The 112990-nt window shown below is 70.6% G+C and carries 103 protein-coding genes (2 of these 103 cut by a window edge); 31 read left to right on the top strand and 72 right to left on the bottom strand.

What is annotated here, in order from left to right; all coding sequences use genetic code 11:
- On the bottom strand, nucleotides 1-907 hold the 5' portion of the coding sequence (locus AC2XR2_RS10035) for an aldehyde dehydrogenase (NADP(+)) (protein ID WP_449349439.1). The gene continues 623 nt to the left of window position 1, outside the view; only the first 907 of its 1530 coding nucleotides appear in the window; it begins with the start codon at nucleotides 905-907; the stop codon falls past the left edge of the window.
- A gap of 129 nt (nucleotides 908-1036) precedes the next feature.
- On the opposite strand from AC2XR2_RS10035, the gene AC2XR2_RS10040 reads away from it, so the two are divergent.
- From AC2XR2_RS10040 to AC2XR2_RS10050, 3 genes are all read left to right on the top strand, one after another.
- Nucleotides 1037-1810, top strand: coding sequence for an IclR family transcriptional regulator (locus AC2XR2_RS10040; RefSeq protein ID WP_020121403.1), 774 nt, complete (start codon nucleotides 1037-1039; stop codon nucleotides 1808-1810).
- 25 nt (nucleotides 1811-1835) lie between these two features.
- Nucleotides 1836-2306, top strand: coding sequence for a GNAT family N-acetyltransferase (locus tag AC2XR2_RS10045; protein ID WP_381298793.1), 471 nt, complete (start codon nucleotides 1836-1838; stop codon nucleotides 2304-2306).
- Between the two features lie 92 nt (nucleotides 2307-2398).
- Nucleotides 2399-3850, top strand: a complete 1452-nt coding sequence (locus tag AC2XR2_RS10050) for a peptidoglycan D,D-transpeptidase FtsI family protein (RefSeq protein WP_491514832.1) — start codon at nucleotides 2399-2401, stop codon at nucleotides 3848-3850.
- 13 nt (nucleotides 3851-3863) lie between these two features.
- Here AC2XR2_RS10050 and AC2XR2_RS10055 read toward each other — a convergent pair whose 3' ends face one another.
- Nucleotides 3864-5267: an NCS2 family permease gene (locus AC2XR2_RS10055; protein ID WP_381298791.1), complete on the bottom strand. Its 1404-nt coding sequence runs from the start codon at nucleotides 5265-5267 to the stop codon at nucleotides 3864-3866.
- Nucleotides 5268-5506: 239 nt separating this feature from the next.
- On the opposite strand from AC2XR2_RS10055, the gene AC2XR2_RS10060 reads away from it, so the two are divergent.
- Nucleotides 5507-6073, top strand: coding sequence for a SigE family RNA polymerase sigma factor (locus AC2XR2_RS10060; protein WP_330267770.1), 567 nt, complete (start codon nucleotides 5507-5509; stop codon nucleotides 6071-6073).
- Nucleotides 6070-6924 (top strand): hypothetical protein, encoded by an 855-nt coding sequence (locus AC2XR2_RS10065; protein WP_491514833.1) that lies wholly within the window; start codon nucleotides 6070-6072, stop codon nucleotides 6922-6924. Before AC2XR2_RS10060 ends, AC2XR2_RS10065 begins: the two co-directional genes overlap by 4 nt.
- 241 nt (nucleotides 6925-7165) lie before the next feature.
- On the opposite strand, the gene AC2XR2_RS10070 is transcribed toward AC2XR2_RS10065, so the two are convergent.
- Nucleotides 7166-8320 carry a right-handed parallel beta-helix repeat-containing protein gene (locus AC2XR2_RS10070; protein WP_491514834.1) on the bottom strand — a complete coding sequence of 385 codons (1155 nt, stop codon included), beginning with the start codon at nucleotides 8318-8320 and terminating at the stop codon, nucleotides 7166-7168.
- Nucleotides 8321-8527: 207 nt separating this feature from the next.
- Between AC2XR2_RS10070 and AC2XR2_RS10075 the strand changes: the two genes are divergently transcribed.
- Entirely contained in the window at nucleotides 8528-10726 is a 2199-nt protein-coding gene (locus AC2XR2_RS10075; RefSeq protein WP_491514835.1) for a glycoside hydrolase family 43 protein, read from the top strand.
- Here the strand turns inward: AC2XR2_RS10075 and AC2XR2_RS10080 are convergent.
- From AC2XR2_RS10080 to AC2XR2_RS10180, 21 genes are all read right to left on the bottom strand, one after another.
- Nucleotides 10723-11520: an HAD family acid phosphatase gene (locus AC2XR2_RS10080; RefSeq protein ID WP_491514836.1), complete on the bottom strand. Its 798-nt coding sequence runs from the start codon at nucleotides 11518-11520 to the stop codon at nucleotides 10723-10725. The two genes, AC2XR2_RS10075 and AC2XR2_RS10080, sit on opposite strands and share 4 nt — an antisense overlap.
- 77 nt (nucleotides 11521-11597) lie before the next feature.
- Nucleotides 11598-12710, bottom strand: coding sequence for a right-handed parallel beta-helix repeat-containing protein (locus AC2XR2_RS10085; protein WP_491514837.1), 1113 nt, complete (start codon nucleotides 12708-12710; stop codon nucleotides 11598-11600).
- A gap of 55 nt (nucleotides 12711-12765) precedes the next feature.
- On the bottom strand, nucleotides 12766-13923 hold the full coding sequence (locus AC2XR2_RS10090) for a dienelactone hydrolase family protein (protein WP_491514838.1): 1158 nt from the start codon (nucleotides 13921-13923) through the stop codon (nucleotides 12766-12768).
- Nucleotides 13910-15193 carry a pectate lyase family protein gene (locus AC2XR2_RS10095; protein ID WP_491514839.1) on the bottom strand — a complete coding sequence of 428 codons (1284 nt, stop codon included), beginning with the start codon at nucleotides 15191-15193 and terminating at the stop codon, nucleotides 13910-13912. The genes AC2XR2_RS10090 and AC2XR2_RS10095 overlap by 14 nt, the downstream gene beginning before the upstream one ends.
- Nucleotides 15186-16211: a pectinesterase family protein gene (locus AC2XR2_RS10100; protein WP_491514840.1), complete on the bottom strand. Its 1026-nt coding sequence runs from the start codon at nucleotides 16209-16211 to the stop codon at nucleotides 15186-15188. The genes AC2XR2_RS10095 and AC2XR2_RS10100 overlap by 8 nt, the downstream gene beginning before the upstream one ends.
- The gene (locus AC2XR2_RS10105; protein ID WP_491514841.1) at nucleotides 16211-17362 is read right to left on the bottom strand and encodes a pectinesterase family protein; all 1152 of its coding nucleotides are present in this window, start codon (nucleotides 17360-17362) and stop codon (nucleotides 16211-16213) included. Before AC2XR2_RS10105 ends, AC2XR2_RS10100 begins: the two co-directional genes overlap by 1 nt.
- Nucleotides 17363-17813: 451 nt before the next feature.
- Complete coding sequence (locus AC2XR2_RS10110; protein WP_449348927.1) at nucleotides 17814-19145, bottom strand: pectate lyase family protein; 1332 nt, start codon at nucleotides 19143-19145, stop codon at nucleotides 17814-17816.
- Between the two features lie 45 nt (nucleotides 19146-19190).
- Entirely contained in the window at nucleotides 19191-19991 is an 801-nt protein-coding gene (locus tag AC2XR2_RS10115) for a rhamnogalacturonan acetylesterase (protein ID WP_491514842.1), read from the bottom strand.
- A gap of 88 nt (nucleotides 19992-20079) precedes the next feature.
- The gene (locus AC2XR2_RS10120) at nucleotides 20080-21423 is read right to left on the bottom strand and encodes an ABC transporter substrate-binding protein (RefSeq protein WP_381298779.1); all 1344 of its coding nucleotides are present in this window, start codon (nucleotides 21421-21423) and stop codon (nucleotides 20080-20082) included.
- Between the two features lie 55 nt (nucleotides 21424-21478).
- Nucleotides 21479-23485 (bottom strand): pectinesterase family protein, encoded by a 2007-nt coding sequence (locus AC2XR2_RS10125; protein WP_491514843.1) that lies wholly within the window; start codon nucleotides 23483-23485, stop codon nucleotides 21479-21481.
- A 33-nt stretch (nucleotides 23486-23518) separates the two neighbouring features.
- Nucleotides 23519-25024 (bottom strand): glycoside hydrolase family 43 protein, encoded by a 1506-nt coding sequence (locus AC2XR2_RS10130; protein ID WP_381298777.1) that lies wholly within the window; start codon nucleotides 25022-25024, stop codon nucleotides 23519-23521.
- Nucleotides 25021-25866 carry a DUF6807 domain-containing protein gene (locus AC2XR2_RS10135; RefSeq protein WP_381298776.1) on the bottom strand — a complete coding sequence of 282 codons (846 nt, stop codon included), beginning with the start codon at nucleotides 25864-25866 and terminating at the stop codon, nucleotides 25021-25023. The genes AC2XR2_RS10130 and AC2XR2_RS10135 overlap by 4 nt, the downstream gene beginning before the upstream one ends.
- Entirely contained in the window at nucleotides 25863-27053 is a 1191-nt protein-coding gene (locus AC2XR2_RS10140) for a Gfo/Idh/MocA family protein (protein WP_491514844.1), read from the bottom strand. The genes AC2XR2_RS10135 and AC2XR2_RS10140 overlap by 4 nt, the downstream gene beginning before the upstream one ends.
- On the bottom strand, nucleotides 27050-28333 hold the full coding sequence (locus tag AC2XR2_RS10145) for a pectate lyase family protein (protein WP_491514845.1): 1284 nt from the start codon (nucleotides 28331-28333) through the stop codon (nucleotides 27050-27052). Before AC2XR2_RS10145 ends, AC2XR2_RS10140 begins: the two co-directional genes overlap by 4 nt.
- 187 nt (nucleotides 28334-28520) lie before the next feature.
- Nucleotides 28521-29417 (bottom strand): carbohydrate ABC transporter permease, encoded by an 897-nt coding sequence (locus tag AC2XR2_RS10150; RefSeq protein WP_330267751.1) that lies wholly within the window; start codon nucleotides 29415-29417, stop codon nucleotides 28521-28523.
- The gene (locus AC2XR2_RS10155; protein ID WP_381298773.1) at nucleotides 29414-30349 is read right to left on the bottom strand and encodes a carbohydrate ABC transporter permease; all 936 of its coding nucleotides are present in this window, start codon (nucleotides 30347-30349) and stop codon (nucleotides 29414-29416) included. Before AC2XR2_RS10155 ends, AC2XR2_RS10150 begins: the two co-directional genes overlap by 4 nt.
- Before the next feature lie 171 nt (nucleotides 30350-30520).
- Nucleotides 30521-32254: an L-arabinonate dehydratase gene (gene araD / locus AC2XR2_RS10160; protein WP_491514846.1), complete on the bottom strand. Its 1734-nt coding sequence runs from the start codon at nucleotides 32252-32254 to the stop codon at nucleotides 30521-30523.
- Nucleotides 32251-33162, bottom strand: a complete 912-nt coding sequence (locus AC2XR2_RS10165; protein WP_491514847.1) for a dihydrodipicolinate synthase family protein — start codon at nucleotides 33160-33162, stop codon at nucleotides 32251-32253. The genes araD and AC2XR2_RS10165 overlap by 4 nt, the downstream gene beginning before the upstream one ends.
- Nucleotides 33159-33815, bottom strand: coding sequence for a GntR family transcriptional regulator (locus AC2XR2_RS10170; protein WP_381298770.1), 657 nt, complete (start codon nucleotides 33813-33815; stop codon nucleotides 33159-33161). Before AC2XR2_RS10170 ends, AC2XR2_RS10165 begins: the two co-directional genes overlap by 4 nt.
- Before the next feature lie 158 nt (nucleotides 33816-33973).
- Nucleotides 33974-34729 carry an MBL fold metallo-hydrolase gene (locus AC2XR2_RS10175; RefSeq protein WP_491514848.1) on the bottom strand — a complete coding sequence of 252 codons (756 nt, stop codon included), beginning with the start codon at nucleotides 34727-34729 and terminating at the stop codon, nucleotides 33974-33976.
- Between the two features lie 293 nt (nucleotides 34730-35022).
- On the bottom strand, nucleotides 35023-35607 hold the full coding sequence (locus AC2XR2_RS10180) for a TIGR03086 family metal-binding protein (RefSeq protein WP_381298769.1): 585 nt from the start codon (nucleotides 35605-35607) through the stop codon (nucleotides 35023-35025).
- Between the two features lie 127 nt (nucleotides 35608-35734).
- Between AC2XR2_RS10180 and AC2XR2_RS10185 the strand changes: the two genes are divergently transcribed.
- Nucleotides 35735-36982, top strand: a complete 1248-nt coding sequence (locus AC2XR2_RS10185; protein ID WP_491514849.1) for an MFS transporter — start codon at nucleotides 35735-35737, stop codon at nucleotides 36980-36982.
- Here AC2XR2_RS10185 and AC2XR2_RS10190 read toward each other — a convergent pair.
- Nucleotides 36919-38079: a hypothetical protein gene (locus tag AC2XR2_RS10190; RefSeq protein WP_491514850.1), complete on the bottom strand. Its 1161-nt coding sequence runs from the start codon at nucleotides 38077-38079 to the stop codon at nucleotides 36919-36921. The genes AC2XR2_RS10185 and AC2XR2_RS10190 overlap by 64 nt on opposite strands.
- Nucleotides 38076-39020, bottom strand: coding sequence for a 5-dehydro-4-deoxyglucarate dehydratase (locus tag AC2XR2_RS10195; RefSeq protein WP_491514851.1), 945 nt, complete (start codon nucleotides 39018-39020; stop codon nucleotides 38076-38078). Before AC2XR2_RS10195 ends, AC2XR2_RS10190 begins: the two co-directional genes overlap by 4 nt.
- A gap of 153 nt (nucleotides 39021-39173) precedes the next feature.
- Between AC2XR2_RS10195 and AC2XR2_RS10200 the strand changes: the two genes are divergently transcribed.
- The 7 genes from AC2XR2_RS10200 (at nucleotide 39174) to AC2XR2_RS10230 (ending at nucleotide 46580) form a co-directional block, all read left to right on the top strand.
- Nucleotides 39174-39983: an NAD-dependent epimerase/dehydratase family protein gene (locus AC2XR2_RS10200; RefSeq protein ID WP_381298765.1), complete on the top strand. Its 810-nt coding sequence runs from the start codon at nucleotides 39174-39176 to the stop codon at nucleotides 39981-39983.
- Nucleotides 39984-40289: 306 nt separating this feature from the next.
- Nucleotides 40290-41057, top strand: a complete 768-nt coding sequence (locus tag AC2XR2_RS10205; RefSeq protein ID WP_449349420.1) for a DeoR/GlpR family DNA-binding transcription regulator — start codon at nucleotides 40290-40292, stop codon at nucleotides 41055-41057.
- 77 nt (nucleotides 41058-41134) lie between these two features.
- Nucleotides 41135-42505, top strand: a complete 1371-nt coding sequence (locus AC2XR2_RS10210) for an ABC transporter substrate-binding protein (protein WP_381298764.1) — start codon at nucleotides 41135-41137, stop codon at nucleotides 42503-42505.
- A complete protein-coding gene (locus AC2XR2_RS10215; protein WP_330267738.1) occupies nucleotides 42502-43440 on the top strand; it encodes a carbohydrate ABC transporter permease in 939 nt (312 codons plus the stop codon). The genes AC2XR2_RS10210 and AC2XR2_RS10215 overlap by 4 nt, the downstream gene beginning before the upstream one ends.
- Nucleotides 43437-44279, top strand: coding sequence for a carbohydrate ABC transporter permease (locus AC2XR2_RS10220; RefSeq protein ID WP_356463270.1), 843 nt, complete (start codon nucleotides 43437-43439; stop codon nucleotides 44277-44279). The genes AC2XR2_RS10215 and AC2XR2_RS10220 overlap by 4 nt, the downstream gene beginning before the upstream one ends.
- Nucleotides 44276-45265: a zinc-dependent alcohol dehydrogenase family protein gene (locus tag AC2XR2_RS10225; protein WP_491514852.1), complete on the top strand. Its 990-nt coding sequence runs from the start codon at nucleotides 44276-44278 to the stop codon at nucleotides 45263-45265. The genes AC2XR2_RS10220 and AC2XR2_RS10225 overlap by 4 nt, the downstream gene beginning before the upstream one ends.
- 70 nt (nucleotides 45266-45335) lie before the next feature.
- Complete coding sequence (locus tag AC2XR2_RS10230) at nucleotides 45336-46580, top strand: TerD family protein (protein WP_449349480.1); 1245 nt, start codon at nucleotides 45336-45338, stop codon at nucleotides 46578-46580.
- 159 nt (nucleotides 46581-46739) lie between these two features.
- On the opposite strand, the gene AC2XR2_RS10235 is transcribed toward AC2XR2_RS10230, so the two are convergent.
- The 8 genes from AC2XR2_RS10235 to AC2XR2_RS10270 all read right to left on the bottom strand — a co-directional run bounded on the left by AC2XR2_RS10235 (nucleotide 46740) and on the right by AC2XR2_RS10270 (nucleotide 56049).
- Nucleotides 46740-47306, bottom strand: coding sequence for a TetR/AcrR family transcriptional regulator (locus AC2XR2_RS10235; RefSeq protein WP_491514853.1), 567 nt, complete (start codon nucleotides 47304-47306; stop codon nucleotides 46740-46742).
- A 114-nt stretch (nucleotides 47307-47420) separates the two neighbouring features.
- Entirely contained in the window at nucleotides 47421-48461 is a 1041-nt protein-coding gene (locus AC2XR2_RS10240; protein ID WP_491514854.1) for a LacI family DNA-binding transcriptional regulator, read from the bottom strand.
- An 88-nt stretch (nucleotides 48462-48549) separates the two neighbouring features.
- Complete coding sequence (locus AC2XR2_RS10245) at nucleotides 48550-49065, bottom strand: DinB family protein (RefSeq protein WP_330267733.1); 516 nt, start codon at nucleotides 49063-49065, stop codon at nucleotides 48550-48552.
- A gap of 73 nt (nucleotides 49066-49138) precedes the next feature.
- Entirely contained in the window at nucleotides 49139-50164 is a 1026-nt protein-coding gene (locus AC2XR2_RS10250; RefSeq protein ID WP_491514855.1) for a 1-aminocyclopropane-1-carboxylate deaminase, read from the bottom strand.
- A 13-nt stretch (nucleotides 50165-50177) separates the two neighbouring features.
- Nucleotides 50178-50825, bottom strand: coding sequence for a GntR family transcriptional regulator (locus AC2XR2_RS10255; protein WP_491514856.1), 648 nt, complete (start codon nucleotides 50823-50825; stop codon nucleotides 50178-50180).
- An 88-nt stretch (nucleotides 50826-50913) separates the two neighbouring features.
- Nucleotides 50914-52494: a TROVE domain-containing protein gene (locus AC2XR2_RS10260; RefSeq protein ID WP_491514857.1), complete on the bottom strand. Its 1581-nt coding sequence runs from the start codon at nucleotides 52492-52494 to the stop codon at nucleotides 50914-50916.
- A gap of 449 nt (nucleotides 52495-52943) precedes the next feature.
- Nucleotides 52944-54392 (bottom strand): alkaline phosphatase PhoX, encoded by a 1449-nt coding sequence (locus AC2XR2_RS10265; RefSeq protein ID WP_491514858.1) that lies wholly within the window; start codon nucleotides 54390-54392, stop codon nucleotides 52944-52946.
- A gap of 232 nt (nucleotides 54393-54624) precedes the next feature.
- The gene (locus AC2XR2_RS10270; protein ID WP_491514859.1) at nucleotides 54625-56049 is read right to left on the bottom strand and encodes a hypothetical protein; all 1425 of its coding nucleotides are present in this window, start codon (nucleotides 56047-56049) and stop codon (nucleotides 54625-54627) included.
- A gap of 292 nt (nucleotides 56050-56341) precedes the next feature.
- Here AC2XR2_RS10270 and AC2XR2_RS10275 point away from each other — a divergent pair, with 292 nt between their 5' ends.
- Nucleotides 56342-58165, top strand: coding sequence for a DUF8508 domain-containing protein (locus AC2XR2_RS10275; RefSeq protein ID WP_491514860.1), 1824 nt, complete (start codon nucleotides 56342-56344; stop codon nucleotides 58163-58165).
- Nucleotides 58166-58187: 22 nt separating this feature from the next.
- Here the strand turns inward: AC2XR2_RS10275 and AC2XR2_RS10280 are convergent, their stop codons facing one another.
- Nucleotides 58188-58922 (bottom strand): SRPBCC family protein, encoded by a 735-nt coding sequence (locus AC2XR2_RS10280; protein ID WP_491514861.1) that lies wholly within the window; start codon nucleotides 58920-58922, stop codon nucleotides 58188-58190.
- Nucleotides 58923-58925: 3 nt separating this feature from the next.
- On the bottom strand, nucleotides 58926-59543 hold the full coding sequence (locus AC2XR2_RS10285; protein ID WP_491514862.1) for an ArsR/SmtB family transcription factor: 618 nt from the start codon (nucleotides 59541-59543) through the stop codon (nucleotides 58926-58928).
- A 127-nt stretch (nucleotides 59544-59670) separates the two neighbouring features.
- Between AC2XR2_RS10285 and AC2XR2_RS10290 the strand changes: the two genes are divergently transcribed.
- Nucleotides 59671-60651 carry a YihY/virulence factor BrkB family protein gene (locus AC2XR2_RS10290; RefSeq protein ID WP_491514863.1) on the top strand — a complete coding sequence of 327 codons (981 nt, stop codon included), beginning with the start codon at nucleotides 59671-59673 and terminating at the stop codon, nucleotides 60649-60651.
- A 780-nt stretch (nucleotides 60652-61431) separates the two neighbouring features.
- On the opposite strand, the gene AC2XR2_RS10295 is transcribed toward AC2XR2_RS10290, so the two are convergent.
- The 4 genes from AC2XR2_RS10295 to AC2XR2_RS10310 are packed head-to-tail and all read right to left on the bottom strand — an operon-like array spanning nucleotide 61432 to nucleotide 63284.
- Nucleotides 61432-62001: a DUF3618 domain-containing protein gene (locus tag AC2XR2_RS10295; RefSeq protein ID WP_491514864.1), complete on the bottom strand. Its 570-nt coding sequence runs from the start codon at nucleotides 61999-62001 to the stop codon at nucleotides 61432-61434.
- Nucleotides 61998-62417, bottom strand: coding sequence for a phage holin family protein (locus AC2XR2_RS10300; RefSeq protein WP_449349407.1), 420 nt, complete (start codon nucleotides 62415-62417; stop codon nucleotides 61998-62000). The genes AC2XR2_RS10295 and AC2XR2_RS10300 overlap by 4 nt, the downstream gene beginning before the upstream one ends.
- A gap of 52 nt (nucleotides 62418-62469) precedes the next feature.
- Nucleotides 62470-63159: a hypothetical protein gene (locus AC2XR2_RS10305; RefSeq protein ID WP_330267723.1), complete on the bottom strand. Its 690-nt coding sequence runs from the start codon at nucleotides 63157-63159 to the stop codon at nucleotides 62470-62472.
- Nucleotides 63156-63284: a hypothetical protein gene (locus AC2XR2_RS10310; RefSeq protein ID WP_330267722.1), complete on the bottom strand. Its 129-nt coding sequence runs from the start codon at nucleotides 63282-63284 to the stop codon at nucleotides 63156-63158. Before AC2XR2_RS10310 ends, AC2XR2_RS10305 begins: the two co-directional genes overlap by 4 nt.
- 155 nt (nucleotides 63285-63439) lie before the next feature.
- Between AC2XR2_RS10310 and dapA the strand changes: the two genes are divergently transcribed.
- Complete coding sequence (gene dapA / locus AC2XR2_RS10315) at nucleotides 63440-64333, top strand: 4-hydroxy-tetrahydrodipicolinate synthase (RefSeq protein WP_491514865.1); 894 nt, start codon at nucleotides 63440-63442, stop codon at nucleotides 64331-64333.
- Between the two features lie 22 nt (nucleotides 64334-64355).
- On the opposite strand, the gene AC2XR2_RS10320 is transcribed toward dapA, so the two are convergent.
- The 6 genes from AC2XR2_RS10320 to AC2XR2_RS10345 all read right to left on the bottom strand — a co-directional run bounded on the left by AC2XR2_RS10320 (nucleotide 64356) and on the right by AC2XR2_RS10345 (nucleotide 68653).
- Nucleotides 64356-65582, bottom strand: coding sequence for a WD40 repeat domain-containing protein (locus AC2XR2_RS10320; protein ID WP_491514866.1), 1227 nt, complete (start codon nucleotides 65580-65582; stop codon nucleotides 64356-64358).
- Complete coding sequence (locus AC2XR2_RS10325) at nucleotides 65579-66148, bottom strand: SigE family RNA polymerase sigma factor (RefSeq protein ID WP_330267719.1); 570 nt, start codon at nucleotides 66146-66148, stop codon at nucleotides 65579-65581. The genes AC2XR2_RS10320 and AC2XR2_RS10325 overlap by 4 nt, the downstream gene beginning before the upstream one ends.
- A gap of 136 nt (nucleotides 66149-66284) precedes the next feature.
- The gene (locus tag AC2XR2_RS10330; protein WP_381298746.1) at nucleotides 66285-66494 is read right to left on the bottom strand and encodes a hypothetical protein; all 210 of its coding nucleotides are present in this window, start codon (nucleotides 66492-66494) and stop codon (nucleotides 66285-66287) included.
- A gap of 154 nt (nucleotides 66495-66648) precedes the next feature.
- Entirely contained in the window at nucleotides 66649-67638 is a 990-nt protein-coding gene (gene dapD, locus AC2XR2_RS10335; RefSeq protein ID WP_491514867.1) for a 2,3,4,5-tetrahydropyridine-2,6-dicarboxylate N-succinyltransferase, read from the bottom strand.
- Between the two features lie 146 nt (nucleotides 67639-67784).
- On the bottom strand, nucleotides 67785-68333 hold the full coding sequence (locus AC2XR2_RS10340; protein ID WP_491514868.1) for a TetR/AcrR family transcriptional regulator: 549 nt from the start codon (nucleotides 68331-68333) through the stop codon (nucleotides 67785-67787).
- Nucleotides 68333-68653, bottom strand: a complete 321-nt coding sequence (locus AC2XR2_RS10345; RefSeq protein WP_123759970.1) for a DMT family transporter — start codon at nucleotides 68651-68653, stop codon at nucleotides 68333-68335. The genes AC2XR2_RS10340 and AC2XR2_RS10345 overlap by 1 nt, the downstream gene beginning before the upstream one ends.
- A 205-nt stretch (nucleotides 68654-68858) precedes the next feature.
- Between AC2XR2_RS10345 and AC2XR2_RS10350 the strand changes: the two genes are divergently transcribed.
- Nucleotides 68859-69677, top strand: a complete 819-nt coding sequence (locus AC2XR2_RS10350) for an AbfB domain-containing protein (RefSeq protein WP_491514869.1) — start codon at nucleotides 68859-68861, stop codon at nucleotides 69675-69677.
- Nucleotides 69678-69737: 60 nt separating this feature from the next.
- Here AC2XR2_RS10350 and AC2XR2_RS10355 read toward each other — a convergent pair whose 3' ends face one another.
- Genes AC2XR2_RS10355 through AC2XR2_RS10390 form a run of 8 tightly spaced genes read right to left on the bottom strand, consistent with a single transcriptional unit; the run spans nucleotide 69738 to nucleotide 76286 of the window.
- Nucleotides 69738-70070 (bottom strand): metal-sulfur cluster assembly factor, encoded by a 333-nt coding sequence (locus AC2XR2_RS10355; protein WP_123988411.1) that lies wholly within the window; start codon nucleotides 70068-70070, stop codon nucleotides 69738-69740.
- Entirely contained in the window at nucleotides 70067-70531 is a 465-nt protein-coding gene (sufU, locus tag AC2XR2_RS10360) for a Fe-S cluster assembly sulfur transfer protein SufU (protein WP_381298743.1), read from the bottom strand. Before sufU ends, AC2XR2_RS10355 begins: the two co-directional genes overlap by 4 nt.
- A 15-nt stretch (nucleotides 70532-70546) precedes the next feature.
- Entirely contained in the window at nucleotides 70547-71803 is a 1257-nt protein-coding gene (locus AC2XR2_RS10365; RefSeq protein ID WP_330267713.1) for a cysteine desulfurase, read from the bottom strand.
- A complete protein-coding gene (gene sufC, locus AC2XR2_RS10370) occupies nucleotides 71800-72564 on the bottom strand; it encodes a Fe-S cluster assembly ATPase SufC (RefSeq protein ID WP_053847447.1) in 765 nt (254 codons plus the stop codon). Before sufC ends, AC2XR2_RS10365 begins: the two co-directional genes overlap by 4 nt.
- 7 nt (nucleotides 72565-72571) lie before the next feature.
- Entirely contained in the window at nucleotides 72572-72889 is a 318-nt protein-coding gene (locus tag AC2XR2_RS10375) for a non-heme iron oxygenase ferredoxin subunit (protein ID WP_031057580.1), read from the bottom strand.
- Nucleotides 72889-74070: a Fe-S cluster assembly protein SufD gene (gene sufD, locus AC2XR2_RS10380; protein ID WP_381298742.1), complete on the bottom strand. Its 1182-nt coding sequence runs from the start codon at nucleotides 74068-74070 to the stop codon at nucleotides 72889-72891. Before sufD ends, AC2XR2_RS10375 begins: the two co-directional genes overlap by 1 nt.
- Nucleotides 74071-74124: 54 nt before the next feature.
- Nucleotides 74125-75546: a Fe-S cluster assembly protein SufB gene (sufB, locus tag AC2XR2_RS10385; RefSeq protein ID WP_053847444.1), complete on the bottom strand. Its 1422-nt coding sequence runs from the start codon at nucleotides 75544-75546 to the stop codon at nucleotides 74125-74127.
- Nucleotides 75543-76286 carry a helix-turn-helix transcriptional regulator gene (locus AC2XR2_RS10390; protein ID WP_330267710.1) on the bottom strand — a complete coding sequence of 248 codons (744 nt, stop codon included), beginning with the start codon at nucleotides 76284-76286 and terminating at the stop codon, nucleotides 75543-75545. The genes sufB and AC2XR2_RS10390 overlap by 4 nt, the downstream gene beginning before the upstream one ends.
- Nucleotides 76287-76447: 161 nt before the next feature.
- Here AC2XR2_RS10390 and AC2XR2_RS10395 point away from each other — a divergent pair, with 161 nt between their 5' ends.
- The 4 genes from AC2XR2_RS10395 to AC2XR2_RS10410 all read left to right on the top strand — a co-directional run bounded on the left by AC2XR2_RS10395 (nucleotide 76448) and on the right by AC2XR2_RS10410 (nucleotide 80180).
- Nucleotides 76448-77305: an AAC(3) family N-acetyltransferase gene (locus AC2XR2_RS10395; protein ID WP_491514870.1), complete on the top strand. Its 858-nt coding sequence runs from the start codon at nucleotides 76448-76450 to the stop codon at nucleotides 77303-77305.
- Between the two features lie 10 nt (nucleotides 77306-77315).
- Nucleotides 77316-78239 (top strand): ABC transporter ATP-binding protein, encoded by a 924-nt coding sequence (locus AC2XR2_RS10400; protein ID WP_381298740.1) that lies wholly within the window; start codon nucleotides 77316-77318, stop codon nucleotides 78237-78239.
- Nucleotides 78240-78286: 47 nt separating this feature from the next.
- Entirely contained in the window at nucleotides 78287-79003 is a 717-nt protein-coding gene (locus tag AC2XR2_RS10405) for an ABC transporter permease (RefSeq protein ID WP_491518429.1), read from the top strand.
- A 154-nt stretch (nucleotides 79004-79157) separates the two neighbouring features.
- On the top strand, nucleotides 79158-80180 hold the full coding sequence (locus tag AC2XR2_RS10410; RefSeq protein WP_491514871.1) for a COX15/CtaA family protein: 1023 nt from the start codon (nucleotides 79158-79160) through the stop codon (nucleotides 80178-80180).
- Here AC2XR2_RS10410 and AC2XR2_RS10415 read toward each other — a convergent pair.
- The 4 genes from AC2XR2_RS10415 to AC2XR2_RS10430 all read right to left on the bottom strand — a co-directional run bounded on the left by AC2XR2_RS10415 (nucleotide 80135) and on the right by AC2XR2_RS10430 (nucleotide 83432).
- Entirely contained in the window at nucleotides 80135-80851 is a 717-nt protein-coding gene (locus AC2XR2_RS10415; RefSeq protein WP_491514872.1) for a DUF4111 domain-containing protein, read from the bottom strand. The two genes, AC2XR2_RS10410 and AC2XR2_RS10415, sit on opposite strands and share 46 nt — an antisense overlap.
- 19 nt (nucleotides 80852-80870) lie before the next feature.
- Complete coding sequence (locus AC2XR2_RS10420; RefSeq protein ID WP_330267704.1) at nucleotides 80871-81977, bottom strand: amidohydrolase family protein; 1107 nt, start codon at nucleotides 81975-81977, stop codon at nucleotides 80871-80873.
- A 103-nt stretch (nucleotides 81978-82080) separates the two neighbouring features.
- Nucleotides 82081-82413 carry a hypothetical protein gene (locus AC2XR2_RS10425; protein WP_449348957.1) on the bottom strand — a complete coding sequence of 111 codons (333 nt, stop codon included), beginning with the start codon at nucleotides 82411-82413 and terminating at the stop codon, nucleotides 82081-82083.
- 65 nt (nucleotides 82414-82478) lie between these two features.
- A complete protein-coding gene (locus AC2XR2_RS10430; RefSeq protein ID WP_330267702.1) occupies nucleotides 82479-83432 on the bottom strand; it encodes a heme o synthase in 954 nt (317 codons plus the stop codon).
- A gap of 355 nt (nucleotides 83433-83787) precedes the next feature.
- Here AC2XR2_RS10430 and tkt point away from each other — a divergent pair, with 355 nt between their 5' ends.
- From tkt to pgl, 5 genes are read left to right on the top strand one after another with little or no spacing between them, the layout of a single operon-like run.
- Nucleotides 83788-85875: a transketolase gene (tkt, locus tag AC2XR2_RS10435; protein ID WP_491514873.1), complete on the top strand. Its 2088-nt coding sequence runs from the start codon at nucleotides 83788-83790 to the stop codon at nucleotides 85873-85875.
- Nucleotides 85876-85908: 33 nt separating this feature from the next.
- Nucleotides 85909-87027 carry a transaldolase gene (tal, locus tag AC2XR2_RS10440; protein ID WP_491514874.1) on the top strand — a complete coding sequence of 373 codons (1119 nt, stop codon included), beginning with the start codon at nucleotides 85909-85911 and terminating at the stop codon, nucleotides 87025-87027.
- Between the two features lie 4 nt (nucleotides 87028-87031).
- Nucleotides 87032-88555: a glucose-6-phosphate dehydrogenase gene (gene zwf, locus AC2XR2_RS10445; RefSeq protein WP_381298734.1), complete on the top strand. Its 1524-nt coding sequence runs from the start codon at nucleotides 87032-87034 to the stop codon at nucleotides 88553-88555.
- Nucleotides 88552-89670 carry a glucose-6-phosphate dehydrogenase assembly protein OpcA gene (gene opcA / locus AC2XR2_RS10450; protein WP_381298733.1) on the top strand — a complete coding sequence of 373 codons (1119 nt, stop codon included), beginning with the start codon at nucleotides 88552-88554 and terminating at the stop codon, nucleotides 89668-89670. The genes zwf and opcA overlap by 4 nt, the downstream gene beginning before the upstream one ends.
- Complete coding sequence (gene pgl / locus AC2XR2_RS10455; protein WP_381298732.1) at nucleotides 89667-90449, top strand: 6-phosphogluconolactonase; 783 nt, start codon at nucleotides 89667-89669, stop codon at nucleotides 90447-90449. The genes opcA and pgl overlap by 4 nt, the downstream gene beginning before the upstream one ends.
- Before the next feature lie 74 nt (nucleotides 90450-90523).
- Here the strand turns inward: pgl and pgi are convergent, their stop codons facing one another.
- The 12 genes from pgi to AC2XR2_RS10515 form a co-directional block, all read right to left on the bottom strand.
- Nucleotides 90524-92179, bottom strand: coding sequence for a glucose-6-phosphate isomerase (gene pgi, locus AC2XR2_RS10460; RefSeq protein WP_491514875.1), 1656 nt, complete (start codon nucleotides 92177-92179; stop codon nucleotides 90524-90526).
- A gap of 230 nt (nucleotides 92180-92409) precedes the next feature.
- Nucleotides 92410-92745: an RNA polymerase-binding protein RbpA gene (locus AC2XR2_RS10465; RefSeq protein WP_003976875.1), complete on the bottom strand. Its 336-nt coding sequence runs from the start codon at nucleotides 92743-92745 to the stop codon at nucleotides 92410-92412.
- Nucleotides 92746-92960: 215 nt separating this feature from the next.
- Nucleotides 92961-93191, bottom strand: coding sequence for a preprotein translocase subunit SecG (gene secG, locus AC2XR2_RS10470; RefSeq protein ID WP_123759995.1), 231 nt, complete (start codon nucleotides 93189-93191; stop codon nucleotides 92961-92963).
- Nucleotides 93192-93294: 103 nt separating this feature from the next.
- A complete protein-coding gene (gene tpiA / locus AC2XR2_RS10475) occupies nucleotides 93295-94071 on the bottom strand; it encodes a triose-phosphate isomerase (protein WP_381298730.1) in 777 nt (258 codons plus the stop codon).
- 6 nt (nucleotides 94072-94077) lie between these two features.
- Nucleotides 94078-95289: a phosphoglycerate kinase gene (locus tag AC2XR2_RS10480; protein WP_491514876.1), complete on the bottom strand. Its 1212-nt coding sequence runs from the start codon at nucleotides 95287-95289 to the stop codon at nucleotides 94078-94080.
- A gap of 125 nt (nucleotides 95290-95414) precedes the next feature.
- Nucleotides 95415-96422 carry a type I glyceraldehyde-3-phosphate dehydrogenase gene (gene gap / locus AC2XR2_RS10485; RefSeq protein WP_030318674.1) on the bottom strand — a complete coding sequence of 336 codons (1008 nt, stop codon included), beginning with the start codon at nucleotides 96420-96422 and terminating at the stop codon, nucleotides 95415-95417.
- 213 nt (nucleotides 96423-96635) lie between these two features.
- Nucleotides 96636-99587 (bottom strand): M14 family metallopeptidase, encoded by a 2952-nt coding sequence (locus tag AC2XR2_RS10490; protein WP_381298728.1) that lies wholly within the window; start codon nucleotides 99585-99587, stop codon nucleotides 96636-96638.
- A 161-nt stretch (nucleotides 99588-99748) separates the two neighbouring features.
- Entirely contained in the window at nucleotides 99749-100738 is a 990-nt protein-coding gene (whiA, locus tag AC2XR2_RS10495; RefSeq protein WP_031057649.1) for a DNA-binding protein WhiA, read from the bottom strand.
- Complete coding sequence (locus AC2XR2_RS10500; RefSeq protein WP_123759999.1) at nucleotides 100729-101796, bottom strand: gluconeogenesis factor YvcK family protein; 1068 nt, start codon at nucleotides 101794-101796, stop codon at nucleotides 100729-100731. The genes whiA and AC2XR2_RS10500 overlap by 10 nt, the downstream gene beginning before the upstream one ends.
- Nucleotides 101793-102752, bottom strand: coding sequence for an RNase adapter RapZ (gene rapZ, locus AC2XR2_RS10505; RefSeq protein ID WP_381298727.1), 960 nt, complete (start codon nucleotides 102750-102752; stop codon nucleotides 101793-101795). Before rapZ ends, AC2XR2_RS10500 begins: the two co-directional genes overlap by 4 nt.
- A complete protein-coding gene (gene uvrC / locus AC2XR2_RS10510; RefSeq protein ID WP_381298726.1) occupies nucleotides 102749-104806 on the bottom strand; it encodes an excinuclease ABC subunit UvrC in 2058 nt (685 codons plus the stop codon). Before uvrC ends, rapZ begins: the two co-directional genes overlap by 4 nt.
- A 266-nt stretch (nucleotides 104807-105072) precedes the next feature.
- On the bottom strand, nucleotides 105073-105747 hold the full coding sequence (locus tag AC2XR2_RS10515) for a response regulator transcription factor (protein WP_330267690.1): 675 nt from the start codon (nucleotides 105745-105747) through the stop codon (nucleotides 105073-105075).
- Between the two features lie 247 nt (nucleotides 105748-105994).
- On the opposite strand from AC2XR2_RS10515, the gene AC2XR2_RS10520 reads away from it, so the two are divergent.
- Nucleotides 105995-106156 (top strand): hypothetical protein, encoded by a 162-nt coding sequence (locus tag AC2XR2_RS10520; protein WP_449348960.1) that lies wholly within the window; start codon nucleotides 105995-105997, stop codon nucleotides 106154-106156.
- A 110-nt stretch (nucleotides 106157-106266) separates the two neighbouring features.
- Here AC2XR2_RS10520 and AC2XR2_RS10525 read toward each other — a convergent pair whose 3' ends face one another.
- Together AC2XR2_RS10525 and AC2XR2_RS10530 are read right to left on the bottom strand one after the other, a co-directional pair.
- Nucleotides 106267-109029, bottom strand: coding sequence for a PAS domain S-box protein (locus AC2XR2_RS10525; RefSeq protein ID WP_491514877.1), 2763 nt, complete (start codon nucleotides 109027-109029; stop codon nucleotides 106267-106269).
- 285 nt (nucleotides 109030-109314) lie between these two features.
- Nucleotides 109315-110688, bottom strand: a complete 1374-nt coding sequence (locus AC2XR2_RS10530) for an extracellular solute-binding protein (protein WP_491514878.1) — start codon at nucleotides 110686-110688, stop codon at nucleotides 109315-109317.
- A gap of 207 nt (nucleotides 110689-110895) precedes the next feature.
- Between AC2XR2_RS10530 and AC2XR2_RS10535 the strand changes: the two genes are divergently transcribed.
- The 3 genes from AC2XR2_RS10535 to AC2XR2_RS10545 all read left to right on the top strand — a co-directional run.
- Entirely contained in the window at nucleotides 110896-111270 is a 375-nt protein-coding gene (locus AC2XR2_RS10535; RefSeq protein ID WP_330267686.1) for a response regulator, read from the top strand.
- A gap of 345 nt (nucleotides 111271-111615) precedes the next feature.
- On the top strand, nucleotides 111616-112572 hold the full coding sequence (locus tag AC2XR2_RS10540; RefSeq protein ID WP_491514879.1) for a hypothetical protein: 957 nt from the start codon (nucleotides 111616-111618) through the stop codon (nucleotides 112570-112572).
- 167 nt (nucleotides 112573-112739) lie between these two features.
- Nucleotides 112740-112990, top strand: partial view of a LacI family DNA-binding transcriptional regulator gene (locus tag AC2XR2_RS10545; RefSeq protein WP_491514880.1) — the beginning only. Its footprint extends 982 nt past the window's final position; the window shows 251 of its 1233 coding nt (coding positions 1-251); its start codon is at nucleotides 112740-112742; the stop codon falls past the right edge of the window.

Genomic DNA, 112990 nt, shown 5'->3' on the forward strand with positions numbered 1-112990 from the left:
GGGACTTCACCAGGCCGTCGCCCGCCGCGCCGGACGGCACGAGGACCAGGCCGGGCTTCACGCAGAACTGGCCGACACCGAGGGTCATGGAGCCGGCGAGGCCGGCGCCGATGGCCTCCGCGCGCTCGGCGGCCGCCTCCTCGGTGATCACGACGGGGTTCAGCGAGCCCAGCTCGCCGTGGAACGGGATCGGCACCGGCCGCGCGGCCGCCGCGTCGAACAGGGCGCGGCCGCCCTTCACGGAGCCGGTGAAGCCCGCGGCGGCGATCAGCGGGTGCTTGATCAGCTCGATGCCCGCCTCGAAGCCGTGGACCAGGCCGAGGACACCGGCCGGGATGTCGTGCTGGGCGGCGGCCCGGCGCAGCACGGACGCGACCAGCTCGGACAGGGCCGGGTGGTCGGGGTGGGCCTTGACGACGACCGGGTTGCCGGCCGCGAGCGCGCTCGCGGTGTCGCCGCCGGCCACCGAGAAGGCGAAGGGGAAGTTGGAGGCGGAGTAGACGGCGACGACGCCGAGGGGGACCTTGTAGCGGCGCAGGTCCGGGACGGGCGGGGTCGCGGTGTCGTCGGGGTGGTTGATCACCACGCCGAGGAACTCGCCCTCGTCGACGATGTCGGCGAAGGCCCGCAGCTGGTAGCTGGTGCGGGCGAGCTCGCCGGTGAGCCGGACCGGGCCGAGCGCGGTCTCGGCGTCGGCGGCCTCGACGAGGTGGTCCTTGGAGTCCTGGAGCAGGTCGGCGGCGGTGCGCAGGAAGGCCGCGCGGACGGTGCGGTCGGCGAGGGAGGCGCGCGCGTCGTACGCGGCGCGGACAGTGGCGTCCACCTCCTGGGCTGTGGCCTCCACCGCAACCTGTTCGCGCTGCTTCCCGGTTCGGGGGTCGACACTCCAGACTGGTGCTGCTGCCACCGCGGGTCCCTCCAGGTGTATCCGGGTCATTCACCAGGAACGTTCGATATGCTGAACGCTGTCTCTGATGGTGAATATGCTGCTGGAGACTATAACTCTGGTTCTCGTCCAACGAAGGGGTCAAGGGCGATGTCGGCAGGCGAGACGGGCGGCGGGTCACAGGTCAAGTCCGCGGTACGGACGGTTGAACTGCTCGAATACTTCGCCGGGCGCCCCGGCATGCACTCCCTGGCGGCCGTCCAGGAGGCCGTCGGTTACCCCAAGTCCAGCCTCTACATGCTGCTGCGCACGCTGGTGGAGCTGGGCTGGGTGGAGACGGACGCGACGGGCACGCGGTACGGCATCGGGGTGCGGGCGCTGCTCGTCGGCACCTCCTACATCGACGGCGACGAGGTGGTCGCGGCGGCCCGGCCGACCCTGGACCGGCTCTCGGACGACACCACGGAGACCATCCACCTCGCGCGCCTGGACGGCACCAACGTCGTCTACCTCGCCACCCGGCAGTCCCAGCACTACCTGCGGCCCTTCACGAGAGTCGGCCGCCGGCTCCCGGCGCACTCCACCTCCCTCGGCAAGGCGCTGCTGAGCACCTACTCCGACGAGCAGGTCCGCAAGATGCTGCCGGAGACCCTGCCCGCGCTGACCGAGCACACCATCACCGACCGCGAGAAGCTGATCGAGGAGCTGCACCAGATCCGGGAGCAGGGCTTCTCGGTGGACCGCGAGGAGAACACCCTGGGCCTGCGCTGCTTCGGCGTCGCGATCCCCTACCGCACCCCCGCGCGGGACGCGATCAGCTGCTCGGTACCGGTCGCCCGTTTGACCCCGGCCCACGAACAACTCGTGAAGGACGCCCTGTTCGACGCACGGGACCGGCTGACCCTGGCGACCCGCAGGCTCTGACGGACCCACCCCCTAGGCTCGGGGTATGCAGATCGCGCTCCGAGAGGTCCATGACAGTGATCTGCCGGTCTTCTTCCGGCAGATGAACGATCCCGAGGCCCTGCACATGGCCGCGTTCACCCCGAAGGACCCGGCCGACCGGGACGCCTTCGACGCCCACTGGAAACGGATCCGGGCCTCGGACGCCGTGCACCGCACGGTGCTCGCGGACGGGGACGTGGTGGGCAGCGCGGCGGTGTACGGCGAACCCGGCGAGCGCGAGGTGACGTACTGGATCGACCGCGCCTACTGGGGGCGCGGTATCGCCACGGCGGCCCTGCGCGAGCTGGTCGTCCAGGTGCCCGAGCGTCCCCTGTACGCCAGGGCCGCCACCGACAACACCGGCTCCCTGCGCGTGCTGGAGAAGTGCGGGTTCCGGATGACCGCCCGGGCCTGCGGGTACGCCAACGCGCGCGGCGCGGAGATCGAGGAGTTCGTCCTGGTGCTGGACGCCTGACACCGCCGTAGCGGCAGCGTTGTATGAGCGTCCGATGAGAAAAGCGGACGCATGGGAACGATTCGTTCGCGCCTGATCGTCCTCTGAGTGGGATGAACAAGACGATCAGGCGCGCATCGGTCTTCGCGCTGCTCCTGGTGTTCGCTCTGCTGGTTCGGGCGACCTGGGTGCAGTTCTACGAGGGCCAGGCACTCGCGGACGACAAGGACAACCGGCGGAACGTGATCGAGACGTACTCCTCGCCGCTCGGGAACATCATCGTGGCCGGAAAGGCCATCACGGGTTCCGCGAGGACGACGGGCAGCGACCTCGCGTACAAGCGGACGTACACGAACGGCAAGCTGTACGCGGCGGTGACGGGCTACGCCTCGCAGGCCTACGCCCCGACGCAGCTGGAGGGCATCTACGCCGACCTCCTCAACGGCACGGACAGCCGGCTGAAGACCGTCATGGACACGATCACCAACCAGCGGGCCGAGCCCGGTGATGTGATCACGACGATCGACCCGGCCGTGCAGAAGGCGGCCTACGACACGCTAGGCGACAAGAAGGGCGCGGCCGTCGCGATCGACCCGGCGACCGGCAAGATCCTCGCGGTGGTGTCGACGCCGTCGTACGACCCGTCCTCGCTGACGGACGCCAACACCGCGGGCACCGCCTGGAAGCGGCTCAACGCCGACTCCGACAAGCCGCTCACCAACCGCGCGCTGCGCCAGCCGCTGCCGCCCGGTTCGACGTTCAAGCTGGTGGTGGCCGCGGCCGCGCTGGAGGACGGCCTGTACTCCTCGGTGGACGAGAGGACCGCGAGCCCGGACCCGTACACCCTGCCGGGCACGGTGACCCCGCTAGGGAACGAGAACGCCTCGGCGCCCTGCAAGAACGCCTCGATCCGGGTCGCCCTCGAGTACTCCTGCAACACCGTCTTCGCGAAGATGGCCGTCGATCTCGGCCAGGACAAGGTGAGGGCGATGGCCGAGAAGTTCGGCTTCGACAACGCCGCGCAGGACATCCCGGTGCGGGCCTACGAGAGCGTCTACCCCTCCGGGATGAACAAGTCCTCCACCGCCCTGACCGGCATCGGCCAGTACGACGTCACCGCGACCCCGCTCCAGATGGCCATGGTCTCCGCGGCCATAGCCAACGGCGGCAAGCTGGTGACACCCCACATGGTCTCGACGATCACCGACAACGGCGGCGACGTCCTGAAGAACTACGACGACGAGGCGAGCGGCACGCAGATCGTCAGCTCGCGGACGGCGGAGCAACTCCAGTCGGCGATGCAGTCGGTGGTGACGGACGGCACCGCCACCAACGCGAGGATCGACGGTGTCACGGTGGGCGGCAAGACGGGCACCGCCCAGCACGGCGAGAACAACAGCCAGACGCCGTACGCCTGGTTCACGTCCTACGGGAAGGCGGACGGCAAGGAGGTCGCCGTGGCCGTGGTGGTCGAGCAGTCGAACGCGGCCCGCTCGGAGGTCAGCGGAAACGGACTGGCCGCCCCCGTGGCCAAGGCCATGATGGAGGCGGCCCTCAAGAACTGAGCGGTTCCGGTGGTTACTTGGCCCCGAGCAATTGCTCGATGGGGTCGATCGCGAAGTACACCAGGAACAGCGCGGCCGTCCCCCACAGCAGCCAGTGGATCTCCTTCGCCTTGCCGAGCACGAGCTTGATCACGACGTAGGCGAGGAAGCCCGCCCCGATGCCGTTGGTGATCGAGTAGGTGAAGGGCATCACGGCGATGGTCAGGAACGCCGGGATCGCGATGTCGTAGCGGTCCCAGTCGATGTGCTTGACCTGGGTCATCATCAGGAACCCGACGGCGACCAGGGCGGGCGCGGCGGCCTGGAGCGGCACGATGGTCAGGAGCGGGGTCAGGAACAGCGCGAGGCCGAACAGCCCACCGGTGACCAGGTTCGAGAAGCCCGTGCGCGAGCCCTCGCCGACCCCGGCCGCCGACTCGATGTACGACGTGGCGGAGGAGGCGGACGCGGCGCCGCCGGCCACCGCCGCGGCACCGTCGATGAGGAGCACCCGGCCCAGGTTGGGCACCTTGCCCTCCTCGTCCAGCAGCCCCGCCTCCGCGCTGATGCCGACGACCGTGCCCATGGTGTCGAAGAAGTCGGACAGGATCAGCGTGAAGATCAGCAGGACGACGGTGATCACACCCACGCCGGGCGCGCTGAAGGCACCGAACAGGCTGAAGTGACCGATGAGTCCGAAGTCGGGGGTGTCGACGATCTTGTCGGGCCAGGCCGGGGTCGTCAGTCCCCAGGTCTTGATGTCGGCGATGGAGTTGATGATCATCGCGAGGATCGTCATGGTCACGATGCTGATCAGGATCGCGCCCTTGACCTTGCGGGCGAGCAGCCCGATCGTCAGCAGCACGCCGAGACAGAACACCAGGATCGGCCAGCCGCTGAGGGCGCCGGTGCCCCCGAGCTGCACCGGCACGGTGGTGTTCGCCGCGTCGGGGATGCGGCTGACGAATCCCGCGTCCACGAAGCCGATGAAGGCGATGAACAGCCCGATGCCGACGCTGATCGCCTGCTTGAGGGGTTGCGGGATGGCTCTCATGACGGCCTCCCGCAGGCCGGTGACCACGAGGACGCAGATCAGCAGGCCTTCCAGGACGACCAGCCCCATCGCGTCGTCCCAGCTCATCAGCGGGGCGATCTGGAAGGCGACGACGGCGTTCAGCCCGAGCCCGGCGGCGAGCGCGAGCGGCAGGTTGCCGCCCACGCCCATGATGATCGTCATCACCGCGGCCACCAGGGCCGTCGCGGTGGTCAGTTGGACCGCGTCCAACTGGTGCCCGAACTTGTCCTTCGCGCTGCCGAGGATGATCGGGTTCAGGACAAGGATGTAGGCCATCGTGAAGAACGTGGCGAAGCCGCCTCGTATCTCCCGGGTGAAGGTGGACCCCCGTTCGGAGATCCTGAAGTACTGGTCGACGGACATGGTGGCTGCTCCCTGGTGCCTGAATGATCTGTGTGCGGATGCTGGCTGGATTGTCCTCGTGTTGAACCCGGTTCGGGTTTTCCCCGTGTTACGGAATCGGACCCGATGAACCGGACACCGTTCGAAGACCCGTACGAGAACATGCACACGATCCACTGCTACGCTTCCGGATCTCGTCCCGGCACGCCCGGAACGATCACATGTCATTCACATGACACCCACCGTGAGAGAGGTAGTCCGTGGGCACTGTCGTCGACGACGACGCCTCCGTGGAGTTCCATGCCTTCTTCGAGCGCCATTACGCCGAACTGTCCCGTCTCGCCCATCTGTTGACCGGTGAGTCGGACGCGGCGGACGATCTGGCCGCGGACGCGTTGCTGGCGCTGTGGCACCGCTGGGACCGGGTGCGTGCGGCCGACCACCCGGCGGCCTACGCGCGCGGGGTGGTCGCCAACCTGGCCCGCACCCGCATCCGCAGCGCGGTCCGCGAGCGCCGCCGGATCGCCCTGTTCTGGTCCCAGCGCGAGGAGAAGGTCGAGAACCCGGACGTGGCGGGCGTGGTCGACGTCCAGGAGGCCTTGCGCAGGCTGCCGTTCCGCAAGCGGGCGTGTGTCGTGCTGCGGCACGCCTTCGACCTCTCCGAGAAGGACACCGCGCTGGCCCTCGGTGTGTCGGTCGGTACGGTTAAGAGCCAGACCTCGAAAGGGATGGCCGAGCTGCAACGGCTGCTCGGCACCCGGAACGCCCCGCTGAGGATGCAGGCCGCGATGGCACGCACCGGTGACGCCGGAGGAAGGGACCGATGACCATGCAGCGGGACGTGCACGGCGAACTGCGCGCCCGGCTGCAGGGCGCGGCCGAGGAGCACGAGCCGAACCGCGAGCGGATCCTCGCCCGCGTCGAGCGCGGCATGTCGGAGCAGAGCCGCCCCGACCACCGGGCGACCCGGCCGCCGGTGTACGGCTGGGTGCGGGTGGTCAGCGCCACGGCCGCGGTCGCCTGCGTCCTGGGGCTCGGTGGCTACGCGGTGGCGTCCGCGGTCAAGGACGAGCCGACCGCGCAGAAGTCGGTCGCCGCCACGGACACGCCCACCCCGTCCCCCGACGCCACGAGCCGCCCGCCCGCCCCGCCGGCGGATCCGACCCCGCGCTCCACCCCCACCCGGAAGCCCGACAGGCCGAGCGGTACGCCCTCGCACACCCCGAGCGCCTCCACCCAGGTGCAGGCCTCCGGGGTGAAGGACGGTCCGCTGTGGTCGGACGGCTCGGTGGACCCGCACAGCAACGAGTTCTGGGCGCAGAGCAATCTGACTTTCAAGACCTCCGAGCAACTGACCGCGCTCACGGTCGAGTTGAGGATCGCGCAGACCGGCGGTGTCACCAACGCCGGCGCCTGGCGGTCGCTGCCCGAGGACGACTTCACGCTCACGGTCGCCGAGAAGGACGGTTTCCTCGTCTACACCTGGGTGCTCAAGGACGGCCGTACGGTCCCCAAGGGCGAGTGGGTGTTCGCCGGGCAGTACAACCACGAGCGTGGCGGCCGGGACGCCAAGGACGACGCCTACACGGCGACGGCGGCCACGAAGTCCGACGAGCTCGCCGTGAAGGGCGGCTTCGCGGCGACGGATGACGGTTCGGCGGACGACGGGGACTCCTAGGTGTCGTCTCTTGGGCTGACCTTTGGCTGATCTTGTGCTGAAGTGATACTTCTGGGTCCGAAGTGACACAACCTCACGTTCGTTTCAGACGTCTTTTCCAGTGCACCGACCTGTCGACCGAGCCCCCCTCGGTCGACAGCTGCCGGCTGGAGCCCCCCTCGGGCCGGCACGCGGAACGCCCCGCCTGTGACGACAGGCGGGGCGTTTTCGTCGGTGCGGTTCCCTCAGTCGTGGGGTCCCTTCAGTCCATCGTCGAGCCGACGGTGGTGGAGCCGGTGGTCAGGAAGGGCGTCGCGGGCAGCGAACCGTCCGTCTTGCGGGCCCCGTACGCCGTCGTCGCGTCCACCGACCTGAAAGCGGGCGTGCCCACCCCGCTGTCCCAGGTGTTCGCCACGGACACGGTCGAGGAACCCTGCTCGACCGGACCCCCCTTGTTGCCCACCGCCAGGTTCCGGGCCAGTCGCGCCTTGCCGGTGGCGAAGGAGAACCCGGTCCGGGCGTTGGACCAGGCCGTGTTGCGGTTCAGCACGATCGCCCCGGTGTTGGAGTTCTCGGTGAACCCGTTCCGGGCGTTGTCCCAGGCCGCGTTGTCGTTGACGAGGTGCGCGACCGTGACACCTCCGCCGCCCAGCTCGAACCCGTTGCCGTCGCCCTCGAAGGCGGGGTCCCTCCAGCGGTTCCTTCCGTTGCCGTAGGCCCAGCTGTGCTCGACGGTGACCGGTGAGGAGAACTGCCAGAGGTCGATCCCGTCGTCCGCGTTGTCGTAGAGGCGTGCGCCGGTGATCCGGTTGCCGGTCCCGGAGCCGAACTTGACGGCGATCCCGTCGGCGTTCCGGCCGTGCCCGGCGGGGTCGTAGTTGCCGTGGCTGTCCAGGTTCTGGACGAGGTTGTCGCGGGTCCCGTCCCCGCGCAGGGTGAATCCGGCGTCCCCGTTGTCCGCGGTGACGAGGTTCCTGAAGACGCCGCCGACGGAGGACGTGACGACGAGCCCCTGGGCCGGGGAGTTCTGGAAGGTGAGGTTCTGCACGGTCCAGTGGTCGCCGTCGATCCCGGCCAGCCAGGACCCGGCGGGGAGCCTGGACCCGTCGATCCGTACCTTCTCGTCGCCGTACGGCCGCAAGGTGATGCGTGCCGAACTCGTGCCGTCGGCGGTGGACTTGAGGCTGGCCGCCGGTGTGTAGGTGCCCGCGCGGACCAGGATCGTGGTACCGGCGGTCGCGTTCCGCACCGCGGCCTCCAGCTGGGCCGTGCCGGAGACGACGACCGTCGAGGACGCGGCCTCGGCGCCGCCGCCCGACAGGCCGAGGTGGACGCCGCCCGCGCCCGCCGCGACGGCGACCGCCGCCGCGACGGAGAGCGTGCGGGTACGGCGGTGGCGTCCGGTGCTGTGACGCACGGGGGCGTTCCTTTCCTCGGCGACGGAGACGCCCTGGAGTCGCCGCCGTGACCGGCGAGGTTGCCGTACCTCGACGAAAGCAACCGAAACTTTCGCTGCTTCTCCTCGCACCCTCATCGATTGACGTGCTGTTTTCCGCTCGTAACACTCCGAAGGCGCGCACCGCCCCCAACAGAAACCCCCACACCCCCACACCGCTGGAGCGACATGCGCCCCCGTATCCTCCTTTTCGCCTGTCTCTCGTTACTCCTGGCCCTGCTCACCGCACCGCCCGGTTCCGCCCACTCAGGAGCTCCACCCGTGACCCACCCCCAGTACGCCGGCTATCTCTTCGCCTACTTCACCGGCGAGGGCACCGCCGACGGCGAGCAGATCCGCTACGCCCTCAGCCGCGGCAACGACCCCCTGCACTGGCGTGAGCTGAACCAGGGCCGGCCCGTCCTGACGTCGACGACCGGCGAGAAGGGGCTGCGCGACCCCTTCGTGATCCGCTCCCCCGAAGGCGACAGGTTCTATCTGATCGCCACCGACCTGCGCATGTACAAGAACAGCAGCGGCAGCTGGGACGAGGTCCAGCGGCACGGCAGCAAGTCGGTCATGATCTGGGAGTCCACCGACCTGGTCCACTGGACCGACCAGCGGCTGGTGAAGGTGGCTCCGGACAACGCGGGCAACACCTGGGCCCCGGAGGCCTACTGGGACGACAGCCTCGACGCGTACGTCGTCTTCTGGGCGTCGAAGCTGTACGCCGACGACGACCCCGGGCACACCGGATCGACGTACAACAAGATGCTGTACGCGACCACGAAGGACTTCCGCACCTTCAGCGCGCCGAAGGTCTGGAACGACCCCGGCTACTCGGTGATCGACTCGACGGTCGTCAAGTACGAGGACTCCTACTACCGCTACACCAAGGACGAGCGGGACCCCACCTCCAGCTCGCCCTGCGCGAAGTTCATCACCGGCGAGAAGTCGAAGAGCCTGACCGCGACCACGTACCGGCTGGTGGCGGACTGCATCGGCAGCGGAGCGATGGACCGCGGTGAGGGACCGACGGTGTTCAGGTCCAACACCGAGAAGAAGTGGTACCTGTTCATCGACGAGTACGGCGGCCGCGGGTACGTCCCCTTCGAGACCACCGACCTCGACTCGGGCAGGTGGACCGCGTCCACGGACTACCAGCTGCCCGCGAGTCCCCGGCACGGCACCGTGATTCCGGTGACGCGGCAGGAGTACGACCGGCTGCTGGCCGCGTACCCGTCCACGCCCACCTCCGTCGTGGACGCGACCGCGCAGGGTCAGAAGGGGTACGCGATCGTCACCGAGGCCGCGTCGAAGGTCGTGCTGCCGATGCGGCCGGGCACCGATCTCGCCCGGCTGGCACCGGAGTTGGCGGTCGGCGAGGGGGCCCGGGTGAGCCCCGCGTCCGGCACCCGGCGGGACTTCCGCACACCGCGGACGTACACGGTGACGGCGGCCGACGGGACCACCCGCAGATGGACCGTCGAGGCCGTGCCGACCGGCAGTCCGGTCCTGCCCGGCCTGAACGCCGACCCGGACGTTCACCATCTGAACGGCGAGTACTGGATCTACCCCACGACCGACGGCTTCCAGGGCTGGGGCGGCACGAAGTTCAAGGCGTACTCGTCGAAGGACCTGGTCCACTGGAAGGACCACGGGGTCATCCTCGACCTCGGCGCGGACGTGTCGTGGGCCGACAGGTACGCCTGGGCACCGGCGATCGCCGAGCGGGACGGGAAGTACTACTTCTACTTCTGCGCCGAGCAGCAGATCGGTGTGGCGGTGGCGGACTCCCCCGCCGGGCCCTTCAAGGACGCGCTGGGCAAGCCGCTGGTGGCGAAGGGCGGCGCGCTGCCGGGCCAGATGATCGACCCGGCCGTCTTCACGGACGACGACGGGACGTCGTACCTCTACTGGGGCAACGGGCACGGGTACGTGGTGCCGCTCGACGACGACATGACCTCGTACGACCCGGCGAAGGTGAAGGACATCACCCCGGACAACTTCCGCGAGGGGTCCTTCGTGATCAAGCGGAACGGCACGTACTACTTCATGTGGTCCGAGGACGACACCCGCAGCGAGGACTACCACGTCGCCTATGCGACGGGACCGTCCCCGCTCGGCCCGTGGACCAAGAAGGGGACGATCCTGTCCAAGCGTCCCGAGTACGGCATCCTCGCCACCGGCCACCACTCCGTGGTGAACGTCCCCGGCACCGACGACTGGTACGTCGTCTACCACCGGTTCGCCCTGAACGGGCCGGGGAGGCCGGGCGGGGACGGCATGCACCGTGAAACGACCATCGACCGCATGGAGTTCGCGGCGGACGGCTCGATCGAGCCGGTGGTGCCGACCCTCGAAGGAATCCGGCCGGTGAAGAACTAGCTGACGAAGTACGTCGGGTTGGGCAGCTTGTACGTCCTGTCGGCGTAGCCGCCGTCGAGGTCGGAGTACTGGTCGCCGAAGTTGGCGATGATCTCGTACCCGAGGTCCTTCTCGATGTGCTGCCGGGTACCGGACTTGTACTGCACGGTGGTGCAGGTCCAGGTGCCGGGCGTGGCGCAGGCGTTCAGGTAGGACGGCGGGTTCGCCTTGTCCTTGAGGAACATGTGGTCGGCGTCGAGGTTCACGTCGGCGCCGATCTTCTTCAGGTTCTCGACGGCGGCGGTCCGCTGCGCCTCGCTCAGACCGGAGTTGTAGAAGACCTCGACGCCCTTCTTCTCGGCGTACTGCACCAGCTCGGCGCTGCCGAAGACCCCCGGGCGGTCGGCCCTGTTCACGTAGTCGGCCCAGGTGGTGGCGTTGTACGTGTAGTTGTAGCGCTTCTCGTAGTCGAGGCTGAGCAGCAGCGTGTCGTCGATGTCGAAGACGACGGCGGGCTTCTCACCCCGGTGGTGCGCCTTGCGGGCGGCCTGGTCGATGTACTTCCGGGCCGCCTTGTCGATGGACGCCAGGTCCTTGGCGTAGGGGCTGGTGGGCGACGCCTGGTAGACACCGTTCGCGTCGGCCGCGGTGCCGTAGTAGGTGTCGATGTCCTTGACCAGGAGCCCGATGTTGTAGGGCTCGTGCGTGGAGTTCGCCGTGGACTGGCCGGCGGTGGCCGCGCCGGCGCCGTAGAGGGCGCCGGCGGCGACGGCACACGCCGCGGTGACGGCTGCGATACGCAATGGCTTATGCATGACAGACGTTCTACGCGCGTCACCATGTCGGGCGCGAGACCCGCCCGGTAAAAAACGGGTCAAGCGCCCTGGAGCTGCTAGTCCATGGTCGCGCCGATGGTGGTGCTGCCCGTGGTCAGGAAGGTGGTCGCGGGCAGGGTGCCGCTGGAGGAGCGGGCGTTGTACGTCGTGGAGGCGTCCGTCGACCGGAAGGCGGGGGTGCTGATCCCGCTGTCCCAGTTGTTGCCGGACGAGGTGACCTTGGAGCCCTTGTTGACCGAGCCCCCGCCGTTGCTCACCGCGAGGTTCTTGCCGAGCTTGGCGGAGCTGGTGGCGAAGTAGTAGCCCCACTTGCTGTTGGCGTAGGCGGTGGTGCGGTTGATGACGAGGGCACCGGTGTTGGAGTTCTCGGTGAAGCCGTTGCCCGCGTTGCCCCAGGCGGCCGAGTTGTTGATGACGTGCGCGACGACCTCGCCGTCACCGCCCAGCTTGTAGCCGTTGCCGTCGCCCGCGAAGGCGGAGTCGGACCAGCGGTTGACGCCGTTGCCCATGGACCAGGTGTGCTCGACGGTGACGGGCGAGGAGAAGGACCAGAAGTCGATGCCGTCGTCCGAGTTGTTGTAGAGGCGGGCCCCGGTGATGAGGTTGCCGGTGCCGGAGCCGAACTTCACGGCGATGCCGTCGGCGTTCTCGCCGTGGCCTGCGGCGTCGTAGTTGCCGTAACTGTCGATGTTCCTGACGGTGTTGTTCACGGTCCCGTCGCCGGTGAGCGTGAACCCGGAGTCACCGCCGTTGATGGTCTTGATGTTGTTCCAGACCGTGCCGGTGCAGGACTGGCACACCACCGCGCTGTCCGGGGAGTTCTGGAAGGTGATGTTGGAGACGTTCCAGTAGTCGGCGGTCAGCTTGAAGATCCAGTCGCCGTCGGGCAGGTTCGAGCCGTCGATCTTGACGGTTTCCGAGCCGTACGCGGTGAGCGTGACCGGCGCGGAGGAGCTGCCGTTGGCCGTGGACTGGAGGGTGGCCGTCGGGTAGTAGGTGCCGCCGCGGACCTGGATCACGGTGCCGGCGGTGGCGTTCTTGATGGCGTTGGACAGGTCGGTGGAGTTGCTGACGACCACGGTCGCGGCCTGCGCCTGGGTGGGGAGGACGGCGAGGCCCGAGCCGAGGGCGAGGGCGGCGGTGGCGACGAGAGCGGTACGACGAGACATGGGGAGCGGGTCCCTTCGTGTGCGGGTGGGGGGGACGGTGCACAGGACGGACGGTTCACAGCACCTGGTCGAGCCAGCTGTAGACCTCGTCCTGCATGCGGTCGACGAAGACGTGGCCCAGGTCGGGCCAGGTCTTCAGGTGCAACCGCTCCCCGGCGTGGCGGGAGTGCCAGACGGCGCGCAGCTTGTCGTACGCCACGCGGACGCCGTCGGCGGGGAACAGCGCGTCGAGGGCGCCGTTGAAGAAGAGCATCGGCCTGGGTGCGGCGATGCTCGCCACGTCGGGGAAGTCGAGGAACCGGGGCAGGCCCGGGTGGAGCATGTAGTAACTGGACTGCCCGCGCAGGGTGTTGTTGCCGGGCACCATCATTTCCTTGAGGCCGGTCATCCAGCAGACGGACGCGGTGGCCGCGATGTGGTCGGTGAGCGCGGCCGTCTGCCAGGCCCGGTAGGCGCCCATGGAGAACCCGACGGCGGCGATCCTGCCGGCCTCCACGTTCTTCAGTCCGGCCAGGAACCCGGCGGCTCGGGCGTCCTCACGGGCCATGAGCCCGGCGAGCGAGGAGCCCAGGTTGTAGAAGTTGCTTGCCAGTGCCTGCTGTTGGTCGTAGGTGACCGGTCCCCGGTCACCCCAGCCGAGCGCGTCCGCGCACAGCACGACATAGCCGCGCCGGGCCAGCTCGTCGCCGACGAACCGGCCGCTGAAGTACTTGTCCGCCCAGGCCTGCGCGGAGCCGAGCCGGGTGTCGTCGTACCAGGGCCGGACCAGCTTCTCCTTGCCGATGTCGAACTTCGCCCCGTGGTCGTGGAGCAGCAGCACGGCGGGGAACGGCCCGGGGCCGTGCGGGGTGAGCAGGGCGGCGCGGACGCGTTCGTGGCCGGTGAGGGAGAGGGTCACCAACTCCCGTGTGTAGCCGTCGCCTTGAGCGGTGCCGGTGTACTCCGGTGCGTACGGCGTCCCGTCCTGGCTCGGGACGAGAAGGTGCTCCTCGACCACGGCCCTGGCTTTCCGGCGCCAGGTCCGGAAGTCCCGCACCGGTGAAGTCCCCCACGCCAGCGGAAAGTTCAGCTCGGCCTTGAGCGCCGGGTGGAAGTCGGGCAGCGGGCCCTCGACCACCCCCGCCGCGGCGGGACTCACCGCTCCCCCGGCCAGCACGGCCGCCCCGGCGCCCACCACGAACGCCCTGCGCCCGAAGGTGTCATGGCCGCCCATACTGCCTCCCGGTGCCGGCGTGCGTGAGGACGTGGTGCTCCACCGCCCTGGCCGTGGTGAGCGGCCGGTGGTCGTAGACGTCGGCCGGGTTCCAGCCCACGTCGTCGGTCAGTCCGAGACCGGCAGCCACCGAGTTCAGGTGGGCCGGACGGCCGTCGATCCAGGAGCCGCTGTCGTGGAAGTGCTCGCCTCCGTAGCGGGCGAGGGTCGCGTCGTACCGGAAGACGTTGCGCTCGGAGAAGAGGGCCGACTCCACACCGGCACCCAGGGCGTAGAGCGGGGTCCGGCGCCGGGACACGTACACGTTGTTGACGACGTGCACCTGTCCGAAGCGGACGCGGGGGCCGCGCTGCACGATGTCGGTGAAGAGGTTCCGCAGGAAGGTCACCCTGAGGTGTCCGCGGTCGCGGTCTCCGCGGCCGTCTCCCGACCCGACGAGGAGCGCCTTGTCGTGGTCGGTGAACCGGCTGTCGGAGACCGTGATGTAGTCGGAGCCGTCCTCGATGTCCAGCAGTCCGTCGTGCCGCCCGACGCGCTCGCCGTGGAAGCCGGCGGGCGCCTCGCGGTCCGGGAAGCGGCCGTCGGTGAAGGTGCAGTGGTCGACCCAGATGTTCCTGCCGGTGATGACGGTCATCGCGTCGAAGCGGGCGTTCCAGCTGCCCTGTGTTCCGTCACCGGGCGACCAGGTGGTGAAGTGGTCGACGGGCGCTTCGAGTTCGAGGTTGCGCACGATGATGTTCGTGCCGGTGTTCACCGTGAGGAAGACGCCCAGCAGCCGGGCGTCGCCGCCGACACCGACCAGCGTGGTGTTGCTCGGCACGGTCAGCTGGATCTGGGCCTTCTCCTTGTTGGAGCCGGTCTGGCGGAGCTGCCGCTGCTGCTTGCAGTAGTCGTGGCGGGTGTCGGACCAGGTGGTGCCGTCCTCGCCGAAGCAGGACATGTACTGGGCGAGGTCGTAGCCGGGGGCGTAGTCCTGCTCGCCGAGCAGCGAACCGTCCTCCGCCTCATGGCCGTTGACGTCTCCGACGACCCGGATGACCTTGGGCGCGGTGGGGTCGCCCGCGTTGTCGAGCGCGGTCTTGAGTTCGGCGCGGCGGTGCACGGTCCAGGTGGTGCCGCCCGCTCCGCCGGTGGTGCCGGTGCCCAGGGAGCCCCAGCCGACGGGACCGCGTCCGCCTGCGGAGGCCTGGGGCGCGGCCCCGAGGAGACACGCGCCGGCGAGGAGGACGGCGGCCGCCCTGCGCACGGGGCCGACGGCCGCCCTACGCACGCGGGCACCAGTCGCCGAGGTAGGTGCGCTTGGTGTGCAGAGCGGCTTCCTCGGCGGTGAGTTGGGGCCGGTTCTCCGGGACGGTGACGACCGCGCCGGGACCGGAGTTGCCGTACTCCCGAAAGCGCATGGTCTGCCAGGGGTACTGCTCGCGCATGTTGGTGTACGGGGTCACCGGGTCGATCCCCGGCCCGATCCGGCTGTCCCGCACCACCAGGGACGGCCAGGCGGTCGTCTCGTACGACGGCACCCAGGGCCGGGCCAGCTTGTACGCCCCGTCCTCCGCGCCGGAGGTGATCCGGGAGCGGACCGCGAGGATGCCGTACGGGTTGGCGCGGGCGGTGGAGGGTGCGAAGACCATGCCCTTGGGGGTGAAGCCGACGTCCCGCTGGAGGGTGTGGAAGTGGCACTCCTCGAAGACGGCGGTGGCCCGCCCGAAGACGAAGTCGACGTCTCCCTCGATGTGGCAGCGGCGGAAGTACTGCCGGTCGAAGGAGGCGAGGGCGGTGGTCTCGACGAAGAGGGTGTCCTGGTGGGCCAGGAGGCGGACGTTCTCGAAGTGGGTGCGGTCGCCGAAGGTGTAGGCCGCGACCGCCTGGGTGCCGGTGATCTCGGGATGGTCGGCGCGCAGCCAGTCGTTGGCGAGGGTGAGGTCGCGGACGGTGAGGCCGGGAGCCGCGGAGGTGAAGGTGGCGGAACCCGCGGTGCCGTAGGTGCCGGAACCGTCGGGTTTCTGGGTGCCGTTGGCGTTGTCGTACACGATGACGGCGGCACGCGGGTCGCGGACAGCACCGCGCAGGGTCAGCTCCGCTGCGGACGCGGGGATGTTGACGACCTCGCGATACGTCCCCGGGTGCACGACGATCGTCCAGCCGGGGCCGGTGACCGCGTCGACGGCGGCCTGGACGGAGTCGCCGGGGCGGACGTGGAGGACGCGGCGGCCTCCGGCGGCGTAGGCCGGGGCTGCTCCCGCCACCGTGAGTCCGAGACCGGCCGCGAGAAGGGTGCGTCGGCGCATCAGCAGGTCTCCTTCCACGGCTTCCATTCGCCGAGGTAGGCCTCGCGGGTCGCCGACTCCGCCTGCTCGCGGGTCAGTTGGGGCCGGTTCTCCGGGACGGTGATCCGGGCGCCCGGACCTGTGGTGCGGTACTCGGCGAACCGCTGGTTCTGCCAGGGGAAGGCGTCCGACATGTTGGTGTAGGGGGCGACCGCGTCGATGCCGGGGCCCAGCCAGGTGTCGCGGACGGTGAGGCTCGGCCTGGCGGTGGGGTCGGAGCTGGGCACCCACGGCCGCGCCAACTTGTAGGCGGCGTCCGGGGCTTCGCTGCTGACACGGCTCCTGGTGACGAGGTAGCCGCGCGGGTTGGCCCCCGCCGTCGAGGGCGCGAACACGAAGCCGTACGGCGGCGCCGCCAGGTCGGTGCGGTTCAGGGTGCGGAAGTGGCAGTGCTCGTAGACGGCCGTGGCCCGGCCGAAGACGAAGTCGACGTCTCCCTCGGCGTAGCAGTGCGCGAAGTACTGGCGGGCGAAGGAGGTGAGGGCGATCGAGTCGGCGTACAGGGTGTCCTGGTGGCCGAGGAAGCGGCAGTGGTGGAAGGCGGAGCGGTCGCCCTGCACCTTGATCGCGACGGCCTGGGTGCCGGTGATGTCGGGGTGGTCGGCGCGCAGCCAGTCGTTGGCGAAGGTGATCCAGCGGGCGGTGAAGCCGTCGGCCTGCACGGTCGTGGTGGCCGAACCGGTGGTGCCGTAGGTGCCGCCGCCGGGCTTGGGGGTGCCGGCCGCGTTGTCGTAGACGATCACGACGTCCCGGGGGTCCTCGGAGGCGCCGATCCAGGTCGCCTCGGTGCGGGTGGCGTCGACGGCGACGGTCTCCCGGTAGGTGCCGGGGGCGAGGACCAGGGTCCAGCCGCTGCCGGTGGCGGCGGTGACGGCGGCCTTGACGGTGGTGTGGTCGCCCCGGCCCCGCGGGTCGACGTACAGGGTCTGCGGGGTGAGCCGGGCGGACGGCGACCCGAAGCGGCCGAACGGGCGTCGGCCGCGGGCTGCGGAGGCGGATGCTTCGGCGGCCTGGGCGGGGGTGGGCGTCAGCGCGAGGGCGGCTGCCGCTCCGCTGCCCGCGAGCAGGAAACCCCTTCTGGACAGGGGGAGTTGGGCGTGGTGCGAGGACATGCGGGTGCTCCTTGGGAACGCGGCTCTGGGGGTGGGGTGCCTCGCGTGGGGAGTGGAGATGGAGGTCGAGGGAGGTGGCCGGGGCGGCCGCTGGATTCCGCCCCGGCCGGTCAGGAGGCCGGCGTCCGCCGGCGGACCCGGCCGTCAGGGAACCGGAGTCCACCAGCGGACCCGGCCGGTCTCGATGGGGTTGGTGCCAGCCGGCCCCTCAGGTGCGAGGGGACGGCGTCAGCGGCCCCGGGCCGGTTTCGATGGGGCCGGTCAGCTGGCTCCTCAGGTACGAGGGCCGGTCCCAGCAGCCCCGGCCGGTTTCGATGAGGCCGGTTCCGGCAGTCCCCTCAAGGGCGAGGGGCCGCTTCCAGCAGGCGCCTCTGGGACAAGGGACCGGGTGTCGCCCCCTCGGGTACGAGAGGCCGGTCCCGGCAGACCCGCCCGGTCGAAGGGGGCCGTGTCAGCACACGCGCCCCGCGCCCGCGCCGCGGTCGACGATGGTCGGGACCTTCTTCGTGGGGTCGACCTTCGTGCGCAGGGTCGGGGTCCAGCCCGCGCCCGATTCCAGCGTCTCGGCGGGGATCTCCGCGTTGTGGACGGCGATCAGGTCGGTGAGCTTGCCGTTGACGTAGTTGTCGGCGGCGGTGAGCGGCGAGACGTTCCACCGCTTGAGCACCTTGGCCGCGCTGATCCCCGTCGGCAGCGTGAACGCGTTGTGCTCGGCGACGAGTTGGGACTCCTTGCCGATGCCGAAGCTGTAGGCGTAGTCGCTGTTCGCCACGAAGTGGTTGTTGTAGGAGTCGACCTGCCCGAAGCGGACGCGGGGTGCGCGCTCGACGAGGTCCGAGAACAGGTTGTGGTGGAAGGTGACCTTGAGCTTGCCCCGGTCCCCCACCGCCGTGGACTCGCTGTCGCTGTTGCCGATCAGGATCGTCTTGTCGTGGTCGGCGAAGACGTTCCAGGAGGCGGTGACGTAGTTCGCGCCCCGGACGATGTCCAGCTCACCGTCGTGCTGCTGGTAGAGCATGCCGAAGTAGGTGGGCGCGGCGCTGTCGGGGTGGCTGCCGTCGGTGAAGGTGTTGTGGTCCAGCCAGACATGGGTGGAGCCGTAGACGACGGCGGTGTCGTACTCGGAGTTCCAGTTGCCGGTGGAGCCGTCCGTCGGGTCCCACTGCGGGAAGCAGTCGATGGGGCTCTCGAAGGTGAGGTTGCGGACGATGACGTTGTCGACGGCCTTGATCTGGAGGCTGGCCCCCTTGAACCCGGCATCGCGGCCGACCCCGATGATCGTCGTGTTGGCCGGGACGTTCGCCTTGATCGTCTGGTCCTGGTTGGCGGCCGAGGCGCGGCGCAGGCCCTCGGGGCTGTCGTCGGGCTCGGCGCTCAGGTCGGTGTCCAGGCCCCAGGCCTCCGGCGAGTACTTCGCCAGGTACGCGTCGAAGTCGTAGCCGGGAGCGGCGAGCGAGTCGCACCCTTCCGACACGGCGTCGATGGTCCCCTTCACCTTGATGATCTTCGGTGCGCTGCCGCCGGCGGCGAGGGCGGCCTTGAAGCCGGCCCAGTCGGTGACGGTGTAGACGTGGGCGGCGTCGGCGGCCGCGCCCCCGGTGGTGCCGGTGCCGTAGGAGGCCCAGCCGTCACCGGCGGCGAGGGTCTCGCGGGCCGTGTCGTGGCCCTTGGCCTGGGCGGTGGTCCCGGTGACCGCGAGGACCAGGGCGGTGCAGCCCGCTACCGCCACGGCCTTCGTCACTGCCTTGGTAATGGCATGCCCATGCCATGTCTGTGCGTTCATGGTGCGGCTCTCTTTCGACTGCGAAGAGGTGCGAAGAAGGAGGGGTCAGACGGTGGCCGGTGGCGGCCAGGTGATCCAGGACTCCGGGATCTCGGCATCGAGCCGGCGCACGTCCCGGGGCGCCAGCACCCGCCGGTGCAGCAGCTCCCCGGCGACCAGGCGGGCCACCGCGATGGCACCGGGCGGGTTGAAGTGCGTGTTGTCCTGCTCGGTCGCGGTCCAGTTGAAGTACCGCTTGGTCTCCTCGACCCCGAGCTGCTGCCACAGCGCGATCGACAGGGCCTGGATGTCGAGCAGCGCGACGCCTTCCTCGGCGGCGAGCGCCCGTACGGCGGCCGGGTACTCCTTGTGGGTCGGCACGGCGTTGCCGCTCGCGTCGAACTTCCGCCGCTCGACCGAGGTGGCCAGCACCGGCCGCGCGCCCCGGGCCCGAGCGCCCTCGATGTACAGCCGCAGGTAGTCCTGGTACGTCGACCACGGCTCGGTGTACCGGGTCGGGTCCTCGGACTTCTCGTCGTTGTGCCCGAACTGGATGAGCAGGAGGTCACCGGGCTTGATCAGCCCGAGGATCGCGTCCAGCCGGCCCTCGTCGACGAAGGACTTGGAACTCCGCCCGTTCACCGCGTGGTTGGCGACGGCCAGGTCCTGGCAGAGGAAGAAGGGAAGCGCCATGCCCCACCCGGTCTCGGGAGCGGCGTCGGAGTACTTCTGGGCGGCGGTGGAGTCGCCCGCGATGTAGAGCGTGCGTGTTCTGCGCGGAGCGGCCTGAGCGGTACCGGTCGCCGCGAAAGCGACGGGCACGGCACCGAGCGCCGCCACGGTGACTTGTCTACGAGTCAGTGACAACGTACGTGACCTTTCCTACCTAGGGGCGCGGGGAACTGCGCGACCAGCCACAACCGGCCGGCAGCTCCCCACGAGCGCAACCCGAGCTCTAGCCGTTCTGCTCCTTCCACTCCGCCTGAGCCTTGTTCAGCTGGTCGGCCATGGTGTCCAGGAAGTCCTTCGCACTCATGTCCCCGAGCAGCACCTTCTGGAAGTTCGGCTCGTTGTCCGCCTTGGAGATGGTGTTCCAGTCGGGCAGGTAGTACGGCAGCTGGACGATCGACGTGGAACCGTCGGTCAGCGCGGCGGCGGCGAGCTTCGTGGGCTCGGCCTCGGAGATCCACGAGTCCTTCGCGGCGTCGTTGTTCGACGGCACCTGCCCGGCCGCCTTGTTGAACTTCGAGTTCTCCGCGTGCGAGGTCGCGAACTCGATGAACTTCCACGCGGCGTCCTTGTTCTTCGAGCTCTTGAACACCCCGAGCCCGTCGACGGGGTTGGACACCTGGACCCGCTTGCCGTTCGCGCCGATCGGCTGCGGGATACCGCGGAACTTGTCGACCCCGAGCGCCTTCACATGGTCCTGGTACGACCCCAGGTTGTGGTTCAGCATGCCGATCGTGCCGGAGTCCCACTGCGCGACCATCTTGGTGAAGTCGTTGTTGAGGTCGGCCGCCGGAGTGTCCTTCTTGTACAGCGCCGCGTACTTCTCCAGCGCCGCCACGTTCTTCGGGTCGTTGAGCGTGGTCTTGTCGCCGTTCCAGAACGAGGTGATCCCGCTCTGCCCGTACGCGGCGTCCAGGGCCTGGGCGATGGATCCGGCGCCACCGCGGATGGTGTAACCGAACTCGTTCTTCTTGGCGTCGGTGAGCTTGTCGGCCGCCTCGTAGAACGTGTCCCAGGTCGTCGGCTCGTCCAGGCCGGCCTTCTTGAACAGGTCGGTCCGGTAGTACAGCACGCCGTTGTTGGCGGAGGTCGGGATCGAGTACAGGGTGCCGTCCCCGCCGCCCGCCGCCTTCAGTACGCCGACCATGTCCTCGTTGAGCTTGCCGTTGAGGGAGGACCCGGCGAGCCGGTCGTCGAGCGGCTCCAGCGCGTTCTGCGCGGAGAACCCGGCGAGCATGGCCGCGCCGACACCGCCGACGTCCGGCAGGCCGCCGCCCTGGATGGCGGTGTCGACCTTGGACTGGTACTCGGTGGAGGCGATGCCGACGTACTCGACCTTGATGTCGGGGTTGGCCTTCTGGAAGTCGGCGATGATCTCCTTCCAGATGTCGGTGCGCACACCGCCGTTGTTGTCCCAGAAGACGATCTTGCCCTTGCCGCTGCCCTCGTCGCCCTTGTCGCCGCCGGCCCCGCTGCCGTCGTCACCGCAGGCGGTGGCGGTCAGCGCCAGGACGGACCCGAGGGCGACGGCTATGGCAGCGCGCCTGCTTCTGCGGATGCTGATCTTCATTGGTCGGCTCTCTTCTTCTTCTGATTCCAGCGGAGATGTGAAGTTGTGGGGGGAGTCAGTGACGGGCCTGCGGCGCCCAGCCGTCCGTGCCCTTGAGGTAGTTCGCGACGGTGTACGTCCGTGCGTCGGCGGCGGCGAGCTGCGGCCGGTCCGCGCTCGGGACCGCGCCCGGGCCGGAGTTGCGGTACTCGGCGAACCGCGCGTCCTTCCACGAGAACCCGCTCATGTCGGTCCACGGGGCGGACTTCACGGCGGCCGGTAGCTCCGTGTCCCGGATCAACACCTGTGCCACGGCGGCGGGTTCACCACCGGGGTGCCACGGCCGTCCCAGATGGAAGGTGCCTGCCGGTGCGTCGCTCACGATCCTCGACCGGGTGATCAGGAACCCGTACGGGTTGCCCGTCCAGGTCGAAGCGGCCGTGATGTAGCCGTTGTTGGAGTCCGAGCCACGGCTCAGCGCCCGGATCACGGAGCGCTCGATCACCGTGGTCGCCCGGCCGTAGACGAAGTCGACGTCGCCCTCGATGTACGAGTCGCGGACATAGACCCGGCTGATCACGTCCAGCTTGGGGCTGTCGGTCATCAGGGTGTCCTGGTTGCCCAGGAAGGCGGTGTCCTCGAAGACGATCCGGTCACCGGTCGTCTTCATCGCGAGGGCCTGCTCGCCCTTCAGCTCGAAGGCGGCCTCGTCGAAGTCGTTGCTGAAGGTGAGGTGCCGGGCGATGACGTCGTTGGCGGCGATCCGGACCGTCGCGCTGCCCGTCGAACCGCCGTACTCGGCGGGGGTGTCGTAGACGATGACGGTGTCGGACCGGTCCTGTCCAGTCCCCTGGAGCACGATGTTCGGCTTGGTCGCCGGGATGTACACCTTGGCCCGGTAGGTGCCCGGCGCGACGGCGATCGTCACCGGCACGGCGTTCCGGTCGGGCACGGCGTCCACGGCGGCCTGCACGGTCGGGTAGTCGCCGGGGACGTGCAGGGTGACCCCGATCCGCTGCTGCGGGCCGGAGAGACGGGACACCAGGGCGGGCACGGCGGCGGCCGGGTCGAGCCGGTAGCGGTAGAAGGAGCGGGGATCAAATGCCTTGCCCCACGCGTCCGTTCGCCCGCTCGTGTTCTTCAGGACGGACCCGCGCTGCACCAACTCGGCGGTGGCATCGGCCTGGTAGGGGTGCTGGACGCCGTCGTAGTAGCTGTTCTCGATGACCATCTTCGTCCGGCCGCGCGCCCAGTTCCCGTACGTCCACACCGGGTCGCCGTCGGCGACCTGCGAGGACAGGTAGTTGTTGTAGAGGTGCGCGTAGGCCAGGTTGTCCGCCGAGGGGTTGCGCTGCTTGGTGCCGCGGAACCAGTTGTGGTCGATCGTCATCTCGGTCTGGACGTTGGTGGTCCAGCCGATCCCGAACGCCTTGTTGTGGTCGGTGAACTGGTTGTAGGAGACGGTGATGTACCGGCTGTCCTTGCGGATGTCGAGCAGCCCGTCGCCCATGTGCGTGAAGCGGTTGTGGTCGATCCACACGTGGTCGACGGTGTCCATCTGGATCGCGTCGAAGTCGGTGGTCTTGCCGTCCCAGTCGCCCTCGACGTAGGAGTCGCGGATCGTCAGGTTGCGGATGATCACGTTGTGCGTGCCGGGGTTGAGATGCAGCTCGCCGTGGACGATCTCGCCGGTGTCACCGACCCCGATGATCGTCTTGTTCGAGCCGACCACGATGTCCGAGCCGAACGGTTCGACGGCGATCGACCCCGAGACCCTGATGACGTACGGCTCCTCGGCGGCCGCGTAGGCGGCCAGCGAGGCCTGGTCGGTGACGGTGACGACCTTGCCGCCGGCCCCTCCGGTGGTGCCGCCGGCGAGGGCGGCGAAACCGTGCGGCCGGTCGCCGAGACGGTCCGCGGAGGCCGGAGCCGCCAAGGGCTGCGCCCCGGAGGCCGGTGCCACAGAAGCGCGTGCCTCTCCGACCGCCCCGAGGCCCAACGCGGCCACGAGGCCGAGCACGGCGGCCGCGACTCGGCCGCGCCCTGGTCTCTGCAAGCGCTTGCTATGAAGGTGCTGCGTCATTGCGGCTCCCAACAGGCTTACGGGTTCGGTGCGTTACAGGTGGTCGATCCTGAAGTGCGAGAAGGTTGCCGCCCCGGCGTGTCCTGATCCGACGGGCGCGAGCGCGAACAGTCCGAGCAGTGCGCCGACCCAGCGCCAGGGGGTGGCGGTGAAGACGGGTCCGGAAGGGCGCGGGCCCTCACCGAGGTCGTAGAAGAACCGGCAGCGGGCCCCGGCGCCGATCTCGATCCGCAGCCGCGCCTTTCCGGCCGGCGCGGATCGCGGATGGTCGGCGTCCCGCTCCCGCTCGGCGACTCCCTCGGCGAACCGGTGCACGAGGTGGACCGCCCCGTCGGCCCCGCGCTGGAGCCCGATCCAGCTGAAGGCGTCCCCGAGGACGGTGAGTCCGGCGCGTGCGCCCGGCTCCTCGCTGTGCAGGTGCAGGTCCACCTCGACGGCCGACGGGGTGCCGGGCAGCCGCTGGGTGAGGACGTTCGGCAGGGTGCGCAGGTCGTGCGCGTCGGCCGAGCGGACACAGGTGAGCCGCAGGCCGTCGCCGGAGTGGTGGGTGGCCCAGCCGTGCTGCGGGTTGGCGGTCCACTGCCACTGACGGCCGAAGCGTCCGCCGGGGAAGTCGTCGTCGGTGGCGGGCGCCGCGTCCGGCTGCGGCGGCAGATCGGGCTTCTCGTGTACGGCGACCGGGGCGCCCGCGTCGCCGAGCACCGGCCAGCCGTCCTCGCCCCAGCTCATCGGCTGGAGGTGCACGACCCTGCCGTAGGCGCCCTTCTGCTGGAAGTGCAGGAACCAGTCCTGGCCGGACGGGGTGCGCACCCAGCCGCCCTGGTGGGGGCCGTTGACGTCGGTGTCCCGCTGTTCCAGGACGACCTTCTCCTCGTACGGGCCGAAGAACCCGCGCGAGCGGAAGGCGCCCTGCCAGCCGGTCTCCACTCCCCCGGCGGGGGCGAGGATCCAGAACCAGCCGTCGTGCCGGTAGAGCTTGGGGCCTTCGAGGGTGAACCAGCCGGGGATCCGGTCGCCGTCGACGATCAGCTTGCCCTCGTCGAGGAGTTCACGGCCGTCGGGGCTCATCCGGTGGCCGGTGAGACGGTTCTTGACGCCGGAGCGGGACTTGGCCCAGGCGTGCACGAGGTAGGCCTCGCCGGTCTCCTCGTCCCACAGGGGGCAGGGGTCGATCAGGCCCTTGCCGGACTTGACGAGGTGCGGGCGGGTCCAAGGGCCCCTGATCCCGGGGGCGTTGACCTGGAAGATGCCCTGGTCGGGGTCGCCCCAGAAGATCCAGAACCGTTCGTCGTGGTGGCGCAGCGAAGGCGCCCAGACCCCGCAGTCGTGCCGCGGCCTGGTGAACTCCCCCGCGGGTTCCAGGCGTTCGAGGGCATGACCGATCAGGGTCCAGTTGACGAGGTCGCGGGAGTGCAGCAGCGGCAGGCCGGGGACGCGGCCGAAGCTGGAGGCGGTGAGGTAGAAGTCGTCGCCGACGCGCACCACGTCGGGGTCGGACCAGTCGGCGTTCAGGACGGGGTTCGTGTACGTGGCTGTCACTGGCTGACCGCCTTCCGCACCAGGGCCGCCGCCTCGAGCCGGGGCAGGCGCCCGTCGGCCACGACGGTGACGATCCGCCGTACGACGGTCTCGCCGGGCGGGACCGGCAGCCGTGCCTCGGACGCCAACGACGAGCCCACGCCCGGGTATTCACCGGCGCGCACGAACCAGGGGTCGCGTCGGGTCTGTTCGGTGGCTCCGGCGAAGACGAGCGTCCAGGTGCCGCCGGTGAGGGCGATCCAGTCGGCGCGGGTGCCGTGGACGGCGTCCTCGCCCTCGCGGTCGACGGTGAACACCTCGGGTGCCGTGGCCTCCTTGCGGGCCCGCCAGAAGAAGCCGCCGTAGGCCGCGCCGGGGCGGCCGTTGGTGGCCGGGCTGCCGATCGACAGGGGGTCCGGGGTGACGTTGGTGAGGGAGAAGGTGAAGTCCAACGCCCAGGCGGTCGGGGTCAGTTCGGTGGCCGCGACGGTACGGCGCTCGCGCAGCAGTTCGGCTCCGGAGGCGACCCAGCGCAGCTCCTCCACGAAGCCGTCCGGGTCGCGCAGCTGGAAGGAGCTGTGGCGCTGGGCGCCGTGGTTGTCGAGCTCGGTGGGGCCCCGGTCGCGGACGTAGGTGCGGCCGCCCCAGAAGTTGTGCCCCTCGACGTCGGGAACGGCGACACCGACGCCGAGGTGGTGGATGTGGTCGGCGGGGCTGAGTTCGGTGACAGCCGTGCCGGCCAGGGTGGTGACGGGGTGCAGATAGGGGCGCGGGGAGAGCCGGTCGGGCAGCTCGGGCCGGGTGACGTAACGGCCGACGGGGCGGCCCGCGACACGCAGGACCGGGGAATCGGGGGTCGTCATGTGCTCACCTCGTTCGCTTCGTGTGGCCGGGCCCAGTCGGCGCCCAGCTCGGAGTACAGGGCGAGGCTGTCGGCGGCGGCCGCCACGAGCCCGTCGATGCCGGGGACGACCCGGCGCCCCTCGTCGGGCAGCAGGTGCCAGGCGGAGGCCGGCAGCGGGGCCGGGTCGGGGGCCAGCCGGATCGCCTCGACGACCTTCATGAAGGCGCCCGTCGCCTCCGGGACGACCAGCAGCTCGTCGCCGTCGGTGACGTGGTCGACCAGGTTCTCCAGCAGGTCGGTGCGGCCGTACTCGTACTCCTCGGGGCCGTGTCCGGCCCGCTGGAGCAGCACGCGGTCCTGCTTGTACCAGTAGGTGATCCGGCCGCTGTCGCCGTGCACGACGACGTACGGCTCGTCGGGGTCCTCGGCGCACAGGGTCGCGGCGACGGTGACCTTGAGGCCGTTCGCGGTGGTGACGCGGACGCAGGAGGTGTCGTCGGACTCGATGTCGTTGGCGCGCTGGAGCTCGGTCTCGATGCGGGTGACGTCCTCGGCGCGGGTGGTGCCGCCCAGGGCGAGCGCGGTGGCGACCGCGTGCGCGAGGGGGTTGGTCAGCACGCCGTCGATCACGTCGACGCCGTTCATCCGTCGCTTGCCCGCCCAGGGCGCACGCCGGTAGTACGACTCGGCGCGGGCCCAGGCACCGGCCCCGCCGATCCCGGTGACCTCGCCGATCGCGCCCTCCTCGACGAGCTCGCGGATCGCGGGCACGGCGTGCGAGCCGAGCGACTGGAAGCCGATCTGGCAGGCGACCCCGGCCGCGGCGACCCCGTCGGCCATGCGGCGGAACTCGGCGTAGGAGGGGGCGGGCGGCTTCTCCAGCAGGATGTGCACCTTGCGGCGGGCCGCTTCGAGCGCCAGGTCGGTGTGGGTCGGGATCGGGGTGCAGATCACGGCGATCCGGGCGCCGGTGGAGTCGAGGAGCGCGCCGAAGTCGGCGGACTGCGCCGGTGTTCCCAGGCCTTCGGGGAGCTCGTCCGCGGTCAGCGGGGTCAGCTCGCAGATCCCCGCCAGTCGTACGATCCCCTTGTCCTGCAGCCGGCGGATGTTCTCCAGGTGCCAGCGGCCGTGGCCGCGCGCGCCCGCGAGGACGATGTCGACGGTGCCCGTGGTGTCTTCGGTGTTCATGGTGCCGTCCGTGTTCATGGCATCCTCCCTGCGCCCGCGCCGCGCGCCACCTGTCGGTCGGCCGCTGCGGCGCTGTCGATCTTTGTGTGCAGGGTAGGCGTCCAGCCGACGTCCGCCGTGAGATCACGCTCGCTGCCGGAGTTGTAGGCGTTGTGGATGGCGAGCAGGTCCACCGGATAGCCGTTGAAGAGGGTGCCGGTCTGGTGCAGGGCGCTGCCGTTCCAGCTCTTGACCAGGTCGGCGGCCTCGATGTGGCCGGGGGTGTGGAAGGCGTTGTTCTCGGCGAAGATCGCGGACTCGGTGGAGACGCCGAGGGAGTAGCGGTAGTCGTCGCCTTCCGCGAGGTACCGGTTGTTGTAGACGTGCACCTGTCCGAAGCGGACGCGGGGGGCGCGCTGTACGACGGACTCGAACTCGTTGTGGTGCAGGGTGACCCGGAGTCTGCCGCGGTCGCCGGTGGCGGAGTCGCTGTTGCCGATGAGCATCGCCTTGTCGTGGCCGGCGAAGCGGCTCCAGGAGACGGTGACCAGGTCGGAGCCGCCCGTGATGTCGAGCAGTCCGTCGTGGCGGAGGTAGTTGCGGGCGAAGTAGGTGGGCTCGTCCGCGTCCGGGTGGCCCTTGTCGCTGAGGGTGACGTGGTCGACCCAGACATGGGTGGAGCCGGTCAGCCAGATGTTGTCGTACGCCGTTTTCCAGTCGCCGAGGCCGCCGGTGTTGGGCTGCCAGACGGGGAAGCAGTCGTAGGCGTCACGGGAGTCGAGGTTGCGGATGATGACGTTGGTGGCGTTCCTGACCTGGAGGCTCGCGCCCTTCAGTACGGCGCCCTTGAGCCCGACGATCGTGGTGTTGGACCCGACGGTCAGCTCGACCCGCTCGGCCTGCTTCCTGGCCGACGCCTGCCGGGCCTCCTCCTGCGGGCCACTGGGCTTGGCGGAGCCCCAGGTCCGCGGGTCGTAGGCGGCGAGGTACCGCTGGGTCGAGTACCCGCCGGTGGCGTAGTCCTCGCAGTCCAGGTGATCGCCGTCGTCGTCGGTGTTGGCGTCGACGGTCCCGGCGATCCTGATGATCTTGGGGGTGGCGCTGCCGCCGTCGAGAGCGCGGACCAGTCCGGCGCGGTCGGTGACGGTATGGACGTGCTCGGCGTCGGCAGCGGCTCCTCCGGTGGTGCCTTCTCCCTCGGAGGCCCAGCCGTCGTTCGCGGGCAGGGTGTCCCGGCCGAAGTCCCGGGCTTCGGCGTGCGCGGGCAGGCAGAACAGACCGACCATGCCTGCGGCGAGGGCGAGGTGACGGATCCTCATACGTACACCTCCGTGCCGGATTCGGAGCGTGGCTGTTGCCGGACGCTCGCTCCGAGCGCGGAGACCGACCGCCTCCGAGCGCCCTCGCCTCGCCCCAGAAGGGCACGGCCGACGGCCCGGCCCTCGGCGCGGACGACGACGCCCACCAGGCCCAGCACCACGCCCCCCGCTGCGATCCGACGGAGTCTCATCCCTTCACCGCCCCCGCGCTGAAGCCCGTGATCAGCCACTTCTGGATGAAGGCGAACACGATCACCACGGGGACCGCCGCGATGATGCCGCCCGCGGCCAGCGCGCCGAGGTCGACGCTGTCCGCGCTCATCAGGGTGTTGAGACCGACCGGAATCGTCTGCTTGTCCTGGTTGTTGAGGAACATCAGGGCGAACAGGAAGTGGTTCCAGGAGTGCACGAAGGCGAAGGAGCCCACCGCGATCAACCCCGGGCGCAGCAGCGGGAGTACGACGATCCTGAACGCCGTCATCCGGTTGCAGCCGTCGACCCAGGCCGCCTCCTCCAGGGAGTACGGCACGTTCTTGATGAAGTTGCTGATCAGGATCATCGACAGCGGCAGCTGGAACACCGTCTCGGCGATGATGACGCTGCCCAGCGAGTTGATCATCTTCAGCTCGGCGAAGATCTCGAACAGCGGCACCAGGAGCAGCGCGCCCGGCACGAACTGCGAGCACAGCAGCGCCAGCATGAACGCGTTCTTGATCTTGAAGTCGAACCGGGCGAGGGCGTAGCCGCCGGCCAGGGCGACCAGCGTCGTCATCACCAGGGTGGCGAGACCGACGTACACACTGTTCTCGAAGTACGTGCCGAAGGACCGCTGGGTCCACACCTTCTCGAAGTGGTCGAAGGTGATCGGCCAGGGCACCAGCGAGGTGGAGCCGGCCGGGCGCAGCGCGAACAGCAGGATCCAGTAGAACGGGATCAGGGTGAAGACGAGGTAGATCGACAGCGGTGTGTAGATCTGCCAGCGGGGTGCCTCGTCCCAGGCGCGGCGGTGCTTGACCGGACGGGTCGCCTCGGGGGTCTCCGGCACGGGCGCGGGCGCGACCTTCGTGGCCTCCTTGGTGATCACTTGGAACCGCCTCCGAACTTGCTCAGCCGCAGATAGACCATCGAGCAGAAGAGCAGGATCACGAACGCGACCGTGGTCAGGGCGGACGCGTAGCCGAAGTTGTGGGCGTCGACGCTGGTGTTGGCGATGTAGAGGGGCAGGGTCGTGGTCTCCCCCGCGGGCCCGCCGCCGGTCAGCGTGTAGAGCAGGTCGACGTTGTTGAACTCCCACACCGCGCGCAGCAGCGTGGACAGGATGATCGCGTCCTTGAGGTGCGGCAGCGTGATGTGCCAGAACTGCTTGATCTTGCTGGCCCCGTCGACCTCGGCGGCCTCGTACAGGTCCCTCGAGACGGACTGGAGGTCGGCGAGGATGAGGATCGCGAAGAAGGGCACCCCGCGCCACAGGTCGGCGACCACCGCCGCCGAGAACACGGTGGAGGTGTCCGACAGCCAGCTGGTGCCGTAGGAGCCGATGCCCATGTCGGCGAGGTAACGGGTGATGCCCGTCTGGGAGTTGTAGAGCAGCACCCAGATCGCGGAGGTCAGTACCCCGGACACGGCCCACGGGGAGAAGACGAGCGCGCGCCCCAACCCCCGGCCCACGAAGGTCTGGTTGACGATCAGCGCGAGCGCCAGACCGAACAGCAGCTGGAGTCCGACCTCGACGACGACCCACTTGGCGCTGAAGATCAGCGTGTCCCAGAACTGCGGGTCCTTGGTGAAGATCTGGACGAAGTTGTCGAAGCCCGCGTACCCGTTCCGCCACGGCTTGGTGGGGTTGTAGTTCTGGAGGCTGTAGTAGAAGACGCTGATGACCGGGTAGGCGATGAAGCCCAGCATCAGCAGGGCGGCCGGCGCGATCAGCAGGTACGGCAGCCTGCGCGGCGTGGCGGAGGCACGGCGTCGCCGGGGTGGCGCGGGCGGTTTCGCCACGGCTGCGGCTTGGGCCATGACAGGGTCTCCGTTCTCGGTACGGCTTGCTTTCGTGGTGCGGTAAGCGCTTTCTCGCAGTGCGTGGGGTGCCACCAGGGGTTGCGTGGCGGGTGCGGGTGCGATGGGGCTGGTCGCGCCCACGCGGCGGAGCCGCATGTCGATACAGCCCCGCCCCCTGGGGAAGACTCGTCAACCGGCGTAGGGGTCTGGGACCTTGCCTTGCCTGGCCAGGAACTCGAAATCGCAGCCTGTGTTCGCCTGGGTGATCTGGTCGTTGTAGAGGGCGCCGTAGCCTCGTTCGTAGCGGGTGGGCGGAGGCGTCCAGTCCTTACGGCGGTTCTCCAACTCCTCGTCGTCCACGTTGAGTTGGAGGGATCGTGCTTCGACGTCCAGGGTGATCGAGTCGCCGGTGCGGACGAGGGACAACGGGCCTCCGACGTACGACTCCGGGGCCACATGGAGCACACACGTGCCGTAACTCGTGCCGCTCATGCGGGCGTCGGAGATACGGACCATGTCGCGCACGCCCTGCTTGAGCAGGTGGTCGGGGATCGGGAGCATGCCGTACTCGGGCATGCCGGGGCCGCCCTTGGGGCCGGCGTTGCGCAGCACCAGGACACTGTCCGCGGTGATGCCCAACCCCGGGTCGTTGATGGTGCGTTGCATGGACTTGTAGTCGTCGAAGACGACCGCGGTGCCGGTGTGCTTGAGCAGGTGGGGCTCGGCGGAGATGTGCTTGATGACGGCACCGTCCGGGCAGAGGTTGCCGCGCAGGACGGCGACCCCGCCCTCGCTCGCCACCGGGTTGTTGCGGGTGCGGATGACGTCGTCGTCGTGCACCTCGGCGCCCTCGATCTGCTCGCCCAGGGTGCCGTTGACGGTCGGCCGGTCCAGGTGGAGCAGGTCGCTGATCCTGGAGAGGAAGGCGGGCAGGCCGCCGGCGAAGTAGAAGTCCTCCATGAGGTACGTCTGTCCGCCGGGCCGTACGTTCGCCAGGACCGGGACCGTGCGGGCGATGCGGTCGAAGTCGTCCAGGGTGAGCTCGATGCCCGCCCGGCCGGCCATGGCGATCAGGTGGATGACCGCGTTGGTGGAGCCGCCGAGCCCGAGCACCGTGGTGACGGCGTCCTCGAAGGCGTCCCGGGTGAGGATGTCGGACGGCTTGAGCCCGGTCCAGGCGAGCTCCACGGCCCGGCGTCCGGAGGCGGCCGCCATCCGCTCGTGCGCGGAGTCGACGGCCGGGATCGAGGACGCACCCGGCAGGGTCATGCCAAGGGATTCGGCGGCCGCGGTCATGGTGGACGCGGTCCCCATGGTCATGCAGTGCCCCGGAGAACGCGCCAACCCGCCCTGCAACTCCCGCAGTTCGCAGTCGGTCAGGTTGCCCGCGCGGTGCTCGTCCCAGTACTTCCACATGTCGGTGCCGGACCCGAGGGTCTCCCCGCGCCAGTGACCCGGCAGCATCGGCCCGGCGGGCACGAAGATCGAGGCCACGTCCGCCGAGGTCGCGCCCATGAGCAGCGCCGGAGTCGACTTGTCGCAGCCGCCGAGCAGCACCGCCGCGTCGATCGGGTACGACCGCAGCAGCTCCTCGGTCTCCATGGCGAGGAGGTTGCGGTAGAGCATCGGGGTGGGCTTCTGGTAGGTCTCCGAGAGGGTGGCGACCGGGAACTCCAGCGGGAAGCCGCCCGCCTGCCACACCCCCCGCTTGACCGCCTCGGCGCGCTCGCGCAGATGGACGTGGCAGGGGTTGATGTCGGACCAGGTGTTGAGGACGGCGATCACCGGGCGGCCCCGGTACTCCTCGGCCTCGTAACCGAGCTGCCGCATCCGGGCGTTGTGCGACCAGGTGCGCAACTGGCCCTCGGTGCCGTACCACTGGTGGCTGCGCAGTTCCTCCGGGCTCATGCGCTCCCTGGTCATATCGACCACCCCGCGGCTATTCCGGCGACCTCGGCACGCTCGGACTCGGGCAGCACCCGGCTCGGCGGCCGCACGTCACGGCGGCACAGGCCCAGGGAGGCGAGGGCCTCCTTGACGACGGTGACGTTGTTGGCGGAGCCGTTCGCGGCGCGGAGCTCCTCGAAGCGGCGGATCTGCTCCCAGACCTTCATGGCGGCCGGGTAGTCGCCGGATCGAAGCGCTTCGATCATGTTCAGCGAGACGGCCGGGGAGACGTTCACCAGTCCCGAGGTGAAGCCGGTGGCGCCCGCCGAGAAGTACGAGGGGGCGTAGGGCTCGGCGAGTCCGGCGACCCACACGAAGCGTTCCAGTCCCGCGTCCCGGGCGAAGGCGGCGAACTTGGCCGCGTCCGGGACGGCGTACTTCACCCCGATGACGTTCGGGCATACGTCGGCGAGTTCGGCGAGGCGCTCCCCGCTGAGCTGGGCGTTGCGGATGTAGGGCACCACGCCCAGCTCCGGGACGGCCTCGGCGATCGCGCGGTGGTAGTCGACCCAGCCGCTCTGCGAGACGTAAGGGTGGACCGGCTGGTGGACCATGACCATGCCCGCGCCGAGCTCCCGGGCGTGTCGGGCGGAGGCGACCGCGGTGGGCACGTCGTGCCCGACGCCGACCAGGATGTCGGCCCGGTCGCCGGCCTCGTCGACGGTCAGCTCCGTGACCAGGCGGCGCTCCTCGGGCGCGAGGGCGTAGAACTCGCCGGTGTTGCCGTTGGGGGTGAGGGTGGTGACGCCTCCGTCGAGCAGCCGGCGCAGCAGGGCCCGGTGGGTGTCCTGGTCGACGGTGCCGTCCTCGGCGAACGGTGTCACCGGGATCGCCACCACGTCGGCCAGGGCCGCCCGCTGGGTCTCGAATGTCTCGCTGCTCATTCCTGGCCTTCCTGGTCCAGCACTCCGGGGAACGCTCGTTCGACGAAGGACGCGATGTGGGCGTGCAGGGCGCGGCCCGCACCGTCCGCGTCGCCCGCCAGGGCGAGCCGCAGGATCTCCCGGTGCTCGCCGGCCTCCCGCTCCCAGGACGGCGAGGCCGCCCAGGCGACGGCGGAGACCAGGGCGGCCTGGTCGCGGACCTCGTCGAGCATCCGGCCGAGCAGCGGATTGCCGCAGGGCAGGTAGAGAGCGCGGTGGAACTCCCGGTTGGCGAGGGAGCGTTCGGCGGTGTCGGTGGCGTCGTCGGCCCGCGTGAGGGCGTCCCGCGCGGCGTCCAGCGACGCGCCGCGGCGCACCGCCCGCTTGAGCGCCTCGGGTTCGAGGAGCAGGCGGACGTCGTAGACCTCGCGCGCCATGTCCGCGTCCACCATGCGCACCGTGACGCCCTTGTACTGGCTCATCACGACGAGCCCGGTCCCGGCCAGGGTCTTGAGCGCCTCGCGCACCGGGGTCTTGGACACCCCGAACTGTGCGGCGAGTTCGGTCTCCACCAGGGCCTGACCAGGCGTCAGGCGCCCGGTGAGGATGCGGCGTTTGATCTCCTCCAGCACGTACTGCGTGCGGGAGGGGATCGGCGTGGGCACAGAGGTCATGCGCGCCTCTCGGATCTCGCGTATCGGATCGTGTGTATCTGATCTCGCGTATCGCGTCTCATATATGACGTACGAAGTACGACGCGTTGAAGGTAGGAGGGTGGTGATGTTTCGTCAATGCTTCCGGCAAAGGAAGTTGAAGTTGCGGTGAAGACGCGTCAGACGAGCCGGGTGGCGCCCTCGAAGGCGGTGGAGGTGCGTCCGGCGAAGGCGACGGCAGCCCTGGCGGTCGCCAAGTCCCTGGTGAGGGTGGGTCCTACATGGGTGACGATCAGCTCGCGGACCCCTGCCTTGCGGGCGATGTCACCGGCGTCCTCCGGGGTCAGGTGGACCTGTTCGCCTTCGCGATGCCGGTCGATGTCGGCCTCGCACAGGAACACGTCCGATTCCGCGGCGAGTTCGACGAGGGCGGCGCAGGGTCCGCTGTCCCCCGAGTACGCGAGGACCCGTCCGGCGCACTCGGCGCGCAGCCCGTACGCCTCGGCGTCGTGGACGACGGCCCGGGAGACGAGCCTCAGGTTCCAGTGCCGGACCTCGTGGCCGTCGTACAGGGGCTGGAAGTCGAGGACACCGCTGAGGAACCGGGTGTCGGACCGCCCGAAGAACCCGGCGAGCCGGTGGGCGGCGCCGGGTGGGGCGTAGACCGGGATCGGGGCGGGCGGGGTGAGGCCGCCGTACGCGAAGGCGTAGACGGCGGCGAGGAGATCGGCGGTGTGGTCGGCGTGCAGATGGGAGATCCAGATCGCCGTGAGCCGGGAGGGGTTCGTGTGCCGCTGCAACTCCGCGAAGGTGCCGGGTCCGGCGTCCACCCATATCTCGGCGCCGCCGCCGCGCAGCAGATAGCCGGAGCAGGGGCGGCCGGGTGCCGGGTGCGGGGAGGCGGTACCGAGGACGGTGAGGCTGAGGGGCGGCATGGTGGGGAGCGTACGGTCCGGACCCGCCGCCCGCCGCCGCTTTCTGTCCGACTACGGCACGGTGGTACCGGCGTCTACGGCGTCGGGCCCCGCGCTCGTGTCCAGGGCGCGGGACGCCGGTCGGGGCGGCCGCCCCGGTTCCGCCCGCCGAAGTGCCGTCAGGACGGCCGGTCCGCCGCGGTGCCATCAGTGTCCGCCTCGGGTTTCGCCCGCCGAAGCGCCCCGGCAGGGCGCCGGTCCACCGAGGTGCCGTCAGGGCGCGTCCGCCCAGCGGCCCGCCCGCCGACGTGTCGTCAGCGCGTCCAGCCAGGGTCCCGTCCGCTCAGGCCGATCGTCCTGTCCAGGAGGGGTGCGCTGTCGGGTACCGGGACGATCGGGCCGAAGATGGCGTCCCGGCTCGGGTCCTCGGCGGAGGCCCGCAGGAAGTCGTACGACGCCTGGAGCGCTGCCGGGTCCGGGTCGTACGGGCGTCCGGTGGCCACGGCCAAGTCCCAGCCGTGGACGAGGAGTTCGTCGACCGCGACGGCGGCGGCGATCTCGCCCGGCAGGTCCACGCCACCCGCGCGGGTCATCCCGGTCCAGGCGGCCGGGTCCCGCCAGGCCTCGGCGAGTTCGTCGAGGACCTTGGGCAGCTCCTCGCGCCAGCCGGGGCCGGCGTCCGGGAGGGAGTCGGTCGGCGGGGTGTCGGTGGTGGCACCCAGGTCCTTGCGGCCGGCGTCGCGGAAGGCGGCGGAGAGACCGAGCAGATGGCCCAGCATGTGGCGCACCGCGTACGCCGGACACGGTGTGGCGTGCCCCAGCTGCTCGTCGGTGACGCCCTCGGCCAGCAGGGCGATGACGCGGGTCTGCGGTCCGAGGTCCAGGGGCGGGACGGTCATGCGGTACTCCTCAGGGTTCGCGATGTCGTGAAGGGTGGACCGGCCCCACTGCGAAAACTCATCGCTCACAGATCTAGGGCACCTGCCCCATCCCGCCCCCGGGGCCTTAGACCCACGCTTTCCCCCCATGACGACGACATGGGCCGTGCTCCGGGACCGCAACGCCAGGCTGTATCTCGCCGGAGTCCTCGTCTCCGGCTTCGGCACCTCGGCCCTGTGGCTGGCCGCCGGGGTCTGGGTCAAGGACCTCACCGGCTCGGACGGCCTGGCCGCGCTGTGCATGCTCGCGATGTGGGCACCGACCCTCGCGGGCCCGCTGCTCGGCGCCCTCGCCGACCGGGTCCGCCGCAAACCCCTGCTGATCGGCGGCAACCTCCTGCTGGCGGCCCTCCTGCCGATCCTCCTCACCGGCCGGGTCCCGGTCATCCTCACGATCCTCTTCGTCTACGGCGCCGTGGGCGTGGTCCATGACGCGGCGGAGTCGGCCCTGGTCGCCGGAGCGGTCGCGCCGTCCCTGCTCGGCGACTTCAACGGCCTGCGGACGGCGATCACGGAGGGCATGAAGGTGGTCGCCCCGCTGGCGGGCGCGGGCCTGTACGCGCTCCACGGCGGCCCGGGCGTGGCACTCCTGGACGCGCTCACGTTCGTGCTGGCGGCGGGCCTGTACGCGGGACTCCGCGTCCGGGAGACGGGACCCGGCCGGGAGCAGGGATCCGCATCGTCCGGCCCGGAGAAAGAACCCGCGCCCTCCCACCGCACCCCTTTCACAGAAGGCGCCCGCCACATATGGGCCCACCCCACACTCCGCCCCCTGGTCCTGGCCGGCGGCACCACCATGTTCTGCGCCGGGGTCAACGGCGCCCTGCTCTACGCCGTGATCGACGCCCTCGGCCGCTCCCCCGCGTACGCCGGTGCGCTGTACGCCGTCCAGGGCGCCGGATCCGTGGCGGTGGGGCTGTTCTCCGGGCCCGCGCTGCGGCGTCTGGGCGGGCGCGGGTTCGCCGGGTACGGCATCGCCGTCACCGCCGTGGCCGCCGGGCTGCGGGCACTCCCCTCCGAGCCGCTCGCCCTCGCGTGCAGCGCGGCGATCGGCGCGGGCCTGCCCTGCGTGCTGATCGCCGCGCTCACCGCCGTGCAGCGCGAGACGCCGGACGCGCTGCTGGGCCGTACCGTCGCCACGGCCAACACCCTGGTGTTCGCGCCGAACGTGCTCGGCCTCGCGGTGGGCGCGGCCCTGGTCGAACTGGTCGACCAGCGGCCGCTGTCCGCCGTCCTGGGCGGGCTGTGGCTGGCCACGGCCGTGCCGCTGTTTCAGAGGCCGGCCAGCGCCGAGCGGATCGCCTCCAGGTCGCCGTCCGACGCCAACCCCGCGTGATACAGCCGGACTTCGGTCGCCCCGAGCTCGCTCGCCCGCGCCACGTCCGCCGCGAGGGTGCCCGGGCTGCCGCCCATCTCCGCGACGACGGGGAAGTTGGCGGCGATCACGGCGTCCTTCCGGGTCTCGGCGAACGGCGTGAGCAGGCCCGGCCCGCCCGCGCAGGGCACGACGACGCCGTCCGCGACGGAGAGGATGTGCTGGGGGTCGACTCCCGGGTTGGCGCCCACGTGGTAGGTCACCGGGTCGGCGTGCAGCAGGATCTGGAAGCCCTCGGGAGCGGCCGCGCGGACCGCCCGGACCGCCGTCTCCTGGAGCGTGCGCGCGGTCTCGTCACGCCACGCACGCGTGGCCGCCGCGAGCTCGTCGCCGAGGAGCTTCTGCACCCCGGTCCAGCCCCCGTCGTCCGGCGCCCCCTGCCACAGCGGTTCCAGGGCCGTGCGCACGGTCGCCGCCAACTCGTCGGGATCGGCACCCTGTTCGCCGTACCCCTCGCGGCAGCTCGGGCAGAAGCAGAGCGCCATGAGGTACATGCCGGCGTCGCCGAGCGGGACCCCGCCGGTCTTGTCGTGGGCGTGCAGGTGCTGGAGGCCGTACCAGCCGAGGGACTCCAGTTCGGTGCCGGCCGCGCCGGGGCGGACGGCCGCCTCCACGGCGAGGTCGACGAGGTACGCGCGCGTGGCGGGCTGGGCGATGCAGGGGGCCCACGGGTAGCGGTCGCCGTAGGCGTTGACGACGGAGGTGCTCGGATGCTCGGCGCCCATCCGGGAGTTGTGTGCGAGGACGACCCAGGTGTGCACCTCCAGACCGGCCCCGGCGAGCTCGGCGCGGGCCTCTTCGAAGGCGTCGCCCGGCGCCCAGTCGCCGGCCGCGTACGGGCGCAGCTCGCGCCCCTCCCAGCGCGCGTCCGTCGGGTACAGCACCGCCGCGTGCTCGGCGGTCACGATGCGGTGGCGGGGGTGCCGGGGGGTCAGCGCGCGCGTGGAGTGGTACGCGGCGGCGAGGCTCGCCTGGCGCACGCCGAGCCCGGCGATGCGGGCCGCGGCCTCCGGGTCCCCGTTGACGTCCCAGGGGTAGACGAACGTCGACGCCTTCACTGTGCCTCCTCCAGGAGCGCGTACCCGCGCTCGATGATCTCCGCGAGCTGCTTCACATGATCCTCGCCCGGCTCGTGCAGCGGCGGGCGGACCTCCCCCACGTCGAGGCCGCGCATCCGGACGCCGGCCTTCACCAGGGAGACGGCGTACCCGCGGCCACGCGCGCGCAGTTCGACGAAGGGACGGTAGAAGCCGTCGAGCAGGCGGCCGGCCGTGGCCCGGTCGCCGTCGACGAGGGCGCGGTGGAAGGCGAGGGCGATCTCGGGGGCGAAGCAGAAGACGGCCGAGGAGTACAGGGGGACACCGATGGCCTGGTAGGCGAGCTGGGTCTGCTCGGCGGTCGGCAGGCCGTTGAAGTAGAGGAAGTCGCCGGGGACCTCGGTGCGCACCGCGCTGACGGTCCGCTGCATCAGGTCCAGGTCGCCGAGGCCGTCCTTGAGGCCGATGATCCGCTCGGTACGGGCCAGCTCGACGACGGTCTCGGGGGTGAACACGGCGTTGTCGCGCTGGTAGACGATCACCGGGAGCTCGGTCGCGGCGGCCACCTCCCGGTAGTGCCGCAGCAGCCCCTCCTGCCCGGCGACCACCAGGTAGGGCGGCATGGCGAGCAGCCCGTCGGCCCCGGCCTCCGCGGCCAGCCGCGCGTACCGCACGGCGAGCGCGGTGCCGTATCCGGCGCCCGCGACCACCGGTACCCGCCCCGCCGTCTCCGCCACGGCCGCCCGGACGCAGTCCTGGAACTCCTCGGGCGTGAGCGCGTGGAACTCCCCGGTGCCACAGCACGCGAACACGGCCGCGGCACCCGCGTCCACGCCTTGGCGTATGTGGGCGCGATACACATCGAGGTCGACGGATCCGTCCGGGCCGTAGGCGGTGACGGGGAAGAACAGCGGCCCGCTGGGGATGCCGAGTCGATGGGCGAGGGCGGCGGACGACGTCACAGGCTCTCCCTAGAATGGCATGCAGAATACTGATCAGAGTTTATATTTATGAACGCACCGCGCGCTACCCTTGACGGCGTCAAGACACGATCTCTAGCTTGTCCACGAATGTGAATACCGTGCACGCATAAGGCCACCCAAGGAGACCCGAGGATGCCCGCTCCCCGCACCGTCCTGCTCACCGGCGCCGCCGGCGGCCTGGGAACCCTGATGCGGGACCTCCTGCCCGCGTACGGCTACGAGCTGCGCCTGCTCGATCTGCGCCCGATCGAGGGCGAGCCGGACGCGGTCGTCGCGGACCTCGCCGACAAGGAGGCGGTGCGCGAGGCCGTGCGCGGTGTCGACGCGATCATCCACCTCGCGGGCATCTCCCTGGAAGCCCCCTTCGAGAAGATCCTCAGGGCGAACATCGAGGGCACCTACAACCTGTACGAGGCGGCACACGCCGAGGGCGTCTCCCGGATCGTCTTCGCCTCCTCCAACCACGCGGTCGGCTACACCCCGCGCCCCCAGGGCCAGGACCCGCTGATCCCGATCGACACCCCGCGCCGCCCCGACACCTTCTACGGCCTGTCCAAGGCGTTCGGCGAGGACCTCGCGCAGTTCTACTGGGACAAGCACGGTCTGGAGACCGTCTCCGTCCGCATCGGCTCCTGCTTCCCCGAGCCGACCAGCGTGCGCATGCTCTCCCTGTGGATGAGCCCCGCCGACGGCGCCCGCCTCTTCCACGCGGCCCTGACCGCCGAGGACGTCGGCCACACCGTGGTCTACGGCTCCTCGGCCAACACCCGCCTGTGGTGGGACCTCACCACCGCCCGCGCCCTCGGCTACGACCCCCAGGACGACTCCGAGCCCTACGCCGAGAAGCTCATCGCCGACCAGGGCGAACTCCAGGACGGCAACGAGGCCCACGCCTACCTGGGCGGCCAGTTCGTGACGGACCCACCGATCTGGCCGTACTGATTCCGGCCACGAGCGCGGGCGGGCACCGAACGGGCCCGCCCGCAGGCGTATCCGGGCATGGCGGCGGGCCATCGGTTGTAGCGCGACAGCGCACAACCAGGGGCGCGGGGAACTGCGCGACCAGCCACAACAAACCCGCAGCCGCCGTACGACCGCACCACCCGAGCTCGTGGGCCCGCCCCGCCCGAACGGGCACACGCGGTCACTATCCCCCACGTAACAGACCTGGTCACCGCCATCCACCCGCTGTAGAACTTCACCCATACGGCCCGAACGGGCAGACGGCGAAGGAAAGCGGGTGACCCCATGTCCGGCACGGCGGAAGAACGCCAGCGGCACATCGTCCGCACCGCCCGCACCACCGGCGCCGTCGACGTCAACACCCTCGCCACCCAACTCGGCGTCGCCAAGGAAACGGTACGAAGAGACCTCCGCGCCCTCGAGGAACACGGCCTGGTCCGCCGTACGCACGGCGGCGCCTACCCCGTGGAGAGCGCCGGTTTCGAGACGACGCTCGCCTTCCGCGCCACCAGCCACGTCCCCGAGAAGCGCCGGGTCGCGGCCGCCGCGGCCGAGCTGCTCGGGGACGCCGAGACGGTCTTCGTCGACGAGGGCTTCACCCCGCAGCTCATCGCCGAGGCCCTGCCCAGGGACCGACCGCTGACCGTGGTCACCGCGTCCCTGCCGGTCGCCGGCGCCCTCGCCGAGGCCGAGAACACCTCCGTTCTGCTGCTCGGCGGCCGGGTCCGGCCCGGCACCCTCGCCACCGTCGACCACTGGACGACCAAGATGCTGGCCGGTTTCGTCCTCGACCTCGCCTACATCGGCGCCAACGGCATCTCCCGTGAACACGGCCTCACCACTCCCGACCCGGCCGTCAGCGAGGTCAAGGCGCAGGCGATCCGGGCCGCGCGCCGCACGGTGTTCGCGGGCGTGCACACCAAGTTCGGCGCGGTCAGCTTCTGCCGGTTCGCGGAGATCGGCGCGCTGGAGGCGATCGTGACCAGCACGCTGCTGCCCTCGGCGGAGGCCCACCGGTACTCCCTGCTGGGCCCGCAGGTCATCAGGGTCTGACGTTCAAACTGACTGCTTCATGGGGCCACTCACGCCAAGTGGTGCCCCTTATGTCCCTCTATGTGCAGGAGCGATCCATGCGAACCCAGAGCCGACGACGGCCACCGCGAGCCACGCTCGCCCTGGCCGCCGCAGGGACGCTGCTCGCCCCGCTGCTCTCCGGCTGCTGGGTCGGAGCGGGCGGGACGGGGTCGGGCGGCACCTCCGTCAACGTCCTGATGGTCAACAACTCCCAGATGACGGAACTCCAGAAGCTCGCCCCGCGCTTCACCGAGGAGACCGGCATCAAGGTCAACTTCACCGTCCTGCCCGAGAACGACGTCCGCGACAAGATCAGCCAGGACTTCGCCAACCAGGCCGGCCAGTACGACGTGGCGACCCTGTCCAACTACGAGATCCCCATCTACGCCCGCAACGGCTGGCTGCACGAGATGGACTCGTACGTCGCCAAGGACCCGTCGTACGACGAACAGGACGTCCTGAAGCCGATGCGCCAGTCGCTGACCGGCGACGACGGCAAGCTCTACGGCCAGCCCTTCTACGGCGAGTCGTCCTTCCTGATGTACCGCAAGGACGTCTTCGCGAAGGAGGGCCTGACCATGCCGGCCCACCCCACCTGGACCCAGGTCGCCGACCTGGCCGCCAAGGTGGACGGGGCCGAGTCCGGCATGAAGGGCATCTGTCTGCGCGGACTGCCCGGCTGGGGCGAGGTCATGGCCCCGCTCACCACGGTCGTGAACACCTTCGGCGGCACCTGGTTCGACAAGAGCTGGAAGGCACAACTGGACTCCCCCGCCTTCGAGAAGGCGACGAAGTTCTACGTCGACCTCGTGCGCGAGCACGGCGAGTCCGGCGCCGCCCAGTCCGGCTTCGCCGAGTGCCTCAACAACATGACCCAGGGCAAGGTCGCCATGTGGTACGACGCCACCAGCGCCGCCGGTCTGCTGGAGGCGGCCGACTCCCCGGTCAGGGGCAAGCTCGGCTACGCCCCCGCCCCCGTCGAGCGGACCGAGTCCTCCGGCTGGCTCTACACCTGGGCCTGGGGCATCCAGAACGCCTCCCGCAACCCCGACAACGCCTGGAAGTTCGTCTCCTGGGCGTCCAGCAAGCAGTACGAGCAGCTGGTCGGCGACGAGATCGGCTGGTCCAACGTCCCGGCGGGCAAGCGCGCTTCGACGTACACGAACCCGGCGTACCGCAAGTCGGCCGCCGCCTTCCAGGAGATGACCAAGGAGGCCATCGAGCAGGCGCGACCGGACGATCCCGGGGTGCAGCCGCGTCCCGCGCCCGGCATCCAGTTCGTCGGCATCCCCGAGTTCACCGATCTCGGCACCAGGGTCTCCCAGGAGATCAGCGCGGCCATCGCCGGACGCCAGTCCGTCGAGTCGGCCCTGAGGAAGTCCCAGCAGCTCGCCGAGAAGATCTCCGAGGAGTACGAGGGACGATGACCGCGACCACCACGGCCCCACTGGCCGCTCCGACCGTACGCACCGCGCCCCAGCCCTCCAACCGGCTGCGCGCCTGGGCCACCCGGGCCCCCCTGCTCCCCGCCCTGGTCTTCATGATCGTGGTCACCCAACTGCCGTTCGTGGCCACGGTGGTGATCTCCTTCTTCGACTGGAACTCCCTCTATCCCAAGGCCCGTCACTTCACCGGCGTCGACAACTACCAGGAGGTCCTCACCGACGCGGACCTGCGCCACTCGGTGTGGACGACGGTCCTGCTGACGGTGACGGTGGTGCTGGTCAGCCTGGTACTGGGGCTGGTGCTGGCGCTGCTCCTGGACCGTCGGTTCAAGGGCCGGGGCGTGGTCCGCACCCTGCTGATCGCCCCCTTCCTGGTGGTCCCGGTGGCGGCCGCCCTGCTCTGGAAGCATGTGCTCTACAACCCTGAATACGGCTTGTTCAATGGGCTGTTGCACTATGTGGGCGGCCCACAGCCGGACTGGATCTCCAACACCCCGCTGCTCGCGGTCGAGGCCTCCCTGGTCTGGCAGTGGACCCCGTTCATGATGCTCATCCTGCTGGCCGGTCTCCAGAGCCGCGACCAGCAGCAGCTGGAGGCCGCGCGGGTGGACGGCGCGAGCGACTGGCAGATCTTCCGCTATCTGACGCTCCCGCACCTGCGCCGCTACCTGGAGCTGGGCGCCCTGCTGGGCTCGATCTACATCGTCCAGAACTTCGACGCGGTCTTCACGATCACGTCCGGCGGCCTCGGGACCGCCAACCTCCCCTACACCGTCTACCAGAGCTTCTACCAGGCCCACGAGAACGGTCTCGCCTCGGCGGCCGGCGTCCTGGTCGTCATCGGCTCGATCATCATCGCGACCTTCGCCCTGCGCGTGGTGTCGTCCCTGTTCCGTGAGGAGGCGGGCCGGGCATGAGCAGCAACACCATCGCCGTGAAACGCAAGGGCGTCGGCCTCGGCCTGCTGGCTTGGCTGCTGGGCATCGCGTTCTTCCTGCCCATCGCCTGGATGGCCCTGACGTCCTTCCACTCGGAGGCGGACGCGGCCACCAACCCGCCCTCCTTCGGCGCCGCCCTCACCCTGGACGGCTACCGCGAGTTCTTCGGCACGGGCGGCGGCGCGAGCCCCTGGCCCGCGCTGATCAACTCGACGGTCGCGTCCCTGGCGTCCACCCTCTTCGTCCTGGTCCTGGCGCTCCCGGCGGCGTACGCGCTGTCCATCCGCCGGGTCCGCAAGTGGACGGACGTCCTGTTCTTCTTCCTGTCGACGAAGATGCTGCCGGTCGTGGCGGGCCTGCTCCCGATCTACCTGTTCGCGAAGAACACCGACATGCTCGACAACATCTGGCTGCTGGTCATCCTCTACACGTCGATGAACCTGCCGATCGCGGTCTGGATGATGCAGTCCTTCCTCGCCGAGGTCCCGGTGGCGGTGATCGAGGCCGCGCGCGTGGACGGCGCCCGCCTCCCGACGATCCTCGCGCGCGTGGTGGCCCCGATCGCGCTGCCCGGCATCGCCGCCACGGCCCTGATCTGCTTCATCTTCAGCTGGAACGAACTGCTCTTCGCGAGGGTGCTCACCGGCGTGGTCGCCGAGACCGCCCCCGTCTTCCTGACCGGCTTCATCACCAGCCAGGGCCTGTTCCTGGCGAAGGTGTGCGCCGCGTCGCTCGTGATCTCCCTGCCGGTGCTCGCCGCGGGGTTCGCCGCCCAGGACAAGCTGGTCCAGGGCCTGTCGCTGGGAGCCGTGAAATGAAGGCCGCCGTCATCGAGTCCGTGGGCCGTGCCGTCGTCGCCGAGGTCCCGGACCCGACGCCGGGCCCGCGCGAGGTCGTCGTCGAGGTCGCCGCGTGCGGCCTGTGCGGCACCGACCTGCACATCCTCCAGGGCGAGTTCGCCCCGAAGCTGCCGATCGTGCCGGGCCACGAGTTCGCGGGCGAGGTGGTCGGGGTCGGCACCCGGGTCACCGAGCTCGCGGTCGGCGACCGGGTGGCCGTCGACCCGTCCCTGTACTGCCACGAGTGCCGTTACTGCCGTACGGGCCACAACAACCTCTGCGAACGCTGGGCCGCGATCGGCGTGACCACCGCGGGAGGCGCGGCGCGGTACGCGGTCGCGCCGGTCGCCAATTGCGTACGGCTGCCCGAGCACGTCCGCACCCAGGACGCGGCGCTGGTGGAGCCGCTCTCCTGCGCGGTCCGGGGTTACGACGTCCTGCGGTCCCGCCTCGGCGCGCATGTCCTGATCTACGGCTCGGGGACGATGGGCCTGATGATGCTGGAGCTGGCCAAACGGACCGGCGCGGCGAGCGTGGACGTGGTGGACGTCAACCCGACCCGTCTGGAGACGGCCCGGGGGCTCGGCGTCTCGGCGGCCGCCGCCGATCCGGACGAACTGGACCGCTCGCAGGGCTGGGACCTGGTGATCGACGCGACCGGCAACGCGGCGGCGATCCAGGACGGCCTGGACCGCGTGGCCAAGGCGGGCACCTTCCTCCAGTTCGGGGTGGCCGACTACGCGACCCGCGTGACAATCGACCCGTACCGCATCTACAACCAGGAGATCACCATCACCGGCTCCATGGCGGTCCTGCACAGCTTCGAGCGGGCGGCGGAGCTGTTCGCGACGGGGGTCCTCGACCCGGACGTCTTCATCAGCGACCGCGTGCCCCTGGACCGCTATCCCGAGGCGCTGGAGCAGTTCGCGGCGGGGGTGGGCCGGAAGATCGTGGTGGTGCCGTAGGCCGGTGGGGTGCCGTGGAAGATTAAGGGAACGGTAAAGCGCCGTCGCTCGTTCACCGGGCATGACAGCTATGACCCCGGGCTCGAACATCCCCCTCCCCGTCACCCGTGTGACGGTGGACGTCTCCGCACCGGTGCGGCTCGACGTGTCGGGCCTGCTGCTCACCGCCGACGGCAAGGTGCGCTCCGACGACGACTTCATCTTCTACAACCAGCCGTCCGGGCCGGGGGTGACCTACCGCTCGGGCGGCGGCACCTCCCCCGACGCGATCACCGTCGACACGGCGGCCGTCCCGCCCGGCATCGAGAAGATCGTCGTCACCGCGAGCCCGGACGCGGCGGGCCAGAGCTTCCAGGGCATCGAGCCGACGGCCACGATCCGCAACGCGGACGACGCGTCCGTGCTGGCCACCTTCACGCCCCCGCAGCTCGGCACCGAGACGGCGCTGGTCGTCGTGGAGATCTATCTGCGCAACGGCGCCTGGAAGGCCCGGGCGGTCGGGCAGGGGTACGCCAACGGGCTGGCGGGCATCGCGACGGACTTCGGGGTGACGGTGGAGGAGCCGGCACCGGCGGCCGCTCCCGCTCCGGTGGCCCCGCCGCAGCCGGTGGCACCGCCGCCCGCGCCGACCGTGCAGACCCCGGTGGCACCGCCCGGCCCGGCCATGGACCCGCGGCTCGCCCCTCCGCCGGCGCCCGCCGCTCCCCCGGCCCCGCCCACCCCCGCGCCGGGGTCCGGGAAGATCAACCTCGACAAGGGGCGGGTCAGCCTCCAGAAGAACCAGACCGTGTCCCTGGTCAAGGGCGGCCGTCCGCTCCTCTCCCAGGTCAAGATGGGTCTCGGCTGGGAGCCGGCGTACCGGGGCAAGGACATCGACCTCGACGCGTCGGTCATCGCCTACGGTCCGCAGCGCAACCACATCGACAGCTGCTACTTCGGCAAGCTGTCCATCGTCGGCGGTGCGATCAAGCACTCCGGCGACAACCTCACGGGTGAGGGGGGCGGCGACGACGAGGTGATCGTCGTGGACCTCGGCCGGCTCCCCCAGGAGGTCACCGGCCTGGTCTTCACCGTCAACTCCTTCTCCGGCCAGAAGTTCACCGAGGTCGCCAAGGCGTACTGCCGCCTCATCGACGCGGCGAGCGGCGAGGAACTGGTCCGCTTCGACCTCACGAACGCGGAGGCGCAGACCGGCGTGATGATGGCCAAGCTGATCAAGCAGTTCTCCGGCGAGTGGGAGATGACGGCGATGGGCGACTTCGTGAAGTCCCGCACGGTGAGGGGCATGGTCAAGCCGGCCGCCCAGGCGCTGTGAGGTAGTTGTCCGACCGCGGGCCGGTGGGTGCAGTCAAGGCAGGCCTGGCTGTACCCACCCAGGGGCGCGGGGAACTGCGCGACCAGCCACAACGCACCCGCACCCGCACCCGCACCCGCACCCGCCGGCCGACAGAGCGAGGCACATCCACAGGCACCGCTAAACCCGCACCCCCTCCATCAGCAATGTCAGATACCGCCGGATAGAAGCCCCACCCCCACCACCCAACTCCGCCGCCCCCGCCACCCCATGAGCCAGCCGAAGCAACTCCACCGGCTCCACATCCCCCCGCAGCGCCCCTACCTCCCGCGCCGCCGACACCAACCGCTCCGCCGCCCCCCGCACATGCGTCCCGCACACCGTAGGCGTGACACCCCTCCCGTCCGTCATCGCAGACCCCAGCAGCGCGCCCAGCCCCCGCACCTGGATCCCCCCGACGCACAGCTCGTACAGCCACTCCGTCAGCGCCTCGCCGGGCGGCAGCTCCGCCGCGAGCTCGTCGGCACGCCGGGCGAACCCCTCGACGCGGTCCACGTACGCCGCCTCCAGCAGGGCCTGCCGCGTCGGGAAGTGCCGGTAGAGCGTCCCCGACCCGACCCCCGCCCGCTTGGCGATGTCGTCGAGGGACGCGCCCTCCCCATGCTCGGCGAACGCCTCGGCGGCCACCTTCAGCAGCCGCTCGTAGTTGCGCCGAGCGTCCGCACGCATGGGCCTGACCTGCGTCATCCAGATACTCCTCGCGAACCGGAGACTCTCTCCGTATGTTATCGAAGGCCGAACGGGACTGTCTCGGCCTACCGAGCCCACGGTGCGCCGGCGCCGCTCGGGACACCGGACGTCTCAGGCCGAGGCGCGCACGACCAGTTCGGGCACCACCCATGCGTCCGCGCCGGTCAGCGGCTCCTCGCCCGCCCGCAGCCGTGCGACCTGCTCGACCGCCAGACGTCCCAGCCGGCGCTTGTCGAGGTGGAGGGTGGTGAGGGCGGGCTCCACGAGCTCGCCAAGGGAGAGTCCGTCGAAGCCCAGCACGGCCAGGTCCTCGGGCACGCGCCGGCCCCGGCGCCGGGCGGCCCGCATCGCACCGACGGCGATGAGGTCGTTGAAGCCGAACACGGCCGTCAACTCGGGCCGCGCGTCGAGGAGTTGCTCCATGGCCGCCTCGCCTCCTGCGACACTGTGCTCGGCGGACATCGCGATCCAGCTGTCGTCGACCGGCAGCCCGCGCCGCCGGACCTCGGCCAGGAAGGCCTCCCGGCGCGGGCCGGGGGTGAACCGGTCGCCGTCCAGCATGCCGATCCTCCGGTGCCCGGCCCGGACCAGGTGCGCGATGCCCTGTTCGAGACCGGCGGCGGCGTCGATGCCGACGGCGGCGAACCGGGTCTGCTGCGGGCCGCGTTCCAGCAGGACGAGGGGCATGCCGCCGAGGTGCCGGGCGAGGACCTCGTCGTCGTTCGTGAAGTAGCCCACCACCGCGTCCGCCTGGTGGGAGAGCACGTCGAGCGCCTCCCGCTCCTTGGCGCCGTCGGTGCGGGTGTCCCACACCACGACCTGCCAGCCGCGCGCCTCGGCGGCCTCGAGGACCCCGGCGGCGACCTCGGGAAAGAACGGGTTCGTCAGGTCCGGGACGACCAGCCCCGCGGTGACGGTCCCCTTCCGCACCAGCCCGCGCGCGAACCGGCTCGGCCGGTAGTCCAGCATCCGCGCGGCCTCCAGCACCCGCGCCTTGGTGTCCGGATCGATCTCCCCCTTGTCGTTGACGGCCCGCGAGACCGTCTGCCGGGACACCCCCGCCAACTCCGCGACGTCATGGATCGTGGCCCGGCGACGGGCCCCCACCGACACATGGCCACCCGGCTCCCGCTGCTGCTCGTCGGTCCACATGGCGTGCACTGTATCCAGCCATCCCGGGAAGGCGCTCGGGGGAGGGATCTGCCCACCCCCGCACATCTGCGACCCCCACTGAAGGGATCTAGTAGTACCCCTTCGCCCCGTCGAGCAGCTCCCTCACGATGTCCGCGTGGCCCGCGTGGCGGCCGGTCTCCTCGATGAGGTGGATGAGCATCCAGCGGAGGTTGGCGCCGCTGGAGCGGTAGTCGGGGTGGCGGCCGACGTCGTCCAGGGAGGCCTCGGCCACGATCTCGTTGCTCCGGGCGCACTGGGCCTCGTAGTCCGCGAGCAGTTGCTTCAGCGGGATGCCGTCGGTGCGCCATTCCGCGTCCTCACCCATCTCGGCCAAGGACGGGTTCTGCGTCTTGTCGCCGCCCAGGAACAGCACATCCAGCCAGGAGTGTTCGACCCACCGCATATGGCTGATGAGCCCGGCCATGGTCATCGCCGGCGAGGTCGGGATGACGGAGCGGTGGGCGTCGGCCTCGCTCAGGCCCTCGCATTTCCATCTGAGGATCTGCCGTTGCAGATCCAGCCAGCCGACGAGCGCGGTGCGTTCGTCGGCCTGGAAGGGGGGACGCTCAAGTGAAGATGACATGCGTGCACGTTAGGGTGCCCGGCCCCCGGACGGCGCCTGATTTTTCGACCGGGCCGCCCCCCGGCCGCAACGGTCAGAACAGCGCGCTGTACCCGTTCAGCGCCGGCTGTCCGCCGAGGTGGGCGTAGAGGACCGTGGAGTCCGCGGCGATCTCCCCGCGTTCCACCAGGTCGATCATCCCGGCCATCGACTTGCCCTCGTAGACCGGGTCGGTGACCATCCCCTCGGTGCGGGCGGCGAGGCGCATCGCGTCGAGGGTGGTGTCGTCGGGGATGCCGTAGACGCCGGCGTGGTAGCGCTCGTCGAGTTCTACGTCCGACACCGTCAACTCCTTCTCCACGCCGATGAGTTGCCCGGTGTTGTGGGCGATCCGCGCGATCTGCTCCCGGGTGGCCGCCGGCTTCGCGGAGGCGTCGATGCCGAGGACACGGCGGGGGCGGCCGCCGGCCTCCTCCAGCGCGCGGAACCCGGCGACCATGCCCGCCTGGGTGGAGCCGGTCACCGAGCAGACCACGACCGTGTCGAAGAAGACGCCCAGATCCCGCTCCTGGTCGGCCACTTCGTACGCCCACGCGGCGAAGCCGAGTCCGCCGAGCGGGTGGTCGGAGGCACCGGCCGGGATGGCGTACGGCTTCCCGCCCCGCTCCTCGACGTCCCTGAGCGCCTGTTCCCAGCTCTCCTTGAACCCGATCCCGAACCCGGCCTTCACCAGCCGTACGTCGGCCCCGGCGAGCCGGCTGATCAGGATGTTGCCGACCTTGTCGTACACGGCGTCCGGCCAGTCCACCCAACTCTCCTGCACGAGCACGCACTTGAGCCCGGCCCGGGCGGCGACGGCGGCCACCTGGCGGGTGTGGTTGGACTGGACGCCGCCGATCGAGACCAGGGTGTCGCAGCCCTGGGCGAGGGCGTCGGCGACCAGGTACTCCAGCTTGCGGGTCTTGTTGCCGCCGTACGCGATCCCGGAGTTGCAGTCCTCGCGCTTGGCCCACAGCGCGGCGCCGCCGAGGTGCGCGGTGAGGCGCTCCAGCCGGTGCACGGGGGACGGTCCGAAGAGCAGGGGGTAACGGTCGTACGAGGCAAGGGACGTGCGTGCCATGGGTCCTCCAGGGTCAGTCGCTGTCGGCGAGCTCGGCCAGCCCTCGCCAGATCTCCGCCGTGACGTCGACGGCCTCGCCGACGTCGCCCGCCGCGCAGGCCTCGATCAGCCGGTCGTGCAGACCGGCGGACCGGCAGTTGCCGCCCTCGCCGAAGCGGCGGCGTTCCAGGCGGCGGATGAGGGGGGTGTAGCGGGCGGCGGTGGCGGCGGCCGCGCGGTTGCCGCTGACGCGGACGAGGACGTCGTGCAGGTCGTCGTCGGCGTGCAGGGCCTCGTCCACGTCACCGGCGGCGACGGCGGCCGCGAAGCGTTCGTTGGCCGCGCGCATGGTCTCGATGTCGGCGGCGAACAGCTGCGGCACGGCGACCCGGGTGACCAGTTCGTGCATGGCCCCGACCACGGCGGCGGCGTCGCGTACCTCGGCGGCGTCGACCTGGGTCACCCGGGTGTAGCTCTGCGGCTTGCTCTCCAGCAGCCCCTCGTCGACCAGCCGTGCGAAGGCCTCCCGCACCGGCGCCCGCGACAGCCCGAGCCGCTCGGCGAGCTCACCGTCCCGCACCACCTGTCCGGGCTCGATCTCCCCGGCCACGATGGCGTCCCGGATGGATGCGTAGGCCCGGTCCCTCAGCAGGGTGCGGGCGAGCGGTCGTATGGCCTTCATGAACTGAAATGTTAGATGTCAGTAGGCTTTCCCGACAAGGGCATGGGTGTGGCCCGCACCCCCGTGAAGTGCGGGCCACGCTCGGGGCTCAGGCCGCCCAGGGCCACTCGGCGTCCTGGGCCGCCTCGAGCAGCGGAACCATCCGGAAGGCCGCGTCCGAGAGGCCTCCGAAGGTGTGCCGGTTGCCGGTGCCGGAGGGGCCGTGGCCCGCCCGGTAGCCGGCGAGGTTCCAGGTGTAGACCGGCACGTCGGCCGGGACCTGCTCGGTCGGGCCGCCGTGGCGGTGGTACGTGTACTGCTCGTCGGTGACGATCAGCACCCGGTCCTGGCCCCGGTAGTGCGCGCGGATCGCCGAGGTGGTGTCGGTACCGCCCAGGTCGCCGAAGCGGCCGAGGATCTTCAGCACCGACTCGCCCCGCTCGATCGGCAGCCGCCGGTTGGTGGTGCCGAACTCGACGAGATCCGCCTCCGCCGCCCGCAGCGCGAGTGCCGTACCGAAGATCGCCGCCGCGTCGGCGCGGTTGAGCTGCGAGCGGTCGGACAGCCGGGCCCACATGGAGCCCGAGCGGTCCACGAGGACCAGGGTCCGGCCGGGCAGCGCGGGCACATTGGCCAGCGAGTGGCCGAGCGCCTGCTCCAGCGGGTACGCCCAGCGCAGCGAGGGCGCGTGCTGGTACGCGGCGAGATACCGGAAGGGGAACTGCCGCGACCGTACGACCTCCGCCGGGTCGCTGATCTTGGCCGCCACCTGCGCGGCGACCTCGTCCGAGACGCCGGCCTCGTCGAAGTTCCGGAGGTTCCTGACGAGTGCCATCGCGCCCATGGACGGGATCACGGCCTCCCAGGCCGCCTTGTCCATCGGGCCCTGGAGCCAGCCCGCCAGCGCCTCCCACGTCATGCCGGCCGCGGCCAGCCGCTCGGCCCCGCCCGCGGACGTGACCACGGCCCGCCGCGCCTCGACCGGCAGCGCCATCAGCTCGCGGTGCGCGGTCAGGAGCCGGCTCGACCCGGGCGGTGCGGCGGTGTCCGGGTTGTGCCGGCGGTCGAGGGCGTACTGGAACAGCTCGCCCTGCCACGGCTTGTCCGGGTCCGGGGCCGCGTGCACGAGGTTGAGGATGTCGCCGAAGCGGTACCCCTTGGACGCGGTGTCGTACTTCAGGAGCGACTTGCCGCTGTAGAGACGGCGTACGGCGTCGGCGATCCCGCGCTTGACGGGCTTCGGGACGTTACGGCCGTAGCGCGAGGTCCAGTATCCGAGGAACTCGCCGGGCTCGTCGGGCCGCTGGAGCACGGAGGCCACGACCTGCCGGTTCGAGGGGCTGTCGGTGACGCCCGCGTCGAGACGCGCCTTGACGTACTCGGCGGCGCCCACGAGGGAGGCGGTACGGAGGTTGCCCTCGCCGCGCAGCCAGCCGAGCAGGCCGGCGGTCCAGGTGGAGTCCGTGACGGCGAGTTCGGCGACGAGACGCGCGAACCGGTCGTCGCGGTCGGCGCCGGACTCGTAGAAGGTCTGCTGGGAGACGAAGTTGGAGATCGCGAGCAGAAAGAGCTCGGAGCGCTCGTCGCGCTCGTGTCCCCGGCCGCCCTCGTAGGTCCGCAGAACGCGTCCCGTCGAGGTGACCCGGGAAGTGGGACGGGCTCGTGCGGCCTTCTTGTTGAATCGCGCCATGGTGAATTCCCCCGAATTCGTTGCTGTTTCGGAGGGAGGCACGACAAATGGAGGGTGACCGAGTTCGAAGTCGACTGCGGTGCTTATAACTGGCGCGTCTTCCGTTCCGCCACATCGGCCCGAGCCGATGACGGGATTCGAACCCGCACGAGGGATTCCCTCATCAGTTCCCGAAGTATCCGCTGCCTGCGCACCGGGCACCCACCATGAGCCGCACCTCCCGAGATCAAAATGCTCGCACCGGGAGGTGCATGAAGTTGTGGTGTCCAGAGTTCAGATCGGCGGAACCGACATTAGGTGCTCTAACCCCTGAGCTACACCGGCGCGTTGTACCGGTGGCGGGACTCGAACCCGCGGCCGCCCCATTATGAGTGGAAGTAGGTCCTGCCTTCGCACCTGGACGTTCATCACTCTAGGAGGCGGCCGCGGGACGGGCGAGCGAATTAAATTCAGCCGCGCTTCTGGCGCTTCCACGGCCCCGTGATCGCCAGCATGATGCCCGGGGTCTGGATGTTGGCGTACAGCGTCTTTCCGTCGGGTGAGAAGGTGACGCCGGTGAACTCGCTGTACTCGGGCTCCTCTTCGGTGCCGATGTTCAGTTCGTTGCGGGCGATCGGGTAGGTGCGGCCGCTCTCCGTGGCGCCGAACAGGTGCTGGACGCCCTCGCCGTCCTCGGCGATGACGAGGCCGCCGTACGGGGAGACGGTGATGTTGTCGGGGCCGTCGAAGGCGCCGTCGACCGAGGGGTCGGGGTTGACGCCCAGGAGGACCTTCAGGGTCAGCGTGCGGCGCTTGGGGTCGTAGAACCAGACCGCTCCGTCGTGCTGGACGGGGCTCTCGGTGCGGGCGTACGAGGAGACGATGTAGGTGCCTCCGTCACCCCACCACATGCCTTCGAGCTTGCGGGCGCGGGTGACCTGGCCGGCGGTGAACTGCTTGCGCACGGAGGTGGTCCTCGCGTCGCGGTCGGGCACGTCCACCCAGTCGACGCCGTACACCGTGCCGATCTTCGTGGCGCGGGAGAGGTCGTCCACGAACTTGCCGCCGGAGTCGAAGCACTTGAAGGCCTGGAGGGTGCCCGCGTTCTCGGCGAGGGTGCGCAGCTTGCCGTGGCCGTGGCAGAAGCCCTCGGGCGGGGTCCAGCGGTACAGCAGGCCGTTGGGGTTGGAGGCGTCCTCGGTGAGGTAGAGGTGCCCGCGCTTGGGGTCGACGACGACGGCCTCGTGGGCGTAACGGCCCAGCGCCTTGATGGGCTTGGGGTTCCTGTTGGCGCGGCGGTCCGAGGGGTCGACCTCGAAGACGTAGCCGTGGTCCTTGGTGAAGCCGTTGGTGCCGGCCTTGTCCTCGGTCTCCTCGCAGGTGAGCCAGGTGCCCCAAGGGGTGTTGCCGCCCGCGCAGTTGGTGGCGGTGCCGGCGATGCCGACCCACTCGGCGACCTTGCCGCCGGGGCGCACCTCGACGACCGTGCAGCCGCCGGCCGCGGCCGCGTCGTAGACGAGGCCCTCGGTGAGCGGCACCGGGTGCGGCCAGTTGGCGCGGGGCCCGGCCAGTTCGTGGTTGTTGACGAGGAGGGTGGTGCCGCGGGGGCCGTCGAAGGTGGACGTGCCGTCGTGGTTGGACGGGGTGAACTCGCCGGACTCCAGCTTGGTCTTGCCGCTGTAGGTGATGACCTTGTACGTGAACCCGGCGGGCAGCGCGAGGATGCCATCGGGGTCGGGGACCAGCGGGCCGTAGCCGACGCCGTGGTGGGCCCCTGCGGTCTCCGCGCCCTCGCTCTCGACGTCGGTGGCGGCGAGCGCGTTGGGGGCGGTGGCGAGGGCGCCGACACTGCCCGCCAGCGCGAGCCCTGCCCCGGTGAGCGCGGTTCTGCCGGCGAAGTCCCTGCGGGTGAGCGACATGGTGTCTCCTGAGACGGTCGGTGAGCCGTGGAGGGTGGCGGACCTCGATTCGGCGCAACGGTCCCGTCCATGTCTGAACGCAAGTTGAACAGCGAGAGGATTCAGTGGAGCAGCTTGAATGAATCAACACACGGTCATGGGGATGCCTTTAAGGGGCGCGGGGCTGTATCGACATGCGGCTCCGCCGCGCGGGCGCGACCAGCCACAGCGAACCCGCACCCGCCAAACGGCATCAACCACCCTGCTGCGACCGCGCCTTGAACGCGGCCTTCCGCGCCTCCTTCGCCACCTTCTTGTCCGGATGCAGCCGCCCCATCGCCTCCAGCACGTCCGCCGTGGCCGGGTGGTCCACCCGCCAGGCCGCCGCGAAGAACCCCCCGTGCTGCTGGGCCAGCCCCTCCACCAGTCCCTGGAGCTCCTCGGAGTTGCCCTCCGCGGCCAGCTGCGCGGCGATCGTGTCGACCGTCAGCCAGAACACCAGGTCCTGGGAGGGCGCGGGCACGTCCCCGAACCCGCGCTCGACCAGCCAGACCCGGGCGAGTCCGCCCAGCTCGGGGTCGTCGAGGACCTCCCGCAGCGCCGGTTCCGCGACCGGGCCGACCAGCGACAGGGCCTGCTGGCACCGCAGTCGGCGCAGCGGCGCCCCCGCGTCGTTCCCGCGGGCCGCGCCCAGCAACTCCCGTGCCGCGGCGAGGGGTTCACGTCGGTCCAGCCACTGCTCGGTCTCGGCCTGCGCGGCCGGGGGAGGGAAGGCGGCGGTGCCGTCGAGCAGCGCGTCCGCCCCCTTGTCGGCGAGGTCTCCGACGGCCGGCGCCGCGATGCCCGCCTCCAGCAGCCGTGAGCGCAGGCCGTACAGGCCGAGGGGGGTCAGCCGGACCATGCCGTAGCGGGAGACGTCGGTCTCGTCGACCACGGCGGCAGGTTCCTCGTCGCCGTCCGCCATCAGGGCCTCGTCCACGGGCTGGTACTCCACCAGGCCGACCGGCTCCAGGATCCGGAACTGGTCGTCGAGCCGCATCATCGCGTCGGAGACCTGCTCCAGGACGTCGTTGGTGGGCTCGCCCATGTCGCTCGGCACGATCATCGAGGCGGCGAGGGCCGGCAGCGGTACGGTGCCGTCGCCCGGCCCGTCCGCGCCGACCGTGAGCAGGTAGAGGTTGCCGAGCACCCCGTCCAGGAACTCCTGCTCGGCCTGCGGGTCCCAGTCCAGGGCAGAGAAGTCGACCTCGCCGCCCTCGTCCATGGCGTCGACCAGGTCGTCCAGGTCGGGCACGCTCGCGTCGGCCAGCACCGTCTCCAGCGCGGTCAGCCACACTCCGAGCACGTCCTGCGGGGAGCCGGTGAGCAGGGCCAGGTCGGCGCCCGCGGTGACGGTGCCCTCCTCCTCGTCGGTGATCTCCACGAGGCCGGTGTCGAGGGCGACCCGCCAGGCCTCGCTCGCGTACGCGGCCGCGTCGTCCCCGGTGAGGCCGAGCGCCTCGGCCGCCGCGGGCAGCTGCTCCTCGACGAGTCCGCCCCCGGCGTCGACGCGGGTGGCCTCGCCGGCCCAGCGGGCGAGCCGGGCGGCCCGGGTGAGCAGCGGCGTGGACAGGGCGTCCCGCGCCAGCTCCGCTTCGGGGTGCAGCCGCACCGGCGGCAGGGGGGAGCTGTCTGACATCGGCTGGTTCTCCTAGGACGCGTCGTGCCACTCAGCCGCTCAGCGTAGACGGATATCCACCCATGCCGCCCGGTTCATCTCCCGGACAGGTTGCGTACATGGCTGAAACCTTGACAAGTGGCCTGAGCAGGCTGGAGATTGACGCGCGTAGAAACCCGGCGGACATCTGTTCACTGTATTTTTGCGCACGGTGTTTTCTACGCGCGTCGCAACCGCCCCCACAGGTCGCGGCTCCCACCGTTCCACGTCCACCCTCGTCCCGGCGCCTACGTTCGTCCCCGGAGGGATCCCGTTGCCGAGCAAGAAGTCCGCGCGTCTCGCCGCGCTCACCGTCGCCGCCCTGTCCGCGGCCTCCACCGTCGTCCTGGTCTCGCCCGCGCACGCGGCGGCCGTGAGCATCCATGACATCCAGGGCGCGACCCTGATATCCCCGTACGCCGGTCAGAAGGTCACGGATGTGGCCGGAATCGTCACCGGGGTGCGCACCTACGGCTCCTCCAGAGGTTTCTGGATCCAGGATCCGAACCCCGATGACAACCCGGCGACCAGTGAGGGCGTGTTCGTCTTCACCAGCTCCACGCCGAAGGTCGCCGTCGGTGACGCCGTCACGGTCACCGGCACGGTCTCGGAGTACGTCCCGGGCGGCACCTCGACCGGCAACCAGTCGCTGACCGAGATCACCAAGCCGACGGTCACGGTCGTCTCCAGCGGCAACGCGGTCCCGGCCGCGACTGTGGTCGACGCGAAGTCGGTGCCCGCCGCGTACGCCCCGGCCGGCGATGCCGCGGCCGGCAACTCGATCAACGGTCTGACGCTTCAGCCGACGAAGTACGCCCTGGACTTCTACGAGTCCCTGGAGGGCATGAACGTCCAGGTCAAGGACGTCCGCGTGGTCGGCGCGACCGACCCGTACACCGAGCTGTGGGTGACGGTGAAGCCGCGCGAGAACGCCACGAAGCGCGGTGGCACGCTCTACGGCTCCTACGGCTCCCAGAACACCGGCCGGCTCCAGATCCAGTCGCTGGGCTCGACCGCCGCCTTCCCGGTCGCGAACGTCGGTGACGTCCTCACCGGCACCACCACGGGCCCCCTGGACTACAACCAGTTCGGCGGCTACACCCTGGTCGCGGGCGAGCTCGGCACGCTCAAGAGCGCCGGTCTCCAGCGCGAGTCGACGCAGAAGCAATCGCGGGGCGAGCTCGCGGTCGCGACCTACAACGTCGAGAACCTCGACCCGTCCGACGGCACCTTCGAGGAGCACGCCTCCGCGATCGTGAACAACCTGAAGTCGCCCGACATCGTGTCCCTGGAGGAGATCCAGGACAACAACGGCGCGAAGGACGACGGCACCACCGCGGCCGACGTGACGGTGAACAAGCTGATCGACGCGATCGTGGCGGCGGGCGGCCCGAAGTACGAGTGGCGCTCGATCGACCCGACCAACGACACCGACGGCGGCGAGCCGGGCGGCAACATCCGCCAGGTGTTCCTGTTCAACCCGGAGCGGGTCTCCTTCACGGACCGCCCCGGCGGCGACGCCACCACCGCGGTCGGGGTCACCAAGGTCCACGGCAAGGCGCAGCTGACGGCCTCCCCGGGCCGTATCGACCCGACGAACACGGCCTGGAACAGCAGCCGCAAGCCGCTGGTCGGCGAGTTCGTCTTCCGTGGCCGCACGGTCTTCGTGATCGCCAACCACTTCAACTCCAAGGGCGGCGACTACGGGCTGACCTCGGCGACCCAGCCGGTGCCGCGCAGCTCCGAGGTCCAGCGCCACCAGCAGGCCACGCTGGTGAACGGGTTCGTGAAGGACATCCTCGACACCCAGAAGAACGCGGACGTCATCGCGCTCGGCGACATCAACGACTTCGAGTTCTCCGACACCGCGAAGATCCTGGAGGGTGACGGCGAGCTCTGGTCGGCGATCAAGTCGCTGCCGAAGAGCGAGCGTTACACCTACGACTACCAGGGCAACCAGCAGGTCCTGGACCAGATCCTGGTCAGCCCGTCGATCCGGCGGGCCTGCGACTTCGAGTACGACAGCGTGCACATCAACTCGGAGTTCAACGACCAGATCAGCGACCACGACCCGCAGGTGCTGCGCTTCGAGCCGTAAGCCCCGGTGAACTCCGGCTGGTTCAGGGCTGGTTGAACACGCCGTTCAGCCAGCCCTGCCACTCGCCCTCGCACTCCTTGATGTCGGAGTCGGGGGCGAAGTCGTGCAGCGAGACACCGACCGGGTGGCCCCAGTGGTTGCGCCCGAAGATCCGGGTGAGCCCGCGGTCGGTGCGCAGCCCGATGAAGTACTCGTTGCGGAAGTCGACCACGGCGTCGAAGGTGTCGGGTCCGTGGACGGTGAGCCGGGTGCCCGCCGCCACGTCCTCGCCGACCCCGAGCGCCCGCCCCACGACGGCGAGGGCGTCCGGCGCCTTGGACGCCTCGGGTCCGTCGAAGGTCGCGAAGGCGGCCGGCCTCGGCGCGAAGTGGACCAGGTACTCGCGCAGGGTGTGCAGATAGAAGTCGGTGTGCTTGGCGGCGCCGTCGTACTGGTTGTCCCAGTCGTCGACGAAGATCCCGCTGTGCACGTACCGCACCCAGGCCCGGCGGCCCTCGTCCCGCGGCTCGATGGTGTAGTCGAGCTGGTTGAGGGTCTGCTCGGAGATGCCGTCGACGTCCTCGACGCGGTTGGTGTAGCGGTGCGGCGGGGCCCAGGCGGTGACCGTGGACCCGAAGGGGCCCTTGCCCCCGGCACGCGGCTCGGGCGGCTCCATGGGCCACAGGTAGCCGTCGGTCCCGGTGGTGATCGCCGCCCAGACCTGCTCGGGGGTGGCGTCGACCTCGAACTCGCGGGCGATCTCGAACTCTTTGGACATGATCTACTCCAACTCGGTCTGCGGGGAAGGGGACTGGGGCTCTTTGAGCGTGGGATGGACGGCCACCACGATCCGGTGGTCCCGGCCGCCCTCGGCGTCGGGGGCGTCGTACTTGCGGATCAGGGCGCTGACTCCGGCCGTCAACTCCTCGATGAACGCGGCCCGTTCGGCGGCGGAGGCGAACCGCACCTCGCCGTCCAGCGCATAGGTGGCCAGCCGCTGGCGGGCCTTCGCGGCATCGGTGATCAGCTGCCCGACGTCCCGCACCAGCCGGGCGCCCAGCGCCAGCAGCCAGCGCGCGGAGAGCTGGTCGCGGAAGCGGTCCGGGTCGGGCTGCACGGCGGCGAGGGCCAGCGGGGAGATCACGTACGACGCCGCGGTCGCCCGCATCAGCCGCTCGGTGACGTTTCCCTTGCGGCGCTCCCCCGCGAGCTCGACCAGGCCGTGCCGCTCCAGTGCCTTGAGGTGGTAGTTCACCTTCTGCCGGGGCAGGCCGACCTGCCCGGCCAGCATGGCGGCCGAGGCGGGTCCGGCGGCCAGCTCGGCCAGCAGCCTCGCCCTTATGGGGTCCAGGGAGGCGGCTGCGGCCTCGGGGTCCTCGATCACGGTGACGTCCAGCATGGGTCCACCGTCTCACCGAAAACTTTTTTTGTCCAGGAGAGGGAAGTGTTCGGTGAGGGAGTCCGAAAGCGGTGGTCGTCGCCGTCCGCGTGGGTTCGACCGGCGGTTTCGGGAGACCCGCCGGTTCATGGACGAGCAGGCCGAGAACACCACGCCGGAAAGCCCCCTGGAGTTGCCCCGGCGGTCCTGGGCCGCCGTCACGAAACGCACCTTCAAGGAACTGCTCGACGACGAACTGGCCGACCGTGCGGCCGCGTTGACGTACTACGGCGTCCTGTCGCTGTTCCCCGCCCTGCTGGTCCTGGTGTCGCTCCTGGGGGTGGTGGGACAGCGCGCGACGGACAAGCTCCTCGACCACATCGGCGGCCTCGCGCCGGGGCCGGCCAGGGACATCCTGCGGGACGCGGTGGTCCAGCTCGGCGAGAGCGGGGGCACCGGAAGCGTCCTGGCGATCCTCGGACTGCTCGCCGCCCTGTGGTCGGCGTCCAGCTATGTCGCCGCGTTCATCCGTACGTCCAACGCCGTGTACGACCTGCCGGAGGGCCGTCCGGTGTGGAAGCTGACACCGCTGCGCCTCGCGCTGACCGTGACGCTGATGCTGATGCTGGCGGCGAGTGCGCTGATCGTGGTCTTCACGGGACCGCTCGCCGAACGGGCGGGCCGGGCGGTCGGGTTCGGCGACGCGGCGATCACGGCCTGGGGCATCGCCAAGTGGCCGGTGCTGCTGCTCCTGGTCGTCGGGATGATCGCCCTGCTGTACTGGGCGGCCCCCAACGTCCGTGGCCGCGGCTTCCGTTGGGTCTCCCCCGGCAGCGTCCTCGCCACGCTGCTCTGGCTCGCCGCGTCCGCCGGCTTCGCGCTCTACGCCGCCAACTTCGGTTCCTACAACAAGACCTACGGCACCCTCGCGGGCGCCATCGTGTTCCTCGTGTGGCTCTGGCTGACCAACCTGGCGATCCTGCTGGGCCTGGAGTTCGACGCGGAACTCGCCCGAGAGCGGGCCATCGCCTCCGGCGACCACGAGCCGACGGAGGAGCCCTACGTGGAACCCCGGGACACCCGCAAGTGGCCACCGAGACTACGGGCGGCACGAGCACGCCAGAAGTGACACCAGCCCCCGGCTCCCGCCCAGTACCCCGACCACCGAAACCCCGCGCGGGGCGCCCCCACCCGAGACCTGGACGCCCCACCTGCCGCGGGCCCGGGCTGACTCCCCGCCTGCCGCGGGCTCGAGAACCCCCACCGGCCGTCGGCCCGGGCATCCCGCCTCCCGCGGGCCGGGCACCCCGCCTCCCGTGAGCCGGGCACCCCGCCTCCCGTGGGCTCGCGCACCTCACCGACCGCGGGCCACGGCTCCCGACAGCAGGGGACCGGGCGCTGGTGCGCAAGGAGCGGCAGCAGCAGCGCTAGCGAGGGCAAGGGGAGCCGCCTACCGCCCGGCGGACCCCATCACCGAGACCCGAGCGGACCCACCGACAGCGCATCGACGCCCCCGACAGCCTTCCCCGGGCCGATGCTCCCGGCCGCCTACCGCCCGCAGGCCCCGGCCGCCGAGACCCCGAGCCGACCCACTGACTGCGCACCGACGCTCCCGACAGCCTTCCCGGGCCGATGCTCCCGGCCGCCTACCGCCCGCAGGCGCCGGCCGCCGAGACCCCGAGTGTTCCACCGCCCGTGGGCCAGCCAGGCGCCGACCGCCTTCCGCCCGGAGCCCACCACCACCGAACCCTGAGCGCCCCACGACCGCACCAAGGCCCGACCGCCAAGCCTCCGAAGCACCCCCACCGCCGTCGGCCCGTCTGCCCGTGTGCCCCCCCCACACAGCCGAACTCCCCGCCAACCGCATCAGCCGACGGGGAGTTCTCTCAGCGCGAGGGCAGGTGGTGCCTCACTTCTTCGGGTAGCGCCACGACACCACCGCGACCGCGATCACCGCCGCGCCCACGATCAGCGTCGGACGCGGGTGTCGTATCGCCGCCAGAACCAGGGGCCGGACCGGTCCCGGCACGCTGTGCTCCGCCCGGCGCTCCAGCTCGTGGCCGGTCCGGGTGGCCCCGCCCTGCGTGGCCTCACCCGCCCCCAGCGTCCCGTCCTGGACCTTGTGCCCGGCCTCCAGGGCACGGTCCTGGGCCTTGTGACCCGCCTGGACGGCCCGGTCCTGGACCTTGTGCCCGGCCTGCACGGCCCGGTCCTGGACCTTGTGGCCCGCCTGCGTGGCCTTGTCGTGCACGGTGTGCCCGGCCTGCGCGGCGGTGCTGCGCAGCTGCACCGTCATCGCGCCCGCCTTGTCCCTGAGGTCTGCCGCCCGGGCCCGGGCGCGCCCCTTCACGTCCATCTTTCCTGCCAACTCCTCCACCGTGTCGCCGAGTTCACTACGGGTCCGCTCGATCTGCCGCCGCAGTTCGTCAGGGCCCTTGGCCCCGGAAGGGGCGTGATCGCCGGTCGTCCTGTCCGTCATCGGTGCGCCCTTTCCTTGATCTCCTCGACATCGGCCTTGACGCTGTCGAGCGCCGCCTCCGGCGTGGGGGGCGTGGCCTGGCGCAGCTGTGCACGGCCGGTCGCCGCCAGCACCCCCGCGATCACGAACAGCACACCCGTCACGATGAGCGCCGCGGCCCAGACCGACAGCACCAGCGACAGCGCGGCGACGCCCGTGCCGGCCAGCGCGAGCAGTCCGGCGTAGGCGAAGGCGCCCGCGGCACCGAGCAGCCCGCCGCCCTTCCCGGCCCGCCGGCCTTTCTCGGTCAGCTCCTCCTTCGCGAGGGCGACTTCCTGTCGTACCAGCCGGGAAAGCTGTTCGGTGGCCTGTCCGACGAGTTCGCCCACCGAGTGGTGTTCGTCATGCGCCGGCCTGGGGGCCGTGGTTCCGGTCACGGGGCTCCGCCTCCTCTCGGTCGGAACACCCGGGTACCCGGCCCGGCCCCCGCTACCCCTGCGGTCCGCCGTCCGGGCCGCGCTCTCCGAGGCGGGCCAGCTGGCTCTGGAACCAGTCGAGCCGGGCCTGCAACAGGGCGGCCTCGGCGGCGAGTTCGGGCACGCCGAGTCCTTCGGGGGCGTCGAGGCCGGCCACGACCGCGGCCGCGGGACCCGCGATCACCCGCAGCCCCTCCCCCGCCAGCCGCGCGAACCCGGCGAGCGAGACGGCCGTACGACCTCGAAGGCAGGCCGCGCACGAGGGGGCGAGAGCCCGCCAGCCGGGCCGGCCCCAGCCGGCGTCGGCGAGCGCCGCCGCGACCGTGCCGCAGGCGCAGGGGCCGACGGTGGCGGTGCGCACCCGCTGGCGGGCGTAGCGGAAGCCGAGCTCGAAGCGGAGGTAGCGGCCGAGGACCAGGACGTCGAGGAGGACGGCCGTGCGGTGCTCGGCCGTGCACAGCAGTGCCTCGGCCGCGGCGCGGTCGTGCACGCAGTGGAAACCGCAGTCGCAGCGGCGGTTCGGCGCCCGGTGCCGCAGGCCGTACACGCAGGACGCGTCGGCCAGGACTCCGTACGGCAGCGCGCCGCCGAGCGACACACCGGTGAACCCGGCCCGGGTGCCGTCCTGGGACAGCACCGGGTGGGCGATCTTGTATCCGGTCGGCGGCTCCGCGGGGCGTTCCTCCGGAAGCCGCAGCCTCATCGGGCCGCCGGAACCTCTTCGGGAGCCTTCAGTTCCTTGATCTCCTCGGGAAGGTCGAGTTCGTCGTCCTGGATCTGCGGCCGCTCCTCGGCGACTCCGGTGGCCAGTGCCTTGCCGAGCTTCATGACGCCTCCCATACGCAGGGGTCCCTTATCGCCATGGTGACCCATGAGAGCCGTGATGGACATAGGGCCTTCGACCTCATGGTGAAGCTTCTCTTACCGGTATATAACAGAAGAATTAAGTGGAGCTTCACTGTCGCCGCGCCGAGACTACCCCCATGACGACTACGCCTCCTCCCTTCGGCCGCGCCCTGTGTGCCATGGTCACCCCCTTCACCGCGGAGGGCGCGCTCGATCTCGACGGCGCCCAGCGCCTGGCCGCGCACCTGGTCGCGCACGGCTGCGACGGCCTCGTCCTGTCCGGCACCACGGGCGAGTCGCCGACGACCACGGACGCGGAGAAGTCGGCGCTGGTGACGGCGGTCCGGGAGGCGGTGGGCGAGCGGACGTCGGTGGTGGCGGGCGTGGGCACCTTCGACACCCGGCACACCGTCGAACTGGCCCTGGCGGCCGAGAAGGCGGGCGCCGACGGGGTGCTGGTGGTGAGTCCCTACTACAGCAGGCCGCCGCAGGACGCGCTGGAGGCGCACTTCCGGGAGATCGCGGACGCCTCGGGCCTGCCCGTGATGCTGTACGACATCCCCGGCCGCACCGGCACCCGCATCGAACCGGAGACCATGATCCGGCTCGCCGGGCACCCCCGGATCGTCGCGGTCAAGGACTGCTCCTACGACCTCCTCGGCACCCAGAAGGTCCTGCACCGCACGGACCTCGCGTACTACGCGGGCTGCGACGAGCAGATCCTCGCGCTGTACGCGGTGGGCGGGGCGGGCTACGTCAGCACGGTGGCCAACGTGGTCCCGGACCGGATGCGGGCGATCCTCGACCTGTTCGAGGCGGGCGACACCCCCGTGTCCGCCCGCCTCCAACAGAGGGCCGTTCCGCTGATCGAGGCGATGATGGCGGCGGGCCTGCCCGGCACGGTCACCGCGAAGGCCCTGCTGAACGCGCTCGGTCTGCCCGCCGGCCCGGTCCGCGCCCCGCTGCGGCCCGCCGGCCGGGAGACGGCCGACGGGCTGCTGGCGGAGTACGAACGGCTCGTGGCCGCCTGATCGGGTCTCCGAAACCGCCTGATCAGGGCTGGGCGAACAGCGGCTCCCAGCGTCCGGCGTCCCCGTCGTTGCCCTCACGGAAGCCGCTGAGCGGGACCTCCTTGTCGCTGCCGATGGTGACCAGCACCAGCCGCTGGTGGAACTCGTTCTTGTCGTTCTTGCCGATGTCCCAGGCGATGAGCTGCTTGTTGCCCACCCAGGCGAGCAGTTGCTGGCCGCGTACCTCGGTCGGGTGACCGGTCTTCGCGTCGACGACGTACGACGACGTCTTCCACTTCTTGCCCGCGAAGTCCCCGGCGACGAGCCTGCCGTCGGGCGACAGACCGGCGTCCACGAACCACGACAGGTACGTGTAGCCCGCCGGCACGGAGACCTTCTTGCCCGTGAGGTCGTAGAACACATAGCCGGGCTGCATCGGGCTGCCCTCCCAGACGTGCCGGCCGTCGTCGGTGAGGGCGAAGTCCTGGCGGGAGTTCATGAAGGTGCCGCCCGTGGGGCCCCCGGGGAGGCCGCCGGTCTTGATCTCGGTCCAGGCAGCGTCCCCGGAGGCCACGTCGAGGACGTAGAAGCCGGTGCGGCTGGACGTCATGGGCTGACCCCACTCGACGTCGCCCTCCGCCTTGATCAGCCCGTCGGGGTTCTGGCTGTACGTCGTCGCGACCAGCTTGCGGCCGTCGCGGGAGAAGGAGAGCCCGGCAACACCGTGGTCGACCTTGATCCACCGCTCGACCTTGCCGGAGGTCAGGTCGAGCAGACCGATCCGGGAGGCGGGCAGGTCCCGTTCGAGGACGGCGGCCGTCCTCCCGCCGGGCGCGACCGCCACCCAGGACCAGTCCGGGGCCTTCTCGTACCTGCCGGTCCTCGGGTTCAGCAGGTGGTAGGTGCGCTGGGAGACCGCGGTGTCCGCGCTCTTCTTCACCGTCTCCGGGATGAAGTACCCGACGAGGGTCGTGCCTCCGACGGAGATCTCCTCGCGCGGCGGCGACTGGTCGGGGTGGGCCTTCGTCTTCTTCTCCACCACGACCCCGCCACCGCCCGAGGGCCGTACGTCGTCCTTGCCGGAGTCCATCAGCGGCATCGCCACTCCCACGGCGACCACGGCGACGGCGGCCGCGGCGGCGAGCGCGATCCTGCGGCTGCGGCGGCGCCGTCGCACGGCGAGCACCCGGTCCGCGAACCCCGCCGCGGCCGGCGGCTGCTCGGCGGCCTGCTCGCGCAGCGCGTCGCGCACGATGTCGTCGACGTTCACGGACGCACCTCCACGGGCGAGTAGTCACGGGAGTCCAGCCGCTCGGCGTCGGCGGGCCCGAGGGCGGCCAGTTCGGGTGCGAGTGAGCGCAGCCGGGCCAGCGAGCGGTGGGTGGTGGACCGCACGGTGCCGACCGAGCAGCCGAGCAGCCGGGCCACGTCGGCCTCGGGCAGGTCCTCGAAGTAGCGCAGCACCAGCACGGTGCGCTGCCGTGCGGTGAGCCGGGACAGGGCCTGGCGCATCACGAGGCGCAGTTCGGTGGCGGCGGCCGCGTCGGCCCGGCCCTCGCCGGCGCCCGCCGGTTCGGGCGGCTCGGCGACGCTGACCTCCCGGCGCGGCCACTTCAGCCGCCAGCGGCTGATCTGCTGGCGGTAGAGGACCTGACGTACGTACGCCTCGGGTTCGTCGATCTTCTGCCAGCGCCCGGCCGCCCGGACCAGGGCGTTCTGGAGCAGGTCCTCACCGGCGTACTGGTCTCCCCCGCACAGGAGGACGGCGGTCTTCAGCAGGGCGGACGACCTGCTGTCCACGAAGTCCCGGAAACTCTCCAGCCCTTCGGCATTCATCGTCACCTTCTCTTCCCCCGGCGGCGCGGATGCGCGGCCTCCGACCCTTGTGACGCGCGCGGGGCTCCCCCGCTATGCCGCGGACACAAAAAAAGTCGCCGCAGAGGTGAATCCTCTACGGCGACTTCGGCGCGGGTCAGTTCCAGGAGTACCCGTCGCCGATCAGCAGCAGGTGCTCCAGGACGTCCTCCATCGGGTCGTCCACCTGGCCGATGTTGACCAGGCCGACCCGGGGGCCGTTGTGGGAGGCGGTGTTGGTCTCGTCGGCACTCGCGGTCCCGGCGGCCATCCCGCAGGACATCCCCGCCAGGGCCAGCGCCCCGGCCCAGGCCCCCTTGCTCCTCATCACCCTCGTCACCCTCATCGGGCTCATCGCTGCGACCCCTCGTTCGTCGTCTCGGCCTCTGATCGGACTCTGCGTCCACCCGTTCATCTGCCGAAACGCCCGCGAGGTCACGCTGAGTAACTCGTAAGTGATCTTCGGGCGGCCCCGAGGGAGCTCAGTTGTGGCTGTGCAGGACGTCGTTGAGGCCGCCCCAGACCGCGTTGTTCGGGCGGGCCTCGACGGTGCCGGTGACCGAGTTGCGGCGGAAGAGGATGTGGGAGGCGCCGTTCAGCTCGCGGGCCTTGACGATCTGGCCGTCGGGCATGGTGACCCGGGTGCCGGCGGTGACGTAGAGACCGGCCTCGACGACGCACTCGTCGCCGAGCGCGATGCCGACGCCCGCCTCGGCGCCGATCAGGCAGCGCTCACCGATGGTGATGCGGACGTTGCCGCCGCCGGAGAGGGTGCCCATGGTGGAGGCGCCGCCGCCGATGTCCGAGCCGTCGCCGACCACGACGCCGGCGGAGATCCGGCCCTCGACCATCGACGTGCCGAGCGTGCCGGCGTTGAAGTTGACGAAGCCCTCGTGCATCACGGTGGTGCCGGCGGCGAGGTGCGCGCCGAGCCGGACGCGGTCGGCGTCGGCGATGCGGACGCCCTTGGGGGCCACGTAGTCGGTCATGCGCGGGAACTTGTCGACGCTCGTGACGGCGAGGTGCAGGCCCTCGGCGCGGGCGTTGAGGCGGACCTTCTCGACGTCGTCGACGGCGACCGGGCCGAGCGAGGTCCAGGCGACGTTGGGGAGGAGGCCGAAGATGCCGTCCAGGCTCTGGCCGTGCGGCTGGACCAGGCGGTGCGAGAGCAGGTGCAGCCGCAGGTAGGCGTCGTGCGTGTCGAGCGGCTTCTCGTCCAGGGAGGCGATGACCGTACGGACCGCGACCACCTCGACACCACGGCGGGCGTCCGGACCGATCGCCTTCGCGGCGCCTTCGCCGAGCAGCTCCACGGCCTTGTCGGCGGACAGCCGCTCGGTGCCGGCGGGCCCCGGCTCGGCGGTCAGCTCGGGAGCGGGGAACCAGGTGTCGAGAACGGTGCCGTCGGCGGCGACGGTGGCGAGGCCTGCGGCGATGGCGCCGGTGATACGGGGAGCAGTCGTGTCGGTCATGAGGGCAACCTAACCGCCGGGGGGCGCACGAGGCGAACCCGCACGCGGGCCGTCTCAGAGGTCGGGCGGTACGCCGTACCGACGGGGAACGCCGAGGTTCGCCGGTGTGTGTGACACCCGGCCGGGATCCCCACTCCCGGCGAGGATCACCCCCTCCCCGCCGGAATCACCCGCGCCAGCATCTCCCGCGCATACCCCTCGTCGTACGGCACCCCCGTCAGCAGCACCTGGAGGCAGATGCCGTCGGTCAGGGCGACCAGGGCCCGTGCCGTGACCGGGTCCGTGCGGTGGGCGAGGCGGGCGGCGAGGTCGTCGGCCCACTCGGCGGCGACCGGGCGCAGGGCGGGGCGGCGCAGGGCGGCGAGGTAGAGCTCGTACTCCAGCTCGACGCCGGTGCGGTCGCCGCCGAGCCACTCGCCGAGGACACGGGCGAGGTCGGCGGCGAGGTCACCGCCGGGACCGTCCAGCGCCCCGTGCGCGGCGACCACCTTGGCGAAGCCCTCGCTGGCCTGGCGCAGCGCGGCGACCATCAGCTCGTCGAGGCTCTTGAAGTGGTACGTCGTCGAACCGAGCGGCACATCGGCCTCGGCGGCGGCACTGCGGTGACTGAGCCCCGCGAGGCCCTTCTCGCCGACGACCCGGATCGCCGCGTCGATGATCCGCTGCCGGCGCTCGGGGTCGTAGCGCCGGGCCATCAGTGCGCCCCGCCCAGGTTCAGCACCACGACCCCGACGATGATCAGCGCGATCCCGGCGGCCTTGGTGACGGTCATCCCCTCTCCGAGGAAGAGCATCCCGATGGTGGCGATGGTCGCGGTGCCCACCCCGGCCCAGATCGCGTAGGCGGTGCCGACCGACACCGTCTTCAGGGTCTGCGCGAGCAGCGCGAAGGACAGGACGTAGCCGAGCACGGTCAGAGCCGAGGGTCCGAGCCGGCTGAAGCCCTCGGTGTACTTCATGGCCGTGGTCGCCGCGACCTCGGCTGCGATGGCTCCGGCAAGGAGCAGGTATCCCATGTGTACAAGCGTACATAACCCCGAACACGGGAAGCCTCGGAGCCGGTTGAGAAGTCGATGTGGAAACGGTTCGATTCAAAGGGCTGCTCACAACCCCCGGTAACCACTACTGTTCCCTCCGGAACCACATGTGTTTCACCTTTCACCTACCGCGCCACCACAGCAGCGGCCGTCGCACACCCGCGCCGCGCCGGAGGAACAGCGCATGCCCGAAGACAAGTCCCAGCCGCCCCAGGACCGCCCCTGGGAGAACGGCTGGACACTGGACACCTCCCGCACGCCCGGCACCAGACGGCTCTATCTGGCCGGCGCGCTGGCGGTGGCCACGATCGTCGCCTGCGTGGCGGCGATAGCCGCGACCGACAACGAGGACGACGTCCGGTCGAAGTCCGCGCGGGACGGGGGATCCGGTCTGATCTCCTTCTCCTCGCAGCCCGCGACGACCCTCCCCCCGGAGGGCGACAGCGGCCTCTCGTCGGTCTCCCCCACTCCCCAGGGCCCCCGGCAGCAGGGCACCGGCCCGACCGTCGCGGTCACGACCACCCCGAAGCCGCCCAAGTCCACGCCGTCCAAGGGCAGTCCGGCGAAGCCGCAGCCGTCGGTGACGTACCGCTCGGTCCGCGCGGTCAACTACCCCGACCGCTACTGGCATGTGACCCAGTACTACGTGGCCCTGGACCCGGTCCGCGGCTCGGAGTCCCGCGAGGACTCGACCTTCAAGCAGGTCAAGGGCCTGGCGAACGCCTCGTGTTACTCCTTCACCACGCACGACGGCAAGTACCTGCGCCACAGCAACTTCGTGCTGCGCGCCGCCCGTGACGACGGCTCGTCCCTCTTCGAGCAGGACGCCACGTTCTGCCCCCGTGACTCGCCCTCCTACGCCGGCGCCAAGATGCTGGAGTCGGTCAACTACCCCGGCTACTTCCTGCGCCACGAGAACTTCGTGGTCCGCCTCGAACGCTTCGAGTACAGCTCCCAGTACATCGCCGACTCGTCGTTCCAGTTGGTGGGCGGGCTGGCCTGAGCATGCGGAAGGGGCCGCGGCACACGGCCACGGCCCCTTCCGGACACCGGTCGGACTCGCTCAGACGTTGAACCCCAGCGCCCGGAGCTGCTCCCGTCCGTCGTCCGTGATCTTGTCCGGGCCCCACGGCGGCATCCACACCCAGTTGATGCGGAGTTCGCTGACGAGGCCGTCCGTGGCGGACTTGGCCTGGTCCTCGATGACGTCCGTCAGCGGGCAGGCCGCCGAGGTCAGCGTCATGTCGAGGGTCGCGATGTTCGCGTCGTCGATGTGGATGCCGTAGATCAGGCCGAGGTTGACCACGTCGATGCCCAACTCGGGGTCGACGACGTCGTACAGCGCCTCGCGGATCTCTTCCTCGGAGGCCGGCTTCATCTCAATGGTCTCGCTCATGCCGTCTTCCTTTCGGCGTCGGCGTCCAGCGCCTGGGCCGTCGCGTCCTTCCACGCCATCCAGCTGAGGAGGGCGCACTTGACCCGGGCCGGGTACTTGGAGACACCGGCGAACGCGACCGCGTCCTCCAGCACCTCCTCCATCGCGTCGTCGGGCTCGATCTTTCCCTTGGACTGCATCAGCTCCAGGAAGGTCTCCTGGATCTTCTGCGCCTCCGCCAGGTCCTTGCCGACCAGCAGGTCGTTCAGCACGGAGGCCGACGCCTGACTGATCGAGCAGCCCTGGCCCTCGTACGAGACGTCCTCGATGGTCGTGCCGTCGTACTTCACGCGGAGGGTGATCTCGTCGCCGCACGTGGGGTTCACGTGGTGTACCTCGGCGTCGCCGTCCCTCAGACCACGCCCGTGCGGGTGCTTGTAGTGGTCCAGGATGACTTCCTGGTACATCGAATCAAGCTTCACGACTCAGCCAGCTCCTCAGCCGAAGAAGTTCCGTACGTGCTCCAGCCCGTCGACCAGTGCGTCGATCTCGGCAGGCGTGGAGTACAGATAGAACGACGCTCGCGTGGTCGCAGGAATTCCGTACCGCAGGCAGACCGGCCGCGCGCAGTGGTGGCCGACCCGGACCGCGATGCCCTCCTCGTCGAGGACCTGGCCCACGTCGTGGGGGTGGATGTCGCCGAGCGTGAAGGAGATCGCCGCGCCCCGGTCCTCGGCCGTGGTCGGGCCGATGATCCTGAGGTCCGGGACCTGCGTGAGGCGCTGGACGGCGTACTCGGTCAGCGCGTGCTCATGGGCGAGGATCTTGTCCATGCCGATCGACTGGAGGTAGTCGATCGCCGCGCCCAGCCCGACCGCCTGCGCGATCGGGGGCGTGCCCGCCTCGAACTTGTGCGGGGCGGGAGCGTAGGTCGACGAGTGCATCGACACGGTCTCGATCATCTCGCCGCCGCCGAGGAACGGGGGCAGGTCCTCCAGGAGTTCCTGCCGGCCCCACAGCACGCCGATGCCGGTCGGACCGCACATCTTGTGGCCGGTGAAGGCCACGAAGTCGGCCTGGAGGGCCTGCACGTCTATCGGCATGTGCGGCGCCGCCTGCGAGGCGTCGATGCAGACCAGCGCACCGACCTCCTGCGCCCGGCGGATGATCGTCTCGACCGGGTTGACCGTGCCCAGGATGTTGGACACCAGCACGAAGGAGACGATCTTCGTCTTCTCGGTGATGATCTCCTCGATGTTGGACAGGTCGAGCCGGCCGTCGTCGGTCAGGCCGAACCACTTCAGCTTCGCGCCGGTGCGCTGCGAGAGCAGCTGCCACGGCACGATGTTGGAGTGGTGCTCCATCTCGGTGATGACGATCTCGGTCTCGGAGTCCACGCGGTAGGGCTCGTCGGCCCAACCGAGCATGTTCGCCACGAGGTTGAGGGACTCGGAGGCGTTCTTGGTGAAGATCACCTCGTCGCGCGAGGGCGCGTTGATGAAGGAGGCGACCTTGTCGCGCGCTCCCTCGTACAGCGCCGTGGCCTCCTCGGCGAGCACATGCACACCGCGGTGGACGTTGGCGTTGTAGCGCTCGTAGTACTCGCTCAGGGCGTCCAGCACCTGGCGCGGCTTCTGCGAGGTCGCCGCGTTGTCCAGGTAGACGAGCTTCCGGTCGTCGTGGACCAGTCGGTCCAGGATCGGGAAGTCCTTGCGGATCGCCTCGGTGTCGAGGAGGCCCGGCAGCTGTGTCACTCGGATGCGCCACCCTTCGTGTAAGCCTCGTAGCCCTCGTTCTCCAGCTTGTCGGCGAGCTCGGCACCGCCGGACTCGACGATCTTGCCGCCCGCGAAGACGTGCACGTGGTCGGGCTTGATGTAGCGCAGGATGCGCGTGTAGTGCGTGATCAGCAGGGTGCCGACCTCACCGGTCTCACGGACGCGGTTGACGCCCTCGGAGACGACCCGGAGCGCGTCGACGTCGAGGCCGGAGTCGGTCTCGTCGAGGATCGCGATCTTCGGCTTGAGGAGCTCCAGCTGGAGGATCTCGTGGCGCTTCTTCTCACCGCCGGAGAAGCCCTCGTTGACGTTGCGCTCGGCGAAGGAGGGGTCCATGTTGAGGCGCTCCATGGCCTCCTTGACCTCCTTCACCCAGGTGCGCAGCTTGGGGGCCTCGCCGCGGATGGCGGTGGCGGAGGTGCGCAGGAAGTTGGAGACCGAGACGCCGGGGACCTCGACGGGGTACTGCATCGCCAGGAACAGGCCCGCGCGGGCGCGCTCGTCGACCTCCATCTCCAGGACGTCCTCGCCGTCGAGGGTGACGGTGCCGCCGGTGATGGTGTACTTCGGGTGACCCGCGAGGGAGTAGGCGAGCGTCGACTTGCCGGAGCCGTTGGGGCCCATGATGGCGTGCGTCTCGCCCTGCTTCACGGTCAGGTCGACGCCCTTGAGGATCTCCTTCGTGGCGTTGTCGGCCTCGACGGTGACGTGCAGGTCTCGGATTTCAAGCGTTGCCATGGGTGCCTCAGGACTCCTGGGTGAGGGAGACGAGCACGTCGTCCCCTTCGATCTTTACGGGGTATACGGGGACGGGGCGCGTCGCGGGAAGGCCGGACGGCTTGCCGGTGCGCAGGTCGAAGCTGGAGCCGTGCAGCCAGCACTCGATCTGGCAGTCCTCCACCTCGCCCTCGGAGAGCGAGACGTTCGCGTGCGAGCAGATGTCGTGGATCGCGAACACCTCCCCCTCGGTCTGCACGACGGAGACCGGCGTGCCGTCGAGTTCCACCCGCTTCGGGGTGTCCTCCTCCAGCTCGCTCAGCCCGCAGGCGCGTACGAAAGCCATCAGACGGTGGCCTCCAGCTCCTCGTCGATCTTCACGAGAAGTCGCTCTTCGATGTCGTCGACACCGATCTGCTGGACCAGCTCGGCGAAGAAGCCGCGGACCACCAGACGGCGGGCCTCGTCGGCCGGGATGCCGCGGGCCATCAGGTAGAAGAGCTGCTCGTCGTCGAAGCGGCCGGTCGCACTCGCGTGGCCGGCGCCGACGATCTCGCCGGTCTCGATCTCCAGGTTCGGCACGGAGTCGACGCGGGCGCCGTCGGTGAGGACGAGGTTGCGGTTCATCTCGTACGTGTCGGTGCCCTCGGCCTTGGCCTCGATGAGCACGTCGCCGATCCACACCGCGTGCGCGTCGTCGCCCTGGAGCGCGCCCTTGTAGACGACGTTGGACTTGCAGTGCGGGGCGTTGTGGTCGACCAGGAGGCGGTGCTCCTGGTGCTGGCCCTTGTCGGTGAAGTAGAGCCCGAACAGCTCGGCCTCGCCGCCGGTGCCGGCGTAGGAGACGCGCGGGTGCAGCCGTACGAGATCGCCGCCGAAGGTGACGACGACGGACTTGAAGGACGCGTCCCGGCCGATCAGCGCGTTGTGCTGGGCCACGTGGACGGCCTTGTCGTCCCAGTCCTGGACGGAGACGACGGTCAGCTTGGCGCCGTCGCCCAGGATGTAGTCGACGTTGGCGGCGAGCACCGCGTCACCGGTGTGGTCGATGACGACGACGGCCTCGGCGAAGGCCCCGAGCTCGACGACCTGGTGGCCGTAGCGGACCCCGCCCTCGCCGTGCACGGCGATGCGGATCGGCTCGGTGAGGACCGTCTCCTTGGGGACGGTGACCACGCCGGCCTTCTCGAACGCCGAGTACGCCTGGGCGGCGACGCGGTCCACCGGGGTGCCGGCCCTGCCGATCCGGGCGTCGTCACGGTCCACGGTCTCGACGGTGACGCCCTCGGGGGCCTGCACGTCCACCGTCACGCCGGCGCCGGTGGCGACCGCGGTGCCGTCGTGCAGCCCGCGCAGGCGCTCCAGCGGGGTGAACCGCCACTCCTCCTCACGGCCGTGCGGGACGGGGAAGTCCTGCACGTCGAAGGAGGGGGGCGCGCTCATGCGCGTGGCGACGGTCGACTCGGCGGCCACCGCGATCGAGCCGGCGGTGGTGCTGCCCACCGGGATGTTCTGAGCCTCAGCCATGGCTGTCGGTCTGCTCTCTTCCTACGTAAGTGACTGGATGGAGACGGCGGTCGCTTAGCCGACCGCGCCTTCCATCTGGAGCTCGATCAGCCGGTTGAGCTCGAGCGCGTACTCCATCGGCAGCTCCTTCGCGATGGGCTCGACGAAGCCGCGCACGATCATGGCCATCGCCTCGAACTCGGAGAGACCGCGGCTCATCAGGTAGAAGAGCTGGTCCTCGGAGACCTTGGAGACGGTCGCCTCGTGGCCCATGGACACGTCGTCCTCACGGACGTCCACGTAGGGGTACGTGTCGGAACGGGAGATGGTGTCGACGAGCAGCGCGTCGCACAGCACGTTGGACTTGGATCCGGCGGCGCCCTCACCGATCTCGACGAGACCGCGGTAGGACGTACGACCGCCGCCGCGCGCCACCGACTTGGAGACGATGTTGGAGGAGGTGTTCGGCGCCATGTGGACCATCTTGGAGCCGGCGTCCTGGTGCTGGCCCTCGCCCGCGAAGGCGATGGAGAGGGTCTCACCCTTGGCGTGCTCGCCCATCAGGTAGACGGCCGGGTACTTCATGGTGACCTTGGAGCCGATGTTGCCGTCGATCCACTCCATGGTCGCGCCCTCGTACGCCACGGCGCGCTTGGTGACCAGGTTGTAGACGTTGTTCGACCAGTTCTGGATGGTCGTGTAGCGGCAGCGGGCGCCCTTCTTCACGATGATCTCGACGACCGCGGAGTGCAGGGAGTCCGACTTGTAGATCGGCGCCGTACAGCCCTCGACGTAGTGGACGTAGGCGTCCTCGTCGACGATGATCAGCGTCCGCTCGAACTGGCCCATGTTCTCGGTGTTGATCCGGAAGTAGGCCTGGAGCGGGATCTCGACGTGCACGCCCTTCGGCACGTAGATGAAGGAACCGCCGGACCACACCGCGGTGTTCAGCGACGCGAACTTGTTGTCGCCGACCGGGATGACGGTGCCGAAGTACTCCTTGAAGAGCTCCGGGTGCTCCTTGAGGGCGGTGTCGGTGTCCAGGAAGATGACGCCCTGCTCCTCCAGGTCCTCACGGATCTGGTGGTAGACGACCTCGGACTCGTACTGGGCCGCGACACCGGCGACGAGGCGCTGCTTCTCCGCCTCGGGGATGCCGAGCTTGTCGTACGTGTTCTTGATGTCCTCGGGCAGGTCCTCCCAGGACTCCGCCTGCTTCTCCGTGGAGCGCACGAAGTACTTGATGTTGTCGAAGTCGATGCCGGAGAGGTCCGAGCCCCAGTTCGGCATGGGCTTCTTGTCGAACAGGCGCAGACCCTTGAGGCGGAGCTTGGTCATCCACTCCGGCTCGTTCTTCTTCGCGGAGATGTCGCGCACGACTTCCTCGCTCAGACCGCGCTTCGCAGAGGCGCCGGCTTCGTCGGAGTCGGCCCAGCCGTATTCGTACTTGCCCAGACCCTCGAGCTCAGGGTGGGCAGTCTCCGTGGGGAGAGTCATGCGGGGTTCCTCCCGGCCGTGCTTGCGGATGCGTTATGAGACATGTGGGAAATCTTGGGGATGAACGTCGTGCAGACGCCGTCGCCGTGCGCGATGGTCGCCAGTCGCTGGACGTGCGTGCCGAGGAGCTGGGAGAAGATCTCCGTCTCGGCGTCGCACAGCTGCGGGAACTTCTCCGCGACATGGGCCACCGGGCAGTGGTGCTGGCACAGCTGCTCGCCGACCGGTGCGCTCCGCGCCGTAGCAGCGTACCCGTCCGCGCTCAGGGCCTTGGCCAGGGCTTCGGTGCGCTCCTCGGGGGCGGCGGTCTCGACGGCCTTGCGGTACACCTCGGCCTGCGCGGCGATCCTCGCGCGCGCGAAGGCGACGACCGCCTCGTCCCCGCCGAACCGCTCCTGGATCCAGGCCAGGGCGTCCGCGGCGAGCTTGTCGTAGGACTGGTCGAAGGCGTCCCGGCCGCAGTCGGTGAGCGCGAAGACCTTGGCGGGCCGGCCGCGCGTCCGCGCCCCGTACACCCGCTGCTCCCGCGCCTCCACGACCTCGTCGGCCACCAGGGCGTCCAGATGACGCCGTACGGCCGCGGGGGTGAGCCCCAGCCGCCCGGCCAGCTCGGTGACGGTCGACGGGCCGTGGTCCAGGATGGATCGCGCGACGCGGTTGCGGGTGGACCGCTCACCGGTCGCGAGCTCCTCCTGAGGGGCCCCCGTGGGGGTCTCCCGAGCCTCGCCGACGTTTTTCACAACGCCATTGTTGCGTAATTCCTCAGGACCGGGCAAGCCGCGCCCGGTCCGAGGGACGGTGCCCTGCATCACTTAGGCATCCCTAACCTGACCTGCGCAAACGATCTTTGATCGATCAAACCGGTGGCGCCCGGCGGTCCTGTCAGGGACACTCCCGAACCATGCCGACACCACCTCCCACCGGCCCACTTGTCACCCGCGACGCCCTCGCCGGGCAGCTGAGCGAGCTGGGTGTCAGAAGCGGCGAGACCCTCCTCGTGCACTCCTCCCTGAGCGCCCTCGGCTGGGTCTGCGGAGGTTCCGTCGCGGTGGTCCAGGGACTTTTGGACGCCCTCGGCCCGGACGGCACCCTCGTGGTCCCCACCCAGACCGGCGACCTCTCGGACCCGGCGGTGTGGAGCAACCCGCCGGTGCCGGAGGACTGGTGGCCGACGATCCGCGCCACCATGCCCGCCTACGACCCCCTCGTCACGCCCTCGCGCGGGGTGGGCGTGATCCCGGAGACCGTGCGCACCTGGCCCGGCGCCCTGCGGAGCGCGCACCCGCAGACCTCCTTCGCGGCGATAGGCCCCCGCGCGCATGCGGTCCTGGACGGCCACGCCGTGGACTGCCGCCTCGGCGAGCACAGCCCGCTGGCCCGCCTGGAAGCCCTCCACGCGCGCGTGCTGCTCCTCGGCGCGGGCTACGACACCTGCACGAGCTTCCATCTCGCCGAGTACCGGACACCGGCCCCGCGGGTGAAGGTCGGGCGCCCCGGACCGGACGGCTGGGAGGTGGTCACGGAGGTGTCGATCACCTCGGACCGCTTCGACGAACTCGGGTACGACTTCGAGCGGGACACCGGGGTCGTCGTACGGGGAAGGGTGGGCGCGGCCGAGGCCCGGCTGTTCCCGGTGGCGGACGCCGTGCGGTACGCGCAGCGGTGGCTGTCGCTGCACCGCTCACAGGAGGACGTGCCCGGGAATGCGCTGGGTGGAGATCCTGCACCCGCCCGTCGGTCGCGCGGTCGGCGAACCTAGACTCGGGCCCATGCGAAGCGAGCCCGTGGTCCAGGTCCACGCCCTGGTGAAGCGGTACGGCACGAAGACCGCCGTGGACGGCCTCGACCTGGTGGCCCGGGCGGGCGTGACCGCCGTACTCGGACCCAACGGCGCCGGCAAGACGACGACCGTCGAGACCTGCGAGGGCTACCGGAAGCCGGACTCCGGCACGGTCCGGGTCCTGGGCCTCGACCCGGTGCGCCAGGCACGTGAGCTGCACCCGAGGATCGGCGTGATGCTCCAGTCCGGGGGCGTGTACTCGGGCGCCCGGGCCGACGAGATGCTCCGGCACGTGGCCCGCCTGCACGCGCACCCGCTGGACGTGGACGCGCTGATCGAGCGCCTGGGCCTGGACGGTTGCGGCAGGACGACGTACCGCAGGCTGTCCGGCGGCCAGCAGCAGCGCCTGGCGCTGGCCATGGCGGTGGTGGGCCGCCCCGAGCTGGTGTTCCTGGACGAGCCGACCGCGGGCCTGGACCCGCAGGCCCGCCGCGCGACCTGGGACCTGATCCGGGATCTGCGGACGGACGGCGTCTCGGTGATCCTCACCACGCACTACATGGACGAGGCCGAGCAGCTCGCCGACGACGTGGCGATCATCGACGGCGGCCGGGTCATCGCCCAGGGCACCCCCGAGGAGCTGTGCCGGGGCGGCGCCGAGAACACCCTGCGCTTCACGGGCCGCCCCGGCCTCGACGTGGGGTCGCTGCTCAAGGCCCTCCCGGCGGACTGCACGGCGGCGGAGCTGACCCCCGGCTCCTACCGGGTCGTCGGCAAGGTCAACCCCCAACTCCTGGCCACGGTGACGTCCTGGTGCGCCCAGCACGGCGTCATGCCGGAGAAGATCTCGGTGGAACGGCACACCCTGGAAGACGTCTTCCTGGAACTGACGGGCAAGGAGCTGCGCGCGTGACGGTGGGTACCTACGCCCCGAAGCCGGGAGCGGCCCCCCTGGGCCGCATGATCACCACCCAGGCGGCGCTGGAGACCAGGATGCTCCTGCGCAACGGTGAGCAACTGTTGCTGACGGTGGTGATCCCGACCCTGCTCCTGCTGCTCTTCAGCTCGGTGGACATCGTCGACACGGGAGCCGGCAAGTCGGTGGACTTCCTGACCCCCGGCATCCTGGCCCTGGCGGTCATGTCTACGGCCTTCACGGGCCAGGCGATCGCCACCGGCTTCGAACGCCGCTACGGAGTCCTCAAGCGCCTGGCCAGCTCCCCCCTCCCCCGCTGGGCGCTGATGACGGCCAAGACGGCGTCGGTCCTGGTGACGGAGATCCTGCAGGTCCTGCTCCTGACGGCGATCGCCTTCGCCCTGGGCTGGTCCCCGCACGGCAACCCGCTCTCCGTCCTCCTGCTCCTGATCCTCGGCACCGCGGCCTTCTCGGGCCTGGGCCTGCTGATGGCAGGCACCCTGAAGGCGGAAGCCACGCTGGCCGCGGCGAACCTGGTCTTCCTCCTCCTCCTGGTCGGCGGCGGAGTGATCGTCCCCTTGTCCAAGTTCCCTCCCGCCGCCCAGGACGTACTCGCCCTCCTCCCGATCTCAGCCCTGTCGGACGGCCTGCGCGACGTACTGCAGCACGGGGCGGGGGTGCCGTGGGGGGATCTGGGGATCCTGGCGGTGTGGGGGGTCGTGGGGCTGGCGCTGGCCGGGAAGTTCTTCCGCTGGGAGTGACTTCCGCAGGGAGTGACGGGACGCGGGAGACCGGAGGCCGCCCGGCTCAGGGCCGAGGCGGACCGGATCCGGCGGTCCCTGTGACCGATGCCTCAGGGGCCACGGACCGGAAACCACGACCCTCGTGAAACCGTGCACAAGCAACGCCCCTACGATGGACGGCGTGCCAAACGTGACCCGCGCCGACGCCGTAGCGGCCGTCCGCAACCCCCTCGCCTTCATCGCCACCCGCTGGACCCCCACCCCCCGGACGGTTCAGCGGGCGGCGCTCGCCGCGCTCGTGATGGCCGTCGTCATCGTGGTCACCGGTGGGGCCGTGCGGCTGACCGGGTCGGGGCTCGGGTGTCCGACCTGGCCCAAGTGCACGGACGACTCGCTGACCGCGACCAGCGCGATGGGGGTGCACGGGGCCATCGAGTTCGGCAACCGGATGCTCACCTACGTGCTGTGCGCGGCCGTCGGCTGGGCCATCATCGCGGCCCGCAGCGAGAAGCCCCGCCGTCGCAGCCTCACCCGGCTGGGCTGGGCGCAGTTCTGGATCGTGATGAGCAACGCGATCCTCGGCGGCATCGTCGTGCTGGTGGGTCTCAACCCGTACACCGTCGCCGCCCACTTCGTCGCGACCACCGCCCTGATCACGGTCGCCACCGTCATGTGGCAGCGCACCCGCGAGGGCGACTCGGCACCCCGCCCGTTGGTCGGCAAGCCCGTGCAGCAGCTGGTCTGGTTCATGGTCGCGGCCGCCGCCCTGCTGATCCTCGTCGGCACCGTGGTGACCGGCGCCGGGCCGCACGCCGGTGACTCCAGCGAGGTCGAGCGGATGCCGCTGGACTGGGAGACGGTGGCCAAGGCGCACGCGGTCCTCGCCTGGATCGTGGTGTCACTGACCTTCGCCCTGTGGTTCATCCTCAAGGCGGTCGACGCCCCCAAGGGCCCCCTGCACCGCACCCGCGACCTCTTCCTGGTCCTCCTCTCCCAGGGCGTCATCGGCTACGTCCAGTACTTCACCGACCTGCCCGAGTTCCTGGTCGGCCTGCACATGCTCGGCTCGGCCCTGGTGTGGATCGCGGTGCTTCGCGTCCTGCTGGCCCTGCGGGAGCGAGCCGAGGGCGAGCTGCCCGAGGTGCCCGCTCAGCCGTACGCCGCCACGAGTTCGTCGATCGCCGGGCCCAGGTAGTTCCGGGTCAGCTCGGCCCGGTTCGCCGGGGCGGGCCCTGGATCGCCGTAGCGGCGGCCACGGATGTCCGCCACCACCTCCACCGGTGCCCCGAGCCCGGGCAGCAGCTCCAGCGCCTCCCGCTTCGAGATCAGCCGGCCCTCGCGCAGGGTCACGCTCGCGCGGGCGAACGTCAGCAGGCCCAGGTCGACCCACACGTCCCGGGTCCACAGCGGGGCGTTGTCGAGGGCCGGGCGCCAGAAGTCCCGCTGGTCGCGGACCACGAAGTCGGCCAGCTCCCGGTCCGTCACCGGGGGCAGCAGGTCCGCCGGCGGCTTCCCGTGCAGGACGCGTCCGAAGTCGTGCAGCTCCCGCCGGGTCACGGGCGTGACCGGCCGCTTGAAGAGTTCCTCGTGCGCCCAGGTGAGGTGGCGTCGGCCCGGGTCGGCCGCGGGGGTCAGATACGTGCAGTGCAGCTGCCCGGCCAGCGGTTCCGCCCGCAGCCGCGCGTGCAGCATGGCCAGCCGCCACACCGTACGCGGCCCCACCGAGTCGAGTACGGCGATCAGGTCCAGGTCGCTGCGGCCCTCCTGGTAGTCGCCGCCGGCCAGCGAGCCGTGCGCCCAGACGGCGACGGGAGAGAGCGGGGCCAGGCCGGCGAGGAAGCGGTCCAGTAACACCTCGGTCTGCATGGACCTCATCCTGGACACGTCACTCCAGTCCGTACACCCTGCGCGCGTTCCCCGCAGCGATCAGCCCCGCCACCCGCTGTGCGTCCGCCAACGACCAGGAGCCCTCCGCGACCCAGCCGCCCAGCACCCGGGCCAGCGCCTCCCGGAACAGCCGGGCGCCCACCACATGCAGTTCGGGCAGGCTGTGGGCCCCGCTGGAGAAGACGATCTTGCCGAAGGGGGCCAGCTCCAGGATCTCCGCGAGGACGGTCGCCGCGCGGGCGCCGGTACGCACCAGGGCGGCGCCGGAGTCGGCGTAGACGTGCGGGAAGACCCCGGCGAGATGGGCGGCGTGCCGGTGGTACGGGTAGCTGTGCAGCAGGACGAGGTCGGTGCCCAGACCCGCGGTGGCCCGGACGAAGTCGGTGAGCAGGACGGGGTCGGTGCGGTCGATGCGCAGGCCCGGTTCGCCGAGCCCGGCGTGCAGCTGGAGGGGCAGTCCGGAGGCGACCGCGATCCACAGCAGGTGTCGTAGCAGCACGGGATCGGACAGTTCGCCGCCCACCCGGCGGCCCGCCAGCCACCGGCCCGCGGCGCCCCGCACCTCGCCGGGGCCCGGCGGCTCGGGGGCGAGCGCGAGACCGTGCCGTACGCCCGCCACCGACGTGAAGGCGACCGCGTTCGCGGCCGCGCCGTGCACGGACTCGGCGAGGTTGGCGAGGAAGGACTCGACGGTGCCGGAGGTGTCGGCGACCTGTTCGGCGAGGAGTTCCAGGCGGACGATCTCGCGGGTCTCGGCGGCGGCGGTGGAGGCCAGTTCGGTGGGCCCGGTGAGGTCGCCGGGCAGTCCGGTGTCGACCAGATAGGTCGTGATGCCGCTGCCCCGCAGCAGCCTGCGGCCCGACTCCAGGACGCCCAGTTCGCGGCGCCGGGCCAGGTAGCGGGCGGGCGGACAGTGCGGTTCCAGGCCCAGTAAGGGCGGGCACCAGCGTCGTACGGCGAAACCCGTCTGGGTGTCGAACAGGGTGGTGCCCGGCGCGGGCGGGCCCTCGGTGCGGGCCAGCTGGGCCTCGAAGGTGCCGAGGCCCAGCTCCGTTCTCAGTACGCCGTGGCAGTACTGGTCCACGAGGGACGGCGTTTCGATCATCCGGGCTCCCCGTCTGGACCGTGTGGGCTACTCACAGGTCCTAACGGGTGAACCGGGTGTCAGGTGTTGGGGACGCACACCCCATGTGAAAGGGGGACGGGTCTCAGCCGTTCGAGGGGCCGCCGACCTGGATGCCCGCCATGCGGCTCCACTCGTACGGCCCCGTCTTCACCTTGGCCGCGAACTCGCCGTCGAAGTTCTCGTGGACGGTGATGCCGGCCTTCTCGACGGCCTTCTCGGCGATCTCGTACGAGGGGGCCACCAGGTCGCCCCAGCCGCCGTCCTCGCCGACGAGGACGATGCGGGTGCCGCGCTCGCCGATGTAGGCCAGCTGGCCCTCGGCGCCGCCGTGCTCCTTGGAGAAGGCGCTGATCTGCTGGGCGAGCCGGGCGACCCTGCGCTCGGCCTTCGCGTCAACCTGCTGCGTGTCTGCCATGACCAGGATGCTACCGATCAGTACATGGGGCAGCGACGTGACCCTCGCCTCAGCGCCCGGGGCCCCTACCGCAGGAAGGGGTCCACCGCCACCGCGAGGAAGAGGATCGAGACATAGGTGATCGACCAGTGGAACAGCCGCATCTCCTTGAGCTTCGCGCCCGTCACCTCGGCCTTGGCCCGGTTCTGGAGGCCGTGCGCCTCCCACAGCCAGAAGCCGCCCGCGAGCAGCGCGACCGCCGTGTAGAACCAGCCGGTGTAGCCGAGCGGGGTCAGCAGCAGCGACACGCCGACCATCACCCAGCTGTAGATGACGATCTGCTTGGCGACGACCTTGTTGGAGGCCACCACCGGCAGCATCGGCACGCCCACGCGCGCGTAGTCCTCACGGACCTTCATGGACAGCGGCCAGTAGTGCGGCGGCGTCCAGAAGAACATCACCAGGAAGAGGACGATCGGCGCCCACGACATGGAGTTGGTGACCGAGGACCAGCCGATCAGGACCGGGAGGCAGCCGGCGATGCCGCCCCACACGATGTTCTGCGAGGTACGCCGCTTGAGGATCATCGTGTAGACGACGACGTAGAAGAGCAGCGCTCCGAGCGACAGCCAGGCGGACAGCCAGTTGACGGTCAGACCGAACAGCAGCGTCGAGACGACCGCCAGCGTGATGCCGAAGGCCAGGCACTCCCGCGGCGACACCATGCCGGTCACCAGGGGGCGCTGCGAGGTGCGGTCCATGAGCGCGTCGATGTCGCGGTCGATGTACATGTTGAGCGCGTTGGCGCCGCCCGCGGAGAGGTATCCGCCGACGCAGGTCAGCAGGACCAGCTTCAGGTCCGGCACGCCCTGCTGCGCCAGGAACATCACCGGAACGGTGGTGATGAGCAGCAGCTCGATGATCCGCGGCTTGGTCAGCGCCACGAACGCCTTGGCCCGGGCCCCGAACGGCCGGTGACTCGAGCTCTTGCTCTCCCCCAGCACACCGGCTGGACGGGATTCGACGGCCGTCACGCACACCCCTACAGAGACATCCCAGCAAGCCTCAGCGGTGTGAAGTCCCGGTAAAGGCTCGCGCGTACCACGCCACTGTAGACGTTGCCCATACCCCGATATTCGCGGGGGTCGGCTCGTGTCCGAGGACGACCCCGGAAGAGCTCGGAGTCACTCGGTTGAGCACTCGTACGAGCGGCTCCGTATTCACTTGCCGAATGCGATACGGCCCAGTCGGGAGGCGGATCCCGGCGGGGCCCGGCAGTCTGGAATGACTCGAAAAAACGCACGTACTTGCGGGGGTAGGCTCGACAACGGCCGGGCGTCCCGTGCACCGGCATTTTCGACATGCGTGACATGTGGAGAGGAGCCCTGACCCAGGGTGAGCACCAAGCCGACCACCACAGACCTCGAGTGGACCGAGTTGGATCAGCGGGCCGTCGACACCGCCCGCGTCCTGGCCGCCGACGCCGTACAGAAGGTCGGCAACGGCCATCCCGGTACGGCGATGAGCCTGGCTCCCGCCGCCTACACCCTCTTCCAGAAGGTGATGCGGCACGACCCCGCCGACCCCGACTGGGTCGGGCGCGACCGCTTCGTGCTGTCCGCCGGCCACTCGTCCCTGACCCTCTACACCCAGCTCTACCTGGCCGGTTTCGGCCTGGAGCTGGACGACCTGAAGGCGTTCCGGACCTGGGGCTCCAAGACCCCGGGCCACCCGGAGTACGGCCACACCAAGGGCGTGGAGACCACCACCGGTCCGCTCGGCCAGGGTGTTGCCAACGCGGTGGGCATGGCGATGGCCGCCCGCTACGAGCGCGGTCTGTTCGACCCGGAGGCCCCGGAGGGCACCTCGCCCTTCGACCACTTCGTCTTCGCCATCGCCGGTGACGGCTGCCTCCAGGAGGGCATCTCCGCCGAGGCGTCCTCGATGGCCGGCCACCAGAAGCTCGGCAACCTGATCCTGCTGTGGGACGACAACCACATCTCGATCGAGGGCGACACCGAGACGGCCGTCTCCGAGGACACCGTCAAGCGCTACGAGGCGTACGGCTGGCACGTGCAGCGGGTCGAGCCGCAGGCCAACGGCGACCTCGACCCGGCCGCGATCTTCGAGGCGATCCAGAAGGCCAAGGCGGTCACCGACAAGCCGTCCTTCATCGCGATGCGCTCGATCATCGCCTGGCCCGCCCCGAACGCCCAGAACACCGAGGCCGCGCACGGCTCGGCGCTCGGCGACGACGAGGTCGCGGCCACCAAGCGGGTGCTGGGCTTCGACCCGGAGCAGAGCTTCGAGGTCGCGGGCGAGGTCATCGAGCACACCCGGCAGGCGCTGGAGCGCGGCCGGCAGGCGAAGGCCGAGTGGGACAAGTCCTTCCAGGAATGGCGCAGCAACAACCCCGAGCGCGCGGCCGAGTTCGACCGCATCGCCGCGGGTGAGCTGCCCAAGGACTGGGAGTCCGCGATCCCGGTGTTCGAGCCCGGCAAGGGCGTGGCCACGCGTGCCGCGTCCGGCAAGGTCCTCCAGGCCCTCGGCGCGGTGGTCCCCGAGCTGTGGGGCGGCTCCGCCGACCTCGCGGGCTCGAACAACACCACGATCGACAAGAACTCCTCGTTCCTCCCGGCGGACAACCCGCTGCCGGAGGCCGACCCGTACGGTCGCACGATCCACTTCGGTATCCGCGAGCACTCCATGGCCGCGGAGATGAACGGCATCGCGCTGCACGGCAACACCCGTATCTACGGCGGTACGTTCCTCGTCTTCTCCGACTACATGCGCAACGCCGTCCGGCTCTCGGCGTTGATGCACCTGCCGGTGACGTACGTGTGGACGCACGACTCGATCGGTCTCGGCGAGGACGGCCCCACCCACCAGCCCGTCGAGCACCTCGCGTCGCTGCGCGCGATCCCGGGCCTGAACGTGGTGCGCCCCGCGGACGCCAACGAGACCGCGATCGCCTGGCGCGAGATCCTGGGGCGGTACACCAAGGAGTTCGGCAAGGGCGCTCCGCACGGCCTCGCGCTGACCCGTCAGGGCGTGCCGACGTACGAGCCCAACGAGGACGCGGCCAAGGGCGGTTACGTCCTGTTCGAGGCCTCCACCGGGACGCCCGAGGTGATCCTGATCGCCACCGGTTCCGAGGTCCACGTCGCCGTCGACGCGCGCGAGCGGCTGGAAGCGGACGGGGTACCGACCCGCGTCGTCTCCATGCCGTGCGTGGAGTGGTTCGAGGAGCAGGACCAGGGGTACCGGGACAGCGTCCTGCCCCCGTCCGTGCGCGCCCGTGTCGCGGTCGAGGCCGGTATCGGTCTCACGTGGCACAAGTACGTCGGAGACGCCGGCCGCATCGTTTCCCTGGAGCACTTCGGTGCTTCCGCGGACGGCAAGCTGCTCTTCCAGGAGTTCGGCTTCACTGGCGAGAACGTGGCCGCCCAGGCGCGGGAATCGATCGCCGCAGCCCAGCGCTGACGCCCATATACGACACGTAGGAGATGTAATTCCATGACAGACGCACTCAAGCGCCTCTCCGAGGAAGGCGTGGCGATCTGGCTGGACGACCTGTCGCGCAAGCGGATCACGTCCGGCAACCTCGCCGAGCTGATCGACCAGCAGCACGTCGTGGGCGTCACCACCAACCCGTCGATCTTCCAGAAGGCGATCTCCGAGGGCGACGGCTACGACCAGCAGCTGTCCGACCTCGCCGCCCGCAAGGTCACGGTCGAAGAGGCCATCCGCATGATCACCACGGCGGACGTCCGCGACGCCGCCGACATCCTGCGCCCGGTCTTCGACGCCACCGGCGGCCAGGACGGCCGCGTGTCGATCGAGGTCGACCCGCGCCTGGCGCACAACGAGAAGGCGACCGTCGCCGAGGCCAAGCAGCTCGCCTGGCTCGTCGACCGTCCCAACACCCTCATCAAGATCCCGGCGACCCGTGCGGGCATCCCGGCGATCACCGACGTCATCGGCCTCGGGATCAGCGTCAACGTCACGCTGATCTTCTCGCTGGAGCGTTACCGCGAGGTCATGGACGCCTACCTGGCCGGTCTGGAGAAGGCCAAGGAGCGGGGCCTGGACCTGTCGAAGATCCACTCCGTGGCGTCCTTCTTCGTGTCCCGCGTGGACACCGAGATCGACAAGCGCATCGACGCACTCGGCACCGACGAGGCCAAGGCCGCCCGCGGCAAGGCCGGCGTCGCCAACGCCCGCCTCGCCTACCAGGCGTACGAGGAGATCTTCTCCGGCGAGCGCTGGTCGAAGCTGGAGAACGCCGGCGCGAACAAGCAGCGTCCGCTGTGGGCCTCGACCGGCGTCAAGGACCCGGCGTACAAGAAGACCATGTACGTCGAGGAACTGGTCGCGCCGAACACGGTGAACACCATGCCGGAGGCGACCCTGTTCGCCACCGAGGAGCAGGGCGAGATCCGCGGCAACGCGGTCGTCGGCACCTACGAGCAGGCCCGTGCCGAGCTCGACGCGGTCGAGAAGCTCGGGATCTCGTACGACGAGGTCGTGCAGCTGCTGGAGGACGAAGGCGTCGAGAAGTTCGAGGCGTCCTGGAACGACCTGCTCAAGTCGACCGAGGCGGAGCTCCAGCGCCTCGCCCCCTCGGAGGGCTGATCTCTTGTCGAGCAGCAACCCGCTGCGTGACCCCGCCGACCGACGGCTCCCGCGTATCGCGGGGCCGTCGGGCCTGGTCATCTTCGGCGTCACGGGCGATTTGTCCCGAAAGAAGCTGATGCCCGCGGTGTACGACCTCGCGAACCGTGGTCTGCTGCCGCCGGGCTTCTCGCTGGTCGGCTTCGCCCGGCGGGACTGGGAGAACGAGGACTTCGCGGAGGTCGTCCACGACGCCGTGAAGGAGCATGCCCGGACGCCGTTCCGCGAGGAGGTCTGGCAGCAGCTCATCCAGGGGATGCGCTTCGTCCAGGGCACCTTCGACGACGACGACTCGTTCGAGCGGCTGCGCGACACCATCGAGGAACTCGACAAGGCACAGGGCACCGGCGGCAACTTCGCCTTCTACCTGTCCGTGCCGCCGTCCGCCTTCCCCGTGGTCATCCAGCAGCTGAAGAAGCACCGGCTGGCGGACCAGTCGAGCGGCTCCTGGCGCCGCGCGGTCATCGAGAAGCCCTTCGGCCACGACCTCAAGTCGGCCGAGGAGCTCAACACGACCGTCGAGGAGGTCTTCGCCCCGGACCAGGTCTTCCGCATCGACCACTACCTGGGCAAGGAGACCGTCCAGAACATCCTGGCGCTGCGCTTCGCCAACACGATGTTCGAGCCGATCTGGAACCGGTCCTTCGTGGACCACGTGCAGATCACCATGGCCGAGGACATCGGCATCGGCGGCCGGGCCGGCTACTACGACGGCATCGGCGCCGCCCGTGACGTCATCCAGAACCACCTGCTCCAGCTGATGGCCCTCACCGCGATGGAGGAGCCCGCCTCCTTCGACGCGGACGCGCTGGCGGCCGAGAAGACCAAGGTGCTCGGCGCGGTGAAGCTGCCGAAGGACCTGGCCCTGGCCACCGTGCGCGGACAGTACGCGGAGGGCTGGCAGGGCGGCGAGAAGGCGGTCGGCTACCTCCAGGAGGAGGGCATCGACCCCCACTCCAAGACCGACACCTACGCGGCCATCAAGGTGGAGATCGACAACCGCCGCTGGGCGGGCGTCCCGTTCTACCTGCGCACCGGCAAGCGGCTCGGCCGCCGGGTCACCGAGATCGCGGTGGTCTTCCAGCGGGCCCCGCACTCCCCCTTCGACACGACGGCCACCGAGGAGCTCGGCTCCAACGCGATCGTCATCCGGGTTCAGCCCGACGAGGGCGTCACCGTCCGCTTCGGCTCCAAGGTGCCGGGCACCTCGATGGAGATCCGGGACGTGTCCATGGACTTCGCCTACGGCGAGTCGTTCACGGAGTCCTCGCCCGAGGCGTACGAGCGCCTGATCCTCGACGTCCTGCTCGGCGACTCGAACCTCTTCCCCCGCACGGAGGAGGTCGAGCTGTCCTGGAAGATCCTCGACCCGATCGAGGAGTACTGGGACACCCACGGCAAGCCCGCCCAGTACCCCTCGGGGACCTGGGGCCCGGTCGAGGCGGACGAGATGCTCGCACGAGAGGGACGGAGCTGGCGCCGGCCATGAAGACAGACCTCACGGACACCACCGCCAGCAAGATCAACAAGGCGCTCGTCAAGGGCCGCCGGGCCATCGGCACACCGGCCGTCGGCATGGTGCTCACGCTCGTCATCGTCACGGACGAGGAGAACGCCTACGACGCCCTGAAGGCCGCCAACGACGCGTCCCGCGAGCACCCCTCGCGCACGCTGGTGGTCATCAAGCGGGTGTCGCGCAGCCCCCGCGACCGCACCCAGTCCCGCCTCGACGCCGAGGTGCGGGTGGGCGCGGACGCGGGCACCGGCGAGACGGTGGTGCTGCGGCTGTACGGCGAGGTCGCGGACCACGCCCAGTCGGTCGTCCTGCCGCTGCTGCTGCCGGACGCGCCGGTCGTCGTGTGGTGGCCGGTGGACGCGCCGATCGACCCGGCCGGGGACCCGCTCGGGGCGCTCGCCCAGCGCCGGGTCACCGACACCTACTCCTCCGAACAGCCGGTGCGCGAGCTGACGGCCCGCGCCCGGACCTACACCCCGGGCGACACCGACCTGTCCTGGACCCGGATCACGCCGTGGCGCTCGATGCTGGCGGCGGCCCTGGACCAGGTCAGCGTCGAGGTCAAGGCGGTCGAGGTGGAGGGCGAGGAGTTCAACCCGAGCTGCGAGCTGCTCGCCATGTGGCTCGCGGACCGTCTCGACGTGCCGGTACGGCGTTCGCTGTCCTCCGGGCCCGGACTGACCGCGGTCCGCATGGAGACCAGCAACGGGCCGATCACCCTGGACCGGGCCGACGGCTCCCTGGCCACGCTGTCCATCGACGGGCAGCCCGACCGTGCGGTGGCGCTCAAGCGCCGGGACACGGCCGAGCTGATCGCGGAGGAACTGCGCAGGCTGGACCCGGACGACACGTACGCCTCCGCGCTGCGGTTCGGGGTGCACCGGCTGAACGTGCCGGACGGACCCGCGGATGGTGCGCAGGAGCAGGTCGCACCCGCTGCCGAGGCTTCGTCGGAGGGACCGTCGGCCAAAGGAGAACCGGCCGACGGCGAGGCTCCCGCGCAAGCTCCCGCACCGGAGGCGGCGGAGCCGCCGGCGCTGAAGCCGGTCCCCTCCGGCCTGGCCGCGAACGGAAAGGCGGCGAAGTGAGCACCCCGCAGCTGGTCGTCCACCACGACAAGGAGCTGATGGCCCAGGCCGCCGCGGCCCGTCTGATCACGAAGATCGTGGACGCGCAGGCCTCCCGGGGCTCGGCGTCGGTGGTCCTCACGGGCGGCCGCAACGGCAACGGCCTGCTCGCCGCCCTCGCCGCGGCCCCCGCCCGGGACGCCGTCGACTGGGGCCGCCTTGACCTGTGGTGGGGCGACGAGCGCTTCCTGCCGGAGGGCGACCCGGAACGCAATGTCACGCAGGCCCGTGAGGCCCTGCTGGACGCCGTACCGCTGGACCCGAAGCGGGTGCACGCCATGCCCGCGTCGGACGGTCCGCACGGCGACGACGTCGAGGCCGCGGCGGCGTCCTACGCCGAGGAGCTGGCCCGTGCGGCCGGTCCCGAGAACCATGGAGCGGTGCCGACCTTCGACGTCCTGATGCTGGGCGTCGGCCCGGACACGCATGTGGCGTCCCTGTTCCCGGAGCTGCCCGCGGTGCGGGAGACCGAGCGCACGGTCGTCGGCGTGCACGGCGCCCCGAAGCCCCCGCCGACCCGGGTCACCCTCACCCTGCCCGCGATCCGCGCGGCCCGTGAGGTCTGGCTGCTCGCGGCCGGCGAGGACAAGGCGCAGGCGGCGGCGATCGCCCTGTCCGGCGCGGGCGAGATCCAGGCCCCGGCGGCCGGCGCCCGCGGCCGGGCCCGCACGCTGTGGCTGCTGGACTCGGCGGCGGCGTCCCAGCTGCCCCGCTCGCTGTATCCGCCGGCTACGCCGTAACACCGTTCCCGCGTACAGCAGTCGACGCCGGGCCCCTCTCACGAGGGGCCCGGCGTCGTCGCTGCGAGGAGCACCTACTGCCGCCCGCGCAGCTCCCGGTACGTCGACACCAGGGCCTTGGTCGACGGGTCCAGGCCGGGCACCTCCGCGCCCTCGGTGAGCGCCGGTTCGACGCACTTGGCGAGGACCTTGCCGAGTTCGACGCCCCACTGGTCGAAGGAGTCGATGTTCCAGATCGCGCCCTGGACGAAGACCTTGTGCTCGTAGAGGGCGATGAGCTGGCCGAGGACCGAGGGGGTCAGTTCGCGGGCCAGGATGGTCGTCGTCGGGTGGTTGCCCCGGAACGTCTTGTGCGGGACCAGTTCCTCGGCGACCCCCTCCGCCCGCACCTCGTCCGGCGTCTTGCCGAAGGCCAGCGCCTGGGTCTGGGCGAAGAAGTTGGCCATCAGCAGGTCGTGCTGGGCCTTGAGCGTCTCGCTGAGCCCGTCGACCGGCTCGGCGAAGCCGATGAAGTCCGCCGGGATCAACTTCGTGCCCTGGTGGATGAGTTGGTAGTAGGCGTGCTGCCCGTTGGTGCCGGGCGTGCCCCACACCACCGGGCCGGTCTGCCACTCCACGGGCTGTCCGTCCCGGCCCACGTACTTGCCGTTGGACTCCATGTCGAGCTGCTGGAGGTAGGCCGTGAACTTGGACAGGTAGTGGCTGTACGGCAGCACCGCGTGCGACTGCGCGTCATGGAAGTTGCCGTACCAGACGCCCAACAGGCCGAGAAGCAAGGGCACGTTGGACTCGGCGGGTGCGGTGCGGAAGTGCTCGTCGACGAGGTGGAACCCGTCGAGCATCTCGCGGAACCGGTCCGGGCCGATGGCGATCATCAGGGAGAGGCCGATCGCCGAGTCGTAGGAGTAGCGGCCGCCGACCCAGTCCCAGAACTCGAACATGTTGGCCGTGTCGATGCCGAAGTCCGACACCTTGCCGGCATTGGTCGACAGTGCCACGAAGTGCCGGGCGACGGCCTCCTGGCCGGCCTTCAGCTCAGCGAGCAGCCAGGCGCGGGCCGAGGTGGCGTTCGTGATCGTCTCGATGGTGGTGAAGGTCTTGGAGGCGATGACGAACAGCGTCTCGGCCGCGTCCAGGTCACGGGTGGCCTCGTGCAGGTCGGCGCCGTCGACGTTCGACACGAAGCGGACGGTGAGGTCGCGGTCGGTGAAGCCGCGCAGCACCTCGTACGCCATCGCGGGACCGAGGTCGGAGCCGCCGATGCCGATGTTGACGACGTTCCTGATCCGCTTGCCGGTGTGGCCGGTCCACTCGCCGGAGCGGACCCGGGTCGCGAAGTCGCTCATCTTGTCGAGCACGGCGTGCACGCCGGGGACGACGTTCTCGCCGTCGACCTCGATCACCGCGTCGCGCGGGGCGCGCAGTGCGGTGTGCAGCACGGCCCGGTCCTCGGTCGTGTTGATCCGCTCGCCGCGGAACATGGCGTCCCGCAGGCCGAACACGTCGGTGGCGGCGGCGAGTTCACGCAGCAGCCGCAGGGTCTCGTCGGTGACCAGGTGCTTGGAGTAGTCGACGTACAGGTCACCGACCCGCAGGGTGTACCCGGTGCCGCGCCCGGGATCGGCGGCGAACAGCTCCCTCAGCCGCACCTCGCCGAGCTCCTCGCGGTGCTCGGTCAGCGCGGTCCACTCGGGCGTCCGGTTGAGCCTGGTACGGCCGTCTGCGTTCATGTCCGACTTCAGCCTTCTTTCGTGCCTGTCCCTGCTGTGCCAACCTAGTTGATCAACGCGGGACGCGAGCCGTGACGGCTGCGGCGCCGACCGCACCCACAGATACGTGCGCAGGGAGCGCGGGTATCAGCGGGACGGCGAAAGCAACGGACAGGCCGAGCCGGGGAACAGCTCAAGCGGTGAAACACCTCCGGCCAGACACCCCTCGGTGTCCGGCCGGCACTCGACTCCTAGATCTCGCCCCGCAGCTTGGCGAGCGCCTCGGCGAGGATCGCCTCGCCGTCCGCGTCGCTGCGCCGCTCCCGTACGTACGCGAGGTGCGTCTTGTACGGCTCGGTGCGCGGCGGGTCCGGCGGGTTGTCCCGGTCCTGTCCGGCGGGGAAGCCGCAGCGGGGGCAGTCCCAGGTTTCGGGGACCTGCGCGTCGCTGGCGAAGCTGGGCTGCGTCTCATGTCCGTTGGAGCACCAGAAGGAGATGCGCAGCCGGGGCGCGGACTCGCCCCGCTCGGCCTCGCCCATCGGCCCCGCCCCGACCCGGCTACCTCGGATCGCGTTGCCACTTGCCACGGTCGTAACTCCCTGCGTGATGGTGCCGCGAAGCGAGTCGGCGTTGTCGCTTCGTTGCGAGCGCCTCAGTCTACGTAAGGCCCAACGCGCGTCCAGTGATTGGAGTTACAGCCCCCACACCTAGACGCAAGCCCCATGATAGGCCGCGCTCAGGTGCGCGTACCGAACATGGGGCCTTACGTGCGGAATGTACGTGCTGTGTGTGGCGTGGCCGCTCAGCTGTTCGTCTTCATGAGCAGACCGAGTACGACAATGCACACGAACCACAGCAGACCGATCACCACGGTGATGCGGTCGAGGTTGCGCTCGGCGACCGAGGAGCCACCGACGGACGACTGCATGCCGCCACCGAACATGTCGGAGAGGCCGCCGCCCTTCCCCTTGTGCATCAGCACCAGCAGCATCAGCAGCCCGCTGAAGACGATCAGGGCGATCGAGAACCCCAAAACCACGGCTGGACCAACTCTCTCGGATTCGGATGAACGACGGGGGCACGGCCTTCAGGGCCATGCCCCCGCAAGGGTACGACGGATCGCCGCTACGGCCTACTCACTGGTCCCGGAAGCGCACGATCTTGACGAACTCATCGGCGTCCAGGGAGGCACCGCCGACCAGGGCACCGTCGATGTCGGCCTGCGCCATGATCTCGGCGACGTTGCCGGCCTTGACGGAGCCGCCGTACTGGATGCGGACCTGGTCGGCCAGCTCCTGCGAGTACAGCTCGGCGATCTTGGCGCGGATCGCGGCGCAGACCTCCTGGGCGTCCTCGGCACCGCAGACCTTGCCGGTGCCGATGGCCCAGACGGGCTCGTAGGCGATGACGACGGACTCGGCCTGCTCGGCCGGGACGTCCTTCAGACCGCCCTCGACCTGGGCGAGGGTGTGGGTGACGTGGTTGCCCGCCTCGCGGACCTCCAGCTCCTCGCCGACGCACAGGATCGGGGTGAGGCCGTGCTTGTAGGCGGCCTTGACCTTGGCGTTGACGATCTCGTCGGTCTCGGCGTGGTACTGGCGGCGCTCGGAGTGGCCGATCGCCACGTACGTGCACTTCAGCTTGGCCAGCATCGAGCCGGAGATCTCGCCGGTGTAGGCACCGGAGTCGTGCGCCGAGAGGTCCTGGGCGCCGTACTTGATCTTGAGCTTGTCGCCGTCGACCAGGGTCTGCACGGAGCGCAGGTCGGTGAAGGGCGGCAGGACGGCGACCTCGACGGCCTCGTAGTCCTTGTCGGCGAGGGCGAAGGCGAGCTTCTGGACGTGTGCGATGGCCTCGAGGTGGTTGAGGTTCATCTTCCAGTTACCCGCCATGATCGGCGTGCGAGTGGTCATGCGGGGTCAGTCCTCCAGTGCGGCGAGGCCGGGGAGCGTCTTGCCCTCGAGGTATTCGAGGGAGGCGCCGCCGCCGGTCGAGATGTGTCCGAACGCGTTCTCGTCGAAGCCCAGGATGCGGACGGCCGCGGCGGAGTCGCCACCGCCGACCACGGTGAAGGCCTGGGAGTCGAGGAGAGCCTGGGCGACCGCCTTGGTGCCCTCGGCGAATTCGGGGTGCTCGAAGACACCCATCGGGCCGTTCCAGAACACGGTGGCGGCGTCGGTGATCTTCGAGGCGTACAGCTTGCCGGACGCGGGGCCGATGTCCAGGCCCATCCGGTCGGCCGGGATGGCGTCGGCGGCGACGGTGGTGGCGTCGGCCGGGGCCTTGGTCTTCAGGTCCGGGAACGCGGGGGCGACCACGGCGTCGACCGGCAGGACCAGCTCGACGCCGGTCTTCTCGGCGCGCTCGATGTACTCCAGGACCGCCGGGATCTGGTCCTCCTGGAGCAGGGAGGCACCGACCTCGTGGCCCTTGGCCTTGAGGAAGGTGAAGGCCATGCCGCCGCCGATGAGGATGCGGTCGGCCTTGCCGAGCAGCTCGTCGATGACGGCGAGCTTGTCGGAGACCTTGGCGCCGCCGAGCACGACCACGTAGGGCCGCTTGACGTCGTCGGTGAGCTTCTTCAGGACGCCGACCTCGGTGGCGATGAGGTAGCCGGCGTAGTGCGGCAGCCGGGCCGGGAGGTCGAAGACCGAGGCGTGCCCCCGGTGCACCGCGCCGAAGCCGTCACCGACGTAGACGTCCGCGAGGGCGGCCAGCTGGTCCGCGAACTCGCCGCGCTCGGTGTCGTCCTTGGAGGTCTCGCCGGGGTTGAAGCGCAGGTTCTCGATGACCGCGACCTGGCCGGGCTGGAGGCCGTTCACCGCGTCGTGGGCGGCGGGGCCGACGGTGTCCTGGGCGAAGGCCACGGGGGCGCCCAGGAGTTCGCCGAGCCGCTCGGCGGCGGGAAGCAGGGAGAAGGCCGGGTCCGGGGCGCCCTTGGGGCGGCCCAGGTGCGAGGCCACGACCACCTTGGCGCCCGCGTCCACGAGGGCCTTGACGGTGGGCAGGACGGCGCGGATGCGGCCGTCGTCGGTGATGCGGCCGTCGGCGAGCGGCACGTTGAGGTCGGCGCGGACGAAGACCCGCTTGCCGTCCACGCCTTCGGCGATGAGTTCGTCGATCGTCTTCATGAGGGAACTCCTGGTGAGGGTGCTCTGATCGTACGAGGGCGGTTCTGCACGTGAGGCAGGGCCCGGGCGACGCGTCCCTGCGCCGTCCGGGCCCTGCTCTCACATCGAAGTGCCTGCTCTGTGGATCAGAGCTGGTTGCCGACGAAGACCGTGAGGTCGACGAGGCGGTTGGAGTAGCCCCACTCGTTGTCGTACCAGCCGAGGATCTTCACGGACTTGCCCTCCTGGACCATGGTCAGGGAGGAGTCGAAGGTGCAGGACGACGGGTCGCTGACGATGTCGGAGGACACGATCGGGTCCTCCGTGTAGGACAGGTAGCCCTGGAGCTCGCCCTCGGACGCCTTCTTGAACGCGGCGTTGACCTCGTCCTTGGTGACCTCGCGCTCCAGCTCCACGACCAGGTCGGTGGCGGAACCGGTGGGGACCGGCACGCGCATCGCGATGCCGTCGAGCTTGCCCTTGAGCTGCGGGAGGACCAGCGCGGTGGCCTTCGCGGCACCCGTGGTGGTCGGGATGATGTTCTCCGCGGCGGCGCGGGCGCGGCGCAGGTCGGAGTGCGGGAAGTCCAGGATGCGCTGGTCGTTGGTGTACGCGTGGACCGTGGTCATCAGGCCCTTGACGATGCCGAAGTTCTCGTCGAGAACCTTGGCCATCGGCGCCACACAGTTGGTGGTGCAGGAGGCGTTCGAGATGACGTGGTGGTTGGCCGCGTCGTACTTGTTCTCGTTGACGCCCATCACGATGGTGATGTCCTCGTCCTTGGCCGGAGCCGAGATGAGGACCTTCTTGGCGCCGCCGGCGATGTGCTTCTCGGCGTCGGCCTTCTTCGTGAAGATGCCGGTGGACTCGACGACGATGTCGACGCCCAGCTCGCCCCACGGGATGTCGGCCGGGTTGCGCTCGGACAGCACCTTGATGGTGTGACCGTCGACGGTGATCGTGTCGGCGGTGTGCGACACCTCGGCCTTGAGGCGGCCCAGGATGGTGTCGTACTTCAGCAGGTGCGCGGTGGTCGCGGTGTCACCCAGGTCGTTGACAGCCACGATCTCGATGTCAGCACCCTGCTCCAGCAGCGCGCGGAAGTAGTTACGACCGATGCGGCCAAAGCCGTTGATGCCTACGCGGATCGTCACGAACCGATCTCCTCGTTGGTACGCCGGTTGTGAGACCGGCGAGCTGTATGGGATGTCCCCGACCACCCCCGACCCTACCTCCCTGAGGCTTTCGGAGTGACATCGAGATGCCGCATACACGGGCAGGCGGTCCGTACCCGCCAGTAGGGGTACGGACCGCCCCGGATCGAAAGCTCCGGTCACCCGGTACGACTACGCCGGGTCACCGTCGGTTCACCCGCCGATGGCCGCGAGTGCCTTGCGGATCAGGGCCGTGCGGTCGGCCGCCGCGGTGACGTGCTCCAGGCCGAAGCCCAGCAGCACGGTGTCGTCCGTGGTGACCGCGCCGTAGGTCCGGAACAGCTCTCCGGTCCTGGCCCAGTCCTTCACGACCGCGGGACTGCCCGCGGGCGGTCCGGGCACGCTCCAGGCGCCGAGCGAGGTCTCGAAGCCCTCGGTCTCGGTGGCCTGGCCGCCGACGACCACGGAGGTGTTGTCGAGCAGCACACCGCGACCGCCGGAGCCGGGGTCGGTGATGTAGCTGAAGGACACCTCGACCTTCTTGCCCGCGTAGGCGGAGAGGTCGAAGGAGACCTCCTGCCAGCCGGCCGAGGCCCCGGTGAGGCTGTTCCACTGGCCGCTGGTGCCGCCGGCCGTGCAGCCCGCGGCGGTCTGGGTCAGGTACCGCTTGAGCGCGGGGTGGGCCGCGATGAAGAACCCGGCCTCGCACTCGGCGGGCACGGCGTTCGTGGTGGCGCCGTTCTTCTCCGGGAGGGTGGTCCAGTCGTCGGCCCCGGCGGTGTGCGCCTCCAGGACGGCGTGGTCGTAGCCCTCCTCGGTGTCCCAGAGCATCCGGGTGCGCAGCGTGGGTGCCTGCGCGGCGGTGACCTGGGTGAGGTCGATGGTGCGGGTGAGGCGGTTCCAGGCGTAGTCGCTGTGCGTGACGGCCGCCATGGAGGCGCCTTCGTACGGCCCGTAGGGGTTGGCGGTGCCGGGGTAGGTGCCCGCTCCCGCGCTCGCGAACTGCGGGAAGGTCGCCACCGGGAGGTTGTCCGAGGTGACGCTGTAGGAGCCGGCCGCGTCCAGCGGGTTGCCGGGGGCGGCGCCGAGGGCTCCGGCGGATCCGGCGAGCTTGCCGGTGCCCTGGAAGGCGGTGGCGTTCGGCAGGGTGGTCCGGGTGTAGGCGCCCAGGTAGTACTGGCTGAAGTCGTTGGACAGCGTGCCGCCGCCCAGGTCGACGCTGCCGCCGGCCCGCTCGCCCGCCTCGATCAGCTTGCCGCCCTCGTTGAGGAAGGCGCGCAGCTGGAGCTGGGTGGCGTTGCCCGGGACGGTGGCGCCCGTGTAGTGCACGACCGACTTGAAGTGGTCGAGCACGCCGAGCGCGTCGGGCGCGCCCTGGGTGGCGACGTTCCAGACGATCGCCGTGCGGCCGGCCGCCTTCAGCGCGTCGACGTACGTCTGCGCCTGTGCGGCGGTCGCGCCCTCCTCGGCGACCACGAGCACGTCCGCGCGCGGCCGTTGGGCGACCGTGTACGTGAAGTGGGCGCTGGAGGTGGGCTTCCCGCTCTTCGCCCGGCCGGTGAACCAGACCTCGACCGTGTCGCCCGGGTCGGCGTCCTCGACCTTGGCCCGGTACTCGTCGAAGTAGAGGTTGTCCTCACCGCCGTAGGTCTCGCCGCCCTTCCAGGCCCTGAGGTCCCGGTCGTGCGTACGGCCGCCGTTGACGCGGTACTTGAGCTCCTTGTCGCGCACCGACCTGCGGGCGACGACGGAGACCTCCTGGTCGGCGCCGCGCGCGTAGGACGTGGTGAACGGCTTGGGGGTGAAGTCGGCGGCCGTCAGGCCGAGCGAGGACTTCGGCTGGTCGGGCCGGGCCGCGGACTCGGCGACGGACAGCGCGAACGGGATGTTCTTCTCGAACTCCTGCTGGATCAGCTTCTCGTCGTCCGGGAAGTTGAAGACCGACTGGCAGTCGGCCGCGTTCCACTGGTCGTTGGGGTCGATGCCCGAGGCGGTCTGGCAGGTCGACATCTCGGGGGTGAACATCGCCAGGCCGTTGACGTTCGACGCGTGGCCGTCCGCCTCGCCGTTGGTGGTGTACAGCTCCGAGGAGACCTGCGGACGGTAGCCGGGGATCGCCGAGTTCTCCGGGGTGCCGGCGAGCGCCTTGTAGAGGACGTCGTCCGGGGTGTCGGTGGCCACCTGCCAGCCGACCCCGTACAGGAGCAGCTCGGCGGCGGAGTGGTAGTTGATGCCGTACGTGAAGCCGATCCGCTTCTCGAAGGCGTCCAGGGCCTTGGTCTCGGGCTCGGAGCCCGGAGCCGTACCGCGATAGGTCTCGCTGGTGGGGTTGGGGGACGAACCCTCGTTGTCGTAGCCCCACTTGTAGGAGAAGTTGCGGTTGAGGTCGACACCGTCGCCCACGGCGATCGTGCCGTCGCCGTTGTTGTCGTGGAGGTTCTTGCGCCACAGGCGGTTGTCGGCGCTCTGGAAGGTGTAGTCGTAGCCGTCGGGGTTGGCCGACAGGACGAACCACAGCTCGGTGGTGTCGACGATCTGCTTGATGCGCTTGTCGGACTTGTAGTTGTCGACGTAGTGGTGGAGCAGCCGCCTGGTCATCTCCGGCGTGATCCACTCGCGCGCGTGCTGGTTGGACATGTAGAGGACGGAGGGTTTGGCGCCGTCCTTGGACTTCTTCGCGTTCTTGGTCAGCTTGAGCGCGAGGATGTCCTTGCCGTTCACGGTCTTGCCGATGGAGACGACCTTGGTGAGGCCGGGGTTGGCCCTGGCGGTGGCGAGGAGCTCCTCCTGGAGCCCGCCGCTTCCGCTGTACGGCCGGAACACGCCCTCGGCGGCCTTCTCGACCCGTGCTTCCGCCTTGGCGGTCAGGGTGTGCTCGGTGAGCTGGACACCCTTCTTCTCGAGTTTCTGAGCCTCCTGGTCGGTCAGGTAGACCTCGACCGTCGCGGTGCCCTTCGCGGGTACCTGCTCGCTCAGTTCGTGGCCGTCCTGACCGGCCGCCAGCAGCAGGGGTACCTGCGCGCTGGTCACCTCGGCACGGAAGACCTTGACTTCGTTCGGATCAGGAGAACTTGCGCCCTGCGCGGCCTGGGCGACGGGTGCGATGCCCGCGCCGCCGAGCAGAAGTGCGCCAACAGCGAGGATCGGTCTCGCTCTTCGTCTCATGAGCCCCCCTTGCGGTGGTCCGCCACAGCAGCGAACAGATGCCAGGCTCATGACACTCCATGATCCAGTCAAGAGCGCCTCACGGATACGTAAACGCCGGTGCCCACCACCCGAATGGGCGTGGGCACCGGCGTGGTGAGGGTCAGTCAGGTCGAGTGGGCTCAGCCGACCAGGTTGTCGGCCATCTCCTCGGTGATGCTGGACTCCGTGCCCGGGATACCGAGGTCGGAGGCGCGCTTGTCGGCCATCGCGAGGAGCCTGCGGATACGGCCGGCGACCGCGTCCTTGGTCAGCGGCGGGTCGGCGAGCGCCCCCAGCTCCTCCAGGGAGGCCTGCTTGTGCTCCATGCGCAGCCGGCCGGCCGCGGCGAGGTGCTCGGGCACGTCGTCGGCGAGGATCTCCAGGGCCCGCTGGACCCGGGCTCCGGCGGCGACGGCCGCGCGCGCGGAGCGGCGGAGGTTGGCGTCGTCGAAGTTGGCGAGACGGTTCGCCGTGGCCCGCACCTCGCGGCGCATCCGGCGCTCCTCCCAGGCGAGCACCGACTCGTGGGCGCCGAGGCGGGTGAGCAGCGCGCCGATCGCGTCGCCGTCGCGGACGACCACGCGGTCGACCCCGCGGACCTCACGGGCCTTGGCGGCGATCGACAGCCGGCGGGCGGCGCCGACCAGCGCGAGCGCGGCCTCCGGGCCCGGGCAGGTCACCTCCAGGGAGGAGGAGCGGCCGGGCTCGGTCAGCGAGCCGTGCGCCAGGAAGGCGCCACGCCAGGCGGCCTCGGCGTCACAGGTGGCACCGGAGACGACCTGCGGGGGCAGCCCCCGGATCGGCCGGCCGCGGCCGTCGACCAGGCCGGTCTGCCGGGCCAGCTGGTCACCGCCGGCGACGACCCGCACGACGTACCGCGAGCCGCGGCGCAGCCCTCCGGGTGCCATCACGATCAGCTCGGAGGAGTGGCCGAAGATCTCCAGGATGTCCCGCTTGAGCCGGCGGGCCGCCATCGCGGTGTCCAGCTCGGCCTCGATCACAATGCGCCCGCTCACCAGGTGGAGGCCGCCGGCGAACCGCAGGATGGCGGAGACCTCCGCCTTTCTGCAGCAGGTCCGGGTGACGGGGAGCCGGGAGATCTCGTCCTTCACCGCTGCCGTCATCGCCATGGGCCGATCCTTCCATGCATCCGAAAAATACGGTCGTACGCGGCGGCCAACAGCTCCGGGTCGTGCCTCGGGGTTCCGTCGGGCCGGGCCACCGGAGCCAGCTCGACCGCGGCGCCGAACCGCTTGGCGGCATCGGTCAGGGAGTCGCGGTCGGGCACGGCGGCCTGGTCGGCCAGCACCACGTCCAGGGCGAGTTTAGGGGCGTGTCGTCCCAAAACCTCCAAATGACGCTGCGGGGAGAAGCCATCGGTTTCTCCCGGCTGCGGGGCGAGGTTCAGGGAGAGTACCCGGCGCGCCTTCGTCTGGGTGAGCGCGTCCAGGAGTTCGGGCACGAGCAGGTGCGGGATGACCGAGGAGAACCACGAGCCGGGGCCGAGGACCACCCAGTCCGCGTCCCGGACCGCCTCCACCGCCTCGGGCACCGCCGGCGGGTCGTGCGGCACCACGTGCACCGACTGCACCTCGCCGGGGGTCAGGGCCACGGTCGCCTGTCCCCGTACGGTGTCCACGTCCTCGGGCCGCTCCGGGTCGTGCCCCTTGACCAGCGCCTGGAGCTCCAGGGGTACGGCGGACATGGGCAGCACCCGGCCGTGGGCGCCCAGGAGCCTGCCGACCAGGTCGAGGGCTTGCACGTGGTCGCCGAGCTGCTCCCACAGGGCGACGATCAGCAGGTTGCCGACCGCGTGTTCGTGCAGGTCGCCCTTGGACTGGAAGCGGTGCTGGATGACCCGGGCCCAGGTCTGGCCCCAGTCGTCGTCGCCGCACAGCGCGGCCAGCGCCTTGCGCAGGTCACCGGGCGGCAGGACGCCCAGCTCGTCGCGCAGGCGCCCGCTGGAGCCGCCGTCGTCGGCCACGGTGACGACGGCGGTGAGGTCGCCGGTGATCCGGCGCAGGGCGGCGAGCGAGGCGGACAGGCCCATGCCGCCGCCGAGCGCCACCACCTTGGGCTGGGCACCGCGCCGCCGGGGCCGCGCGCCGCGGGCCTCGACGGGCCGGGTCGCACGCCCTTCGGGCACGACCCGGCGCAGCATGCTCAGCCGCGGAGTACGTGCGGTCATTCCCGTCCCATGTCCCGGTGTACGACCACCGTCTCCACACCCTCGGCCGCGAGGCGCGCGGCGAGCTTCTCCGAGGTGGCGACCGAGCGGTGCTTGCCGCCGGTGCAGCCGATGGCGATCGTCACGTACCGCTTGCCCTCACGGCGGTAGCCGGCCGCGATCAGGCGCAGCAGCTCGGCGTAGCGGTCGAGGAACTCCTTGGCGCCGGGCTGGTTGAAGACGTACGCCGACACCTCCTCGTTGAGTCCGGTGTAGGGGCGCAGCTCCGGGACCCAGTGCGGGTTGGGCAGGAAGCGCATGTCCGCGACCAGGTCGGCGTCGACCGGGAGGCCGTACTTGAAGCCGAACGACATGACGGTGGCGCGGAGTTCGGGCTCCTCCTCGCCGGCGAACTGGGCGTCCATCTTGGCGCGCAGTTCGTGGACGTTGAGGCTGGAGGTGTCGATGACCAGGTCGGCGTCGCCGCGCAGCTCGCGCAGGAGCTCGCGCTCGGCGTCGATGCCGTCGACGATGCGGCCGTCGCCCTGGAGGGGGTGCGGGCGGCGCACGGACTCGAAGCGGCGCACCAGGGCCTCGTCGGAGGACTCCAGGAAGACGATCCGCCGGGTGACGTGCTTGGCCTCCAGGTCGGCGAGGGACTCGCGGAGGTTGTCGAAGAAGCGCCGGCCGCGGACATCGACGACCACGGCGATCCGGGCGACATTGCCCTGGGACCGGGCGCCGAGCTCCACCATGGTGGGGATCAGCGCGGGCGGGAGGTTGTCGACGACGAACCAGCCGAGGTCCTCCAGACACTTGGCGGCGGTCGAGCGGCCGGCTCCGGACATGCCGGAGATGATCACCAGCTCCGGGATGGCCGCCTCCGGGACTCCGGAGGTGTCGTGGGGTGCGCCCGTGCTCACCTGGGTGTCGTCTCCGCTCTGGTGCTGTGGTTCTTCGTGCTCGTTCACATTCATGTCTCCTGCCCCCGTCGTTCGTCCGGGGCACCCGCCGTCACGGGGTCCCCACCGGAACCCGTGGTGCCGGGTTCCTCCTCATCCATGATCTCTCCAGTCGCCGTGTTGACGGCGGGCGCGGCCGGGGCCGCCTGGGCGAGGGCCACGGCGATCGTCTCGGCCGTCTTGCGGCCTATGCCGGGGACCTCGCAGATCTGGTCGATGGTGGCGGATCGTAGTTTCTTCAAGGACCCGAAATGTTTCAGCAGGGCCTGCTTGCGCGTGTCCCCGAGGCCGGGGACGTCGTCGAGCGGGCTCGACCGGAAACGCTGGGCCCGCTTGGTGCGCTGGTAGGTGATGGCGAAGCGGTGGGCCTCGTCACGGACCCGCTGGAGAAGGTACAGGCCTTCGCTGGTGCGGGGCAGCACGACCGGGTCCTCGTCGTCGGGCAGCCACACCTCCTCCAGGCGCTTGGCGAGACCGCAGACGGCGATGTCGTCGATGCCGAGCTCGTCCAGTGCCTTCTTCGCCGCGGCGACCTGGGGCCGGCCGCCGTCGACGACGACGAGCTGGGGCGGGTAGGCGAACTTCTTGGGGCGGCCGTCCTCGTCCTTGAGGTCGGCCACTCCGTTCGCGCCGTCCTCCGAGGTGTCGTCCACCCACTCGCCGGTCTTCTCCTTCTCGGCGAGATAGCGGCGGAACCGGCGGGAGATCACCTCGTGCATCGAGCGGACATCGTCCTGACCTGCGAATCCCTTGATCTGGAAGCGCCGGTACTCGCTCTTGCGCTGGAGTCCGTCCTCGAAGACGACCATGGACGCGACCACGTCGTCGCCCTGGAGGTGGGAGATGTCGTAGCACTCGATCCTGAGCGGGGCGCTGTCCAGGTCGAGGGCCTCGGCGATCTCCTCCAGGGCACGCGAGCGCGTGGTGAGGTCGGAGGCGCGCTTGGTCTTGTGGAGGACGAGCGCCTGCTGGGCGTTGCGCTGCACGGTCTCCATCAGGGCCTTCTTGTCGCCACGCTGCGGGATGCGCAGCGAGACGCCGGAGCCGCGGCGCTCGGCGAGCCACTCCTGGACCGGCTCCACCGGCTCGGGCAGAGCGGGGACCAGCACCTCCTTGGGGACCGAGTCGCCCTTCTCCTCGCCGTAGAGCTGCTGGAGGGCGTGCTCGACGAGGGCGCCGGTGGTGATCTCCTCGACCTTGTCGGTGACCCAGCCGCGCTGTCCGCGCACGCGTCCGCCGCGGACGTGGAAGATCTGGACGGCGGCCTCCAGCTCGTCCTCGGCGACCGCGATCAGGTCGGCGTCGGTCGCGTCGGCGAGCACGACCGCGCTCTTCTCCATGGCCTTGCGCAGGGCCCCGATGTCGTCGCGCAGCCGGGCCGCGCGCTCGTACTCCATCTCCTCGGCCGCGTCCGCCATCTGCTGCTCCAGGCGGCGGATGTAGGTGCCGGTGCGGCCGGCCATGAAGTCGCAGAACTCCTCGGCGAGATCGCGGTGTTCGTCGGCGGAGACGCGGTCGACGCAGGGTGCCGAGCACTTGCCGATGTAGCCGAGGAGGCAGGGGCGGCCGGTGCGGGCGGCGTTCTTGAAGACGCCGGCGGAGCAGGTGCGGACCGGGAAGACGCGCAGCAGGAGGTCGACGGTGTCGCGGATCGCCCACGCGTGTCCGTACGGCCCGAAGTAGCGCACGCCCTTGCGTTTCTGGCCGCGCATCACCTGGACGCGGGGGAACTCCTCGTTCATCGTCACGGCGAGGTACGGGTAGCTCTTGTCGTCGCGGTACTTGACGTTGAACCGGGGGTCGAACTCCTTGATCCAGGAGTACTCCAGCTGAAGCGCCTCGACCTCCGTGGACACCACCGTCCACTCCACGGACGCGGCCGTGGTCACCATGGTGCGGGTGCGGGGGTGCAGGCTCGCCAGGTCCTGGAAGTAGTTCGCCAGGCGCTGACGGAGGCTTTTCGCCTTTCCGACGTAGATCACCCGGCGGTGCTCGTCGCGGAACCTGTACACCCCGGGAGTGTCCGGGATCTCCCCTGGTTTGGGGCGGTAGCTGGAGGGGTCGGCCATGTCTCACACCCTACTGGCGAGCGCTGACACTCCGGCCGGCCTGTGGACTCGTCGTCGGGCAGGGAGACCATCGCGTGCTCGGCGTTGCTCACGAGCGCGAGCGCACGTTCCTCGGAGCTGACCAGCCAGGTCTCTGGATGTCCGGCCGCGACGCGGGCCCGGACCAGGTCGAGCGCCTCCGCGGCCGTGAGAGGGAGGGTGCCGTCCTCCTCGATGCGCCGGGTCTCCGCCGCGCGGTCGGACCCTCCCGCGCCCCGGGGCACCGCTCACCGTGACTCCAGGAACGTCAGTACCGCCAGGACGCGGCGGTGGTCGTCGGTGTCCTCGGTGAGGGCGAGTTTGCCGAGGATGCTGCGGACGTGCTTCTCGACGGTGCCCTCGGTGACCCACAGGCGGCGGCCGATGCCCGCGTTGGAGCGGCCCTCGGCCATGAGGGCGAGGACCTCGCGCTCGCGGGCGCTGAGGTGGGCGAGCGGGTCGTCGCGGCGCTGGGCGGAGAACAGCTCCTGCACCAGGGAGGGGTCGACGACCGAGCCGCCCCGGTGGATGCGTTCCAGCGCCTCGATGAACTCGTCGACGACGGTGACCCGGCTCTTGAGCAGGTAGCCGACCTTGCGGCCGCTCGCCAGCAGCTCCAGCGCGTCCTCGACCTCGACGAACGCCGACAGGACGAGGATGCCGGTGGCGGGGTGGCGTTCCCGGATCGTGCGGGCCGCCTTGAGGCCCTCCGTCGAGTGGTCCGGGGGCATCCTGATGTCGACGATCGCCAGTTCCGGACGTTCCTCGTCGACCAGTTCCAGCAGCCGGACCGCGTCTCCGGCCTGCCCGGCGACCTGGTAGCCGACGCGCTCGCACAGACTGGCCAGGCCCTCCCTGAGCAGGATGTCGTCGTCGGCGAGGACGACCCGTCCCCGTGCCGGCTGCTGCGCTGTGTCGTCCATGACCCCGGCCCCCTCGCGCGGCCTCCGCGGTGCGTTCCGCGAGGTCGGGGCTCCCCTGGCCCCGTCCTTCGCCCCCGCCCCGACAGCCTGCCCCACCGGTGGCGTTACGGCTAGCCGGAAGCGGAATTGGAGGCCTGCCGTGACGACGCGCGGACCTGTCCGGGCGATCCTCGAAGCAGTGCAGATGCAGTCGGGCCGGCCGCCCCGGGCGAGGGACGGCGGGTCTCACGGCCGAAGGGTGCGGGACATGCGGCGGACGAGGATCGAGCGGCGACGGCGGCCGGTCCGTGCCCGCCGGTACCCGGACGAGCCGTACGGCACGCTCGACCTCCTGGACCCCAGGGATCCGGACGTCGTGCGCGCCAAGCGCCTGCTGACCGCACGGAACGGCGGAACCGACCGCCCCTGAGACCGGACGGATGCCTCTCCGTCCGACAGGGACCGCCCGGAGCGTACGCGACGTCACCCTGTTCAGGACTCCCCCACCTGGACGAACTCCCCTGCGTGCGCCCCGGGCGGTCATATCTCCGGCGAGGGCCCGTCCAGGGGCAGCCGCACGTCCATGGTCGTGCCCTCGCCGGGCGGGCTGACGACGGCCAGCTTGCCGCCGATCGCCTCGACCCGGTCGATGAGACCGATCAGACCGGAGCCGCGCCCCGGTTCGGCGCCTCCGACGCCGTCGTCGCGGATGGTCAGCTCCAGGAGGCCGTCCCGGATCTGCGCCGCCACCTCCACCACGCGCGCGTGCGCGTGTTTCGCCGTGTTGGTGAGGCACTCGGAGGTCACGTAGTAGGCGGCCACCTCCAGTTGCTCCGGCAGCCGGGCCGCGGGCAGCCTCAGGTCGAGCTCGACGGGCACGACGGAGCGGCGGGCCAGGGAGCGCAGGGCCGGGCCCAGGCCGCCCTTGGACAGGATGGCGGGGTGGATGCCCCGGGCCACCTGGAGCAGGTCCTGGAAGGCGTCGTCGAGGCCCTTGCCGACGTGTGCCAGTTGCTCGGCGAGCTCCGAGGACGGGTCGGGCACCAGGCTCTCGGCGAGCCGCAGCTCCAGCTGGAGGGCGACGAGGCGCTGTTGGACGCCGTCGTGCAGATCGCGCTCGATGCGCCGCCGGGAGGCGTCCGCGGCGGCCACCACGCGCGCGCGTGAGGCGGTCAGCTGGGCGCGGCTGTCGGCGTTGGCGATGGCGGTGGCGGCGAGTTCGGTGAAGTCGGCCAGCCGCGACTCGGTGCCGGCGGGCAGCACGTCCACGGGCGAGGCGGCGAGGACGAACCCCCACAGCCGGTCGTCGACCACGATGGGCGCGCCCACGGCGTGGCCGACATGGGCGGCGCGCCGGGTCCGGGTGATCTCGTCGACCGCCTCGCGCGCGGCCCGCCTGCGCTCCTCGCGGGTGACTTCCTCCAGTTCCTCCGGGAGACCGAGGACGGTCCCGAGGACCATCTGGCTGCCGTCGGGCTCCTGGCGCAGCACGGCCGCGGTGGTGTCCAGGAGCGCGCCCACCTCCCCGGCCACCCGCGCGAACACCTCGGAGGGCGGGGCGCCATGGGCCACCAGGGTGGCGACCCGGCGCAGCGCGGCCTGTTCCCTGGCGGCGCGGCGGCTGTCGGTGACATCGCGCGCGGTGGCGTAGATGAGGCCCTCCTCGGGGACCGGCCGGGCGCTCCACTGCAACCACCGCTCGGTGCCGTCCTTGCGCAGGTAGCGGTTCTCGAACTCGGCCAGTTCCACGCCCTCGGCCAGCCGCGCCAGGGCCTCCTCGGTGCCCGCCCGGTCCTCCTCGTGCACGAAGTCGAGGAACGGCCTGGCCAGGAGCTCCTCGCCGGAGTAGCCCAGGGTGCGTTCGAAGGCGGGGTTGACCCGCTTGAGATAGCCGTCGAGCCCGCAGATGCAGAGCAGGTCCAGGGAGAGGTTGAAGACGCTCGCCAGTTCCTGCTCGGCCTTCTCGCGCCGTCCGTGGGCCGCCGCGAAGGAGGCCATGGTGCCGTTCATGCCGTCCAGCAGCTGACTCCAGGTGCCCTCGAAGGAGGCCTGGTCGGCGCGGTGTTCGAGGCGGTTGTGGTCGATCGCCGTGTTCATGGCCCGGATCTCGGCGGCGAGCCGCTCGGTGGTGACCCGCAGTTCGCGGAAGGTGTCGGCGACCTCGCCCAGTTCGTCGCGGCCCGCGTACCGGATGTCGTACGAGAGATCGCCGTACGACAGTGCCCTGGCGCCCGCGGAGACCTCGCCGAGGGGCCGGGTGATCGAACGGCTGAGCGCGAGGGCGAGGAAGGTGACGAGGGCGAGCACGGCGAGGGAGGCGGTGAGGTCGCGTACCGCGCGGGTCTCCGCCTCGCGCCGGTCGTGGCCCGCCGTGGTGTCGAGCTCGCGGGCGGCCCGGTCCTGGATGCCGCGCAGGGCGTCGATGCGGGCGCCGGAGTCGGCGAGCCAGCGCTCGTACGACGGCCAGGCGGCGGTCTCCGGGCCGGCGGTGGCGAGCAGGTCACGGAGCCGGCGGACGGCCCGGCCGGGGTCCTGGAACTGGCTGACGTACAGCCGGGTCCGCAGTGCGGCCGAGGTGTTCTCGCGGAAGGCGTCCAGCTGGGCGGTCTCCAGTGCGGGCCAGCGTCCGGCGCCGGTGGGGCGGCCGGCGGGTCCGGCGAGCAGGGCGGCGACCTCCGCCTGCTCCCGGCCGGCGGCCTCGATGGCCCGCAGGAGCGCGATGTGGGCGTCGGCCGCGCGGCCCGAGGCCCGGGTGGGGCGGCCGGCTTCGAGGGCGGTGACGTCGTCGAGGAGGGTGTCCTCGACGTTGCCGTACCGCTCGGCGATGTCGGGGGCGGTGAGCGAGCCGATGTCCGTCTGGACGCGCAGGGAGTGCAGTCGACGGCCGACGGCGTCTAGGTCGCCGGCGATGTCGGAGGCCGACCAGGTGGCGGCGCGGGCCGTGGCACGCGCGAGGACGCGGACGGTGGCGCGCTCGGCGTCGGTCCGCTCCGCCGGCGTGTCGGGCCCGGGGCGCAGCCGGGCGTCCACGGCGGCGAGCCGCTCGCGCGCGACGGCGTCGGTGACCTCGGTCGTCGCGAACGACACGTCGGTCCCGGTGTGGAAGTCGCGCAGGGCCCGCGCCTCCCGCCACTGGGCCACGGCGCTGAAGGCGGTGAAGGCCAGCAGCCCGGTCACCGGCAGCAGGACCAGCAGCATCAGCTTCCGGCCGACCCGCAGCCGGGCCAGGAGCGGGACGCGGTGGGTGGCCGCCGGGGTGCGGTGCGCGGCCCGTGCGGTGCTTCTGAGGGGTGAGCGGCGCATGGCAGGGCCTAGGGGGTGCTGCTTCCGTGGGTCGTGCCAGTGGGTTCCGTCATGCGAAGCACCCCTTTGAGGACGGCCCCTGCACGCCTCCGTGACGGCGTGCCGCCCGGCGCCGAACGGCCGGTCGCGGCCCGGCTTCCGCAGCGTCTTCAGCATGCCCGCGGAGACCGCCGCCGTCCATGTCCCGGGCAGCACAGGCTCGGCCGCCGTCCATGTCCCGGGCAGCACCAGCTCCGCCGCCGTCCATGTGTCCCAGAAGCCGTATGACGTCCGTCGAGCGCGAGCTCATGGTCCGCTCCTCGGATAGCCGTCGTGCGCGGCCAGGTCCCTGTCGATCGCCTCGACCGCCGCGTCGAGCGTGGCCTTGACGGGCGCCCGGTCGATCATGATCTTCGGGAAGGCCCGGGAGAACGCCTCGGTGATCGCCGGATAGGCGGGCGTCCGCGGTCTCGGCCGGGCCACGCCGTCCCTCAACTGCTCGATGAACAGGCGCTCGGCACCACCCTCGGCGTACGCCGGCGAGAGCTCGACCGCGCTGCCCGTGGCCGGGATCGCACCGTTGGCCACGCTCATCCGGTGGATCTGGTCCGGCTTCAGCAGATAGGCGAGGAAGCGCCACACGGCGTCGCCGTCGGCCCCGCCCGAGGTCACGCCCCACTGCCAGGAGCCCATCCCGGTCACCGTGCCCTCGCCGAAGTCGGGCAGCGGCACGATCGCCAGGTCCCCGGGGAAGCGCTCGGCGTAGTCCGGGTACCGCCAGTGGCCCGTCCAGGAGATGACGCTGCGCTCCTGGTCGAAGGCCCGGTCGGTCCTGCCGGGTTCGACGAGCCCCTCCTCGACCCAGTTCTGCAGGACGGTGAGCGCCCTGACCGACTCGGGCCCGTTGAGGAAGCCGTCGGCGGTCCTGAAGGTCCTGGGGTCGATGAGGTCGCCGCCCGCCGACCACACCGCGGGCGCGAAGCCGTACGTGTTCCACTCCTCGCCGGGTTTCGCGTCGACGAGTCCCATGTCCAGCGGGTGGGGGTGGCCCGCCGCGCGCAGGGTGCGCAGGATCGTCGTGAACTCGTCGGCGGTCCAGGCTTCCGAGGCGCCCCTGGGGATGCGGATGCCCGCCTTCTTCAAAACCGACGGCCGCACATAGAGCCCGAGCCCCGAGTCGAAGGTGCCGATCCCGTACAACTGCCCCGCGTAGGTGCCCTGTTGCCGGATGGAGGGCAGCAGGTCCTCGCGGAGGCGGTCGGGCAGGCAGGAGTCGATCGGCTTGATCGTGCCGGACCAGGCATGGCTGTAGAGCCGCGGGCCGTCGAAGTCGAGGAGGTCCGGCAGGTCGCCGCTGGCCGCCGCGGAGCGCACGAGTTCGTTGTACGGCCGCTGCTCGGGAAGCGTGACCGCCTCGACCCGCACCTGCCGCTGGGCCCTGTTGAAGTCCCGGACCTGGCGGCGCAGGGTGTTGTACTCGGCGCTCGGTCCCGCGTGGAACCACACCGTGACCTGCGCGGTACCGTCGATCCTGCCGTCGCAGGTGGTGTCGGTGCGGGCCCGCTCGCTGTCGTCGGGGCCCCCTCCACCTCCGCACGCGGCGAGGAGCAGAGCGGCTGCCAGCAGTCCCGAGGCCAGGGCGCGACGGCCCCTCGCGGTCCTCCCGAGCGGTGCCTTCATCGCACACCCCCACTCGACCGGAATCTCACGGCCTCCCCAGGGCAGCCCACATGCTACCCCCGGTCACCTCCCGCTGCGCTGGGTGAACGGGAACTGGCGGATCCGGCACAGGACTTGAGCACATTCCAGGTGCCGGGCAGCAATCCGCCCCGACTCTTTCCGGGTAGCCGGAAAGCGCGAGCCCCGGCTGGTTGGGACCCTGTCCGCATGTCCATGCGCTGTCTTCTCGTCGATGACAGCATCCGGTTCCTGGAGGCCGCCCGCAGTCTGCTGGAACGCGACGGGATACCTGTCGTCGGCGTCGCCCTGTCCGGTACGGAGGCTCTGGTACGGGCCGCGGAACTCACCCCGGACGTCGTCCTGGTCGATCTCGACCTCGACGGCGAGAGCGGCTTCGACGTGGCGGCGCGGCTGGCCCGCAGCGTCTCGGCCGTCATCATCCTGATCTCCACGCACGCGCTGGAGGACTTCGAGGAGCTGATCGCCGGCAGTCCGGCCCGCGGGTTCCTGCCCAAGTCGGCGCTGTCGGCACGGGCGATCAGGGAGCTGCTGGACGGCGACGGCACGACCCCGACCGCCTGAGCCGACGGGTTTCGCCGGGCGGGCGGGAGCGGATCGTCGTACGGCCGGGAGCGGGCCGTCGTACGACCGCGAGTGCACCGTCATTCGGCCGGGAGCGGGCCGTCGTACGAGCGCGAGTGCGCCGTCATGCGGCCGGGAGGGCGCTGTCGTGCGGCCGGGAGTGCCCCGTCGTTCGGCGACAAGTGTTGTCGGGACCAGGCCAACACGCTTCAATGCGGAGGAACTCGGGACCGGGAACGACGGCGTACGGATGTGAAGCCTCCCCCGGCACTGCCCCCAACGGCCCCGACACACCCTCTCGAACGGCCTGACCAGCCGCCCGGACCTGTACAGAAAGGCCCCTGCATGCCGCACGCCACACAGCACGCGGACGTCGCGACCGTCGTCGACGCGGAACTGGACACGGCCCTGCGAGGCGGCCCCTTCCACGTCGCGCTGCGCGCCGCGATCGCCGCCCGGGGGCTGCCGCTCCAGCGCGTCCAGCACCATCTGTCGCGCTACGGGGTCAAGGTCGGTGTCACCAGCCTGAGTTACTGGCAGCAGGGCGCCCGCCGCCCGCAGCGTCCCGAGTCGCTGCGGGCCGTACGGGCACTGGAGGAGATCCTCCAGCTGCCGGAGGAGTCGCTGATCCGGCTGCTCGCCGAGCACGACGACCGGTCGGCCGCCGAGCGTCCCGCGACCCGCTCCTACCGCTCCCTCCTCGCGGCCTCGGACGTCCTCCAACAGCTGCTGGACGAGCTGGACTCGCCGCACGACGGCGGGCTGCACACCCTCGGCCATCACGAGCGCATAGACATCGGGCCGCGTCGCGAGCTGCGCGGCCGCGAGTCGCACCACATCGTGCGGGCCCACCACGAGGGCGTCGACCGCTTCATGGCCGTCCACCACGGCGACCCGGGGTGCGTGCCGGAGCTCATGACCGTGCACGCCCTGGAGAACTGCCGTACGGGCCGCCTGCGTTGGCACCACGACACCGGAGTGCTCGTGGCGGAGCTGCTCCTCGACGCCCGGCTGCGGGCGGGTGACACCTTCCTGTTCCGCTACCGCGTCGAGGACGGCACGGGCGGTGTCTCCCGCGAGTACCTGCGCGGCTTCGGCGCACCCGGCGGCCAGTACGCGCTCCAGGTCAGGTTCGACGAGAAGGCGCTGCCGGTGCGCTGCCACCGCTTCGTCCAGCACTCCCCCGCGGCGCCCCGCAGCGGCCGCCAGGAACTCGCGCTCACCGGCCACCACCACTCGGTCCACCTCGTCGAGCCCCGGGTGCGGTCGGGGGTCGTGGGGATCGGGTGGGACTGGGAGTAGGCGCCCCGCGAGCACCCTCGCACCGGGTCCGTGACGCGACGTAAACGATTGCGCAAGCGTTTGCGTGCGCTGTCGGATGGGATACCTTCCCGGCCGTGGGACCACGTTCCGTGGACCAGGAGACGGAGCTCTCCGATCCGTGAGGCGACTGTCCGGGAGGGTGCTTGATGGCGACCATGGCCGACGTGGCACGCAGCGCGGGTGTGTCCGTGGCGACCGTCTCGCACGTCCTCAACGGCACCCGGCCGGTCCTGCCCCACACCCGCCAGGCCGTGCTCGACGCGGTCGACGAGCTCGGGTACACCCCCAACACCCTGGCCCGCTCCCTGGTGACCTCCCGCACCCGCTCCATCGGGCTCGCGGTGTCGGCGATCAGCAACCCGTACTTCACGGAGATCCTCCAGGGCGTGGAGGCGGG

The organism is Streptomyces sp. LS-MS-L19 (assembly GCF_058382285.1).

Bases quoted from the DNA above. Each gene is read 5' to 3' on its own strand.
- AC2XR2_RS10400 (WP_381298740.1), top strand. From the start codon at position 77,316: ATGCGAAGCGAGCCCGTGGTCCAGGTCCACGCCCTGGTGAAGCGGTAC.
- AC2XR2_RS10170 (WP_381298770.1), bottom strand. From the start codon at position 33,815: ATGACCTCTGTGCCCACGCCGATCCCCTCCCGCACGCAGTACGTGCTG.
- AC2XR2_RS10220 (WP_356463270.1), top strand. From the start codon at position 43,437: ATGAGCAGCAACACCATCGCCGTGAAACGCAAGGGCGTCGGCCTCGGC.
- AC2XR2_RS10210 (WP_381298764.1), top strand. From the start codon at position 41,135: ATGCGAACCCAGAGCCGACGACGGCCACCGCGAGCCACGCTCGCCCTG.
- AC2XR2_RS10045 (WP_381298793.1), top strand. From the start codon at position 1,836: ATGCAGATCGCGCTCCGAGAGGTCCATGACAGTGATCTGCCGGTCTTC.
- AC2XR2_RS10180 (WP_381298769.1), bottom strand. From the start codon at position 35,607: ATGACCGTCCCGCCCCTGGACCTCGGACCGCAGACCCGCGTCATCGCC.
- sufB (WP_053847444.1), bottom strand. From the start codon at position 75,546: ATGACTCTCCCCACGGAGACTGCCCACCCTGAGCTCGAGGGTCTGGGC.
- AC2XR2_RS10480 (WP_491514876.1), bottom strand. From the start codon at position 95,289: ATGAAGACGATCGACGAACTCATCGCCGAAGGCGTGGACGGCAAGCGG.
- AC2XR2_RS10330 (WP_381298746.1), bottom strand. From the start codon at position 66,494: ATGAGGAGCAAGGGGGCCTGGGCCGGGGCGCTGGCCCTGGCGGGGATG.
- AC2XR2_RS10285 (WP_491514862.1), bottom strand. From the start codon at position 59,543: ATGCTGGACGTCACCGTGATCGAGGACCCCGAGGCCGCAGCCGCCTCC.
- AC2XR2_RS10040 (WP_020121403.1), top strand. From the start codon at position 1,037: ATGTCGGCAGGCGAGACGGGCGGCGGGTCACAGGTCAAGTCCGCGGTA.
- AC2XR2_RS10250 (WP_491514855.1), bottom strand. From the start codon at position 50,164: ATGGCACGCACGTCCCTTGCCTCGTACGACCGTTACCCCCTGCTCTTC.
- AC2XR2_RS10110 (WP_449348927.1), bottom strand. From the start codon at position 19,145: ATGAACGCACAGACATGGCATGGGCATGCCATTACCAAGGCAGTGACG.
- AC2XR2_RS10230 (WP_449349480.1), top strand. From the start codon at position 45,336: ATGACCCCGGGCTCGAACATCCCCCTCCCCGTCACCCGTGTGACGGTG.
- AC2XR2_RS10295 (WP_491514864.1), bottom strand. From the start codon at position 62,001: ATGACGGACAGGACGACCGGCGATCACGCCCCTTCCGGGGCCAAGGGC.
- AC2XR2_RS10535 (WP_330267686.1), top strand. From the start codon at position 110,896: ATGTCCATGCGCTGTCTTCTCGTCGATGACAGCATCCGGTTCCTGGAG.
- uvrC (WP_381298726.1), bottom strand. From the start codon at position 104,806: ATGGCCGACCCCTCCAGCTACCGCCCCAAACCAGGGGAGATCCCGGAC.
- AC2XR2_RS10415 (WP_491514872.1), bottom strand. From the start codon at position 80,851: ATGCAGACCGAGGTGTTACTGGACCGCTTCCTCGCCGGCCTGGCCCCG.
- AC2XR2_RS10155 (WP_381298773.1), bottom strand. From the start codon at position 30,349: ATGGCCCAAGCCGCAGCCGTGGCGAAACCGCCCGCGCCACCCCGGCGA.
- AC2XR2_RS10200 (WP_381298765.1), top strand. From the start codon at position 39,174: ATGCCCGCTCCCCGCACCGTCCTGCTCACCGGCGCCGCCGGCGGCCTG.
- AC2XR2_RS10185 (WP_491514849.1), top strand. From the start codon at position 35,735: ATGACGACGACATGGGCCGTGCTCCGGGACCGCAACGCCAGGCTGTAT.
- AC2XR2_RS10345 (WP_123759970.1), bottom strand. From the start codon at position 68,653: ATGGGATACCTGCTCCTTGCCGGAGCCATCGCAGCCGAGGTCGCGGCG.
- AC2XR2_RS10245 (WP_330267733.1), bottom strand. From the start codon at position 49,065: ATGTCATCTTCACTTGAGCGTCCCCCCTTCCAGGCCGACGAACGCACC.
- AC2XR2_RS10525 (WP_491514877.1), bottom strand. From the start codon at position 109,029: ATGCGCCGCTCACCCCTCAGAAGCACCGCACGGGCCGCGCACCGCACC.
- AC2XR2_RS10125 (WP_491514843.1), bottom strand. From the start codon at position 23,485: ATGACGCAGCACCTTCATAGCAAGCGCTTGCAGAGACCAGGGCGCGGC.
- AC2XR2_RS10165 (WP_491514847.1), bottom strand. From the start codon at position 33,162: ATGAGCAGCGAGACATTCGAGACCCAGCGGGCGGCCCTGGCCGACGTG.
- AC2XR2_RS10500 (WP_123759999.1), bottom strand. From the start codon at position 101,796: ATGACCGCACGTACTCCGCGGCTGAGCATGCTGCGCCGGGTCGTGCCC.
- AC2XR2_RS10090 (WP_491514838.1), bottom strand. From the start codon at position 13,923: ATGGGCGGCCATGACACCTTCGGGCGCAGGGCGTTCGTGGTGGGCGCC.
- opcA (WP_381298733.1), top strand. From the start codon at position 88,552: ATGAAGACAGACCTCACGGACACCACCGCCAGCAAGATCAACAAGGCG.
- AC2XR2_RS10085 (WP_491514837.1), bottom strand. From the start codon at position 12,710: ATGTCTCGTCGTACCGCTCTCGTCGCCACCGCCGCCCTCGCCCTCGGC.
- AC2XR2_RS10225 (WP_491514852.1), top strand. From the start codon at position 44,276: ATGAAGGCCGCCGTCATCGAGTCCGTGGGCCGTGCCGTCGTCGCCGAG.
- AC2XR2_RS10120 (WP_381298779.1), bottom strand. From the start codon at position 21,423: ATGAAGATCAGCATCCGCAGAAGCAGGCGCGCTGCCATAGCCGTCGCC.
- AC2XR2_RS10310 (WP_330267722.1), bottom strand. From the start codon at position 63,284: ATGAAGCTCGGCAAGGCACTGGCCACCGGAGTCGCCGAGGAGCGGCCG.
- araD (WP_491514846.1), bottom strand. From the start codon at position 32,254: ATGACCAGGGAGCGCATGAGCCCGGAGGAACTGCGCAGCCACCAGTGG.
- AC2XR2_RS10235 (WP_491514853.1), bottom strand. From the start codon at position 47,306: ATGACGCAGGTCAGGCCCATGCGTGCGGACGCTCGGCGCAACTACGAG.
- AC2XR2_RS10420 (WP_330267704.1), bottom strand. From the start codon at position 81,977: ATGATCGAAACGCCGTCCCTCGTGGACCAGTACTGCCACGGCGTACTG.
- AC2XR2_RS10240 (WP_491514854.1), bottom strand. From the start codon at position 48,461: ATGTGGACCGACGAGCAGCAGCGGGAGCCGGGTGGCCATGTGTCGGTG.
- AC2XR2_RS10140 (WP_491514844.1), bottom strand. From the start codon at position 27,053: ATGAACACGGACGGCACCATGAACACCGAAGACACCACGGGCACCGTC.
- AC2XR2_RS10135 (WP_381298776.1), bottom strand. From the start codon at position 25,866: ATGACGACCCCCGATTCCCCGGTCCTGCGTGTCGCGGGCCGCCCCGTC.
- tal (WP_491514874.1), top strand. From the start codon at position 85,909: ATGACAGACGCACTCAAGCGCCTCTCCGAGGAAGGCGTGGCGATCTGG.
- sufD (WP_381298742.1), bottom strand. From the start codon at position 74,070: ATGGCTGAGGCTCAGAACATCCCGGTGGGCAGCACCACCGCCGGCTCG.
- AC2XR2_RS10520 (WP_449348960.1), top strand. From the start codon at position 105,995: ATGCGGCGGACGAGGATCGAGCGGCGACGGCGGCCGGTCCGTGCCCGC.
- AC2XR2_RS10290 (WP_491514863.1), top strand. From the start codon at position 59,671: ATGGACGAGCAGGCCGAGAACACCACGCCGGAAAGCCCCCTGGAGTTG.
- AC2XR2_RS10175 (WP_491514848.1), bottom strand. From the start codon at position 34,729: ATGCCGCCCCTCAGCCTCACCGTCCTCGGTACCGCCTCCCCGCACCCG.
- AC2XR2_RS10405 (WP_491518429.1), top strand. From the start codon at position 78,287: ATGATCACCACCCAGGCGGCGCTGGAGACCAGGATGCTCCTGCGCAAC.
- AC2XR2_RS10265 (WP_491514858.1), bottom strand. From the start codon at position 54,392: ATGTCGCTCACCCGCAGGGACTTCGCCGGCAGAACCGCGCTCACCGGG.
- AC2XR2_RS10260 (WP_491514857.1), bottom strand. From the start codon at position 52,494: ATGGCGCGATTCAACAAGAAGGCCGCACGAGCCCGTCCCACTTCCCGG.
- rapZ (WP_381298727.1), bottom strand. From the start codon at position 102,752: ATGAATGTGAACGAGCACGAAGAACCACAGCACCAGAGCGGAGACGAC.
- AC2XR2_RS10075 (WP_491514835.1), top strand. From the start codon at position 8,528: ATGCGCCCCCGTATCCTCCTTTTCGCCTGTCTCTCGTTACTCCTGGCC.
- pgi (WP_491514875.1), bottom strand. From the start codon at position 92,179: ATGAACGCAGACGGCCGTACCAGGCTCAACCGGACGCCCGAGTGGACC.
- AC2XR2_RS10280 (WP_491514861.1), bottom strand. From the start codon at position 58,922: ATGTCCAAAGAGTTCGAGATCGCCCGCGAGTTCGAGGTCGACGCCACC.
- AC2XR2_RS10540 (WP_491514879.1), top strand. From the start codon at position 111,616: ATGCCGCACGCCACACAGCACGCGGACGTCGCGACCGTCGTCGACGCG.
- AC2XR2_RS10105 (WP_491514841.1), bottom strand. From the start codon at position 17,362: ATGTCCTCGCACCACGCCCAACTCCCCCTGTCCAGAAGGGGTTTCCTG.
- AC2XR2_RS10050 (WP_491514832.1), top strand. From the start codon at position 2,399: ATGAACAAGACGATCAGGCGCGCATCGGTCTTCGCGCTGCTCCTGGTG.
- AC2XR2_RS10305 (WP_330267723.1), bottom strand. From the start codon at position 63,159: ATGAGGCTGCGGCTTCCGGAGGAACGCCCCGCGGAGCCGCCGACCGGA.
- AC2XR2_RS10100 (WP_491514840.1), bottom strand. From the start codon at position 16,211: ATGCGCCGACGCACCCTTCTCGCGGCCGGTCTCGGACTCACGGTGGCG.
- AC2XR2_RS10490 (WP_381298728.1), bottom strand. From the start codon at position 99,587: ATGAGACGAAGAGCGAGACCGATCCTCGCTGTTGGCGCACTTCTGCTC.
- AC2XR2_RS10065 (WP_491514833.1), top strand. From the start codon at position 6,070: ATGACCATGCAGCGGGACGTGCACGGCGAACTGCGCGCCCGGCTGCAG.
- whiA (WP_031057649.1), bottom strand. From the start codon at position 100,738: ATGGCGATGACGGCAGCGGTGAAGGACGAGATCTCCCGGCTCCCCGTC.
- dapD (WP_491514867.1), bottom strand. From the start codon at position 67,638: ATGACCGACACGACTGCTCCCCGTATCACCGGCGCCATCGCCGCAGGC.
- AC2XR2_RS10355 (WP_123988411.1), bottom strand. From the start codon at position 70,070: ATGAGCGAGACCATTGAGATGAAGCCGGCCTCCGAGGAAGAGATCCGC.
- AC2XR2_RS10055 (WP_381298791.1), bottom strand. From the start codon at position 5,267: ATGTCCGTCGACCAGTACTTCAGGATCTCCGAACGGGGGTCCACCTTC.
- AC2XR2_RS10205 (WP_449349420.1), top strand. From the start codon at position 40,290: ATGTCCGGCACGGCGGAAGAACGCCAGCGGCACATCGTCCGCACCGCC.
- AC2XR2_RS10080 (WP_491514836.1), bottom strand. From the start codon at position 11,520: ATGCATAAGCCATTGCGTATCGCAGCCGTCACCGCGGCGTGTGCCGTC.
- AC2XR2_RS10325 (WP_330267719.1), bottom strand. From the start codon at position 66,148: ATGAATGCCGAAGGGCTGGAGAGTTTCCGGGACTTCGTGGACAGCAGG.
- tpiA (WP_381298730.1), bottom strand. From the start codon at position 94,071: ATGACCACTCGCACGCCGATCATGGCGGGTAACTGGAAGATGAACCTC.
- AC2XR2_RS10145 (WP_491514845.1), bottom strand. From the start codon at position 28,333: ATGAGGATCCGTCACCTCGCCCTCGCCGCAGGCATGGTCGGTCTGTTC.
- AC2XR2_RS10270 (WP_491514859.1), bottom strand. From the start codon at position 56,049: ATGTCAGACAGCTCCCCCCTGCCGCCGGTGCGGCTGCACCCCGAAGCG.
- AC2XR2_RS10395 (WP_491514870.1), top strand. From the start codon at position 76,448: ATGCCGACACCACCTCCCACCGGCCCACTTGTCACCCGCGACGCCCTC.
- dapA (WP_491514865.1), top strand. From the start codon at position 63,440: ATGACGACTACGCCTCCTCCCTTCGGCCGCGCCCTGTGTGCCATGGTC.
- AC2XR2_RS10515 (WP_330267690.1), bottom strand. From the start codon at position 105,747: ATGGACGACACAGCGCAGCAGCCGGCACGGGGACGGGTCGTCCTCGCC.
- AC2XR2_RS10375 (WP_031057580.1), bottom strand. From the start codon at position 72,889: ATGGCTTTCGTACGCGCCTGCGGGCTGAGCGAGCTGGAGGAGGACACC.
- AC2XR2_RS10255 (WP_491514856.1), bottom strand. From the start codon at position 50,825: ATGAAGGCCATACGACCGCTCGCCCGCACCCTGCTGAGGGACCGGGCC.
- AC2XR2_RS10410 (WP_491514871.1), top strand. From the start codon at position 79,158: ATGGACGGCGTGCCAAACGTGACCCGCGCCGACGCCGTAGCGGCCGTC.
- AC2XR2_RS10425 (WP_449348957.1), bottom strand. From the start codon at position 82,413: ATGGCAGACACGCAGCAGGTTGACGCGAAGGCCGAGCGCAGGGTCGCC.
- sufC (WP_053847447.1), bottom strand. From the start codon at position 72,564: ATGGCAACGCTTGAAATCCGAGACCTGCACGTCACCGTCGAGGCCGAC.
- AC2XR2_RS10340 (WP_491514868.1), bottom strand. From the start codon at position 68,333: ATGGCCCGGCGCTACGACCCCGAGCGCCGGCAGCGGATCATCGACGCG.
- AC2XR2_RS10530 (WP_491514878.1), bottom strand. From the start codon at position 110,688: ATGAAGGCACCGCTCGGGAGGACCGCGAGGGGCCGTCGCGCCCTGGCC.
- AC2XR2_RS10215 (WP_330267738.1), top strand. From the start codon at position 42,502: ATGACCGCGACCACCACGGCCCCACTGGCCGCTCCGACCGTACGCACC.
- AC2XR2_RS10350 (WP_491514869.1), top strand. From the start codon at position 68,859: ATGCCCGAAGACAAGTCCCAGCCGCCCCAGGACCGCCCCTGGGAGAAC.